Annotated in this window: 129 protein-coding genes, 1 tRNA gene and 1 pseudogene (2 of these 131 only partly in view); 65 read left to right on the forward strand and 66 right to left on the reverse strand. The window is 37.6% G+C overall.

Annotated features, from left to right (window positions below; all coding sequences use genetic code 11):
* On the forward strand, positions 1-1,604 hold the 3' portion of the coding sequence (locus ACB088_RS07825; RefSeq protein WP_375038545.1) for an LPS-assembly protein LptD. It extends 838 nt beyond the left edge of the window; only the last 1,604 of its 2,442 coding nucleotides appear in the window; the start codon falls outside the window, past its left edge; the stop codon is at positions 1,602-1,604.
* A complete protein-coding gene (locus ACB088_RS07830) occupies positions 1,604-2,914 on the forward strand; it encodes a peptidylprolyl isomerase (protein ID WP_375038546.1) in 1,311 nt (436 codons plus the stop codon). The genes ACB088_RS07825 and ACB088_RS07830 overlap by 1 nt, the downstream gene beginning before the upstream one ends.
* Before the next feature lie 118 nt (positions 2,915-3,032).
* Here the strand turns inward: ACB088_RS07830 and fba are convergent, their stop codons facing one another.
* From fba to ACB088_RS07845, 3 genes are all read right to left on the reverse strand, one after another.
* Positions 3,033-4,070, reverse strand: coding sequence for a class II fructose-bisphosphate aldolase (gene fba, locus ACB088_RS07835; protein ID WP_375038547.1), 1,038 nt, complete (start codon positions 4,068-4,070; stop codon positions 3,033-3,035).
* Positions 4,071-4,191: 121 nt separating this feature from the next.
* Positions 4,192-4,437, reverse strand: coding sequence for a hypothetical protein (locus ACB088_RS07840; RefSeq protein WP_005041128.1), 246 nt, complete (start codon positions 4,435-4,437; stop codon positions 4,192-4,194).
* A gap of 125 nt (positions 4,438-4,562) precedes the next feature.
* On the reverse strand, positions 4,563-5,750 hold the full coding sequence (locus ACB088_RS07845) for a phosphoglycerate kinase (RefSeq protein WP_209733437.1): 1,188 nt from the start codon (positions 5,748-5,750) through the stop codon (positions 4,563-4,565).
* 138 nt (positions 5,751-5,888) lie between these two features.
* Here ACB088_RS07845 and ACB088_RS07850 point away from each other — a divergent pair, with 138 nt between their 5' ends.
* The 14 genes from ACB088_RS07850 (at position 5,889) to putP (ending at position 19,521) form a co-directional block, all read left to right on the forward strand.
* Positions 5,889-6,272 carry a DUF2237 family protein gene (locus ACB088_RS07850; protein WP_003651438.1) on the forward strand — a complete coding sequence of 128 codons (384 nt, stop codon included), beginning with the start codon at positions 5,889-5,891 and terminating at the stop codon, positions 6,270-6,272.
* On the forward strand, positions 6,272-6,865 hold the full coding sequence (locus tag ACB088_RS07855) for a Maf family protein (RefSeq protein WP_375038548.1): 594 nt from the start codon (positions 6,272-6,274) through the stop codon (positions 6,863-6,865). Before ACB088_RS07850 ends, ACB088_RS07855 begins: the two co-directional genes overlap by 1 nt.
* 31 nt (positions 6,866-6,896) lie before the next feature.
* Positions 6,897-8,060, forward strand: a complete 1,164-nt coding sequence (locus ACB088_RS07860; protein ID WP_375038549.1) for a JmjC domain-containing protein — start codon at positions 6,897-6,899, stop codon at positions 8,058-8,060.
* 373 nt (positions 8,061-8,433) lie between these two features.
* Positions 8,434-8,997, forward strand: coding sequence for a TetR/AcrR family transcriptional regulator (locus ACB088_RS07865; RefSeq protein ID WP_004642610.1), 564 nt, complete (start codon positions 8,434-8,436; stop codon positions 8,995-8,997).
* Between the two features lie 466 nt (positions 8,998-9,463).
* Entirely contained in the window at positions 9,464-9,775 is a 312-nt protein-coding gene (locus ACB088_RS07870; protein ID WP_002121379.1) for a metalloregulator ArsR/SmtB family transcription factor, read from the forward strand.
* Between the two features lie 410 nt (positions 9,776-10,185).
* Positions 10,186-11,388 carry a serine/threonine transporter SstT gene (sstT, locus tag ACB088_RS07875; protein WP_092705585.1) on the forward strand — a complete coding sequence of 401 codons (1,203 nt, stop codon included), beginning with the start codon at positions 10,186-10,188 and terminating at the stop codon, positions 11,386-11,388.
* A 5-nt stretch (positions 11,389-11,393) separates the two neighbouring features.
* Positions 11,394-12,074, forward strand: coding sequence for a YoaK family protein (locus tag ACB088_RS07880; RefSeq protein ID WP_092705584.1), 681 nt, complete (start codon positions 11,394-11,396; stop codon positions 12,072-12,074).
* Between the two features lie 3 nt (positions 12,075-12,077).
* A complete protein-coding gene (locus ACB088_RS07885; protein ID WP_375038550.1) occupies positions 12,078-12,614 on the forward strand; it encodes a DUF2058 domain-containing protein in 537 nt (178 codons plus the stop codon).
* 367 nt (positions 12,615-12,981) lie between these two features.
* Positions 12,982-14,829, forward strand: coding sequence for an ABC transporter ATP-binding protein (locus ACB088_RS07890; RefSeq protein ID WP_005041140.1), 1,848 nt, complete (start codon positions 12,982-12,984; stop codon positions 14,827-14,829).
* Positions 14,829-15,269, forward strand: coding sequence for a MaoC family dehydratase (locus ACB088_RS07895; RefSeq protein WP_003651428.1), 441 nt, complete (start codon positions 14,829-14,831; stop codon positions 15,267-15,269). The genes ACB088_RS07890 and ACB088_RS07895 overlap by 1 nt, the downstream gene beginning before the upstream one ends.
* A 107-nt stretch (positions 15,270-15,376) precedes the next feature.
* A complete protein-coding gene (locus tag ACB088_RS07900) occupies positions 15,377-16,402 on the forward strand; it encodes an AraC family transcriptional regulator (protein ID WP_017390547.1) in 1,026 nt (341 codons plus the stop codon).
* 37 nt (positions 16,403-16,439) lie between these two features.
* The gene (gcvH, locus tag ACB088_RS07905) at positions 16,440-16,814 is read left to right on the forward strand and encodes a glycine cleavage system protein GcvH (RefSeq protein WP_092705581.1); all 375 of its coding nucleotides are present in this window, start codon (positions 16,440-16,442) and stop codon (positions 16,812-16,814) included.
* Between the two features lie 99 nt (positions 16,815-16,913).
* Positions 16,914-17,621: an NAD-dependent deacetylase gene (locus ACB088_RS07910; protein WP_375038551.1), complete on the forward strand. Its 708-nt coding sequence runs from the start codon at positions 16,914-16,916 to the stop codon at positions 17,619-17,621.
* 409 nt (positions 17,622-18,030) lie between these two features.
* The gene (gene putP, locus ACB088_RS07915) at positions 18,031-19,521 is read left to right on the forward strand and encodes a sodium/proline symporter PutP (protein ID WP_045432757.1); all 1,491 of its coding nucleotides are present in this window, start codon (positions 18,031-18,033) and stop codon (positions 19,519-19,521) included.
* A gap of 33 nt (positions 19,522-19,554) precedes the next feature.
* On the opposite strand, the gene ACB088_RS07920 is transcribed toward putP, so the two are convergent.
* Positions 19,555-20,043, reverse strand: a complete 489-nt coding sequence (locus ACB088_RS07920) for an Lrp/AsnC ligand binding domain-containing protein (RefSeq protein ID WP_003651419.1) — start codon at positions 20,041-20,043, stop codon at positions 19,555-19,557.
* A 125-nt stretch (positions 20,044-20,168) separates the two neighbouring features.
* On the opposite strand from ACB088_RS07920, the gene putA reads away from it, so the two are divergent.
* The 4 genes from putA to ACB088_RS07940 all read left to right on the forward strand — a co-directional run bounded on the left by putA (position 20,169) and on the right by ACB088_RS07940 (position 26,169).
* Positions 20,169-23,921: a trifunctional transcriptional regulator/proline dehydrogenase/L-glutamate gamma-semialdehyde dehydrogenase gene (putA, locus tag ACB088_RS07925; RefSeq protein ID WP_375038552.1), complete on the forward strand. Its 3,753-nt coding sequence runs from the start codon at positions 20,169-20,171 to the stop codon at positions 23,919-23,921.
* Positions 23,922-24,025: 104 nt separating this feature from the next.
* Positions 24,026-24,505, forward strand: a complete 480-nt coding sequence (locus ACB088_RS07930; protein WP_375038553.1) for a GrpB family protein — start codon at positions 24,026-24,028, stop codon at positions 24,503-24,505.
* 98 nt (positions 24,506-24,603) lie between these two features.
* Complete coding sequence (gene trmA, locus ACB088_RS07935) at positions 24,604-25,689, forward strand: tRNA (uridine(54)-C5)-methyltransferase TrmA (protein ID WP_375038554.1); 1,086 nt, start codon at positions 24,604-24,606, stop codon at positions 25,687-25,689.
* Positions 25,690-25,938: 249 nt separating this feature from the next.
* A complete protein-coding gene (locus tag ACB088_RS07940; RefSeq protein WP_003651412.1) occupies positions 25,939-26,169 on the forward strand; it encodes a hypothetical protein in 231 nt (76 codons plus the stop codon).
* Between the two features lie 35 nt (positions 26,170-26,204).
* Here the strand turns inward: ACB088_RS07940 and ACB088_RS07945 are convergent, their stop codons facing one another.
* On the reverse strand, positions 26,205-26,951 hold the full coding sequence (locus ACB088_RS07945; protein WP_375038555.1) for a phosphodiester glycosidase family protein: 747 nt from the start codon (positions 26,949-26,951) through the stop codon (positions 26,205-26,207).
* Between the two features lie 193 nt (positions 26,952-27,144).
* On the opposite strand from ACB088_RS07945, the gene ACB088_RS07950 reads away from it, so the two are divergent.
* Positions 27,145-27,726 carry a lecithin retinol acyltransferase family protein gene (locus ACB088_RS07950; RefSeq protein WP_375038556.1) on the forward strand — a complete coding sequence of 194 codons (582 nt, stop codon included), beginning with the start codon at positions 27,145-27,147 and terminating at the stop codon, positions 27,724-27,726.
* 45 nt (positions 27,727-27,771) lie between these two features.
* On the opposite strand, the gene ACB088_RS07955 is transcribed toward ACB088_RS07950, so the two are convergent.
* On the reverse strand, positions 27,772-28,353 hold the full coding sequence (locus ACB088_RS07955) for a YceI family protein (protein WP_375038557.1): 582 nt from the start codon (positions 28,351-28,353) through the stop codon (positions 27,772-27,774).
* 218 nt (positions 28,354-28,571) lie between these two features.
* On the opposite strand from ACB088_RS07955, the gene ACB088_RS07960 reads away from it, so the two are divergent.
* On the forward strand, positions 28,572-28,979 hold the full coding sequence (locus ACB088_RS07960) for an OsmC family protein (RefSeq protein WP_375038558.1): 408 nt from the start codon (positions 28,572-28,574) through the stop codon (positions 28,977-28,979).
* A gap of 59 nt (positions 28,980-29,038) precedes the next feature.
* On the opposite strand, the gene tkt is transcribed toward ACB088_RS07960, so the two are convergent.
* Entirely contained in the window at positions 29,039-31,027 is a 1,989-nt protein-coding gene (tkt, locus tag ACB088_RS07965; RefSeq protein ID WP_375038559.1) for a transketolase, read from the reverse strand.
* A 538-nt stretch (positions 31,028-31,565) separates the two neighbouring features.
* Between tkt and metK the strand changes: the two genes are divergently transcribed.
* A complete protein-coding gene (gene metK / locus ACB088_RS07970) occupies positions 31,566-32,732 on the forward strand; it encodes a methionine adenosyltransferase (RefSeq protein ID WP_092705570.1) in 1,167 nt (388 codons plus the stop codon).
* 127 nt (positions 32,733-32,859) lie between these two features.
* Here the strand turns inward: metK and ACB088_RS07975 are convergent, their stop codons facing one another.
* Positions 32,860-33,108 (reverse strand): hypothetical protein, encoded by a 249-nt coding sequence (locus tag ACB088_RS07975; protein ID WP_199990636.1) that lies wholly within the window; start codon positions 33,106-33,108, stop codon positions 32,860-32,862.
* A 258-nt stretch (positions 33,109-33,366) separates the two neighbouring features.
* On the opposite strand from ACB088_RS07975, the gene ACB088_RS07980 reads away from it, so the two are divergent.
* A complete protein-coding gene (locus tag ACB088_RS07980) occupies positions 33,367-33,561 on the forward strand; it encodes a hypothetical protein (RefSeq protein ID WP_092705569.1) in 195 nt (64 codons plus the stop codon).
* 66 nt (positions 33,562-33,627) lie between these two features.
* On the opposite strand, the gene ACB088_RS07985 is transcribed toward ACB088_RS07980, so the two are convergent.
* Positions 33,628-34,191 carry an FxsA family protein gene (locus ACB088_RS07985; RefSeq protein WP_375038561.1) on the reverse strand — a complete coding sequence of 188 codons (564 nt, stop codon included), beginning with the start codon at positions 34,189-34,191 and terminating at the stop codon, positions 33,628-33,630.
* 496 nt (positions 34,192-34,687) lie between these two features.
* Here ACB088_RS07985 and blaOXA point away from each other — a divergent pair, with 496 nt between their 5' ends.
* A complete protein-coding gene (gene blaOXA / locus ACB088_RS07990) occupies positions 34,688-35,509 on the forward strand; it encodes an OXA-213 family carbapenem-hydrolyzing class D beta-lactamase (protein ID WP_375038562.1) in 822 nt (273 codons plus the stop codon).
* Positions 35,510-35,575: 66 nt separating this feature from the next.
* Here the strand turns inward: blaOXA and ACB088_RS07995 are convergent, their stop codons facing one another.
* A complete protein-coding gene (locus ACB088_RS07995) occupies positions 35,576-36,121 on the reverse strand; it encodes a GNAT family N-acetyltransferase (RefSeq protein WP_375038563.1) in 546 nt (181 codons plus the stop codon).
* Positions 36,118-36,711: a helix-turn-helix domain-containing protein gene (locus ACB088_RS08000; RefSeq protein ID WP_375038564.1), complete on the reverse strand. Its 594-nt coding sequence runs from the start codon at positions 36,709-36,711 to the stop codon at positions 36,118-36,120. The genes ACB088_RS07995 and ACB088_RS08000 overlap by 4 nt, the downstream gene beginning before the upstream one ends.
* A 240-nt stretch (positions 36,712-36,951) precedes the next feature.
* On the opposite strand from ACB088_RS08000, the gene ruvC reads away from it, so the two are divergent.
* The gene (gene ruvC / locus ACB088_RS08005; protein WP_003651385.1) at positions 36,952-37,497 is read left to right on the forward strand and encodes a crossover junction endodeoxyribonuclease RuvC; all 546 of its coding nucleotides are present in this window, start codon (positions 36,952-36,954) and stop codon (positions 37,495-37,497) included.
* Between the two features lie 7 nt (positions 37,498-37,504).
* On the opposite strand, the gene ACB088_RS08010 is transcribed toward ruvC, so the two are convergent.
* Complete coding sequence (locus tag ACB088_RS08010) at positions 37,505-38,962, reverse strand: NAD(P)H-hydrate dehydratase (protein WP_375038565.1); 1,458 nt, start codon at positions 38,960-38,962, stop codon at positions 37,505-37,507.
* 26 nt (positions 38,963-38,988) lie between these two features.
* Between ACB088_RS08010 and queG the strand changes: the two genes are divergently transcribed.
* Both queG and bioB read left to right on the forward strand, forming a co-directional pair.
* Positions 38,989-40,083, forward strand: a complete 1,095-nt coding sequence (queG, locus tag ACB088_RS08015; RefSeq protein WP_375038566.1) for a tRNA epoxyqueuosine(34) reductase QueG — start codon at positions 38,989-38,991, stop codon at positions 40,081-40,083.
* Positions 40,084-40,176: 93 nt separating this feature from the next.
* Positions 40,177-41,166, forward strand: coding sequence for a biotin synthase BioB (gene bioB / locus ACB088_RS08020; RefSeq protein WP_004642579.1), 990 nt, complete (start codon positions 40,177-40,179; stop codon positions 41,164-41,166).
* A 48-nt stretch (positions 41,167-41,214) separates the two neighbouring features.
* Here the strand turns inward: bioB and ACB088_RS08025 are convergent, their stop codons facing one another.
* Positions 41,215-41,427, reverse strand: coding sequence for a hypothetical protein (locus ACB088_RS08025; RefSeq protein WP_209830644.1), 213 nt, complete (start codon positions 41,425-41,427; stop codon positions 41,215-41,217).
* Between the two features lie 63 nt (positions 41,428-41,490).
* Entirely contained in the window at positions 41,491-41,841 is a 351-nt protein-coding gene (locus ACB088_RS08030; protein WP_133746198.1) for a hypothetical protein, read from the reverse strand.
* A gap of 408 nt (positions 41,842-42,249) precedes the next feature.
* Here ACB088_RS08030 and ACB088_RS08035 point away from each other — a divergent pair, with 408 nt between their 5' ends.
* The 7 genes from ACB088_RS08035 to ACB088_RS08065 all read left to right on the forward strand — a co-directional run bounded on the left by ACB088_RS08035 (position 42,250) and on the right by ACB088_RS08065 (position 49,806).
* Positions 42,250-42,822 carry a fimbrial protein gene (locus ACB088_RS08035; protein ID WP_375038567.1) on the forward strand — a complete coding sequence of 191 codons (573 nt, stop codon included), beginning with the start codon at positions 42,250-42,252 and terminating at the stop codon, positions 42,820-42,822.
* A gap of 73 nt (positions 42,823-42,895) precedes the next feature.
* Positions 42,896-43,639, forward strand: coding sequence for a molecular chaperone (locus ACB088_RS08040; RefSeq protein WP_375038568.1), 744 nt, complete (start codon positions 42,896-42,898; stop codon positions 43,637-43,639).
* A 140-nt stretch (positions 43,640-43,779) separates the two neighbouring features.
* Positions 43,780-46,236 carry a fimbria/pilus outer membrane usher protein gene (locus ACB088_RS08045; RefSeq protein ID WP_375038791.1) on the forward strand — a complete coding sequence of 819 codons (2,457 nt, stop codon included), beginning with the start codon at positions 43,780-43,782 and terminating at the stop codon, positions 46,234-46,236.
* On the forward strand, positions 46,233-47,252 hold the full coding sequence (locus tag ACB088_RS08050; protein WP_133746201.1) for a fimbrial protein: 1,020 nt from the start codon (positions 46,233-46,235) through the stop codon (positions 47,250-47,252). The genes ACB088_RS08045 and ACB088_RS08050 overlap by 4 nt, the downstream gene beginning before the upstream one ends.
* A 561-nt stretch (positions 47,253-47,813) precedes the next feature.
* Positions 47,814-47,993: a hypothetical protein gene (locus ACB088_RS08055; protein ID WP_092705559.1), complete on the forward strand. Its 180-nt coding sequence runs from the start codon at positions 47,814-47,816 to the stop codon at positions 47,991-47,993.
* Between the two features lie 84 nt (positions 47,994-48,077).
* Positions 48,078-49,082: an AraC family transcriptional regulator gene (locus tag ACB088_RS08060; protein WP_375038569.1), complete on the forward strand. Its 1,005-nt coding sequence runs from the start codon at positions 48,078-48,080 to the stop codon at positions 49,080-49,082.
* 97 nt (positions 49,083-49,179) lie between these two features.
* Positions 49,180-49,806, forward strand: coding sequence for a sterol desaturase family protein (locus ACB088_RS08065; protein WP_132070172.1), 627 nt, complete (start codon positions 49,180-49,182; stop codon positions 49,804-49,806).
* 92 nt (positions 49,807-49,898) lie between these two features.
* On the opposite strand, the gene ACB088_RS08070 is transcribed toward ACB088_RS08065, so the two are convergent.
* On the reverse strand, positions 49,899-50,750 hold the full coding sequence (locus tag ACB088_RS08070; RefSeq protein ID WP_005041209.1) for a LysR family transcriptional regulator: 852 nt from the start codon (positions 50,748-50,750) through the stop codon (positions 49,899-49,901).
* Between the two features lie 94 nt (positions 50,751-50,844).
* On the opposite strand from ACB088_RS08070, the gene ACB088_RS08075 reads away from it, so the two are divergent.
* The 3 genes from ACB088_RS08075 (at position 50,845) to ACB088_RS08085 (ending at position 54,157) form a co-directional block, all read left to right on the forward strand.
* Positions 50,845-51,774, forward strand: coding sequence for a DMT family transporter (locus tag ACB088_RS08075; RefSeq protein ID WP_199990645.1), 930 nt, complete (start codon positions 50,845-50,847; stop codon positions 51,772-51,774).
* Positions 51,775-52,029: 255 nt separating this feature from the next.
* Positions 52,030-52,494, forward strand: a complete 465-nt coding sequence (locus tag ACB088_RS08080) for a hypothetical protein (protein WP_017389460.1) — start codon at positions 52,030-52,032, stop codon at positions 52,492-52,494.
* Between the two features lie 247 nt (positions 52,495-52,741).
* The gene (locus ACB088_RS08085; RefSeq protein ID WP_199990646.1) at positions 52,742-54,157 is read left to right on the forward strand and encodes a cytosine permease; all 1,416 of its coding nucleotides are present in this window, start codon (positions 52,742-52,744) and stop codon (positions 54,155-54,157) included.
* 60 nt (positions 54,158-54,217) lie between these two features.
* Here the strand turns inward: ACB088_RS08085 and ACB088_RS08090 are convergent, their stop codons facing one another.
* Complete coding sequence (locus ACB088_RS08090; protein ID WP_375038570.1) at positions 54,218-54,655, reverse strand: PACE efflux transporter; 438 nt, start codon at positions 54,653-54,655, stop codon at positions 54,218-54,220.
* A gap of 89 nt (positions 54,656-54,744) precedes the next feature.
* Between ACB088_RS08090 and ACB088_RS08095 the strand changes: the two genes are divergently transcribed.
* The 6 genes from ACB088_RS08095 (at position 54,745) to ACB088_RS08120 (ending at position 60,370) form a co-directional block, all read left to right on the forward strand.
* Complete coding sequence (locus ACB088_RS08095) at positions 54,745-55,629, forward strand: LysR family transcriptional regulator (RefSeq protein ID WP_375038571.1); 885 nt, start codon at positions 54,745-54,747, stop codon at positions 55,627-55,629.
* Between the two features lie 1,016 nt (positions 55,630-56,645).
* A tRNA-Ile gene (locus ACB088_RS08100) sits at positions 56,646-56,722 on the forward strand.
* A gap of 255 nt (positions 56,723-56,977) precedes the next feature.
* Positions 56,978-57,613 carry an SOS response-associated peptidase family protein gene (locus ACB088_RS08105; RefSeq protein ID WP_375038572.1) on the forward strand — a complete coding sequence of 212 codons (636 nt, stop codon included), beginning with the start codon at positions 56,978-56,980 and terminating at the stop codon, positions 57,611-57,613.
* 141 nt (positions 57,614-57,754) lie between these two features.
* Positions 57,755-58,255 carry a LexA family protein gene (locus ACB088_RS08110; RefSeq protein ID WP_375038573.1) on the forward strand — a complete coding sequence of 167 codons (501 nt, stop codon included), beginning with the start codon at positions 57,755-57,757 and terminating at the stop codon, positions 58,253-58,255.
* Positions 58,252-59,550 carry a DUF4113 domain-containing protein gene (locus ACB088_RS08115; protein ID WP_375038575.1) on the forward strand — a complete coding sequence of 433 codons (1,299 nt, stop codon included), beginning with the start codon at positions 58,252-58,254 and terminating at the stop codon, positions 59,548-59,550. Before ACB088_RS08110 ends, ACB088_RS08115 begins: the two co-directional genes overlap by 4 nt.
* A gap of 31 nt (positions 59,551-59,581) precedes the next feature.
* The gene (locus ACB088_RS08120; protein ID WP_375038576.1) at positions 59,582-60,370 is read left to right on the forward strand and encodes a hypothetical protein; all 789 of its coding nucleotides are present in this window, start codon (positions 59,582-59,584) and stop codon (positions 60,368-60,370) included.
* Positions 60,371-60,533: 163 nt separating this feature from the next.
* On the opposite strand, the gene ACB088_RS08125 is transcribed toward ACB088_RS08120, so the two are convergent.
* From ACB088_RS08125 to ACB088_RS08190, 14 genes are all read right to left on the reverse strand, one after another.
* On the reverse strand, positions 60,534-61,076 hold the full coding sequence (locus ACB088_RS08125) for a glycoside hydrolase family 108 protein (protein ID WP_375038577.1): 543 nt from the start codon (positions 61,074-61,076) through the stop codon (positions 60,534-60,536).
* A gap of 42 nt (positions 61,077-61,118) precedes the next feature.
* Positions 61,119-61,508, reverse strand: coding sequence for a hypothetical protein (locus ACB088_RS08130; RefSeq protein WP_375038578.1), 390 nt, complete (start codon positions 61,506-61,508; stop codon positions 61,119-61,121).
* A gap of 78 nt (positions 61,509-61,586) precedes the next feature.
* On the reverse strand, positions 61,587-63,797 hold the full coding sequence (locus tag ACB088_RS08135; RefSeq protein WP_375038579.1) for a GDSL-type esterase/lipase family protein: 2,211 nt from the start codon (positions 63,795-63,797) through the stop codon (positions 61,587-61,589).
* 55 nt (positions 63,798-63,852) lie between these two features.
* Positions 63,853-64,506, reverse strand: coding sequence for a phage tail protein (locus ACB088_RS08140; RefSeq protein ID WP_375038580.1), 654 nt, complete (start codon positions 64,504-64,506; stop codon positions 63,853-63,855).
* Positions 64,499-65,089 (reverse strand): DUF2612 domain-containing protein, encoded by a 591-nt coding sequence (locus ACB088_RS08145; protein WP_375038581.1) that lies wholly within the window; start codon positions 65,087-65,089, stop codon positions 64,499-64,501. The genes ACB088_RS08140 and ACB088_RS08145 overlap by 8 nt, the downstream gene beginning before the upstream one ends.
* Positions 65,089-66,273 (reverse strand): baseplate J/gp47 family protein, encoded by a 1,185-nt coding sequence (locus tag ACB088_RS08150; RefSeq protein WP_375038582.1) that lies wholly within the window; start codon positions 66,271-66,273, stop codon positions 65,089-65,091. The genes ACB088_RS08145 and ACB088_RS08150 overlap by 1 nt, the downstream gene beginning before the upstream one ends.
* A 2-nt stretch (positions 66,274-66,275) precedes the next feature.
* Positions 66,276-66,629 (reverse strand): hypothetical protein, encoded by a 354-nt coding sequence (locus ACB088_RS08155; protein WP_375038583.1) that lies wholly within the window; start codon positions 66,627-66,629, stop codon positions 66,276-66,278.
* Positions 66,630-66,663: 34 nt separating this feature from the next.
* Positions 66,664-67,326: a Gp138 family membrane-puncturing spike protein gene (locus ACB088_RS08160; RefSeq protein WP_375038584.1), complete on the reverse strand. Its 663-nt coding sequence runs from the start codon at positions 67,324-67,326 to the stop codon at positions 66,664-66,666.
* Positions 67,327-67,328: 2 nt separating this feature from the next.
* On the reverse strand, positions 67,329-68,288 hold the full coding sequence (locus ACB088_RS08165; protein ID WP_375038585.1) for a hypothetical protein: 960 nt from the start codon (positions 68,286-68,288) through the stop codon (positions 67,329-67,331).
* A complete protein-coding gene (locus ACB088_RS08170; protein WP_375038586.1) occupies positions 68,288-68,581 on the reverse strand; it encodes a hypothetical protein in 294 nt (97 codons plus the stop codon). The genes ACB088_RS08165 and ACB088_RS08170 overlap by 1 nt, the downstream gene beginning before the upstream one ends.
* Position 68,582: 1 nt before the next feature.
* On the reverse strand, positions 68,583-69,176 hold the full coding sequence (locus tag ACB088_RS08175) for a phage baseplate protein (RefSeq protein ID WP_375038587.1): 594 nt from the start codon (positions 69,174-69,176) through the stop codon (positions 68,583-68,585).
* A gap of 58 nt (positions 69,177-69,234) precedes the next feature.
* Positions 69,235-69,612 carry a HEPN domain-containing protein gene (locus tag ACB088_RS08180; protein ID WP_375038588.1) on the reverse strand — a complete coding sequence of 126 codons (378 nt, stop codon included), beginning with the start codon at positions 69,610-69,612 and terminating at the stop codon, positions 69,235-69,237.
* Entirely contained in the window at positions 69,605-70,213 is a 609-nt protein-coding gene (locus ACB088_RS08185) for a hypothetical protein (protein WP_375038589.1), read from the reverse strand. The genes ACB088_RS08180 and ACB088_RS08185 overlap by 8 nt, the downstream gene beginning before the upstream one ends.
* Positions 70,214-70,323: 110 nt before the next feature.
* On the reverse strand, positions 70,324-70,713 hold the full coding sequence (locus ACB088_RS08190) for a hypothetical protein (protein WP_375038590.1): 390 nt from the start codon (positions 70,711-70,713) through the stop codon (positions 70,324-70,326).
* A gap of 58 nt (positions 70,714-70,771) precedes the next feature.
* Between ACB088_RS08190 and ACB088_RS08195 the strand changes: the two genes are divergently transcribed.
* Entirely contained in the window at positions 70,772-71,122 is a 351-nt protein-coding gene (locus ACB088_RS08195) for a lysozyme inhibitor LprI family protein (protein ID WP_375038591.1), read from the forward strand.
* Between the two features lie 43 nt (positions 71,123-71,165).
* A complete protein-coding gene (locus tag ACB088_RS08200) occupies positions 71,166-71,522 on the forward strand; it encodes a lysozyme inhibitor LprI family protein (protein ID WP_375038592.1) in 357 nt (118 codons plus the stop codon).
* On the opposite strand, the gene ACB088_RS08205 is transcribed toward ACB088_RS08200, so the two are convergent.
* The 28 genes from ACB088_RS08205 to ACB088_RS08340 all read right to left on the reverse strand — a co-directional run bounded on the left by ACB088_RS08205 (position 71,519) and on the right by ACB088_RS08340 (position 91,492).
* On the reverse strand, positions 71,519-73,543 hold the full coding sequence (locus tag ACB088_RS08205) for a hypothetical protein (protein WP_375038593.1): 2,025 nt from the start codon (positions 73,541-73,543) through the stop codon (positions 71,519-71,521). The two genes, ACB088_RS08200 and ACB088_RS08205, sit on opposite strands and share 4 nt — an antisense overlap.
* Before the next feature lie 7 nt (positions 73,544-73,550).
* On the reverse strand, positions 73,551-73,694 hold the full coding sequence (locus tag ACB088_RS08210) for a hypothetical protein (RefSeq protein ID WP_375038594.1): 144 nt from the start codon (positions 73,692-73,694) through the stop codon (positions 73,551-73,553).
* Positions 73,695-73,738: 44 nt separating this feature from the next.
* Positions 73,739-74,203 (reverse strand): phage tail assembly chaperone, encoded by a 465-nt coding sequence (locus ACB088_RS08215; protein ID WP_375038595.1) that lies wholly within the window; start codon positions 74,201-74,203, stop codon positions 73,739-73,741.
* Entirely contained in the window at positions 74,203-74,646 is a 444-nt protein-coding gene (locus tag ACB088_RS08220) for a phage protein (RefSeq protein WP_375038596.1), read from the reverse strand. Before ACB088_RS08220 ends, ACB088_RS08215 begins: the two co-directional genes overlap by 1 nt.
* Positions 74,647-74,659: 13 nt before the next feature.
* A complete protein-coding gene (locus ACB088_RS08225) occupies positions 74,660-76,135 on the reverse strand; it encodes a DUF3383 domain-containing protein (RefSeq protein ID WP_375038597.1) in 1,476 nt (491 codons plus the stop codon).
* On the reverse strand, positions 76,132-76,677 hold the full coding sequence (locus ACB088_RS08230; protein ID WP_375038598.1) for an LIC_12616 family protein: 546 nt from the start codon (positions 76,675-76,677) through the stop codon (positions 76,132-76,134). The genes ACB088_RS08225 and ACB088_RS08230 overlap by 4 nt, the downstream gene beginning before the upstream one ends.
* Positions 76,678-76,680: 3 nt before the next feature.
* Positions 76,681-77,049, reverse strand: coding sequence for a hypothetical protein (locus tag ACB088_RS08235; RefSeq protein WP_375038599.1), 369 nt, complete (start codon positions 77,047-77,049; stop codon positions 76,681-76,683).
* A complete protein-coding gene (locus tag ACB088_RS08240; RefSeq protein WP_375038601.1) occupies positions 77,036-77,596 on the reverse strand; it encodes a hypothetical protein in 561 nt (186 codons plus the stop codon). The genes ACB088_RS08235 and ACB088_RS08240 overlap by 14 nt, the downstream gene beginning before the upstream one ends.
* A complete protein-coding gene (locus tag ACB088_RS08245; protein ID WP_375038602.1) occupies positions 77,593-77,979 on the reverse strand; it encodes a DUF4054 domain-containing protein in 387 nt (128 codons plus the stop codon). The genes ACB088_RS08240 and ACB088_RS08245 overlap by 4 nt, the downstream gene beginning before the upstream one ends.
* A gap of 3 nt (positions 77,980-77,982) precedes the next feature.
* The gene (locus ACB088_RS08250) at positions 77,983-78,462 is read right to left on the reverse strand and encodes a hypothetical protein (RefSeq protein ID WP_375038603.1); all 480 of its coding nucleotides are present in this window, start codon (positions 78,460-78,462) and stop codon (positions 77,983-77,985) included.
* Positions 78,463-78,475: 13 nt separating this feature from the next.
* Positions 78,476-79,501, reverse strand: coding sequence for a DUF2184 domain-containing protein (locus tag ACB088_RS08255; protein ID WP_375038604.1), 1,026 nt, complete (start codon positions 79,499-79,501; stop codon positions 78,476-78,478).
* A gap of 61 nt (positions 79,502-79,562) precedes the next feature.
* Positions 79,563-80,051, reverse strand: coding sequence for a hypothetical protein (locus tag ACB088_RS08260; protein WP_375038605.1), 489 nt, complete (start codon positions 80,049-80,051; stop codon positions 79,563-79,565).
* Positions 80,052-80,056: 5 nt separating this feature from the next.
* Entirely contained in the window at positions 80,057-81,391 is a 1,335-nt protein-coding gene (locus tag ACB088_RS08265; RefSeq protein ID WP_375038606.1) for a DUF2213 domain-containing protein, read from the reverse strand.
* 20 nt (positions 81,392-81,411) lie between these two features.
* Complete coding sequence (locus ACB088_RS08270; RefSeq protein ID WP_375038607.1) at positions 81,412-81,729, reverse strand: hypothetical protein; 318 nt, start codon at positions 81,727-81,729, stop codon at positions 81,412-81,414.
* A complete protein-coding gene (locus ACB088_RS08275; RefSeq protein ID WP_375038608.1) occupies positions 81,730-82,320 on the reverse strand; it encodes a phage minor head protein in 591 nt (196 codons plus the stop codon).
* A gap of 70 nt (positions 82,321-82,390) precedes the next feature.
* On the reverse strand, positions 82,391-83,806 hold the full coding sequence (locus ACB088_RS08280) for a DUF1073 domain-containing protein (RefSeq protein ID WP_375038609.1): 1,416 nt from the start codon (positions 83,804-83,806) through the stop codon (positions 82,391-82,393).
* Positions 83,807-83,816: 10 nt separating this feature from the next.
* The gene (locus ACB088_RS08285; protein WP_375038610.1) at positions 83,817-85,475 is read right to left on the reverse strand and encodes a terminase; all 1,659 of its coding nucleotides are present in this window, start codon (positions 85,473-85,475) and stop codon (positions 83,817-83,819) included.
* Entirely contained in the window at positions 85,472-85,981 is a 510-nt protein-coding gene (locus tag ACB088_RS08290) for a DUF2280 domain-containing protein (RefSeq protein WP_375038611.1), read from the reverse strand. Before ACB088_RS08290 ends, ACB088_RS08285 begins: the two co-directional genes overlap by 4 nt.
* Positions 85,982-86,027: 46 nt before the next feature.
* Positions 86,028-86,675, reverse strand: coding sequence for a putative metallopeptidase (locus tag ACB088_RS08295; RefSeq protein ID WP_375038612.1), 648 nt, complete (start codon positions 86,673-86,675; stop codon positions 86,028-86,030).
* A 52-nt stretch (positions 86,676-86,727) separates the two neighbouring features.
* The gene (locus ACB088_RS08300; RefSeq protein ID WP_375038613.1) at positions 86,728-87,561 is read right to left on the reverse strand and encodes a DUF2971 domain-containing protein; all 834 of its coding nucleotides are present in this window, start codon (positions 87,559-87,561) and stop codon (positions 86,728-86,730) included.
* A gap of 125 nt (positions 87,562-87,686) precedes the next feature.
* Positions 87,687-87,905, reverse strand: a complete 219-nt coding sequence (locus ACB088_RS08305) for a hypothetical protein (protein WP_375038614.1) — start codon at positions 87,903-87,905, stop codon at positions 87,687-87,689.
* Positions 87,906-87,965: 60 nt separating this feature from the next.
* Complete coding sequence (locus tag ACB088_RS08310) at positions 87,966-88,601, reverse strand: hypothetical protein (RefSeq protein ID WP_375038615.1); 636 nt, start codon at positions 88,599-88,601, stop codon at positions 87,966-87,968.
* A 114-nt stretch (positions 88,602-88,715) separates the two neighbouring features.
* Positions 88,716-89,213, reverse strand: a complete 498-nt coding sequence (locus tag ACB088_RS08315) for a hypothetical protein (RefSeq protein ID WP_375038616.1) — start codon at positions 89,211-89,213, stop codon at positions 88,716-88,718.
* A complete protein-coding gene (locus ACB088_RS08320; RefSeq protein ID WP_375038617.1) occupies positions 89,210-89,602 on the reverse strand; it encodes a DUF559 domain-containing protein in 393 nt (130 codons plus the stop codon). Before ACB088_RS08320 ends, ACB088_RS08315 begins: the two co-directional genes overlap by 4 nt.
* Positions 89,599-90,552 carry a helix-turn-helix domain-containing protein gene (locus ACB088_RS08325; protein WP_375038618.1) on the reverse strand — a complete coding sequence of 318 codons (954 nt, stop codon included), beginning with the start codon at positions 90,550-90,552 and terminating at the stop codon, positions 89,599-89,601. Before ACB088_RS08325 ends, ACB088_RS08320 begins: the two co-directional genes overlap by 4 nt.
* The gene (locus ACB088_RS08330) at positions 90,552-90,878 is read right to left on the reverse strand and encodes a hypothetical protein (RefSeq protein WP_375038792.1); all 327 of its coding nucleotides are present in this window, start codon (positions 90,876-90,878) and stop codon (positions 90,552-90,554) included. The genes ACB088_RS08325 and ACB088_RS08330 overlap by 1 nt, the downstream gene beginning before the upstream one ends.
* Positions 90,879-90,938: 60 nt before the next feature.
* A complete protein-coding gene (locus ACB088_RS08335) occupies positions 90,939-91,295 on the reverse strand; it encodes a transcriptional regulator (RefSeq protein WP_375038619.1) in 357 nt (118 codons plus the stop codon).
* Positions 91,292-91,492 carry a hypothetical protein gene (locus ACB088_RS08340; protein ID WP_375038620.1) on the reverse strand — a complete coding sequence of 67 codons (201 nt, stop codon included), beginning with the start codon at positions 91,490-91,492 and terminating at the stop codon, positions 91,292-91,294. Before ACB088_RS08340 ends, ACB088_RS08335 begins: the two co-directional genes overlap by 4 nt.
* Before the next feature lie 101 nt (positions 91,493-91,593).
* On the opposite strand from ACB088_RS08340, the gene ACB088_RS08345 reads away from it, so the two are divergent.
* The 10 genes and pseudogenes from ACB088_RS08345 to ACB088_RS08390 all read left to right on the forward strand — a co-directional run bounded on the left by ACB088_RS08345 (position 91,594) and on the right by ACB088_RS08390 (position 96,814).
* On the forward strand, positions 91,594-92,277 hold the full coding sequence (locus ACB088_RS08345; protein WP_375038621.1) for a LexA family protein: 684 nt from the start codon (positions 91,594-91,596) through the stop codon (positions 92,275-92,277).
* Positions 92,278-92,293: 16 nt separating this feature from the next.
* Positions 92,294-92,596 (forward strand): hypothetical protein, encoded by a 303-nt coding sequence (locus tag ACB088_RS08350; RefSeq protein ID WP_375038622.1) that lies wholly within the window; start codon positions 92,294-92,296, stop codon positions 92,594-92,596.
* Positions 92,597-92,870: 274 nt separating this feature from the next.
* Positions 92,871-93,059, forward strand: coding sequence for a hypothetical protein (locus ACB088_RS08355; protein WP_375038623.1), 189 nt, complete (start codon positions 92,871-92,873; stop codon positions 93,057-93,059).
* Between the two features lie 2 nt (positions 93,060-93,061).
* Positions 93,062-93,385, forward strand: a complete 324-nt coding sequence (locus ACB088_RS08360) for a hypothetical protein (RefSeq protein ID WP_375038624.1) — start codon at positions 93,062-93,064, stop codon at positions 93,383-93,385.
* A 12-nt stretch (positions 93,386-93,397) separates the two neighbouring features.
* Positions 93,398-94,519 (forward strand): ATP-binding protein, encoded by a 1,122-nt coding sequence (locus ACB088_RS08365; protein ID WP_375038625.1) that lies wholly within the window; start codon positions 93,398-93,400, stop codon positions 94,517-94,519.
* Positions 94,516-95,490: a hypothetical protein gene (locus ACB088_RS08370; protein ID WP_375038626.1), complete on the forward strand. Its 975-nt coding sequence runs from the start codon at positions 94,516-94,518 to the stop codon at positions 95,488-95,490. Before ACB088_RS08365 ends, ACB088_RS08370 begins: the two co-directional genes overlap by 4 nt.
* Positions 95,490-95,786, forward strand: coding sequence for a hypothetical protein (locus tag ACB088_RS08375; protein ID WP_375038627.1), 297 nt, complete (start codon positions 95,490-95,492; stop codon positions 95,784-95,786). Before ACB088_RS08370 ends, ACB088_RS08375 begins: the two co-directional genes overlap by 1 nt.
* A gap of 96 nt (positions 95,787-95,882) precedes the next feature.
* Complete coding sequence (locus ACB088_RS08380) at positions 95,883-96,191, forward strand: DUF551 domain-containing protein (RefSeq protein ID WP_375038793.1); 309 nt, start codon at positions 95,883-95,885, stop codon at positions 96,189-96,191.
* A gap of 77 nt (positions 96,192-96,268) precedes the next feature.
* A pseudogene (locus tag ACB088_RS08385) lies at positions 96,269-96,595 on the forward strand (hypothetical protein); the annotation flags it as partial.
* A complete protein-coding gene (locus ACB088_RS08390; protein WP_375038628.1) occupies positions 96,596-96,814 on the forward strand; it encodes a hypothetical protein in 219 nt (72 codons plus the stop codon).
* Here the strand turns inward: ACB088_RS08390 and ACB088_RS08395 are convergent.
* The gene (locus ACB088_RS08395; protein ID WP_375038629.1) at positions 96,792-98,090 is read right to left on the reverse strand and encodes a tyrosine-type recombinase/integrase; all 1,299 of its coding nucleotides are present in this window, start codon (positions 98,088-98,090) and stop codon (positions 96,792-96,794) included. The two genes, ACB088_RS08390 and ACB088_RS08395, sit on opposite strands and share 23 nt — an antisense overlap.
* Before the next feature lie 393 nt (positions 98,091-98,483).
* Positions 98,484-99,347 (reverse strand): iron-containing redox enzyme family protein, encoded by an 864-nt coding sequence (locus ACB088_RS08400; protein WP_375038630.1) that lies wholly within the window; start codon positions 99,345-99,347, stop codon positions 98,484-98,486.
* 278 nt (positions 99,348-99,625) lie between these two features.
* Between ACB088_RS08400 and ACB088_RS08405 the strand changes: the two genes are divergently transcribed.
* The 3 genes from ACB088_RS08405 to ACB088_RS08415 all read left to right on the forward strand — a co-directional run bounded on the left by ACB088_RS08405 (position 99,626) and on the right by ACB088_RS08415 (position 101,829).
* The gene (locus ACB088_RS08405) at positions 99,626-100,198 is read left to right on the forward strand and encodes a TetR/AcrR family transcriptional regulator (RefSeq protein WP_045125357.1); all 573 of its coding nucleotides are present in this window, start codon (positions 99,626-99,628) and stop codon (positions 100,196-100,198) included.
* 175 nt (positions 100,199-100,373) lie between these two features.
* Positions 100,374-100,919: a 1-acyl-sn-glycerol-3-phosphate acyltransferase gene (locus ACB088_RS08410; RefSeq protein WP_005047522.1), complete on the forward strand. Its 546-nt coding sequence runs from the start codon at positions 100,374-100,376 to the stop codon at positions 100,917-100,919.
* A 160-nt stretch (positions 100,920-101,079) separates the two neighbouring features.
* Positions 101,080-101,829 (forward strand): YebC/PmpR family DNA-binding transcriptional regulator, encoded by a 750-nt coding sequence (locus ACB088_RS08415; protein ID WP_003651352.1) that lies wholly within the window; start codon positions 101,080-101,082, stop codon positions 101,827-101,829.
* Between the two features lie 44 nt (positions 101,830-101,873).
* Here the strand turns inward: ACB088_RS08415 and ACB088_RS08420 are convergent, their stop codons facing one another.
* Complete coding sequence (locus ACB088_RS08420; protein ID WP_004642558.1) at positions 101,874-102,344, reverse strand: Lrp/AsnC family transcriptional regulator; 471 nt, start codon at positions 102,342-102,344, stop codon at positions 101,874-101,876.
* Between the two features lie 344 nt (positions 102,345-102,688).
* On the opposite strand from ACB088_RS08420, the gene ACB088_RS08425 reads away from it, so the two are divergent.
* On the forward strand, positions 102,689-104,002 hold the full coding sequence (locus ACB088_RS08425; RefSeq protein ID WP_375038631.1) for a DcaP family trimeric outer membrane transporter: 1,314 nt from the start codon (positions 102,689-102,691) through the stop codon (positions 104,000-104,002).
* Positions 104,003-104,054: 52 nt separating this feature from the next.
* Here the strand turns inward: ACB088_RS08425 and ACB088_RS08430 are convergent, their stop codons facing one another.
* The 5 genes from ACB088_RS08430 to ACB088_RS08450 all read right to left on the reverse strand — a co-directional run bounded on the left by ACB088_RS08430 (position 104,055) and on the right by ACB088_RS08450 (position 108,622).
* Entirely contained in the window at positions 104,055-104,798 is a 744-nt protein-coding gene (locus tag ACB088_RS08430) for an amino acid ABC transporter ATP-binding protein (RefSeq protein WP_042896581.1), read from the reverse strand.
* Positions 104,799-104,811: 13 nt separating this feature from the next.
* The gene (locus tag ACB088_RS08435) at positions 104,812-105,489 is read right to left on the reverse strand and encodes an amino acid ABC transporter permease (RefSeq protein ID WP_005047524.1); all 678 of its coding nucleotides are present in this window, start codon (positions 105,487-105,489) and stop codon (positions 104,812-104,814) included.
* A 2-nt stretch (positions 105,490-105,491) separates the two neighbouring features.
* A complete protein-coding gene (locus ACB088_RS08440) occupies positions 105,492-106,334 on the reverse strand; it encodes an amino acid ABC transporter permease (RefSeq protein ID WP_004642555.1) in 843 nt (280 codons plus the stop codon).
* Positions 106,335-106,427: 93 nt separating this feature from the next.
* Positions 106,428-107,321: an amino acid ABC transporter substrate-binding protein gene (locus tag ACB088_RS08445; RefSeq protein WP_092705553.1), complete on the reverse strand. Its 894-nt coding sequence runs from the start codon at positions 107,319-107,321 to the stop codon at positions 106,428-106,430.
* A gap of 536 nt (positions 107,322-107,857) precedes the next feature.
* On the reverse strand, positions 107,858-108,622 hold the full coding sequence (locus tag ACB088_RS08450; protein ID WP_375038632.1) for a glutathione S-transferase family protein: 765 nt from the start codon (positions 108,620-108,622) through the stop codon (positions 107,858-107,860).
* 342 nt (positions 108,623-108,964) lie between these two features.
* On the opposite strand from ACB088_RS08450, the gene ACB088_RS08455 reads away from it, so the two are divergent.
* The 5 genes in view from ACB088_RS08455 to ACB088_RS08475 are tightly spaced (at most 14 nt apart) and all read left to right on the forward strand, a layout consistent with a single transcriptional unit that may run on beyond the window.
* Positions 108,965-110,200 carry an SfnB family sulfur acquisition oxidoreductase gene (locus ACB088_RS08455; RefSeq protein WP_375038633.1) on the forward strand — a complete coding sequence of 412 codons (1,236 nt, stop codon included), beginning with the start codon at positions 108,965-108,967 and terminating at the stop codon, positions 110,198-110,200.
* Positions 110,201-110,212: 12 nt separating this feature from the next.
* A complete protein-coding gene (locus ACB088_RS08460; RefSeq protein ID WP_375038634.1) occupies positions 110,213-111,436 on the forward strand; it encodes an SfnB family sulfur acquisition oxidoreductase in 1,224 nt (407 codons plus the stop codon).
* Positions 111,436-112,848, forward strand: coding sequence for an LLM class flavin-dependent oxidoreductase (locus tag ACB088_RS08465; protein WP_375038635.1), 1,413 nt, complete (start codon positions 111,436-111,438; stop codon positions 112,846-112,848). The genes ACB088_RS08460 and ACB088_RS08465 overlap by 1 nt, the downstream gene beginning before the upstream one ends.
* 14 nt (positions 112,849-112,862) lie before the next feature.
* Entirely contained in the window at positions 112,863-113,693 is an 831-nt protein-coding gene (locus ACB088_RS08470) for a MetQ/NlpA family ABC transporter substrate-binding protein (RefSeq protein ID WP_005041242.1), read from the forward strand.
* A gap of 13 nt (positions 113,694-113,706) precedes the next feature.
* Positions 113,707-113,728, forward strand: the 5' end (the start) of a protein-coding gene (locus tag ACB088_RS08475; RefSeq protein ID WP_375038636.1) for a MetQ/NlpA family ABC transporter substrate-binding protein. The gene runs 812 nt beyond the window's last position; 22 of the gene's 834 nt are visible here — the first part of the coding sequence; the start codon lies at positions 113,707-113,709; its stop codon lies beyond the right edge, outside the window.

The following is a 113,728-nucleotide window of genomic DNA, read 5'->3' on the forward strand; positions in this document are numbered from 1 at the left end:
ATGGTGGTATTGAGCTTTCTGTTCCAGTTTATTTAAACCTTGCACCTAACTATGATCTGACACTGACTCCGCGTTATTTAGCAGACCGTGGTGCAATGCTAAAAGGTGACTTTCGATACTTAACCGATGGTTTTGGTGCGGGTGAAATGTGGGGTGGCATTTTGCCATCTGACAAAGAATACGATGACAAAGATCGTAAAGATTTCCATTTCTTACATAACTGGGATATCAACGATCAATGGTCAACTAATCTCGAATATAACTACGCTTCAGATAAAGACTATTTTTCAGATTTAGATAGCAGCCCTAACTCTAAAACAGACCTAAACTTACGTAGAGCATGGGAACTTAACTACCAACATGGTATTCCGGGTTTAAAAGCTCAGCTTAAAGTTGAAGACTTCCAAACGCTTGACCCAGAAATTGCAGACGCAGATAAACCTTATGCCCGTTTACCACAGTTCTTATTAAATTATGTCACTGGGAATCCACTAGGTTTACAATACGAATTTAATAACGATACAGCCTATTTCAAGAAATCGATTAATGATGATTCTGCTCAAGAAAGTAGTGGTACACGTATCTACAACCAGTTTGCTACGCGTTATAACTACCGCACACCAGCAGCATTTATAATCCCTGAAGTTTCAGTACGCTCTATTCAAACATTCTATGATAAGGACAGTATCGATTCTCGAGGTCTAGATGGCGGTTCTGAAAATAAATCAGTAGTTGTACCTCAATTTACTTTAGACACTGGACTAAATTTTGAACGTGAGGGCAAGTATTTACAAACGCTCACCCCTCGTGCATTTTATGCATATGCTCCATACAAAAACCAAGACAGTTCTCCAAACTTTGACTCAACTTCAGCATCAGTAAGTTACGATCAATTATTTAACCCTTACCGCTTCTACGGACATGACCGTCTTGAAGACAACAACTTTCTATCACTTGGCGTAAGCTATAGCCTTTTTGACACAGTAGGCTTAGAGCGTTTACGTGCAAGTGTTGGTCAAAGTTATTATTTTGAAGACCGTCGTGTCACTTTGACGCAACAACAAGATGAAAGTGATACTGAAAGTAACACTGGTCCAGTCGTTAGCATATCAAGCCAGTTAAACCAAAACTTCACGATTGCTGCTAACTCAGCATGGATGTCGAATGGTGATAATGCTCAGCGCGATTTTCAGGTTTATTATACTGGAGATAAAGGAAACCTATATAACTTAGGCTATTTCTATCGCAAAAACATTGAAGGACGTCAAGCTACTTACGATCAAGTTGTTGCATCGTTTATACAACCAGTTAAAGACAATTGGCGTATTATGGGGCACGTACAATACGACATGGATAATGATGTTGCCCGTGAGATTTTATTAGGGGTTAATTATGAGTCATGTTGCTGGGGTATTTCAGTCTATGGCCGCTCATACTACAACGACCTAGATGATCCAAAAACTTCAGATGTTAGTGAAAAACGCGCCATTATGGCCGAAATTACACTAAAAGGTTTAGGCGGTTTAAACAATAAACTCGCGTCTTTACTTGAAAATCGCGTTTTAGGTTTTAACAAAATTAATCAATCTTGGACACAACGTTAATGAAGACAAAGCATCTTAAACAGTTTTTTAAAGCAACAACACTTGCTGCCCTAATCTCTTCATCAATGCATAGTTTTGCCCAACCAGCTGATGAAGTTGTGGCAATTGTGGACAATAGCGTTATTTTAAAAAGCGATCTTCAACAAGGGATGGCCGAAGCTGCCCACGAACTACAAGCACAAAAAAAAGAGGTACCACCTCCGCAATATTTACAATTTCAGGTGTTAGATCAATTAATCTTGCGTCAGGCACAACTTGAGCAAGTTAAAAAATATGGTATTAAGCCTGATGAAAAAAGCTTAAATGAAGCTGTACTAAAAGTAGCAAGTCAATCTGGAACTAAAAGTTTACAAGCCTTCCAGCAAAAGTTAGATGCTATGGCGCCAGGGACTTATGAAAGTTTACGTGGTCGAATCGCTGAGGATTTAGCGATTAGCCGTTTGCGCCAACAACAAGTCATGTCTCGTATTAAAATTAGTGATCAAGATGTAGAAAACTTCTTAAAATCACCTCAAGGTCAAGCAGCGCTAGGTAATCAAGTACGTGTAATTCATATGCGTATTGCTGGCGACAATCCACAAGAAGTGCAAACTGTAGCTCAAGAAGTACGCTCAAAGCTTACGCAAAGCAATGACATCAACGTATTGAAAAAGCTTTCAACAACAAATGTAAAAGTTGAAGGGGCTGACATGGGATTCCGTCCACTTTCAGATATCCCTGCTGAACTTGCAGCACGTATTACTCCATTGCAAGACGGCCAAACAACTGACTTAATTTCAGTACGTGATGGTGTACATGTTTTAAAGCTTATTGAACGTAAACAAAATGAGCAAAAAGCATTAGTACCTCAATTTCAAACTCGCCATATTCTCATTCAACCTTCTGAAGTGGTTAGCCTTGAAAATGCCAAGCAAATTATTGACAACATCTATAAACGCTTAAAAGCTGGCGATGATTTTTCAACACTTGCAGCTACCTATTCAAATGATACAGGTTCAGCGCGTGATGGCGGTAGCTTAGGTTGGGTAACTCCTGGCATGATGGTGCCTGAATTTGATAAAAAAATGCAGGAAATTCCTGTAGGTGAAATCAGTGAACCGTTCCAGACTCAATTCGGCTGGCATATCTTACAAGTAACTGAAAAACGTGAAAAAGATATGACTCATGAATATCAAGAGCGTATGGCACGTCAAATTTTAGGTGAACGTCAATTTAACACCGAAATCGATAGCTGGTTACGTGAAGTGCGTGCAAATGCATATGTAGAAATCAAAGATCCAAGTCTAGACAAAAAGAACTTACAGAAATAAGTTCTTTTATCGTCATCAAAACCTGTGTTCATCGCAGGTTTTTTTATGAATAAAATTTAACTAATAAAAAACCGGTTATATAAATAACCGGTTTCTATAAATTAAACCCTAACGGGAATTATTTATAACGATCAACCATTTTCTCTAAAGAAATTGGGTGGATCTTGTCAGCATTTCCAGCTGTACCAAACGCTTCATAACGATCGATACAAATTTGCTTCATTGTATCAACTGTTTTAGCAAAGTATTTGCGTGGATCAAACTCAGATGGATTCTCAGCCAAAAATTGACGAATCGCACCAGTTGAAGCTAAACGTAAATCAGTATCAATGTTGATTTTACGTACACCGTGTTTGATTGCTTCTACAAGCTGCTCAACAGGCACACCATAAGTTTCGCCAATATTACCGCCGAACTCATTGATTACCTTTAACCATTCTTGCGGAACAGAACTCGAACCATGCATTACAAGGTGAGTATTTGGTAATGCCGCATGAATTTCTTTAATGCGGTCAATTGCCAAGATATCGCCTGTAGGTGGACGCGTAAATTTATACGCACCGTGTGAAGTACCTACTGCAATTGCTAGCGCATCAACATTTGTATCAGCAACGAACTGAGTCGCTTCTTCAACAGAAGTTAGAAGTTGAGAATGGTCAAGTACACCTTCAGCACCCACACCATCTTCTTCACCAGCCATACCAGTTTCAAGGCTACCTAAACAGCCAATCTCACCTTCGACAGAAACACCACATGCATGTGCTAAAGCAACAACATTACGAGTTACATCAACATTGTATTCGTAAGATGTAGGTGTTTTACCATCTACACCTAATGAACCGTCCATCATCACTGAGCTAAAGCCAAGCTGAATTGAACGCTGACAGATATCAGGGCTTGTACCATGGTCTTGGTGCATTACCACTGGAATATGTGGCCATTCTTCAATTGCAGCCAAAATAAGATGGCGTAAGAATGGAGCGCCTGCATATTTGCGAGCTCCAGCTGATGCTTGAACAATTACAGGTGAATTGGTTGCATCCGCGGCAAGCATGATTGCGCGCATTTGTTCTAAGTTATTTACGTTAAATGCTGGTACGCCGTAGTTATGTTCAGCAGCGTGATCCAAGAGCTGGCGCATTGAAATGAGTGCCATAATATCCTCCCAGGTAGTGCGGGTTATTCTACCCTTTCATTTATTTCAATTCAGCAACAAATCACAGTATTTCAAAAAAAATCCCCGCATATGCAGGGATTTTTTAACAAAAAACAACAAATTAATGTGTTTCTGAAGCAGCAGCCTCACTTGGTGCACTACCTTCAACCACATCGGTATTCTTTTCATCTAAAACTGGCTTATCAATCGCATCAATTGCTGCTTGTTGCTCAGGTGTTACTTTTTCAGAAACAGCAGTAGAAGCTGCCGATTCTTGTCCAGCCTGAGATGCTTCATCTTTCTTAGCACAAGCAGTCAACATCATCGGTACAATTAACAAAGCAGCAAATGTAAGCTTTAAATTCATCACTATTGTCCACAGTTGGTGATTTAATGCTCGCTATTATATTGCAGATATATGACAGTTTAATGACCTATCCATGAAAGAAGGGATTGGTAACCCAATCCCTTCTTATTTTTTAGATAACAGTATTAAGCACGCTCAAGTAAAACAGCGACTGCTGGCAAAGTCTTCCCTTCAACAAACTCAAGGAATGCACCACCACCTGTAGAAATATAACCAATTTGATCAGCAACGTTATATTTATCAATCGCGGCTAGAGTATCTCCGCCACCAGCAATCGAGAAACCAGCAGATTGTGCAACAGCAAGAGAAAGTGCTTTAGTACCTTCACCAAACTGATCAACTTCAAATACGCCTACAGGACCATTCCAAAGAATCGTTTTTGATGTTGTTAAAATATTTGCAAATGCTTTAGCTGTTTCCGGACCAACATCTAAAATCATATCGTTTGATGTTACATCTTCTACTTTCTTCACAACGGCTTGCGCTGCTGCTAACGAACCTAAGAAATCTTCAAAATTAATTTGCGAAGCATCAGCAACTACAACATCCGTAGGCAGCGGAACACTTACTTTCGCAGCAATCTGTTTTGCAGTTTCAACCAAGTCAGCTTCGTATAATGATTTACCAACATTAAAACCAGCAGCTGCCAAGAATGTATTTGCAATACCGCCACCAACGATAAGTTGATCACAAATACTAGAAAGTGAGTTTAAAACATCAAGTTTAGTTGAAACTTTTGAACCAGCAACAATTGCAACCATCGGTTTTTCAGGAGTTTGCATTGCACGGCCAAGTGCATCTAATTCAGCTGCCAATAAAGGACCAGCTGCTGCAACAGGAGCAAAACGAGCTACACCTTCAGTAGATGCTTCCGCACGGTGAGCAGTACCAAATGCATCCATAACAAATACATCGCATAATGCAGCATATTTTTGTGCAAGATCTTGATTATTTTTCTTTTCACCATGGTTAAAGCGCACATTCTCAAGCAGTACGACTTGACCAGCTTCAACTTCTACGCCATCTAGGTAATCTGTTAACAATTTAACGTCTTGGCCCAATACTTCTGTTAAATAAGCAGCAACTGGAGCAAGTGATTGTTCTGGCTTTGGTTCACCTTCAACAGGACGACCTAGATGCGAAAACACCATCACAGCTGCACCTTTTTCTAAAGCAGCTTTAATAGTTGGTAATGCTGCGCGCAAGCGAGCATCGCTAGTAATCACACCATTCTTGACAGGAACGTTTAAATCTTCACGAATAAGGACACGTTTACCTGTTAAGTTAAGGTCAGTCATACGCTGAAAATTCATGTAAAGCTCTCTTTATGATTTTAAAAACGCGCCAATTTTAAATGATTACATCAAAAAAGGTTAGTTTTTTTGCATAAAAGCTGTAGAAAGCCCCAGTTTTGATTATGATAGAGATAGTCATTTGATATTTCATCCATTATGTCTATTCATCCAGATCCACAAATCAATCGTTTAAATGTTTTAGGGGAACCTTTAGCAAGTTGTTGTTTCGACCCTATTACTGGCTATTTTAGAAATGGCTTTTGCCACACAGCAGTCACAGACCTTGGTCAGCATACTGTATGTGCGCAAATGACCTCTGATTTCTTAAATTTTTCACAAAAAATTGGGAATGATCTTATTACCCCTTTACCAGAAGTAGATTTCCCAGGCCTAAAGCCCGGTGATTTCTGGTGTATCTGTGTAACTCGTTGGGTAGAAGCTTATCAAGCAGGTCAAGCCCCTCCCATTAAAATACATGCATGTCATCAAGCTGTATTAAGCTATGTGCCTTTAGATGTTTTAATGGAATTTGCAGTGTAATGGTACAGCCACAAATTATTTTGGCATCAAGCAGTCAAACACGCAAAGCCTTAATGGATCGCTTAGGGATTAACTATATCTGTGTTAGTCCAGATATTGATGAGAGCCCTCGGGATGAGATCCATGCAGATGAACTTGCAAAAAGGTTGGCTTTCACAAAAGCCCAAGTAATTGCTGCACAAAACCCACATGCAATTATTATTGGTTCTGATCAAGTCGCATGGCGAGAACATGCTCCCAATGACTTTATTGGTAAACCGATGACCATTGAAAATGCCACATTACAGTTAGCAGAAAACTCAGGTCGAACTGTCTACTTTAGTACCGCACTCAGTGTGCAATGGCTTGACAGGAATTTTGAACAAACGCTTGTTGAACATTATCAAGTTAAATTCCGAAGCTTGAATCAAGCTGAAATTGAACGATATATTGCATTAGATCAACCACTCCATTGTGCTGGTAGCTTTAAGTGTGAAAGTTTAGGAATTAGTTTGTTCGAAAAAATGACAGGCCAAGACCAGACGACTCTTATGGGTTTACCCATGATTCAACTTTGCCATATTTTAAGGCAGCTTGGCCTACAAATTCCTTAATTTTAGATGTTTTTATAAATAGGTTATTTCCATGACAGAACCTTTAGCAGTTTTAGGCGGTATTACTGCCGAACAATTCTTAGCAGAATATTGGCAGAAAAAACCTTTGCTGGTACGTAACGGATTGCCAGAGATTGTAGGTCTTTTAGAACCGCAAGATGTGCAAGAACTTGCTTTGGAAGAACATGCGAGTGCCCGACTCATTCGCCAAAAAGATAGAAATCCAAATGAATGGCATGTCAAGTCTTCACCTCTAACTAAAGGAGACTTTCAAAAGCTACCAAAATTATGGACGCTTTTAGTACAGGCGGTAGACCACTACTCTTTTGATCTTTCTGAGCTTTGGAAAAAATTTCCTTTTATTCCTCAATGGCGCCGTGATGATATTATGGTGTCTTATGCACCTAAAGGCGGTTCAGTTGGAAAACATTTTGATTTTTATGATGTGTTTTTAGTTCAAGGTCACGGACACAGACGCTGGCAATTAGGACAAATGTGCGATGTAAATACTGCATTTGTACCTAATCAACCATTAAAACTTTTACCAGAAATAGACGTACAATTTGATGAAGTTCTAGCACCAGGTGATTTACTGTATGTTCCGCCTAGAATGGCACATTATGGCGTTGCCGAAGATGATTGCTTAACTTTCTCATTTGGCTTTCGTATGCCAAACGTTGCAGGAATGATGGAACGTATTAGTGATCAATTTTCAGCTAATACTTTATTGCAAAATCCTGTTGTAGACATTGCACGCAAACAGATAGGGCAAATTGGTGAAATTAATGTAACTGAACTGAGCCACTTAAAAGACTTAGTTTTAGCTCAATTAAAAGATTCATCAGTACTTGACGCCGCTATCATGTCTTATATGAGTGAACCTAAATATCCAGATAATATTCCAGAAGCTGATGAAATCGAAGCCGATGACTTGAAAGAAATTTTACACGAAGGATACGAAGTTCTTTTAGAGCCAGCCTCTCGACTACTTTATACAGAACAAAACGGAACCCTAAACTTTTGGGGAAATGGTGAAGTTCTATTTATAGCTGAACACTTTGAGCAAAAATTAAAAGCGATTGCCAATGGAGAGAGCCTGCCATTTGATAGCCAATTTAATGATGACGAAACACTAGAAAACGTTGCTCACTTATTAAATGAATCTATTCTGATGCTTTTACCCCCTGCAGAGTAAATGTTTTAATAAAAGTAGGTTTTTTCATGAAAGTGGAAAAACCTACTTTTTAAATTAGCAAGCAAACTCAAAAATACATTCAATTATTATTCGTTAAATTTATCTAAAAAAATCTTAAATAATGCGTGGTTAAGATTATTAAACTTTGAAAAAATCTTGAAATGAGAATTAAAAATAGAAAAGCTTCATGATTAAAAAACGACATATTTCTTACTTACTTTTTCCTTAAAATTTAAACGTTACAGTTTAAAAAAATAATATCTTTTTTCTATCAATAACAAACAATACCTTGTAAAATTAAATATCCAGATTTTCATTAATACAGATCACAGTTCACAAGCTAATAGCAATTCATTTGTGAGAGGCTAAAAATATGTCGAAGAAAGATGACATTATTAACACCGCATTAAGACTTTTTAACTCGTATAGCTATAATTCTATAGGTGTGGATCGCATCATTAATGAATCTGGCGTTGCAAAAATGACTTTCTACAAGCATTTTCCATCAAAAGAAAAATTAATTGAAGAATGTCTACTTCTACGAAACACGCTTTTACAGAACTCTCTTACCTCGGCCTTATCAAAACATGATGAGTTAGACCCTCTTGCGAGAATTAAAGCAGTATTTTTATGGTATTCCGACTGGTTTAATAGTGAAGACTTTAATGGCTGTATGTTTCAAAAAGCTTTGGAAGAGGTTTTAAAACAATATCCGTCAACACATCAACCTGCCACTTTGTATAAAGCTTGGTTAACTAAACTCATGCAAGACCTTCTCAATCAATATGATGTAAAAGAACCAGGTCCTTTATCTTTACTACTCGTTAATATATTGGAAGGTATGACCATTCAAGCTCAGGTCGAACATGGTTCAATAAAAATTTATGATTATTGGAATCGAGTTGAAAAGTTAATTGACTTTGAAAGAGCTGCTTAAAAATAAAGCGTGACATTCTTCTTCTTATATTAATATTCTTCTTATCTATCACGCTGCGTCTGAAAGTCATTTTGGTTCAAAATTAGACGTTTTTTTCGACCCTACTAAACCAAAATATACAGACCTGTCTGTACAAAACAGATTATATATTTAAAAAATAAAAACTCAATCATTTTTTATGTTTCATTTAAAGATAAATTAGATTTAACTATTTATCGGCATGAAATAAGGCTTATTTCATGTTGACCTCAATTCACTTATACTTAACAATTAAACTTATAACACAATGCAACATTTTAAACACAAAAGAAATACAAACAACTGTTTTTAATTAAAAATACTACTTATTTATCAGTTCCCCTTATATTGCTTTTCAACAAAAACAATTGGATTGATTAGTTTTGCTACATTCATTTCAGCAAGATCAATCTATACTATGCCCGCTATATTGATATAGGTATAAAGTATGAAAGATGGACTCCAAATTGAAGAAATGAAAAATGCGGCTGATTCAGTCGTGGGAATTCTAAAATCTTTGGCTAATACAGATCGTTTATTAATTTTATGTCACTTAGCTTACGAGGAGCTAAATGTCTCACAGATTGAAGAGAAGACCCAAATTACACAGCCCACTCTTTCACAACAGCTTATGATGTTACGTAAAAGTGATGTTGTATCAACTCGTCGTGATGGCAAGCAGATTTTTTATTCTATTAAGGATGACAATATGCATTCAATTTTAAATACGCTTCATCAGCTGTACTGTGCAAGTAAATAATATTTTTAAATTATAATTTTATAATAATAGTAGTAATTTCCTGAAATATGCGATTTTTCAGCTTGAAAGCTTAGAGCCTAGTCGAAGCACAAAGTTTTGAAAATTCGCGTAGCTTTTCCAAAGCCTCACCGATGCCATTTAATCTGTTATCAATTTATTTCTTCGGAGTTCATTCGGCACTTTCACCCCTTTTGATATAATTCGTTTTCTTGACGAACAATTAACAAGCAAAGCCTCCAATAAAAAAAGTTAAAATTAAAAATTAACCAAAACTAAAACAATGACTTAATATTACCATCTACTATAAAAACGTCTAGTTGATATAAAAAAGCTTAAGATTCCCATAACTTAAGTATAAAATACTCCGCTTGTTCAACCTTTAGCCATGAATAGGTTAATAAGGTCTTTATATGCTTGAATTCTTTTCTCGATTAAGCTTGGTAGCCAAGATTATTATCGCCATTATTTTAGGTATTGGCGTTGCATTACTATTTCCAGACATTACGCCATATTTAAGTTTATTTGGTGAGCTTTTTATCAAAGCGTTAAAATCTGTTGCCCCTATTTTAGTCTTTGTATTAGTACTTTCTTCTATTGCCAACTTTCAGGTGGGCCATAGTGCGAATTTACGTCCAATCATGATTTTATATGTGGTAGGTATGTTGCTTGCTGCTTTCACAGCTGTGATTGTTAGTCTTTCTTTTCCAAGCACTTTGTTCCTCAACACAGTTTCTCATAATGATTTGCAATCGCCAGGAAGTTTAGCTGACATTCTGAAAAATTTGCTTTTAAGCTTTATTGCTAACCCTGTTCAAGCCATTAGCGAAGCAAACTTTATTGGTATTTTAGCTTGGGCAATTGGCCTTGGTTTAGCGATGCGCCATAGCTCAGACACCACAAAAGAAGTCATGCAGGATGTTGCACATGCTGTTAGTGCTATTATTCATAAAGTAATTGCTTTTGCACCTGTCGGTATTTTTGGTTTGGTTGCAGTGACTTTTGCAGATGCTGGTCTCGCAACGCTTGAAAGTTATGCGCAATTATTAGTAGTACTGTTAGGTACGATGTTCTTTGTTGCTTTAGTTATCAATCCAATTCTTGTTGCGCTTACTATACGTGGGAACCCATACCCTCTCGTGTTTAAATGCCTTAAAGAAAGTGGGATTACTGCTTTCTTTACACGAAGCTCAGCAGCCAACATTCCAGTTAACTTAGATTTAGCAGAGCGTTTAGGTGTTAATCCATCTACAGCAAGTGTCTCTATTCCATTAGGTGCGACAGTAAATATGGCTGGTGCGGCAGTGACAATTACTGTACTCACACTAGCCACTGTTCATACGCTTGGAATTCATGTTGATTTTGCAACAATGCTCATTTTATCAGTTGTTGCTACAGTTTCAGCATGTGGTGCTTCTGGTGTAGCTGGTGGTTCTTTGCTTCTGATTCCAGTAGCTTGTAGTTTATTTGGCATTTCAACTGAAATTGCGATGCAAGTTGTAGCTATTGGTATGATTATTAGTGTATTGCAAGACTCTACAGAAACAGCGCTTAACTCTTCTACAGACGTTTTATTTACCGCAGCTGTAGATATTCGTTCGAAACAAGCTTCCTAAACGAAATGCCATTTCAACGTCTACCAAACTGGTTCCAACTTGGAGCCTTTTTACTGGCATTCAATGCCGGAATGATTAATGTATTAGGGTTAATTACCCTTTTGCATCAATCAATTTCACACATGACTGGCAACGTTAGTATGCTAGCTATGAGTTTGGTAGAGTGGCAACCAGAACATATCATTTTCTTGCTTCTGGTGATCATTTGTTATGTTTGCGGTTCATTTTATAGTGGTTTTATTTTAGGCAGCAGCCATTTTCGACTAGGTCGTCGCTATGGCTTACCTTTGAGTCTTGTTGCTTTATTCATTTTTCTTTGTTGGCTATTACTTCCTTATTTTCCACGCTATGGATTATTATGGGCTTGTACAGCAATGGGCCTTCAAAATGCAATGGTTAGCCATTATAAAGGAACCATTATTCGAACTACCCATCTATCTGGCGTTTTAACAGATATCGGTTTAGCACTTGGATATAAAGCTAGAGGCTTACAGGTAGAAAACCGACGTATTGTTTTACACTTACTAATTTTTGCGGGTTTTCTGCTGGGTGGAATTCTCGCCGCGCTGGTACATCCACATTTAAAGTTACAAGCATTTTTATTGCCAGCAACTTTAAGCTTAGTCTTAAGCATTTCTTACTGGGTAGTTTACTTCTATAGCCCTTCAACTTCACATAAGGATTAAGTCATGGTTAAAAATGCCTTACAAGCACAGCTACTAAAAGCTGGGTTAGTGGATAATAAAAAAGCAAAAAAGTTAACAAAACAAGCTCATCATGAACAACGTATCGGTCAAAGTAATGAGGCCGAAATCAAAGCGAATATTGAAAAAGCTCAACAAGAAAAGTTAGCTAAAGATCAGGCTTTAAACTTAGAAAAACAACAACAACTTGAGGAAAAAGCCCTCAAGGCGTCAATTATTCAAATGATTAAACATCATAAAATTTCAAATACTGATGGCGATAGTGTTTATCAATTTATTGATGAGGGTAAGATCAAGAAGGTATATATTTCTCAGCAAGTTTATAATGCCCTTGTTTCAGGCAGTCTAGTCATTGCTAAAGATCAAAATCAATATGCTTACTTACCTAAAGCATTAGCTGAAAAAATTGATCAGAAGATGAAAGGTTTTATTTTATTGAACAATGCTGAGTCCAATGAACAGACTACAGATGAAGAAGATCCATATGCAGCTTATGTTATTCCTGATGATTTAATGTGGTAAGACATACAAGGGCCTTTATGATGCAAATATAAAGGCCTTTTTCAAATGGATTTAAAAAGTGCTAATTTAACAATTGTTCAAAATAGTAAGAAAAAATACTTAAAGAATAAATTCCTTCACCACTTTATCTATTAATCCCGATATAATAAATCATAATTTTTTAAGTCTTCGCGACATTCTTAAAGATTTCTTCAGGCATCCAAATTTACGTCATGTACGAATGAATGACGTACAACATAATCAGTTCATGTGTATTTGCACATATTCAAAAGATCGAAAACCGAAGTGATATTGATCTAACTGACTTTTTTGTAAATTTAATTGCAAAGACTTAATTAAGTGGCTTTTGTCTTAAAGGTAGTAATTCATGCTGAAGTGGTTTGAAAAACTTGTAGATCCCTACCCAACAAAAGGTCTGGATGAACCTTTACCAACTCGTTTTTTTCCATTTGTCTGGCAAGCAACGGAAGGCTTACGCCCTTACTTATTCTTACTTATTCTTTTTACAGCAGGTGCGGCAAGCTTTGAAGCCTTACTTTTTTCAAAGATTGGACAACTCGTAGATTGGTTAAGTAGTAGTCGCCCTGAAAGTTTTTTAAGTCAGCACACGACTGATTTACTACTCTTAATTGGTGTTTTATTTACCAATATCTTTTTTGTAAATATTCAATCTATTGTAAAACATCAGATTTTATATAGTACTTTTCCAATGCGTTTGCGTTGGCGTTTCCATAATCTTTTATTAAAACAAAGCTTAGATTTTTTCCATAATGACTTTGCTGGCAGACTTTCTGCAAAAGTTATGCAAACGGCTCTAGCCATCCGTGAATTCTGGATTATTTTGGGCGATATGTTGGCTTACGTCGCTATTTACTTTATTACCGTTAGTATTGTTCTTGGCTCAATTTCAACAATTTTGCTGATACCACTTTTAGTTTGGTTAACCTTATTCTTATTAAGTGCATGGTTCTTTATTCCACGTTTAAGTAAAGTTTCTCAGCAGCAAGCCGACGCTAGATCAATTATGACTGGTCGCGTTACCGACGCTTACACTAACATTCAAACAGTTAAATTATTTGCTCATGCGGGACGTGAGAGCCAATATGCAAAAGCATCAATGAAAGAGTTTATGACAACAGTCTATGCTCAGATGCGTTTAGGCACTCTTTTTGAAATAAGTATCAACATGCTATCAGCCGTCTTATTTATTGGCGTTATTGGTACTTCAGTTTGGCTATGGACTCAAGGTTTAGCAGCATTAGGTGTAATTGCAGCGACTACTGCCATGATTTTAAAACTTAATAGTATGGCTGAGTTTATGATGTGGCATATGTCCGCGTTATTTGAAAATGTCGGAACCATTCAAGATGGTATGCAAACATTAGGTAAAAAAATCAATATTCAAGACAAACCTGATGCAAAAACACTTGAAGTAAGCCAAGGCGAGATTGTATTTAAAGATGTAAGCTTTGCTTATAACAATAAAAATGTGATTAATCACTTCAACTTAAAAATCAAAGCAGGTGAAAAGATAGGAATTGTTGGACGCTCTGGAGCAGGAAAGTCTACGCTTATTCAGTTGCTTTTACATTTTTATCATCTTAAGCAAGGTGCAATTTTAATTGATGGGCAAAATATTGAAGATGTGACTCAAGATAGTCTAAGAGCGAATATTGCCTTGGTAACACAAGATACGTCTTTATTACATCGCTCAGTCGCTGAAAATATTAAATATGGGCGTCCAGATGCATCTGATGCCGATATGAAAAATGCTGTAAAGAAAGCAAAAGCCGCCGAATTTATACCTCAATTGGTAGATTTAAAGGGTCGTAATGGATATGACGCTCAAGTTGGTGAACGTGGTGTAAAACTTTCTGGTGGTCAAAGACAACGTATTGCTATTGCACGTGTATTTTTAAAAGATGCTCCTATTCTCATTTTAGATGAAGCCACTAGTGCATTAGATTCAGAAGTTGAAGCAGCTATCCAGTCAAGTTTAAATGACCTCATGGTTGATAAAACTGTTATTGCAATTGCACACCGATTATCTACTATTGCACAAATGGATCGTTTAATTGTTCTTGATGAAGGCCAAATTGCTGAGCAAGGAACACATGAAGAGTTAATTGCGCAAAATGGAATATATGCACAATTATGGAAACGTCAAACAGGCGGCTTCCTAATTGAACAAAAAGTTTTACAGGGTCAAGATTAATGCTTTATTTAGAAGATTTGAAAATTGGTGATCGTTTTATTAGTCGTGAATATGAAATCACCTTAGATGAAATCAAAAAATTTGCAAATTCCTATGACCCTCAACCATTTCACATAGATGAAGAGCAAGCTAAGCATGATCCTATTTTTCAAGGGATTGCTGCCAGTGGTTGGCACACTTCTGCCATCACTATGCGTTTATGGACCGAATGCATGCCTATTCATGGAGGTTTGATCGGTTCAGAATCTAGTTTGCGCTGGCCCCGTCCCACTCGACCGGGTGATAGAATTCATGTTGAAACTGAAATTTCAGCTATCACCCCATCCAAAACAAAATTAGATCGTGGTATTGTAAGTTACGTTACACAAGCCTTAAATCAGCATGGGGATGTCTTACTTATTTCAACAACAAAAATTGTTGTCTTTAAAAAGAATGTTTAAAAATGGTTGATATGATTGTCTAACAGTTTTTATAAATTCAGACTATATTTCATGACAAGATGTGTAAGAAATGCATGTGAAAAATTGATGAGAGCAATGGAACGCATATGAAAATTACCTCAGCTCGTCAAGATCAGGGTATTCCGGGTGTCTATGGCTTATTGCTATTAGATGTCGTTTCACGTTGGGGATACAACGATGAAACATTATTTGCTCCATTTCATCTTACAAGCGAGCAACTGGCTGACCCTGACTATCGTATTTCTACACCAGTAGCAAATGAACTGGTTAAACACGCTCTTAAACTAACTGGTGAAACGACTTTGGGTTACCATCTTGGTACTCAAATGCGTATTTCAATTCATGGTTTCATTGGCTATGCAATTATGACAGCCAAAGATATTACAGAAGCAATTGCACTCGCAGCACGCTTTATTCAGCTACGCCTGCCCTTTTTACAATTATATTTCTCAACATTTGGACCCAAGGCGACCTTACAATTACAGTGTGATATTGAACTTGAGCCTTTACGTACAGAAATCGTTTTAGGTTTAACCATTGGTATTATGAGCATGGCGAAAGCTATGACTGGTATTGAAGATTTAGCTGGAGATGTAGACTTAGATTTCCCAGAGCCAGAAGGTTTTGAAAAATATAGAAATAAATTGAGCAGTACAATTCGCTTTAATCAGCCTCATTTGATTTCCAGTTTTGATAAAAAGTATTTAGGACTTAAATTAGTCAACGCCGACCCTATTGCAAGTCAAGTTGCCATTAACCAATGTGAAGCTGAACTTTCTGCTTTGGGTGAACGCCGCCGTTTAGCAATGCGAGTTCGTGATATTTTAAGTAATTCTGAACAGCATTACTTAAGCATAGAAAATGTAGCAGAATGCCTACATATGTCGGACCGCACGCTTAAACGTCAATTGGCAGCAGAAGGAACTTCCTTTTCTACATTAGTTGATGAAGTCCGTTATCGACATGCAACATCTCTGCTTTCGCGTACAGATTATAGTCTTGAACAGATTGCAGATGAACTTGGCTATTCGGACGTTGCAAATTTTAGCCGTGCTTTTAAACGCTGGAGTGGCCGCAGCCCAAGCAACTGGCGTAAAGACCCATACTTATAATGTTTAAAACTATTGGACACAAGCTTAAGGAGTTACCATGAATCACCCTTCGGAACTGAAGTATGCACGTACACATGAGTGGGTAAAAATTGAAGGTGATCTTGTTATTACAGGGATTACTGATCACGCACAAGATGAGCTTGGCGATTTGGTGTATGTCGAAACTCCTAAAGTTGGTAGTCAAGTTACAGCTGGCGAACAAGCTGGAGTTGTTGAATCAGTGAAAACTGCTTCAGATATCCATGCTCCTGTTTCAGGCACTGTAGTAGAAGTAAATACTGACCTTGAAGATGATCCTGATTTTGTAAATGACGACCCATACGGCAAAGGCTGGATTTATAAAATCAAACCAGACAATATTGCAGATGTTGAAAAACTTTTAACAAATGCAGAATATGAAGCTGGCCTATAAGATAGGTATAGTTTTCAAGATTTAATAAAAACCAGTTTAGATTTAGACTGGTTTTTTTCTTTGTTTATGCAGTTAATTTAAAATCAGTTATCTGATTCGGTGACCTATATGACAAAACTCGTTGTATTCTCTGGCGCGGGTATGAGTGCCGAAAGTGGAATTAGCACTTTCCGTGACAGTAATGGTCTATGGGAAAATTATGATATTCAGCAAGTTGCCACACCTGAAGCATGGCAAAAGAACCCTGCTTTAGTTCAACGCTTTTATAATGAAAGACGCAAAAATATTTTAGAATCTCAACCTAATCCAGCTCATCAATATATTTCCAAACTACAAGATTATTTTGAAGTACAAGTTATTACTCAAAACATTGATGATTTGCATGAACGCGCAGGAAGTTCCAACGTTTTGCATTTGCATGGAAACATTCGGTTAGCAAAAAGTTCGGGCCCAAATGCACAATTCACAACTCAGTTTTATGAGATTAAGGGTTGGAAATTAGATTTAGAACACGACCTTTGCCCAGATGGATATTCCCTTCGCCCACATGTAGTCTGGTTTGGTGAAGCTGTACCAGCTTATGAAGAAGCAATTAGATTAGTGCAAAGTGCAGATATTTTTATTGTAATCGGGTCGACATTAAGCGTATATCCTGTTGCAGATTTAGTGCATGAAATTACAGCTCAATGTAAAGCTTACTATATAGACCCCAAAGCAGATCATGTGCGTGTTCCCCAACAATACGAATTGTTAAAGATGTCAGCTACTCAAGGAATGCATGAACTTTTTAAGAATTTAACCAATTGACTCCTATTTTTAAGTACAAAATCAATTTAATTTGAATAAAAATTATTATTTTTTGGACAAAATTTTGTCAAATTTTCTAACTTTGTTCTAATTTCGCGCAATAAAATTTTTCCCTCCACTCACTTTGTAACTAAATATAGAGTTATTTTTTAAAAAAATTTATTTTTCTCAAGAAAATTCAAAAAAATAAAATATTAAAAAATTATAAGTAAATGATTAATAATATATTTTTCAGATTGTAATTTAAATTACATCGCTTTACACAAGGATACAAAAATACAATATAAAAATAACAGAGCAAAAAAATTCTTTTGTGGTTGAATCTCAACCTCTTGAATGCCGTACAAGAAAACAGCGACCTGGATTAGGTTACAATCACGGATTATGGATATAAGGACACACATCCATCATGAGTTATTTTGATCCCACCCTCATCATGTTTATGGTGTACATCGTAGCAATGGTACTTATTGGCTTATTTGCCTACCGTGCTACAAGCGACTTCTCAGATTATATTCTTGGTGGTCGTAGTTTAGGCAGTTTCGTTACTGCGTTATCCGCAGGCGCATCAGACATGAGTGGCTGGCTACTCATGGGCTTACCAGGAGCAATTTATCTTTCTGGTCTATCTGAAGCGTGGATTGCAATTGGTCTTATTATCGGTGCTTGGCTTAACTGGCTACTGGTTGCTGGTCGATTACGCGTTCATACTGAAATTCAAAACAATGCATTAACTTTGCCAGATTATTTTACAAGCCGTTTTGATGACCAGAAAAAAGTACTTCGTATTTTCTCTGCCGTTATCATCTTGGTTTTCTTCGCTATTTACTGTGCTTCAGGCATGGTGGCGGGCGCCCGTTTATTTGAAAATTTATTCGGTATGTCATACAACACTGCAATTTGGCTTAGTGCTATTGCGACCATCAGTTATGTTTGTATCGGTGGATTCTTAGCAATTAGCTGGACTGATACATTCCAAGCTGGATTGATGATTTTTGCCCTGATATTAACGCCAATCGTGACTTACCTTGCGATCGGGGACACAACTCATTTTGTTACTCTCATTGAAACTGCACGTCCGCATGCATTTAATCTCATCTCAGATTTTGGTGTGGTAGCAGTTTTATCCTCCATGGCATGGGGTCTTGGTTACTTTGGTCAACCACACATCCTTGTACGTTTCATGGCAGCCGACTCAGTAAAATCTATTCCTGCTGCACGCCGTATCGGTATGACATGGATGATTTTATGCTTAATGGGTGCTGTAGGTGCTGGTTTCTTCGGTATTGCTTATTTTGAGCAACACCCTGAATTAGCGGCAGTTGTGAGCAAAAACCCTGAAACTGTATTTATGGAATTGACTAAAATTTTATTCAATCCATGGATTGTAGGTATCATTTTGGCTGCAATTTTAGCTGCTGTTATGAGCACGTTAAGCTGTCAACTTTTGGTATGTTCAAGTGCTTTAACTGAAGATTTATACAAAGGTTTCTTTCGTAAAAATGCATCTCAAAAAGAACTTGTATGGGTTGGCCGTGTAATGGTTCTTGTCATTGCTGTTCTTGCCATTGCTCTTGCAGGTAACCCAGACAGTAAGGTTCTTGGTCTTGTTGCTTATGCATGGGCTGGCTTCGGTGCAGCGTTTGGTCCGCTTATCATCTTGTCATTGTTCTGGAAACGTATGAATTTACAAGGTGCTTTAGCGGGTATGATCGTTGGTGCAGTTGTGGTTATTGGCTGGAAAAATCTTTTCGCAGACACTGGTGTTTACGAAATTATTCCTGGCTTTATCCTTGCATTTATCAGCATCGTTGTTGTGAGTCTTTTAACTAAAGCGCCAAATACGACAGTAACTGGACGCTTTGAACAAGCAGATAAACTCTACAAAGAAAGCGTATAATCCATCTAAATAAACTAAGGGGCTTCGGCCCCTTTATTTATTTTTAGTTTTGATTTTAATTTTTGAAGTATCTTTTACGACTTGCATCACTGGGTAACTACGAGTCTCTTTTACACCCGGTAATTGCCATAACACTTGCCCTGCAATACGTCTAAACTCTTCCATACTGGCACTTCGTAATTTAATTAAAAAATCGAAGCCCCCACTGACCATATGGCACTCAACAATTTCTGGATAATGCACCACAGCATCAATAAACTCATCTAAAACATTAGGTGTCGTTTTATCCAGTAATACTTCAACAAACACCAAAAAATTAGCATTTAACTTAACAGGGTTTAACTTAGCCTCATATCCCAAGATGAATTCATCCTTCGTTAGCTTTTGGACTCGTGCCATGACAGCAGTTGGAGATAAATTCACAAGTTCGGCTAATTTACTGTTCGAAATACGCCCATCTGTTTGAAGAATATCCAAAATTTTTAAATCAGTGCGATCAAGGCTTAATAATGGGCCATTCATCTGAATTTTCCTCTAAAAAATGGGATAAATATAGTGAGTTATTCGGTGTTTCTTCTGTAATGATAAATTATCTAAACCTCTCTACTCAAGATAAATAGTATGAGAGCTAGTTGGCGGAAACAGATATGAATACAATGGATACTTTTCATCAAATGGATAAATCTCACCAAGGCTATATCACCGAATTCAACGATAAAAGTGAGTTTGAACAACGCATTAACACAGCTTGGCGTCGTGCTGAACCAGAAGCTGTAGAAGAGCTATTACAAGCTGCCGCGGTATCTGATGATTTAGATCATAAAATTTATGACCTTGCCTTTAATCTTGCCCATAACTTACGTGAACGTAAAACCTCTTCGGGTAAAGCAGGTATTGTTCAAGGGTTACTACAAGAATTCTCCCTTTCTTCACAAGAAGGCGTGGCTTTAATGTGTCTTGCTGAAGCTTTGCTTCGTATTCCAGACTCAGCAACACGTGATTTACTTATTCGAGATAAAATCAATCAAGGCAACTGGAAAGAACACGTTGGCCAAAGCAGCTTAATGTTTGTAAATGCTGCCGCATGGGGCCTCATGTTAACTGGTAAGCTCATGGAAACTCCAAAGCAAACCAGTCTTTCAAGTGTACTTACTGGCCTTTTAGCACGTAGTGGCCGTGGCATTATTCGTAAAGCAGTCGATGTTGCAATGCGTATGATGGGTGAACAGTTTGTTACTGGTGAAACCATTGAAGAAGCTGTAGACCATGCAAAAGTACTTGAAGACAAAGGTTTCCGCTATTCTTACGACATGTTGGGTGAAGCTGCTCTAACTGAACATGATGCTGAACGTTACTTCAATGATTATACGCAAGCCATCCATGCAATTGGTAAAGCGTCTAACGGTAAGGGCGTTTATGATGGCCCAGGTATCTCAATTAAGCTTTCTGCTTTACACCCTCGCTATCAACGCGCGCAAATTGAACGTGTTCATCAAGAACTTTATGGCAAAGTATTTGAACTCGCTCTTTTAGCTAAAAAGTACAATATTGGTTTAAATATCGATGCAGAAGAATCAGAACGTTTAGAAATTTCTCTTGAGTTACTTGAACGTCTTTGCTTCGAACCAGAACTTGCAAACTGGAAAGGCATTGGCTTCGTTATTCAAGCGTACCAAAAACGCTGTTTCTTCGTAGTTGATTATATTATCGATCTTGCTAAACGCAGCCAAAAGCGCCTCATGATCCGTCTTGTGAAAGGTGCGTATTGGGATAGCGAAATCAAGAAAGCACAAATCGAAGGTATGGATGACTATCCTGTCTTCACTCGTAAGGTGCATACGGATTTATCTTATATCGCTTGTGCTAAAAAATTACTTGCAGCACCAGAGTTTATCTATCCGCAATTTGCAACTCATAATGCTCAAACGTTAGCAACGATCTATCACTTAGCTGATCCAAGTAAATATTATGCTGGTCAATATGAGTTCCAATGCCTACATGGTATGGGTGAGCCACTTTATGAACAAGTTGTTGGCCCACGTGAGCAAAATAAATTAGGCGTACCATGCCGTATTTATGCTCCTGTTGGTAACCATGAAACTTTGTTGGCTTACTTAGTTCGCCGTTTACTTGAAAATGGTGCAAATACTTCATTTGTTAACCGTATTGCCGATAAAACACTTAAAGTTGAAGATCTGATTCAGTCTCCAATTTACGATATTCGCAATGCAGCTAAACTTGAAGGTTCAGTTGGCTTAAAACACCCATCTATTCCGTTACCTTTAGACATGTATGGCTCGCTCCGTAAAAACTCTAAAGGATATGATTTAGCTAATGATGCTCCACTTGAAGCATTAGATCAGACAGCTCAACAACTGCGTAGTCGTATTTGGCAAAGCTATCCATTATTGGCAGATAACGGTTCTTTAGAACAAGGTCATTCTGTTGCAATTACAAACCCAGCACAAAATGATGAAATTGTTGGGCATGTACAAGAAGCTGATCTAAAGCATGTAGAAGTTGCACTTAATGCAGCTGAACAAGCTCAGTGTGAATGGGCTAATACTCCTAAAGATCAACGTGCTCAATACTTAAAACGTGCAGCTGACCTGATGGAAAGCCGTATTGAAGAGTTAATGGTATTGCTTTGCCGTGAAAGTGGTAAAACCTATGCCAATGCGATTGCTGAAGTTCGCGAAGCTGTAGATTTCCTACGTTACTACGCAACTCAAGTTGAGAACCTTCCAGCTAATACAACTATTCAGCCTTTAGGTACTGTACTTTGCATTAGCCCATGGAACTTCCCTCTTGCGATTTTCTCAGGCCAAATCGCGGCTGCATTAGTCAGCGGTAACTGTGTTATTGCTAAACCTGCCGAACAGACTCCATTAATTGCAGCTCAAGCAGTGCAAATTTTATGGGAAGCTGGTATTCCTCATGGCGCTGTGCAGTTATTGCCAGGTCGTGGTGAAACAGTTGGAGCTCAACTCAGCCAAGATAGCCGTATCGATGGCATCATGTTTACTGGTTCAACTGAAGTTGCAAAAATTTTACAGAAGACTGTTGCGAAACGCTTATCTGAAAATGGCCAGTCAATTCCCCTCATTGCAGAAACTGGTGGTCAAAATGCAATGATTGTGGACTCATCTGCATTAACTGAACAAGTCGTACTTGATGTTGTAAGTTCAGCTTTTGATAGCGCTGGTCAACGTTGCTCTGCTTTACGTATTTTATGTGTGCAAGAAGACAGTGCTGCAACCGTTATTAAAATGCTTAAAGGTGCAATGCAACAGTTGAGCGTAGGTAACCCTGCCATTTTAAAAACTGACATTGGTCCTGTTATTGATGTTGAAGCAAAACAGACGATTGACCAGCACATCCAAAAAATGAAGTCTAAAGGCTATCCAGTACATCAGCTAATGTTTGGCGCAACGAGCCAGAATGAATTAGATAAAGGAACTTTTGTTGTACCAACAGCAATTGAGTTACCTAACCTTGATGATTTACAACGTGAAGTCTTTGGTCCAGTTTTGCACATCATTACCTATAAGTATGGCGAGCTTGAGCAACTCATCTCGCGAATTAATGCCAAAGGTTATGGTTTAACAATGGGTCTTCATACGCGTATTGATCAAACCATCCAAACAGTGATTCAACATGCTGAAGTTGGTAACCTTTATATCAACCGAAATATTGTTGGTGCTGTTGTTGGTGTTCAACCATTTGGTGGTGAAGGTTTATCTGGTACAGGTCCAAAAGCTGGTGGTCCGCTTTACATGTATCGCTTAATGCAACATTGTTCAAATAAAGTATTGGCAACACCATTTGCCATGAAAAATGAACAAACTGCTTTTGACGGCTTTAACCGAGAGGTTTATCAGAGCTTACAAAATTGGGCGAAACAGCATTTACCGCAAGCAAACCGCGAAATTGAACCTTTTGGCGTTGGTAAGTTTTACGAGTTACAAGGTCCTACCGGAGAAAGTAACCAATATATTATTCTGCCGCGTCACCGTGTGCTTTCAATCGCTGATACAGAACAAAATCAGTTGCATCAATTGCTCGCAATTTTTGCAGTTGGTAGCCAAGCGGCCGTAATGCCAAATAGTCCATTATTGGCAAAACATAAACAAACATTGCCAAAAGATGTATTAGATGCAATTCGTGTTATTAAAAACATCAGTTCAGATGATTTTGATGCAGTTTTACATCATGGTAACCGCGAAGAAATCTTCTCATTACAGCAAGAAGTTGCTACTCGTTCCGGTGCAATTGTAGGTATTACACATGTTGAGCCAAATGAGACTATTCCACTTGAACGTTTAGTGATTGAACGTGCAATTAGTGTGAATACAGCTGCGGCTGGCGGTAATGCAAGCTTAATGACAATGTCTGATTAATACGTAAGTTTGTAAAAAAGCCCAAATCTAGCATTTGGGCTTTTTTATTTAATAAAGTAATCTTTTCTTAAATATATAAATTTTATCAATTCGAGATTCTAATAATGATCTTTTTAGAACCAGAACAATATCAACAAAAATGCGCCCAGCTTTTTAATTCATATCAAAAGGATATTTCCATATTACTACCATTTGCAAGAATTGAGCATATTGGTTCATCTTCAATACCAAATGCAATTTCAAAGGGTGATTTAGATATTTATATTGAGGTTACGCCTGATCAGTTCGAGTTAGCGATCGAACAATTAAAAAAGCTAAACTTTATAGAAAAACAAAATACGTTAAGAACACATGAACTTTGTATGCTTGAGTCACTCAATAACGATGATATTGCCTTTCAAATTGTAGTCACAGGTTCAAAGTTCACATTTTTCTTAACATTTAGAAATAAGCTTACCGATTCTCCAGCACTGGTCGATGAATATAATCAATTAAAATTACAGTGTAGTCATTTACACCCTGATCAATATAGAGCAATAAAATCAGATTTTATTAGCCGTGTATTAAATCACCCTAAGGTTTAGCTACGTGTCGGTATTGATATCTAGCTAAAATTGGCTCCTGTAACCCCGTTTTTTTTGATACCATTCACTATTTGATTCTGTCTAAATTTTCTTTGTCTATGACCTCTTCTTATCATCAACAACTTCAAACTAAAATTGACCGCATTACTGCCCAATTTTCTGAATTTACTCCACCTACATTAGAAGTGTTTGAATCACCTGAACAACATTTCCGTATGCGTGCTGAGTTTCGTATCTGGCATACAGAAAATGACATGTTCTATGCCATGTTTGAACGTAACGATGATGACAAACAAAAAACCGTTTTACGCATTGATGAATTCCCCATTGCAGACCAAAGCATTAATGATTTAATGCCAAAACTTTTGGAAGAGCTCAAAGCAGAACCTAAGCTTTCTAGCCGTTTATTTGAAGCTGATTTTCTTGCAACACTTAGTGGGGAAATGTTAGTTACATTAATCTATCACCGTAAACTTGATCAGGAATGGGAACAAGCAGCTAAAGCGCTTGCTGAGAAGTTAGACATTAAGATTATGGGTCGTAGTCGTGGTCAAAAAATTATTATTGGCGATGACTTTGTCGTAGAAGAATTTGAACTTTTGAACCGTTCATTTAAATACAAACAAATCGAAAGTAGCTTTACTCAGCCTAACGCACAAGTTTGCAAAAAAATGCTGCAATGGGCGTGTGATGCAGCTGAAGGGTCGAAAAAACACTTATTAGAACTTTATTGTGGTAATGGTAACTTTACTCTTCCTCTTTCTTTAAAGTTTGAACGTGTTCTAGCAACAGAACTTGCAAAATCTTCCGTTTATGCTGCTCAATGGAACATCGAGCAAAACCAGATTGATAATATTCAAGTAGCCCGTCTTTCAGCTGAAGAATTTACTCAAGCCTATCAGGGTGAGCGCGAATTCCGCCGCTTACAAGAAGCGAATATTGATATCCAAAGTTATAACTTTGATACCGTATTTGTTGATCCCCCACGCGCAGGGATTGATGATGAAACTTTAAAACTTTTACAAGGTTTTGAACGGATTATCTACATTTCATGTAATCCAGATACACTGTATGAGAACCTAAAAATATTAGGTTTAACTCATCGTATTACCAAGTTTGCATTATTCGATCAGTTCCCATATACCCATCATGTGGAATCGGGTGTATTACTTGAGAAGATTTAAACAAAATCTTTCATTGTAAATTTAAAATCAAAGGGGGTTACATACCTCCTTATTTTTTAATGATTTTTTGTTTAAGTATTTAAATTTTCAAAAAATATCAAGTCATCTATCCGTCATAATTTCGTTTAACTCACGCATTCCTATCGAAAATTCTCGAGTTCAATTGGTGGATTTATCACTTATAGAGACTTGTATTTTATTTTAAATTGGCTATATTTCGAGCTATGTTAGATTGTATATGAAGGCTCTATGAGTTTTTGGCAAAAGCTGTTCTTAGCAGATCAACAGCATAACGAGCATAAAAACCAAACTGCTTGTGTTGAAAATGACTGCTCATGTAAAACAAATGAACAACTTCTAAGTGCTCTTGCACTAGCAACAGATGAAGATGTCATTAAGGGAATAAAGAAAGTTCTTATTTCCCGTGGTTATAGCCGAAAAGAGTTGAATGAACTCACTCAAAAACCATCTATCCATTAATTAAAAAGCCAGTCTTGTACTGGCTTTTTTATATTTCACTTTAATCTACACTCTGTCTGATCTACCCAACCAACAATTGGTCCCATTTCAAATTGTTGATCATTACGCTTGTCTTTCTGAACATATAAACTAGAAATAGAACCATCAAGATATAAAGCCTGGTCTACCTTAAGATTTCTTTGAAAAAACTGAGCAAACTTGTAAAAACTCACGCTATTCTTCGATATTACAAAGTAGAGTTTATTATTTCGAATACCGACTCCATTACGAATTTTATTTGATTGAGAATCTGGTAAAAAAAGGGAATTTATCTTTCCATCAATCACTAACATCGGGCCAGATTGTGTCGCATAATCAATGTTGAAATCTCGGCGACTGTATTGCTGCGTTGTTAAAATAAAGGCCTGTTTTTTATTCCAACTTAACACACCATTAGGCTGTAAAAAGAAATTCCCTAATCCTTTACTTTTATTTAATGGCTGAATCACCTTAGCTTGTTCAACATACAGCCCTACTGGAGAAAATCCCGGATGAAACATCCCTGCATTCATTGCGAAAGAAAGTTGCTCACAGTGCTTTAAATGTTCCTGCACACTATTAAAGCTTTTGTAATACTGTTGATTATTAGAATTCTTAAGGAACAAGCGTAACTGTTTTAAATTGCTAATTGCAACCACATCATATTGGTCGCCTTCTGCTGTTTTAACTTGCTGGTGTTCTATAGCATAGACAGACTGAATCAAAAGCCCATATATAGTTAAGCACCACATCAAACGTTTCATTTAATACCACCAGACATGACATTTTTTCTTCATATTAAATCTTTAAATTATATACAATAAACACAAATAGATTGGCTATGTACCAAACTCATTCATTCGACGTAATCAATACACTCGAAAATGTCTATATTGGTTATAATGGTTAGCAGCTTTTCAATAAAAGCCATTTACACTTTATTGGATCAGCGTAAGCATGCAACAACCGAATAAGCGCTACCCTTTAGGGGCTCATCTCATCGTAAGGCATCTCGGCTATAGCCATCATGGTATATACGCAGGGAGAGGTCGAGTGATCCATTATTCAGGCTTAGCGCATTTCATCAAAAAACGCCCCATTGAAATTACCTCAATAGATGCATTCTCGCATGGCAAAAAAATACATGTTCGCTCTTATGACACGCCACGCTATAAAGGAAGAGCTGTCGTGCGCCGAATGCGTTCACGTATGCATGAAAACCACTACCATCTAATTATTAATAACTGTGAACATTTATGTAGTTGGGCAATTACTGGAGTCGAAAGTAGCACTCAAGTTGAACGTATGATGCATCGATTAACGACGATTGGCTATGTAAGCTCAATCATGAGCTATATGAATGGGATGATGCTCACTGTTGCAACGACATGTTTTGCTCTTGTTCTTTATATTAAAAAGAAATTGCGTGATCAGGCAAAAATGAAGGTCCCTACTTATCAATTTCTTAGAGAAAAATCTGAAAAAAGAAATATTGATCCTTTAGTCTTTATAGATCCAGATAAAAAAGAACCAATTTAATAAAAAAGCCCTCATATTCGAGGGCTTTTTTAGAAAACTTAAAACTTATTTTTTAGCGGCAGTTGCTTCAGTCGTAATGTTTACAGTGATCTTATCACCAACATTCGGCACATAGCTTCCTAGACCAAAGTCAGAGCGTTTGAATGAAGTCGTAGCATTAAAGCCAATCGCTGGAACTTTTGCCATTGGGTGTTCGCCTTGCTTGTTTAAAACAGCATCAAGTACCACAGGCTTAGTTACACCTTTAACCGTTAAGTCACCAGTAATTTTAAAGTGCTTTTTGTCTTTGGTTTCAACTTTAGTACTTTTAAATGTAATGTTTGGATATTTAGCTGCATTAAACCAAGCTTCTTCTTGGAATTCTTTATCTAAAGCAGGAACGTTTGTATTTACGCTGCTTAAAGGGATAGCGACATTTACAGATGAATTTGCTGGTTTAGCATTATCAACTTTAATTACACCTTGGATATCCGAGAAGTTAGCGCTTGGAGTAGAGAAACCAAAGTGATTCCACGAGAAAACAGTAGCTGTATGTGTAGGATCAATTTTGTAGTCCACTGGCGCAGCTAAAGTAACTGAACTAGCCAATGCTACTGCCAAACCAAAGCTTAGTGTTTTAAGATGCATTTTTCGTATCCTTTATTGATATAGTCATTAGTGTATACATCAAGTAATTTAATTCACTATTCTTTATAAAACGATATGTTTCATCCATGCAACAATAAAAGCGTTACAGTTATTATTTAAAAACAATATTATAAGATATCGGTGTTGTCATACCGTTTCCGAACTCTCAAATTAATTCGTTTTTACTTCGACTTTATTGATCAATAACAAGGTGAAACATGGCTAATACTGCTCAAGCACTAAGTACTTCCACTCCATATCGAGTAACTCTGACCGATCCTTCGGGTCACCAATGGTTTGCTGATGAACCTACAGACAAAGGTGGTCTAGATACTGCTCCAAACCCAGTTCAAATCTTACTGTCTGCTTTGGGCGCATGTACCACCATTACACTAGAAATGTATGCGAATCTTAAAGGTATTAAACTCGATCATGTTCAAGTTGATTTAGTATTAAACCCAAATGGTGAACCAGAGAAAGGCCAAAATAATATTGAACGCAAAATCACGCTCAAAGGTGAATTCAGTGAAGACCAACACAAGCGTTTATTAAAAGTTGCCGAGAACTGCCCCATTCATAAGTTACTCACTTCTCAAATTAATATTCAAACCGAACTTAGCATTTAACCTTTCAGATATAAAAAAAAGCGCTCCCTATGGAGCGCTTTTTTACACTACTTTAATATTTAAGCAGTTAATTCTTTTACTGCTGCAACAACAGCTTCAGTTGTAATACCAAAGAATTGGAACAAATCTTTTGCTGGTGCAGATTCACCATAAGTTGTCATACCAATTACTTTGCCATCAAGACCAACAAACTTCCACCAGTAGTCAACATGAGCAGCTTCAACTGCAACACGCGCACGGATATGAGCTGGTAATACAGCTTCACGATATGCAGCGTCTTGTTTCATAAATTCTTCTGCACATGGCATAGAAACTACACGTACACCGTCAAGTTGAGTATAAGCTTCCATTGCTAAAGAAATTTCAGAACCAGTTGCAATAATAATTGCTTTTAATTCGCCTTTTTCTTGAGCAAGAACGTAACCACCTTTTGCAACATTTTGAATTTGCTCTTCAGAACGTGTTTGGAATGGTAAGTTTTGACGAGAGAAAATGAGTGCTGTAGGACCATCTTTACGCTCTAAAGCAGATTTCCATGCAGTAGCAGTTTCTACAGTATCAGCAGGACGCCATGTATTTAGGTTAGGTGTACCACGTAGAGAAGCAATTTGTTCGATTGGTTGGTGAGTTGGACCATCTTCACCCAAACCAATTGAGTCATGTGTATAAACATGAATTACACGTTGTTTCATCAATGCAGACATACGTACTGCATTACGCGCATATTCCATAAACATTAAGAATGTTGCAACGTAAGGAACAAAACCACCATGTAATGCAACGCCATTGGCAATTGCAGTCATACCGAACTCACGTACGCCATAATATACGTAGTTACCAGCTGGGTTCTCTTGAATACCTTGGCAACCTTTCCAAAGCGTTAAGTTAGAACCAGCCAAGTCAGCAGAACCACCTAGCAATTCAGGCAATAAAGGACCAAATGCTTGTAATGTGTTTTGGCTTGCTTTACGTGTTGCGATGGTTTCGCCTTTCGCATTTGTTTCACGAATGAATGCATCTGCTTGCGCTGCAAATTCAGCTGGTAAGTCACCGCTAATACGACGAAGTAACTCAGCTGCTTCAGTTGGATATTTTGCTTGATACTGTGCAAATACCGCATCCCAAGCTGCTTCAGATTCAGTACCTTTTGCTTTCGCGTCCCATGCAGCATATACATCAGCAGGAATAACGAATGCTTCTTCTTTCCAGCCTAATGCTTCACGAGTTAAAGTAATCTCATCTTTACCTAATGGCGCACCATGACAGTCTTCTTTACCTTGTTTATTTGGTGAACCTAAACCAATAATGGTTTTACACATAATAATGGTTGGTTTTTGAGTTTCAGCTTTTGCTTCGATTGTTGCTTGACGAATCGCATCAGCATCATGTCCATCTACACGAAGAACTTGCCAACCATAGGCTTTAAAACGCTCTTCCGTATCATCGCTGAACCAGCCTTCTACTTCACCATCAATTGAAATGCCATTGTCATCATAATAAGCAATCAATTTACCAAGTTGTAAAGTACCAGCTAAAGAACATACTTCGTGAGAAATACCTTCCATTAAACAGCCATCACCCAAGAAACAGTAAGTGAAATGGTCTACAACGTTTAAATCATCTTTATTGAACTGGGCAGCTAAAGTCTTTTCTGCTAAGGCAAAACCAACAGCATTAGCAATACCTTGACCTAAGGGACCAGTCGTTGTTTCGATACCTGGTGCATAACCATATTCAGGGTGACCAGGAGTTTTTGAATGTAATTGACGGAACTGTTTTAAATCTTCAATTGAAAGATCATAACCTGTTAAATGAAGCAAAGCGTATTGCAACATTGAGCCATGGCCGTTTGATAAAACGAAACGGTCGCGGTTTGCCCATTGTGGATTAGTTGGGTTGTGATTTAAAAACTCGCGCCAGACGACGTCAGCAATATCTGCCATCCCCATTGGAGCACCAGGATGCCCTGAGTTTGCCTGTTGCACAGCATCCATTGCCAATACACGAATTGCATTTGCAATACGACGTTCGTTTAAAGGGGTCGCCATAAGATCAGAATCCAATTTTAATAGATTGATGAAAAGAAGAAGATGAATAACAATTCAATGCCGCTATATTGTCTTAAAAAAAAGGCTGAGGGTAAACCCCAACATAGTATATTTCTTTATTTTTAACCGTTTCTTGGTTACACAAAAAACATTTGAACCTTTAAGTTATACAAAACAGTGCTCATTTTTTTAAATACGGATCCCATATGCGAGCAGGCAGTTCTATTAGACTTTGATATATAGATAAAATATTGTGAAATCTCTATCTAGATCGATCATATTTCTTTTCTTTAAAATCCGACTTATAAGACATCATCTTTCTGTTAAACCATATGTCTAAAAAACGTACTAACAAAAAATTATTAAAATACCAATACTTTAAATAAATACTCTTTATATCAATTTTACTAATACACTTATCAATTAAAACACAGTATAAATGAAACAAATTCATGCTTTTTGGTCAGTATGAACTGGTCCTCAAGCTCAAGTCGATGTAACATATTATGTCTTTTGAAATAACCAAGATAGGACTTTCATGCGCGAGTACGCTGTTTTTACCTCGGAATCTGTAAGCGAAGGTCATCCCGATAAAATGGCCGACCAAATTAGCGACGCTATTTTGGATGCAATCTTAAAAGAAGACCCATACGCACGTGTTGCTTGTGAAACACTGGTAAAAACAGGCGCTGTTGTACTTGCTGGTGAAGTAACAACGACTGCTAATATTGATGTTGAAGCTGTTGTTCGTAATACCGTTAACGGTATTGGATACCACCACTCTGATCTTGGCTTTGATGGATCAACATGTGCTGTAATCAATATGATTGGTAAACAATCACCAGAGATTGCACAAGGTGTAGACCGTCAAAAACCTGAAGATCAAGGTGCCGGTGACCAAGGTTTGATGTTCGGTTATGCAAGCCGTGAAACAGATGTGTTAATGCCTGCTCCGATTTCTTATGCTCACCGTTTAATGGAACGTCAAGCTGAACTTCGTCGCTCAGGCGCACTTCCATGGTTACGCCCAGATGCAAAAAGCCAAGTTACTTTTGCATATGAAAATGGCAAGCCTGTACGTCTAGATGCTGTCGTTTTGTCTACTCAACATGATCCTGAAATTACTCAAAGCCAGCTTAAAGAAGCGATCATTGAGGAAATTATCAAGCCGATCATTCCTGCTGAAATGTTCCATGCTGCTACTAAGTTCCATATTAACCCAACGGGTATGTTCGTTATTGGCGGACCTGTGGGTGACTGTGGTTTAACAGGCCGTAAAATTATTGTTGATACATACGGTGGTATGGCTCGTCACGGCGGTGGTGCTTTCTCTGGTAAAGACCCATCTAAAGTTGACCGTTCTGCTGCATATGCAGGTCGTTATGTTGCAAAAAATATTGTAGCAGCTGGTCTTGCTGACAAATGTGAAATTCAAGTGAGTTACGCAATTGGTGTAGCTGAGCCTACTTCAATTTCAATTAATACCTTTGGTACAGCAAAAGTTTCTGATGAGTTGATTATTCAACTTGTACGTGATCATTTCGATTTAAGACCGTTTGGTATTACTCGTATGTTGGATCTTCTTCAACCAATGTATAAACAAACTGCGGCTTATGGCCACTTTGGTCGCGAAGGATCAGACTCTGCATTTACATGGGAAAAAACTGATAAAGTTGAAGCCCTTAAAGATGCTGCTGGTCTCTAAGAAAATGACATAAAAAAGCCCGCCAATGAGCGGGCTTTTTTATTTATAGTTTAAATTTTATAGTATGTAGGGTTTACTCTTCTAGCAACCATCCTTGATGCCATATCATTTATAACTTTGAACAAAATTATTGTCTTGTCGTTTTATCATCCTGATTTAGCACATCAAGTATTGTTGACTGTGTAGGAGTATCTTGATGGTCCTGTACATATATATGGACAACTTTAAATACGACGACAACCGCTAGACAAGCCATCACACAAAATATCCACAAACCATACGGGCTTCGAATATGTTGCGAACCACAATGTGGACATGATTTATCAGTTGATGCCACAACTTTGTCGCAACACGCACAATGGTATTGATATAGCATAGGTAACCCTCCTTCCCTCATTTCAACCGTTGTTTTTTTAATAGGTTTGCTGCATTTTTAATTTATACATCCTTTATATTTATCCTATGTGAAATGAAAAGATAATTCAATCTGAATGAACAATTGAGTCAATTAAAAAATATTATTAAAATACAAAAAGATAAGTTAAATATTATTTTTTTGGCACTATTTTTCTTATTTTGATATTTTGTCAAATTTGCTAAAATAAGCGAATAATCTCACATTTTAGGTCAATGCATGTCAGATACACAGCTCATTAATAAGGGTGGCTTTCGCGAAAGAGCCAACCGAAGTCGAGGTTATCAACAATCTGAAAACAAGCAAACCGCTCTACCTTCAAATAAATATCAACCACAGTCGAAACCACAAGAAAAAACTAGATTAGAAATGGATGATATTGATTCATCGACTTCGGATTGCCAAAATAAATAATTATTTAAAAATAAAAAAAGCTTAAACCTCATGGGTTTAAGCTTTTTTATATTCATAGCACACTTATTAATCTTTATTTTTATGCTCTATTTTTTTGTGGTTTGGCGTAACATCGCGCGCTTCACCATCGATAATGTTTGAATCATGGTATTGGCCTTGACTACCACCCTGCTGGTTCTGCATATCTTGCATTTGACGCATTAAATCAGCAAATGGGTTTTGTCCCGAAGCATTACCACCCATACCACCCATCATTTTATTCATCATAGCTTGCTGGCGTTTTGCAAGAGTTCTCATCGCTATATTACGAAATGCGGTTTGAACACCAGGAATCAAAATTAAAACAGCCAAAACATCAGATACAAGACCCGGCAACATTAATAAGAAACCTGCAAAAGCATAAGCAAGTTTTTTAGTTACTGTTGGGTCACTACCTAATTGACCTGTCATCTGCATTTGCTGTAATTGAGGCATAATACCGGCAGTACTTCTGCGAATAAGCCCCAAACCAATAAAGAAAGCAATAATGAACCAAAAGAACACATACCATCCACTGATGAACTGTGCTACGCCAATCCATACGGCAATTTCAACAATCGCGCCCAGAACTACAATAAGAAGTAAATTCATGTAAAACTTTATCTATCTCAAAAAGAAAATTCATTGCAGTTTTATTTGACCTAACCTTATCTAAGTTGCAAATAAGGATTAAGCATTCCTCTTAGCTCTGATTGTTCTTTCTAATTTCTAAAAATTAACAAAAACTATCGCATCGGCAAGAGTCTGCAATACTGGAGTATATTTGATTTTAACTCGATAAAAACAAACATGCTTTATTATTAATGAGTGCTGTATCAACTTTATCAAGTGCCACTTCAATCAGATTTGAATTTTTTTACTCTATTTGAGCGAGAATTCGTTCAAAAAAGAACTTCTTTAGTCAAATAAAGTCTTATTTGCTTAGCAAAGTTAGGAGCATTCCTTTGTTTATGCTTTACTTTTGGAGGACTTTAAAAGTAATACGTACATATAAACCTTCATAGATAGCTTACATTTTACCTATCTAAAGACAGTTCTATTCAAGTTAAATTAATTAGTAATACTTCAAATTAAACTTAGTCAGATTATGTATAAAAAAGCCCTTATCGTTGCAATAAACCTCCTATTTTTATCCGCTTGTTCTTCCAATTCGGTAAAACAACATCAAATACATTCTATTTCTGCCAATAAAAATTCAGAAGAAATTAAATCACTGTTTGATCAAGCACAGACCACAGGTGTTTTGGTGATTAAGCGAGGGCAAACAGAAGAAATTTATGGCAATGATCTTAAAAGAGCATCAACCGAATATGTTCCCGCCTCTACCTTTAAAATGTTAAATGCTTTAATTGGACTTGAACATCATAAGGTAACTACAACTGAAGTATTTAAATGGGATGGGCAAAAACGTTTATTTCCTGATTGGGAAAAGGACATGACACTGGGTGATGCCATGAAAGCTTCTGCAATTCCAGTTTACCAAGAATTAGCCCGACGAATTGGTCTGGATCTTATGTCCAAAGAGGTGAAACGAATTGGTTTCGGTAATGCTAACATTGGTTCAAAAGTAGATAATTTTTGGCTCGTCGGCCCTCTAAAAATTACACCTCAACAAGAAACCCAATTTGCTTATCAATTAGCCCATACAACGCTTCCATTTAGCAAAGATGTACAAGAACAAGTTCAATCAATGGTGTTCATAGAGGAAAAAAATGGAAGTAAGATTTATGCCAAAAGCGGTTGGGGATGGGATGTTGAACCACAAGTTGGTTGGTTAACAGGTTGGGTCATTCAACCACAAGGAGAAATTGTGGCATTCTCACTTAATTTAGAAATGAAAAAAGGAACTCCTAGTTCTATTCGCAAAGAGATTGCCTATAAAGGCTTAGAACAACTGGGTATCTTATAAGTTCAACTCTATAGCCCAAGCATAGATTGGGCTATTTCTTTAATTTTAAAAGTTGAACCTAATTTATTAGCCATCAACTGGATGTAATGGCGTATTTAAATTTAATTGATAAAAAGCTGCATCAAGCCATTCCCCAAACTTAAAACCGACTTGTTTAAAAGTGCCTGCATGAGTAAAGCCCATTTTTTCATGTAAACCGATGCTTGCCTGATTAGTCGCATCAATACAACCAATCAATACATGTAAATCAGCCTCTTGAGCTCGCTGAATCAGCTGTTGCATTAAAATTTTGCTTAGTCCGCTACCACGATGCTCATGATGAATATAAATACTATGTTCAACGGTATATTTATAGGCAGGAAAAGCCCTAAAGGTTCCCCAGCTCGCAAAACCCAATAACTTGTCAGTCTCATCAACAATACCAATGACGGGAAAACCATTTTGTCTTTTAACCGAGAACCAATTTTTCATCGACTCTTCAGAGCGCGGTAAATAGTCATATAGAGCGGTAGAATTGATAATTGCTTCATTCAGAATCTCTAATATAGCCACTGAATGTTCTGCTTCATTACAATCAATTAAACGAAAATTGGAATTGAGGGAATAAGTCATAAAGATTCCTTAATGGCAGAGACGAGTTGATTAGAGACGACTAAAATATAGCGAGCGACTTGAGATGAATTATTACTGTATATAACGGGCTGGTTTAGTTGCATTGCCAAACAATCCCCTGTGCTTAAAGCATAAGAAGATTCACCTAGTTGAATATCAATTTTCCCTTCAACTACCCAAAGTTGCTGCTGTACCACCTTAGAGGTTTCACTAATTTCATAAGTAATTCGTGAATGAGCTGGAAACTCAATTTCAACAATCTGAAATGAAGACTTCCAATTTGGAGGTGAAATTTGACGGCGAATATAGCCAGTTTCCGGGTCTTTCCATTCCGATTGTTGACTACGCCGAACAATGGGCTGAGGTGATTGATTACCTTGCTGGTTAGTGAAGAGTTGAGTCAAAGGTACATCTAAACCATTTGCTAGCTTTTCAAGGACAACCGCTGTTGGGCTGGCCTCACCTCTTTCAATTAACGAAATAGCAGAACGGCTCACTTGGCATCGTGTAGCAAGAACATCAAGGGTATATCCACGAGCTAAACGCAGTTCACGTACTTGCTGTGCGATGCGAATATTAATATCTTCCATGCACCCACAAATTCCATTTCCAAAATTATAGACAAATATTCCACTAAACTAGAATGTTGTCAATTATTAAAGAATTTTATCTTTTTTAGAAATCTTGAAAAACTATTCTTTGTAGTAACCAAAATAGAATCTATTTAAAAAACGAAAAATAACCATTCATAAGTGACTTGTTTAAATAACTCATGCAGATCATATTTTGGTATGTAACAATACCTTTAAATTATTTATGTAAGCCTTCGCATGTCTTTGATTATTGGGATTGACCCTGGTTCACGCTTAACAGGTTATGGAATCATAGAAAAAGATGGGAGCAAACTACGTTTTATCGATGCAGGTACTATCCGAACAGAAACTAAGGAAATGCCCGAACGCTTAAAACGTATCTTTGCTGGTATTGAACGTATTGTTAAATTTCATGGTCCAACTGAAGCTGCCGTTGAGCAAGTGTTTATGGCTCAAAACCCCGATTCTGCCCTAAAACTTGGTCAAGCACGTGGTGCAGCAATAGCCGCTTTAGTTAATTTAGATTTGCAAGTTGCAGAATATACTGCGCGCCAAATTAAACAATCTGTTGTAGGTTATGGAGCCGCAGACAAAGAACAAGTACAAATGATGGTCATGCGATTACTTAACCTGACCATTAAACCTCAGGCAGATGCAGCAGATGCACTAGCAGCAGCAATTTGCCATGCTCATGCATCTGGAAGTATGAGCAAACTGTCGGTCCTTAATGCCTTAGGTGGTATGGCACGTGGTCGAAGCCGCTCTAGCAGTCGTAGACGTTAACGCTTTATTAGTTCACGACTTGTATAATTGCCTGATTCATCTCAAAAGCCTGTAAACCCCGCATACCTTGTTTTGCAAGTTGGTCACCGGCCTGAGCATGAAGGGTAACAATTTCATGTAATGCAATTGTTTTATGGAACTGTGCTTTTAAACTCGCGATCATGCCTGCTAGTACATCGCCCATTCCTCCAGTTCCCATACCCGCATTTCCTTGGGGACAAATATAAAGAGTATCTTCTAAAATCAGACTACCTGCTCCTTTAAGCACCCACTGCCCTGCATATTTTTGTTGTAAGGCATAAATCGCAGAGATTCGGTCATTCTCAATCTGAGTAGTGGAACACTCAAGCAATGTTGCAGCTTCTCCAGGATGAGGTGTTAGATAAATATGTGCATTCAATTTTTGAGGCTGTTTTGCTAGAAACCATAAAGCATCTGCATCTAAAACAATCTCCAGATGTTCACTCTGATTTAATAAATTAAACCATTGTCGGTAGATCTGCTTTGCCCAATCATCACGCCCCAACCCCATTCCAAAACACACTGCATCAACCTGAGATAAAATATCTTTAATAGACTTTTCATTTAGGGCATTAATATCACGGAGCATAATATTTGGTGAACGAGACAAAATAGACTGATGATGGTTTTGATGACAAACCACCGTGACTTTACCTGCTCCTGCATGAAAAGCAGCCTCGGCAGCCATAATTACAGCACCGCCCATTTGTTCATGTCCACCAACGACTAAAACATGCCCATAACTCCCTTTATGACCAAATGCCATACGCTTAGGAAGTTTAATATTTGTTGATGTTAAATAAGCTAGCGGTTTCAGCTCTTGGTCTATAGGAATTAAATCAATTAAATGAAGCTCGCCTACGTATTCTTTGCCTTGACCTGTAAATAATCCGGCTTTAAGTCCTAAAACTGTAAATGTATGATCAGCCCTTATTGCACAAGGTAAAGTACATCCTGTATTTGCCTGCAAACCGCTGGGTATATCAACAGAAATTTTTAGGCCAGTTTGTTCATTAAATTGTTGAATAGCCTGTTGCCAATGAATGTTTAATTCTCGATTTAAACCAATACCAAATAAAGCATCAATATGACAATCAAAATGCTTTGCAAGTTCAAAACCTTGATGAATTTGCACCAGTTGATCTTTTGCAAATTGCACAGCTTGGTGTAAATCTGCTGAAGCTCCTACTTCTGATGCAAAGATTTCAACATTCCAACCCGTTTGCTTTAAATAAGCTGCTATAAAATAACCATCACCAGCATTATTACCCTGCCCACACCAAATAGCGATATTTTTAACAGACTGCTCGTTAAAAAGTTCAATTAACTGTTGAGCAATTGACCAAGCCGCTTGTTGCATTAAACCTAATGATGAGTTTTGCGCAGCAAACCAGCGTTGCTCCCATGCTTGAATATCATCGCTATGGTAAACTATCGCCTGCATATTATTATCCTTTTGCATTTTGGTTTATGACATTTTCCGATACATCACGCATTGCGTTGCAACAACTTGATCTTCATGAATTAAAAGCATGGATCAAGGCTCAAGCATTAGACTTGGGTTTTGCTGATTGTGTCATTGCAAAACCAGATGCTCAAGAGCAAATGCCACGTTTTTTAGAGTATCTTGAACGTGGCTATCATGCAGATATGACCTATTTAGAAGAAAATCTAGAAAAGCGGGCTGATCCAACATTATTAGTTCCTGGCACAAAAAGTATTATCTGCGTTCGCATGAACTATCTTGTCGAATCTCCAAAACCTCGATATGTACCTTTCGAACCAAATTCTGCGATTATTGCTCGTTATGCACGTGGTCGTGATTACCACAAAGTAATGCGGGGACGATTGAAAACTTTAGCCACACGAATTCGTGAAAAAGTTGGTGATTTTGAATCACGTCCTTTTGCTGATTCAGCCCCTATTTTTGAAAAATCATTGGCTGAAAGTGCTGGAATGGGTTGGACGGGTAAACATACTTTGCTCATTCACAAAAAGTCAGGTTCTTTTTTTGTATTGGGTGAACTATTTACATCACTCGATTTACCTTTTGATGGCCCAACGACCTCTCATTGTGGTTCATGTAGTGCTTGTATTGATATTTGTCCTACACAAGCAATTGTGGAACCTTATATGCTCGATGCACGGCGTTGTATTGCATATTTAACTATCGAATATAAAGGAATTATTGCTGAAGAATTACGTGCTGGTATTGGTAATCGAGTTTTTGGTTGTGATGACTGTCAATTAATTTGCCCATGGAACAGTTTCGCAAAAACTGCTTCTATTAACGATTTCAATCCTAGAAATGGATTAGACAGCATCAGCCTACTCGATATCTGGCAATGGGATGAAGCTACGTTTTTGGCAAATACGGAAGGCAGCCCAATCCGCCGGACAGGTTATCAATCATTTAAACGTAATATTGCAATCGGTTTAGGAAATGCTCCTTATTCAACGGAAATTGTAGCTCAACTACAAAATGGCAAGATTTTGCATGATGATATTGTCAACGTGCATATTGATTGGGCAATTGAACAGCAACTTAATCAACTTCAGTCATGAAATTAAAAAAATGATGTTTTTTGCCCTATAGCTTTAATACGAATTCTGTATGATTATGTGTAGTGAATTAATGCCATCATCATGGATATGACAATGACTCTACGTAATGATTGGAATCGTGAAGAAATCCAAGCTTTATATGAACAACCCTTTTTGGATTTAGTTTTCAAGGCTCAGCAAGTACATCGCGAGCACTTCACTGCCAATGCGATTCAGGTCAGCACCCTTTTATCGATTAAAACGGGTAAATGCCCTGAAGATTGCAAGTACTGCTCACAATCAGCACATTACGAATCAAAACTAGAAGCAGAAAAACGTATTGCTGTAGAAAAAGTGATTAGCGAAGCAAAAGCTGCAAAAGATTCAGGTTCTTCACGTTTTTGTATGGGTGCAGCTTGGCGTAACCCACATGAACGCGATATGCCTTATGTTTTAGAAATGGTACGTGAAGTAAAAGCTTTGGGTTTGGAAACTTGTATGACTTTAGGCATGCTTAACCAATCTCAAGCAGAGCGTCTACAAGTTGCTGGTTTAGATTATTACAATCACAACCTAGATACATCTCGTGAGTACTACTCACACATCATTAGCACGCGTACTTTTGATGATCGTTTAAATACCCTAGATTATGTTCGCCAAGCTGGCATGAAAGTTTGTAGTGGCGGTATTGTAGGTTTAGGCGAAAGCCGTGATGACCGTGTTGGTTTATTACATGAATTAGCTACCCTACCAATTCATCCTGAATCTGTGCCAATTAACATGCTTGTTCCAATTGAAGGAACGCCGTTAGCTGATGTTGAAAAACTTGATGTAATTGAATGGATCCGCACTATTGCTGTTGCGCGCATTATTATGCCGCATAGCTATATTCGTTTATCTGCTGGTCGTGAGTCATTAAGTGATTCAGATCAAGCATTAGCATTTATGGCAGGCGCAAACTCATTATTCTCTGGTGATAAATTACTCACCACACCAAATGCAGGTGAAGGTAAAGACCAAGCTTTGTTTAACAAACTCGGCTTAACCGCAGAAAAACCAAAGCCAACAGTTGCTGATCTATCAGTAAATGCCATGAGTGCATAACTCAAGGCAGTAAAATAAAAAAGCCCTGATTCTTCAGGGCTTTTTTATTTAAACAGAAGTAACTAAAATTCCATAAGTGGCATTAAGAAATGTCCCGACTCGAATAATGTCTTTTCCTGCAGCATGCGTTACAGACAACTCTTGGCTCAATACATCAAAATTAAAAGCATCAAAAACATCCTGATGATGTAAAAGCCAAGTCACTGTATCTGCTATATTATCATCCACAATATAAGTTAAAGCCTTAAAGTCTTTACTCATAAATCACTCTTAAAAATAAATTTTATGAATTTTATATGAGTTAACTCTACCTTAAAAGAGAATCTAAGCTGCTTTAGGGTTCACTAAAGAGCGACCCGACAATAAGCTTGTCAAAGCTTGTGGTGAAAATTCCAAAGAAAGCACATGATTCTTGAGGTTAACAGAGTGCTTACTGATCAATGGAAGTAAACCTTCTTCTGTTTCAAAGACGTATTCATCTGCAATATTTAAGATACCCTCAAGATTAGTTGTACTCGAAGCAAGATCATGACTAAAGATGTCATAAATCGTTTGCAAGTTAAACGTTGTCTGCTGCTCCGTTGGGTGCTTAATGAGATAATCCTTTAAAAACAAAACTAGCTTATGAGCAAAGAAAAAGTAATTAGGTTTATAGCTATACTTCATACTATTCATGGAACGGAACTCCAGATTATCTTTTATTAAATTACAACTAAAACAGTAGGAATTGAATCTTAAAAAATTCTTAAAAAATAAATATATTCACAAGATAAATTAAAAAATAATTTTATGGTTAAAAAACAATAATTTACACTATATATGTGGGCAACTTTTATCTTAAATGTCTTAAAGTTAGATTAATTTAATAAAATACAATTACTTAAATATTACGAGTTTTTTCATTTTATTTTAAAAATGAATCACACATTATTTTACCAACTGATAAAAAATATATTTCAAAATATTAAATAATAAAAATAATCAATCAGAATATATATAAATATAATGTTTTTCTTGTTTTTTGGTTGAAAAGTGATATATTTCCTTCGCCTTACTTAAGCAGAATAAACTTGCTGAAAAGTAATGGAATTTATTTTAAAAGGCTATTCTGGGGATTTTATGAAAAGATTTATTTTTATGGCGGCGGTTTCTCTCTTAAATATAACAAATGCACAAGCTGCAGATGGCACAATTACTATTAATGGTCTTGTCACAGATAATACTTGTACGATTGATACTGGAGATAAAAATCTAACAATTAACCTGCCTACAGTTTCATCTCAAACCTTAAAAAATGTAGGTGATGTAGCTGGCCGTACCCCATTTCAAATTAATTTAACGAACTGTGCTTCGGCTGGTAAAGTAGCCACCTATTTTGAGCCGGGTGCTACCGTTGACTTTAATACTGGTCGTTTATTAAACCAAGCAACTTCAGGCGGCGCAACAAACGTGAATATCCAGTTGCTAGGCAGTAATAATGCTGTAATCCCTGTACTCGCTACAGGCACGAATGCGGCTCAGACCAACTCACAATGGGTGAATGTTTCGGCAGGTGGCGATGCTGACCTTAACTATTATGCTGAATACTATGCTATAGGTGCTTCTACTGCGGGTACGGTAACATCGCAAGTAAAATACACCATTATTTATCAATAAAATTAAAATTGAAGCTTCTATTTAAAGATAGAAGCTATCTCCTATCTATTATTCATTATTGAGAATATGACTCATGCTTTTTCGTGGTCGTAAGTTTTTTTGGGGATTAGTTTGTCTACAGGTAGCACTGACTACCACAGGCCATACTGAAATTGTTTTACATGGAACTCGTGTCATTTATCCTTCAAATGCACGTGAGATCACTTTGCAACTGAGTAATAACGGTACAGCTCCCTCTCTTGTTCAAGCTTGGATCGATGATGGAAATGCAAAGTTGACTCCCGATGAAGCAAATGTGCCCTTCATTATTACTCCCCCGATTTCACGAGTAGAAGCGAATAAAGGCCAGACCTTAAGAATTACAGCTCTGCCTAATACTTCTCAATTAAATCAGCAACAAGAATCTATTTTTTGGCTTAATGTTTTAGATATACCTCCTAAACCGGAAGGAAAAACTCAACAAGACCATAACACCTCTATTTCTAATAATTTTTTACAGCTTGCTGTTCGTTCGCGCATTAAATTTTTTTATCGCCCTATAAATCTAAAAGAAAATATTGAACAACTAAGTGAGAAAGTTCAATGGAAAATGAATGATCAATATCTAGTAGTGACGAACCCGACACCCTTTTTCCTGACTATTAGCTCCATTTTTCAGGGAAGTGAAGGCCATAAAACAGACTTATTACAACAAGGTTTAATGGTTGCTCCTTTTTCCGAAGATAAAATAAAAATAAAAAATAAAAATTTAGCAGATATGAGCTTTGTATATATCAATGATTATGGTGGAAGAGTTGAGCACCCAATAAAGTTCTAACCTTACTGTATTACTTAAGAAAACCTAAATACCTATCATGAATAGGCTCTAAAACTATGTCTAAATGGTTTATACCTTATATATGTTTAAAAAGCCCTTTTACTTGTCATGTGGCCTCAAGTATTGCGGTATTTATGCCTTTGGCTGCATATGCCGAAAATAGTACCGATGTTTCAGGTTTCTCAAAAGCAGAGTTTGATAGTAATTTTTTAGTAGGTAATGCGCAAAAAATTGATATTGGTCGTTTCAAATATGGAAACCCCATCTTAGCTGGTGAATATAGCTTAGATGTCTATATTAATGGTCAATGGCTGGGTAAACGACATATGCGCTTTAACGCGCACAATCCGAATGCAAATGCCGAAACCTGTTTCACAGAAACCATGTTACTAGAATATGGCGTAAAATCCGATGTGCTTAGCCAACACTCTCATACATCGTCTCTTTCTTGTGACGCACTAGGGACTTGGATAGATAATGCTTTTTATTTATTTGACAGCTCCCGTTTAAGAATTGATATTTCTATCCCCCAAGCCACATTAGAAAAAAATGCACAAGGCTATATCGACCCACATTTTTGGGATCGAGGTATTAATGCAGCTTTTTTGACATATAACGCAACTGCTTATCGGATAGTTAACGAACAACATGAAAGTACATATGCTTTTATGGGGACTAATCTTGGAGCAAATTTAGCGAGTTGGCAATTTCGCCATAATGGACAATGGAAATGGCAAGACCATACTGATTTTCAAACTGATAATTCTTCTTATACTTCAACGAATACATATATACAAAAAGCATTTCCGAAAATTCATGGCGTTGTGACCTTAGGCGATTATTTTACTAATAGTGATTTTATCGATTCGTTACCGTATCGCGGGGTAAATATTTCAAGTGATGACCGAATGCTTCCAAACAGTATGCTCGGTTACGCCCCTAGAGTAAGAGGTTATGCAAAAACCAATGCGAAAGTCGAGGTTAGGCAACAAGGCAACTTAATTTATCAGACAACGGTACCACCCGGAAACTTTGAAATTAATGATCTTTACCCAACGGGATTTGGAGGCGAACTACAAGTTTCGGTAATTGAATCTAATGGAATAATTCAAAAATTCTCTATTCCCTATGCTTCTGTCGTCGAAATGCTACGCCCTCAAATGAGTCGATACTCTTTTACTTTAGGGCAGTTTCGAGATTCAAACCTTAGCCTAACTCCATGGCTGATACAGGGTAAGTATCAACGAGGAATTAATAATTACCTCACAACTTACAGTGCGGTTCAAGCAACCCAGCAGTATCTCTCCTTATTACTAGGCACAGCTTTTTCAACACCCATTGGAGCTGTCTCTTTTGATGCCACTCAATCAAAAGCTGAGTTTGATCATCAATCTAAAATGACAGGACAAAGTTATCGTTTAAGTTACAGTCGACTATTTTCTCCAACAAATACTAATTTAACATTAGCTACTTATCGCTATTCAACAGAGAACTACCTCAAATTGCGTGATGCAATTTTAATTCAAGATTTACAACAACAAAATATTGATAGCTTTTCCGTAGGAAAACAAAAAAGTGAATTCCAGATTACTTTAAATCAAGTTCTTCCAAAGCAATGGGGAAATTTTTATTTAGTGGGTTCATGGACAAACTATTGGAATCAACCCACGACCAATAAACAGTTCCAATTAGGTTATAGCAATCAATTTAAAGATTTAACTTATAGTTTATCCGCAATGAGCAGCGAGATTAATGAAGGCGGAACTCGCACAGGTCAAGATACGCAGTACCTTGCTTCTTTATCTTTTCCATTAGATTTTAAGAAAAATTCTCTGACTTTTAATAGTGTTATTGGTGAGGATAGCCAGACTTTAAGTTTCAGTGGCTTTACAGGAAGTCGCTTAAACTACGGCGCATCAATTTCTAATCAGGATCATGGTCAAACCAACCTGAATATTAATGGTACCTATAAAACAAACTATACAACACTAGGTGCTTCATTAAGTCACGCAGATTCATACCAACAAGAAATGCTTAACTTCAGTGGCAATGTTGTTGCACATTCCCAAGGAATTCTGTTTGGGCCAGATCAGGCTCAAACCATGGTGCTGGTCTATGCACCAGATGCTACGGGAGCACAAGTCGGCAATACACCAGGGCTCAGTATTAACAAAAAGGGATATGCCGTTATTCCTTATGTTACGCCTTATCGTATGAATGACATCAGTCTTGATCCACAAGATATGTCCACACAAGTTGAACTTGGTGAGAGCAGTTTACGGATTGCTCCCTATGCAGGCTCGATCACTAAAGTTCAATTCTCAACAAAAAAAGGTTATGCACTTTTTATTAGTACAACAACATTAGATGGCTCACATCTACCTTTTGCTGCACAAGTGTACAACCAGAATAACGAAGTAATAGGTATTGTCGCGCAAGGCAGTCGCATTTATTTACGAACACCCTTAACCCATGACCGTTTATATGTGAAATGGGGAAATACGAGTACTGAAAAATGTGAAATTGAATACGATATAGCGGATCAAATAAAGCATAACAACCAACCAATTATTATGACAAAGGCAGTCTGTAAATGAATAATATTTTAAAAAAAATTGGATTTTTGGCAGTGAGTCTATTTGCTTATAGCCATACAAATGCAAATTGTAATTTAAGTAAAGGATTTACTACCGTAGATATTCCGATGAATATAGGTAAAATCGTAGTAAAACCAAATGATCCAATAGGAACGATCTTACAAAAGAATACTTTTACAGTATCTCCTAATAATTCGACTGCAACTTGTAATCGAGCGAGTGATCAAATTATTGCAGCTCTCCCCTTAAATTATCCAATTAGTCCTATAGGGAATAATGTTTATGCTACCAATATTCCGGGTATTGGTATTCGACTTTATCGCGAAGCTGCCGATGCTTCAGATTTTTCAGGATATTATCCCTATAGACGTACATTAACACCCAATCAAACATATACACTTTCCCCTGGGTATTTTGTTATGGAAGTTATTAAAACTGCCATGACAACAGGCTCCGGAGCACTAGTCGCAGGCCGTTACAGTACCTATTACGTATCAGGACAACAGAACCGCCCATTTTTAACCACTACCGTATTAAGTAATGCCCCTATTCTTATTGCATCTTCATCTTGTGAAATTCAAAATGGTGTAGATTCACCAGTTCAACTTCCAACCGTGATGAAATCAGGCTTTAGAGCGATTGGGTCAACCCAAGGGGAACAGAATTTTAATTTATCGATCTTATGTAATGGTGGCGAAAACAATTCTGGTATCGCTACGAGCAATACGATCAGCTTAAGTTTTGATTATAATTCTGATACCTCCAATAATCAGGTGATTAACAACAGTGCCGCGAATTCAATCAAAGCCAACGGTGTCGGTGTCGAACTGTTATGGAATATGAATGGAGCAAATCAGCCGATTCAAAAAGCAAGCAAACTAAATATAGGTATGGTGAGTTCCAACCAAACTGTTGAATATGATATTCCTTTAACTGCTCGTTACTATCAGACCGCCACCAATGTGACCGCAGGTGAGGTTAAAGCCACAGCGACGGTGACGATTCAATATGATTAACTATTCTCAATAAAACTACTAAAAACAAATAAGCTTAATGCTACCAAGAGAACTCAAAAAACTAATTTTTTCAAACTTTGTAGTTCTATTAAAAAATCACATAAAAAAATGCTCATAAGCAAAAATAGCAAATGAGCATTAGTGATAACCACTTAACCTGAAATACAAATTGTGGGAAATAGATCACAATTTGCATGAGTATAATTTCAAAATTCGGCTTAAAGATCAAGTCTTTTTTTTAACAAAAATTTAAAAACCAACCATAACATATTGTTTTAAATAAATTAAAAAAATAAATTTAATTTATAACCGCTATTTTATAGTGCTTCTAAAGAATTATCATTCTATATAATTAATAAAAACTTAATTTTAAGAAAAATTAAAAGACACTCGTCAAGTCGAATAAACTTAAATTTACTTTAACTTCAAATAGTTGAGCCAAAATCATAAAAAACTAAATTTTACAGAATTACATAATTTATAATAAAAAAAACATAAATAAATTTAGAAATCCCCTTCAATTGCAAATAATATGTTTTAGACTTTTTATCAGAACGTAACATGCTCATTTTTTGGAAAATATTATGTATCTTATTACTAAGTCTAGGCGCTACAAGCATAGGTTTTGCGATTAGTAACATCGATCTTTTTCTTTTTTTTATAGGTTTACTTTTTTTAACCTCCTTTATTTTAGCTTTAAAGCAAGCACGTGAAGATGCAGGTTTCTTTCCTGATCATTAAACTAATATAAATTTCTGAGATATAGAATCAGCAATAAAATCATGATTGAATATGCGCTATAGTTTATAGAGTTGTCATCAAATTATGTCTAAAAATTCTTCAGACGCTGGAATTTTTTTATGGATGACTTACCAGACTATGCAAAAGATGGGCTTAGATGTAGCATCTATTTTTGCAAGTGTAAATTTGCCTAATCACCCACCTGATAAAAATATTCGTAGAGATAATTCTACCCAACACCGTTTTTGGACAGCTGCTGAAGAAATCAGCCAAAATCCTGATATTGGCTTACATGTAGGTAAGCAAATGCCCCCTTTCCGGGGTTTGGTCATTGAATATCTATTTTTGAGCAGCTCTACATTTGGTGAAGGATTGCAGCGCGCTATAAGATATCAAGCACTACTTACAGATGTCTTTAGCCTTTCCTTAACCATTAATGAAGATCAAGCAATATTATCGGGTTTTGAGCATCCCGTAAGACATTATCTAGAATGTGGAATTGGTATTTTTCTTAATTTTTTTAAATATATTACTAATAATGAGTTCAGACCTAGTCACATTACTCTACCTTATCAACAAGGTGCCTCGGCTGAAACTTATCAAGAGATGTGGGAATGCCCCGTCATATTAGGCCAAACAAAAGGTGCTATTGTTTTTCCGAGTGTACTATTAAATAAGACCTCGCCAGCTGCTGAGCCAGAATTATTAAAAATCCATGAAACTCTTGCGGAACAACAGCTATTAACATTAGGAAAGCATCAACTCATTCATACAATTGAACGTTTGCTTAGTAATGGATTACTTGAATCTGGGCAATTTGATCAAAAATTGATTGCAGAACAATTAAACCGCAACCCTCGTACTCTTCGCGCTGATTTGCAAGCTATTAATACAAATTATGAAAAGATTCTAAATCAACATCGAGAAAAACTTGCCAGACGTTTGCTTGCTAATACACAAGAAACTATTGATCAAATTGTTTATCTAACCGGTTTTTCAGAGCCCTCTGCGTTCACACGTGCATTCAAACGATGGACCAATGAAAGTCCAAGTGCTTATCGACAACGTAAACAAAAACAATCAAATTGATTCTAAAGGCAATTGGTCTACTGCCTATTAGGTCAAAGGGATAAAACGTTCTTCTTTTACAATGGCTTTAAATTGTAATTTAGAAGAAGTGACCAATATGCTTGGATTCCCTGTAGGTATTTTTGTAGCAAATGGCTTGGAATGGTACTTTCATAAAGTTTGGCTGCATGAGTTTCCAAGCCAGTATCGTAATAGCCCATTTTTCACCCATATCGCACATCATAAACGTGCCCGTTTAAATGGCTTCCATGATGAAGGCTATGCCGAATCTATGCTTAAAAATGCTGAAATTTATAATGAAAAAACAGCCTTAATTGGATTAGCAGGTGCTGCTACCATTTTTTTACCTGTAGCTCCTTTTTTTACAGCTGGACTCTATTATGGTTTATGGAATTATTGGCGTGTACATGCTAAATCTCATTTAGATCCAGAATATGCAAAAAAACGTATTCCTTGGCATTATGATCACCATATGACAAGTAATCAGAATGCGAATTGGTGCGTTACCAGACCTTGGTTTGACTATATTATGGGAACAAGAGTAACCACCGAAGTATCTAAAACCGAAACTAATCCTTTAGGGATAAAATTACCTAAATGGGTAGAAAAACCTATTAATTCAGCGGCTAGACGTTTACTTGCTAAGTCTTTTGCCAAAATTGATTTAAACTCTCGTCAAGATCAATCTAATTTACGTGAAGGTATAGAAGTTAGTCTGACCTAGCGTATTGATCTAACTAAATTCAAAAGAAGCTGCGGGAAAAATGGCAGCTTCTTTAAACAGACGTCTAAGAGTTAGCATTTAACTAACCAGGTTTAAGTTCTAAAAGACTCGAAACAACTCACCAGAAAATCCATTACTACACGTATTGCAGGACTATGTCGTAGATCTTCGTGGGTTACCAACCAGATTTCAGCACTCATGGGGTGATCATCTTGCAATCTTACCAAGTTACTCAGTGTGCCTAAAAAATCAGGTAACACAGCTAATCCAGCTTCGCCACATGCGGCTCTCCACTGAAGCTCAGGATGATTTGTAACCATTATAGGTTCTTTATTGCCTAATCTTTCTTTTAACTTCTGCTGTTTTTGACCATGTACACCCCCGACTTCAACGCTGATCCATTCATAACTTTCAGAATCAGTTGAAGCTAAATAATTTGGAGCAGCATATATTCCAAAAGGAATTTCACCTACTTTACGGGCAACTAAGTTTTCATCTTTAGGACGACCAAATCGTACAGCAATATCAGCCTCACTATGCTGCAAAGAAACATAATGAACATCACCGAGTACACGCAACTTTAATTGGGGATAATGACGATAAAATCTTCCCAGATGAGGCATGATGAGATGCGCAGCCGTTAAAGGAGGCATACTAATAGAAACACTACCCATCACTTCTTGCTGGCCAGCCTGAGTTAAACGTTCAATAGAAAACGTTTCTTCCATCATACGAGCGACTACTTGCGCAAGACGCTCTCCATCCGGAGTAAGAATGTAGGTCCGTGGTCTACGATCCACTAATTTGAGTTTTAAGTTTTGTTCTAGTTGAGCAATTCTTCTGGATACAGTTGCATGGTCTACCCCCAACTTTCTTGCGGCAGCTGACAGTGATTTCTCTTCGGTAAAAACTGAAAAGTAATGTAAATTTTCCCAATCAATCATTGTGCAAATTTTCACATTAGAAGTGTATTAATACGGAATTGTACACCTTTATATAATTGCCCAGAATAAAACCTTTCTTAGTGGGAGCCTGTCGATGAACAGAACGGTGGCTTATGCCTATGCTGGTGTTGTATTAACGATGTTTTTTTGGGGATCAGCATTTAATGCAATGTCTTATATTATTCAACATATGCCTCCGCTATCTGCCGCATCTGAACGGTTTTCAATTGCAAGCCTAGGCTTACTTCTGATCTTTTCAATAACAGGCAAGCTAAGATGGGCAGCCTTAAGTCAAAATTTATTTATCTATCTTATTATTGGGGTTGTCGGCATTGCAGGATTCAATATAGGTTGTTTTTATGGCTTACAGACTACATCTGCTGTGAATGGTGCTTTAATTATGGCAACCACACCGTTGATGACTCTATTAATGACAATTATTTTGGACGGTGAAAAACTTACCGCCAGTAAATTTTTAGGTGTTTTATTCGGCTTAAGTGGCGTGTTACTCGTCATTAGTCAGGGGCATATAACAACTTTGCTTCACCTAAAAATAGACATTGGAGATCTATTCATATTATTAGGGGCTTTTGGATTTTGCTTAGCAAATGTTCTATCTCGCCGCTATGTAAAAAATGCCACGCCTTTAGAAACAACGACTTTTTCTATGATGTTCGGGGCAATAACCCTTGGCGTGTTAAGTATGATATTTGAAGATCCTCTTACAGCCATCACTTCTGCGCCTGTAAATGCACATCTGGCCATGGGTTATGTGATTATCTGCTCTACAATGATTGCTTATCTATTCTGGTTTAATGGCATACAAAAGTTAGGAGCCGGACGTGCTTCCGTCTTTTTTAACTTTGTACCAGTATTTAGTATGCTGATAGCCCTACTTACAGGGCAGTCTCTCAATATCTGGCAATTGATAGGAACAGCTTTTGTGATGTTTGGTGTAATGAGTAGCGGAGGTTTTTTTAAAATTAAAGGCACCCTACTTATAGTGAAACATTGTACAAAATAGGAAATTTGCTGCTACATTAAAAATCATATGTTTATCATGTAGCAGCATTTTCAAATAAAAAAATAGAAAAAAATTCACTTAATAAACTCTTTAATTTTATAATTTTTATTTTTAATAAATATATTTTTACATTTCCAATTATTTATCACAAAAGCTCATCTTAATTATTGCGTTGTAACAAATAATATATGTTTCTCTAAAACTTAATAAAATATTGCCATATATAGTTTTAAAACAACCTAAGGAGATATTAAAATGAAGCTGGATTTCACCACCATTGAAAAGCAAGCCCAATTGCTGCAAGATGAGCAAGAAAAAATTGGACAACAAGATCATGATTTTCAAATCGCTTTAGATAAGCATAGAGAATCTTTAAAGAATTTATTTAAAGAGCTTTTTCATGATCAAGAAATTAAAACAGAAAATGGAGGCCATTGTTGCGTAACATTCGGAAATTTTAAAATTTCTTTATTAATTGAAACTGCTAAATTTGAGAATGGTGTACCGGTAAAATTAAATTCAGTAAATCCTATTATTGTGAAATTTAAAAAAGACAAACCAGTTGCAAAAGCACAATTTACCGATGCAACTCAATATCTCGATAATCATTCAGAAGCTCCAAACTATCAGTATTATTATAAACAAGAAGATAAAACTCAACTCGTCCAATTTTCTGAACTTCCAACTTTTTTTCAAGCTATCTTAGACACTAATGTATAAAGTCAGGCCCTCAATAGAGGGCTTTTTTATATATTATTTTTCTATCATTTAACTCTATTAAAAAATAAAATCAGTCTAATTATTTTTTTTATTTATCTATGAAATATTTAAGCCACTTTTAGGTTCTACAGCCTCAAAAAGTATTTGATTCTTTTTAAAATTACTTGTATATACATGTTTGTATTTGTTTGTACAAATGCGGACTTAATAAAAATAGAGTGGACTCTTAAAGGACAAGGAGAGTGTAATGGACTCATCGGCTGAGAAACCAAATAACAGTTTTATTGAAAACCGAAGCATTGATTTTATTCCAGAGAATGAAAGACATGGCGGAGTGTTTGCCCAATTCACCCTCTGGTTTGGTGCCAATTTACAAATCACGGCTATTGTGACGGGTGCACTAGCAGTTGTATTAGGTGGTGATGTTTTTTGGTCGATTATTGGTTTATTTTTGGGACAGTGTTTTGGTGCTGCTGTCATGGCTCTACACGCTGCTCAAGGTCCAAAACTTGGCCTTCCACAAATGATTTCAAGTCGTGTCCAATTTGGGGTATATGGTGCGTGTATCCCAATCATACTCGTCTGTCTGATGTATCTGGGGTTTACTGCAACTGGTGAGGTACTCGCAGGTAAAGCAATTGCACATCTAGCACATGTCAGCAATACAACTGGCATCTTAATTTATGCTTGCTTTATTATCTTATTTGCAACGATTGGATATCGTTTAATTCATGTTGTAGGCAAAGTAGCCAGTATTATTGGCTTGATTGCTTTTGTTATTATTCTGACTCAAATTTTAGCTCTTTCTGATTTCTCAGAACTCTTAGCAGTACGTCATTTCAGTTGGTCTTCATTTTTGTTAGCAGTTTCACTTTCTGCTTCTTGGCAAATCTCTTTTGGACCTTATGTTGCAGACTACTCTCGTTATCTTCCAACTAAAACGTCTTCATCTCGCGTTTTCTGGGCCGTTGGCTTAGGTTCTTTATTAGGTTCACAGATTTCCATGACCTTAGGAGTTTTGATTGCTCAGGTTGCAAACGGGAATTTTGTTGGAAATGAGGTTCAATATGTGGTTGGAATGAACCCCATCGCCTTAGTTGTTACCTTCTTATATTTTAGTATTGCTTTTGGCAAAGTTACTCTGACGACCTTAAATGCTTATGGTAGTTTTATGTGTGTTGCTACGGTTTGGAACAGTTTCAAATCGACAAATCAAATCTCAAAAATAACAAGATTGCTCATTGTCCTTGCTATGGTTGTGATCTCGACCTTTATAGCAATTATTGGCGAGCACACTTTCTTAAGTGCTTTTAAAGCATTTATTTTGTTTTTACTTACTTTTTTTATTCCATGGAGCGCAATTAATCTGGTTGATTACTACTTTATCTCTAAAGAAGAATGTGATGTAGATGCACTCTATGATCCAAATGGCAAGTATGGTCGTTGGAATCGAATCGGTATTGCTTGCTACTTTTTAGGTATTTTGATTCAACTGCCATTTATTGATAGCAAATTCTATACGGGGCAAATTGCTGCAATGTTAGGAGGGATTGATTTATCTTGGCTTGTAGGTCTTATATCTACAGCACTGATTTATTATATTTTCGCAAAAAAAGCTCAACTAAAATTTTCAAAGCAATTCGTCATTGATCAAACCAAATAGTACAACTCAATAAGCTATCAAAGTCGGATACCTTGATAGCTTACTAATATCATTTGCGGGCTATTCTGGTAATGCTTTACCCTGTGCTGAAATAGGTAGCCCAAATAATTTATCAAAGCTCCAATTAAAGATAAAAGTGTAGATGGGAATAATGATAATAAAGGCTACATCTAACCAAAAAGCAGCAATCAGAGAAATATCCATCCACCATGCAATAAGAGGAATCAAAAATAAAACCAAGGTAAGCTGAAAACCAATTGCATGCCCAACCCTACGTTTGACTGTACGGATATTACTGCTTTGCCTAGCCTCCCACTTCTCATATAAAACATTGTAAATAAAATTCCAAGTTACAGCGATGGTCGTAATCATGACAGATAGAGGCCCTGTATGCTCCACACTATCACCGGCCAAAATAGCTAACCCTACTGATGAAATAATCATTCCGATCACTTCATAAGAAGAAACATATACGATTCGACGCTTTACACCTTGCATAATCAATGAACTCTGCTTAATTCTTTATATTTTAATTTCAGTTAAAATCATATATAAAGTTAATAGCTTTCAGTTTGACTGATATCAAAATGAATTTTAACAGTGAAAATATTGAACTCTTCATCACCGTACTAGATACGGGATCTTTCTCTGCGGCTGCTCGTAAACTAAATCGGGTCCCCTCAGCAGTCAGTATGGCCATTGCTAATTTGGAAGCCGAATTAGGTTATATCTTATTTGAACGAACCCATCGTAAGGTCATTCCAACCCCTACAGCATTAGCTTTAGAACCACAGGCTCGTATTATTTCTGAACAGCTTAGGCTATTTAGTACTCATGCTCATGAACTTTCTTTAGGTCTTGAAAGTAAATTACGTATTGGTGTTGTCTCTGATGTAAATACCAAATTATTATTCTATTCAATAAAAAAATTAGCCGATAAATTCCCATTACTTAATATAGAAGTTATTACTGCCCCTCAAGATGACATCGTCAATTTACTTTATACGGAAGAAATTAGTCTTTGCTTAGCGGGGTCAGACCTAAATATAAAAATGCGTGAAAATCTGCAATTGGTAATGACTGAAACAGTAGTTGCTACTATTTCGTCGAGTCATAGTCTTCTACAAGAAAAAACAAAGCAGTTTTCTATTGAAGAGTTAATCAATATTAGGCAAATTGTAGTAGCGAGTAGTGACCATGAAATGACAGATTCTCGTTCAATTATTGGTGCAATGTACTGGAAAACGAATAGTCTACAAACAGCAATTAATATGGTTGAAGCAGGACTCGGTTGGGGTAATTTCCCTTTATCATTAGTACAAGAAAAAATCGATCAAGGTTATTTAGTTCTTTTAGATTTTAAAAATACCAAAAATCATTTACCTCTATCTATTTATTTAATTTGGCTTCAAGACCGCCCATTATCTAAAGCGGCTCGAGAACTCATCCAAATTATTCAAGAAAATTTATAATTTCTTATACTTTAGTTCCGAGTACATCTGATCTCTTTTTATAGTTTTACTTCAAATTAAATATGGTTGCTTTAAAAATTTACCTTATTGTTCAGCTCCTATTTCCGTCAATATTATAGAAAGCAAGAAGCCTACTTAAAAAGCAGGCTTCTTACTGTATTTCAGGACTAAGCAATAGTTTTTTATTTTGGAAAAATACATTTATACTTTATTAAAACCTAGCATTTTAGTCAAGAATAAAATCAATAAAATACAATCATTTGTATTCCATGTGAAAGCAGTCACACTTTAAGTTTCATATAGAAAACACATTAGAAAAAGAAAGAAATTTCAATGATAAAAATTTCTTTCTTTTCCACTTAAAAGTTCTATGTTTTGAATAAAATGAGATAAAGCGCTTAATTTTAAAATAAGCACATTTTTATTCATATTTTTTCGTTTTTCATCTTTAAAGCTTTATTCATGCTATATATTAGATTATTTATTTTAAATACTCTGACTCTCAATATTTATGAGTAATTTTTCGATTATATCCAAACTTCCAAAAATTGAAGGAAAAGTCCTTTATAGTTTCTAAAAATAATTAATCCTAAATTTATAAATTGCATGCGATACATACATGCACAAATCAGCTTGTGCTCTACTATTTTTCGGTAAACTTATCTAACTTAATCTTGTTAGTATTATTCAAATAACCTCCCACAGATTGGTTGTTTTTCAAACAATATATATTTTAAAAGAATTAATAATTCGAATCGAAATGACAATTAAACCTCTACCACTATAAGTTGCTGGCTGAAATAAGTTCTAATTGATCGATAAATAACTTAGTTCACTTTACTCACGAAGTAGTCATACGCTAGAATCACTATCGCTTGTAATATTTAACCAAAACAACACAATATTTTTGGGTCTACTATGTGCCTACTTTAGAAAATTACTTGTGTTTAATTAAAAAATTGATTAGTATTGCACGCACTGAAAAGCCTTGAGATTAAAAGCTTTTCTTACTTATAGGGCCTATAGCTCAGTTGGTTAGAGCAGCGGACTCATAATCCGTTGGTCCCGTGTTCAAGTCACGGTGGGCCCACCATATAAAACAACCACTTAGGTGCATTAATCCTAAGTGGTTTTTTAATGCCTATTCTCATGTAAGCAATATGTAAGCATCTTTTCGATTTCTTAATTTTATTTGAAAAGTGTAATTTTTAGCCAAATACAATCTATCTTATTTTTCCCCAATTTATTCATATCTAATAGACAACAAAACCTCAAAGATTTTAAACTTTGTCAAACGAACATAATTAGTAAAATAGATTTAATAGAAATAATAATAAAGGTTAAAAATATGTGCGCAAACTATGAACCAATATCAAAATATCGGGTGCACCTGCTAGATTTACTCGAACCAACTTTTGATTATAAGTTGGACGTTTACCCTGGCTATGACTGCCCTCTTATTTTTTCTAATGATAATCACATTGAATGGCGATCAGTTAAGTTTGGAATGATCCCACCTTGGCAACATGATTTAAAGTTTTCTAAATATACTTATAACGCTAGAACTGAGACTGTAGATAAAAAACCTAGCTTTCGACATGCATGGGCTAAAAGCCAATTTGCGTTAATACCTGTAGAAAAGATTTATGAACCAAAATATGTGGACGGGAAAGCAGAACGTTGGGGAATTTATCGTGATGATGGCATGCCCTTCACTGTGGCTGCCATTTATGAATCTACAATAATTGACGGACAGCAAATTAGGTCAATGTCGATGTTGACTATAAATGCAGATAACCACCCTTTCATGAGCCAATTCCATAAGCCTGAAGATGAGAAAAGGTCAATTATTGTTATTCCAGAAGAGTATCGAGAAGATTGGTTGAACTGTAAAAAAGAAGATGCTGATCAATTTTTCTTTGAAATGCCCCTAGGTGAATTTACTGCTGACTACTTCCCAAAACCAAAAAAAAGTGCAAATTAGCGCTGTTGATTTTCCGACCAAATGCATCGATCAATGCGACAAGTAATGACTAGTCATTATTTATCCACAGTTTTTTAAATTTGAATTTTAACTGTACTCTAGCATATCATCTTGATTATGTAACAAAATCAAGGAGTAACTATGAGCACTATCGAACCTTTTATTATTGAAATTAAGCCACACCTCAAGCTAGGTAATGCTTTGACTGATGTTGTCTCAATAAAATTAGTTACTCCTTCGACGCATATATCAATACCATTAGCTATTGAAAAGGTATCTGCTGGCTTTCCTTCGCCAGCTCAAGATTACATTGATCGATCACTCGACATGAATGAGCACTTAATTAAAAATGAAGAAGCAACATTTATTGTCAGAGTGGCATCACTTTCGATGCTTAACGCAGGCATTGATATTGATGACGAGTTGATTGTTGATCGTAGTCTTGATGCTAAACACAACGATATTGTTGTTGCTCTTATAGATAATGATTTCACTGTTAAACGTTTAATGATTGATGGAGATGAGCACTGGCTTAAGGCCGAAAATCCAGAATATGAAGATATACATCTCAAGGACGGGCAAGAATTATTAATCTGGGGTGTTGTTACTTACATTCTAAAAAATACAAGAAAAAAATCATGAAACATGAGAACAAAGTCTTTTTTCTCATCGATGTGAATAACATGTACGTCTCATGTGAGAGAGTCTTTGATCCAAGTTTGAACAACAAACCTGTGATTGTTCTCAGCAATAATGACGGGTGCGCCGTGGCGCGTAGCAATGAGTCGAAATCCTTAAATATAAAAATGGGTGTGCCACTTTTTCAAATTAAAGACATTGTTCAGCAACATAATGTCTTAGTGCTATCAAGCAACTATGCAATGTATGCAGAAATGTCGAGACGTTTTCATAAGATTCTGAGCTCGTACGTAACCGCAGAAGAAGTTGAACCTTATTCGATTGATGAGTGCTTTGTTGATTTCACAGCTTATGAGAAGAACTTTGATTTAGAGAAGGTTGGCCAAGAGATGCGCCAACAAATTTGGAAGTGGCTAGGATTACCGGTTTGCGTTGGTATTGGTAGAAGTAAGACAGAATCGAAGATAGCTAACCATATAGCTAAAAAGAATGCGGGTTTTAACAGTGTATGCGATCTGGTCGGAATGGATCCTTGCAATAAAGAATATTACTTCGGAAACATTGAAGTGTCTGAAGTTTGGGGTGTTGGCCGTAAGCACTCTAAAAAATTGCAATCTATGGGTATTTACACAGTTTTAGATCTTGCTTGTGCTGAGCCGCGTGAGATGCAAAAGAAGTTTTCAATTGTGATGGCAAGAACCATTTACGAATTACAAGGCATCTCATGCATTGATATCGAGCACACCCCTCCCTCAAAAAAGCAAATAGTTGCAAGCCGGTCTTTTGGTGGTCGCGTAACTGAGTTAACGGATTTAAAAGAAGCTATCTCAATGTATGCTCAAGATGCCTGTAAGCGATTGAGGGATGAAGAACTTTTATGCGGATGTATGATTGCTTTTATACAGTCAAATCCATTTGATCCGAATGTGCCGTTTTACAATAAATCTATTACAGGCTCATTTTCAGAACCTACAGATTGCGCTATTGATTTTGCAAGAGCAGCAACAAGACTAGTGGCTGAGATTTACAAGGAAGGGATTAAGTATAAAAAGTGTGGTGTCATATTAACAGGCTTAGAACCTAAGGCTGGTCATACATATGATCTATTAACTGACTTTGAACAGATTGAGAAAAAAGAATTATTAATGAAAACACTTGATAATGTGCACAACAAATTTGGAAAGAAAAAGCTCGGTGTTGGTCCATGTTATGTGCCCGGGCGAACTTGGTCGATGTCGAGAGATAAACTTAGTAGAAATCCGTTTAGGTGGGATGAGTTGTTAATAGTTAAGAATTAATTTATTTTAATAAAAAACTTGGAGCAAAAAAGTGAAATGTATTTATTGTGGAATAGAGATTAGCAGCTATAACAAAACGAATGAACATGTAATTCCACAATGGATCATCAATAAATTAGGAATTAAGAAACAACAGTTACAGTTTAATTTTATTTCAAAAGATCTAGATAATGTAAAAATAACACAACCTGTACCAAATACTTTAACCTATAAAGTTTGCTCAAGTTGTAATAATGGTTGGTTACATGACATAGATAATTTGTGTAAAGATTTTTTGACACATTTCATAGAAGATAATTTGTCTTATAAAGATATAAATGAAAAAAATATAACTTCCTTAAAAATATTGATTTATAAAGTATATCTTAATTTTATTGCAACTAGTCTTAAAAATTTTTCAGAAGATAAAACTTTTTTACATCGTGATTTTTTCAGAAAAAAATATTTTCCTGAAAATATAGATTTATATGCAACTGATTTACTTACAGAAGAAAATTTTTGTATGTCTCACTTAGACCACTGGAAAGCTAATATTTTTAGCTTGTATCAACCCTACAATTCATTAAGCTATTTTCAATCTGAAAAATCCTTAAGATTCAAATTTTATCTACAATTAGGAAAGGTAGCATTTATTTTATGTAGTACAGGTGAGAGAAACCATAAAATACTTTATGATTATAAATACTTAATACCTATATCTGTTTCAAGAAATTCTCAACCAAGTCTATTTAATTATGAAGACCCTTGCGAACCTTTAGTAACTGACAATATGGCAAATAAAATTTTATACAACTTAATCCAAGTAGAGATTTGTATGTAATTCTTTTTAAAATATAACATTAATTAATGAGTTAATAGATTGTAATAAACATCTATTTAATTTTTACTCAGATTTTCAATAGAAAAATCTAATACTCAAATTATTATTAATCTTCTGTGGTTTGCATTCTGATAAAAAGATGCAAACCACAACAAAACTTTCATCATGAAATTCGATTAGCAATCCAACCATAAAAGAACTGCTCTTGCGTGGGATTGTGCTCACAGATTTCAATATAACGCTGGCCTTGCATGATGTTGAGTACACGCACCAGAACTTTTTCGCCGTCTTTACCACGTTTAGCTAAATAGGTTTTAAGCGCATTTAAAGTAGCTGGCCCATAAATTCCATCTACAGTGAGATCTGGCCAACCTGCTTTACCTTGGTTGTTAAGCAAGTTCAAAGCCCGTTGTAAAAGAGGTTTTGTAAATCCGGTACCACAGTTCACACCTGTATCTAAAAGTTCTTCGGCCACTGGTGAGCTGATTGTATTCACTTGGTCAAAACGTGGAGCCGTCCAATAGTTTTTGCGATAAATCGCTTTGGCCACATCAAGCTGTAAATCTCGCATGTTGCCTTTAAAACCGTTTGTACGTGCTACTGCTTCTGTAATTCCGTACTTCGTTGCGCCTCCTCGATCCGCTAGATTATTTACATAACCGCCTTCTCGTTTAATCAACTCTTCAAGATATTGTTCGATGTTCATTTCACTGTTCCTCAAGTAATAAAAAACCGCCCGAAGGCGGCATTAACTGTTTTCAATGTCTTTTCTGGCTTTTTTAAATTCTTTGATCACTTCAACGATCGTTTTACCTTCCTGTTTATCGATGAAATTAAAGATCCACCGGACCAAAGCCCAACCAGGTAATCCACATACAAAGAAGAACCCACCAAGTGCAGTCATCCCCCATACATCCGTAACCCATTCATGAAGGCCCCATTTCACAATAATAAAAGAGCCGCCAGCTAAGCTTGATACAACTGTACAAATCAAGCCTACGGCCCATTCTTGCGGCGACCTCGGCATACGTGTCATTAATACAACTGCTGCAACTAAAGCGACCGCTAAAGTCACCATAATTGCTGCCCCATAAAATTTTAATAGTGCTGATAAACCGCTTGTTGAAACTGGTTCCATTTATTTCTCCAGAAAATTTAGACAATAAAAAAGCCCTAACTTATAAGAAGGTAAGGCTTGTGGTATTTAGTTTTTTGCTTAACTATCGAATAATTGCTTTCTTAAGTTCTCATATAACAGCTTGTTACCGGCATCGTTATAATGAAGGTCATCACTCCAAATGCTCACACCATCAATCTTTGCTTGAGTCGTGTATTTTAGCTGGCTGATATGCGGTAATAGGCGGGCCTTGGCTACGGATGATATGATTGCATCGCCTTCTTGCATATTGAAACGACGAGTGTCTATAGCTTCATCTTTATCAGTTACATGACCATCACTTATTAAGAGAACTTTTGCATTATTGCTTGAAAGAGTATTTATCTTATCAATACATAAATTTAGCCGTGTCTTGAAACCTGATTCACCACCGACAGTACCTCGGTCATTAGTTCCCAACATCATCAAAACAAAGTCATCATATTGATTAATAGTGCCTTCAAATAAGTTACGATCAAGCCAAGTTTTAGTGCTTGAGCCGATAATACCCTCATTAATTAACCATATTTTCTGATCAGTACGGCAACATTGAATATGAGCATATGAACTAGAATTTGTAGCTTTGTTTTTTACTCGAATAGTATGTTTCCCGTATGGAAAGGTGACACTAAACACATTCTCATATGATTCAGTTTCAGAGAAGTAATTGAATGTGCCTTTTGATACGCCATCGACAAAAACTTCGATGTTATCGTTCACATCTCCAACAGACCACTTTTTATAGACAACTGAAACATTGTCAGAAATGATATCGAATGTGAATTCATTCTGACGGCTAGATACAAAGTTCAGACCTAGTAAATTCATCACTTCGCCATTTCTAGCAGTATCATTTGATGCAATGACCTGCACCGCAGTTGCTTCACTTACTGTAGCCCCCGCCGCATTTTTAAATGAAAACTTCTTGATCTCTTGTTTAAAGCTAATATTACGCTTACGTTTTGCATATGCAGAACCCGGTGCATCCTCGGTAATAGTTCTGTCACCAAAAGCGTATGCTAAAAACTTTCTAAAGAGATTTGCCCAAGTTGGAGACAAGGGATCCGTAGTATTACGTAGATCTGTTAAATGACCAGTTCTTGGATTTTCAGTAGTTTCTGCTGGCGACTGATTACTAGCTCCTAATCCCCAAGTTCTTGAATCGCCAACTGGCTTTATTCTTACAGAGTTAAAGCCATTTAACTTATCAATCAGGCTTAGTTTAAATAGAGTAACTAGATTAGTCTTGCTGTCAATTAGTGCAATTAACTCAGCTTTGATGGCATTTAACTCAGATGTTAAAGCTACCTTATCCCACGCGCTCCACCCGAACGAACCCCAGTGCCAACGTACGTACACACTATTTGAACCGCGTGCATATGCTATCTGCCGCTTAACATTAGCTGGCGCTTCAAAATGGGAAATGATGTATTGTTCATCAGCGGTCGGCAAATTCGTTGAAGTTGTTGGCGTACTAGGCAGTGAATAAACAATATATGGTCCACTCTTATTAATAGTGTTTACGTCACTATCGTTTGGCAGCATCACTGGATCTTTGTTAGCATCAGCCTTTGTAGCAAATTGCCACCACGTCTGATAAACAGCACCATTGGAATCTGTACCACGAATCCATAACTCGCCATCAAAAGTTGTATATGTTTGAGGAATTAATGTCCCAGTTGAGCCAGTCACAATATGCTTTGCATTAAAATAACCGGGTTTCGTCGTGGGGTAGTTTTTAGCTAAAGTTGGCGTGCCGGTTCTTGCAATACCTAAAATATCGATTTTGATATCGTTTAAGTCTTCAGTTGTAAGAATAACTGGCTTAAAAAGTGGGTTGTCATTTACATAATTAATTGCCCTGTTATATTCGCTTAAACCTGTGCTTGTCCAATAATCACCATCTAAAGAGCCTTCTGGCTTATTCCAAAACCAAATAACATCAGTATCCTCAGCCTTTGCATATTTTTTTGGCTCAGTTGGCCTGGTTGCAAGCAATTCAGCTTCTGTTGCGAACCCTTCCATTAAGCCAGCTGCAATAACCTGCTTTATTGCCTCTTGTGCTTCAGTATCAAACTCAGATAAGGCAGAGTTAACATCTGATAATGCAGTATCAACACTAATCTGCATACTTTCGATATCAGCGATAATTTCATCAATACGAGTTAAATCAACTTTACTATCTAAAAGGCCTAAAACCTTCCGAAGAATGGCTAGGATATCGGAGGCATTATTAATATTTGCTAAAACCGCATTCCAGTTTGTCGCCATGATTTTTCTCCAGGCAATAAAAAACCCGCTTTCGCGAGTATTGTTTACTTAATATCTATTTCGCTCTGATCACATAAATTACTGAAACGTTTCTTGGTCTATTTTCATCTGCAGTATTGACTACTTTTGATGCATCAAAACTAACTCCCCAAGCTTGTCCTGTACCGCCAGCATCGTCACCCGTAAATGCCTTATTACCTTCAATAACCTCAAATGCACCAGTAGCTTCCAAAAGATCAATAAATTGCGTATTACCATCAGGGGTACTCCCAGCTCTCATACTCCCTTCAATATTGCGAATAGCATCTTCTTGTTGACTACCAAGTGTTCTCGATAAATCAATACCTTTTCCGTGGTCCCAACCTCTAAGAAACTCTGCTCTATAATCTGGAACACCAAAAGTTAACACCCCATCCCCACCATACTTATTACCCAGCTTTACTGCTAATTTAGGGTATTCAGATATGTTATATATTTTTCCGTCGCACTCTAAATGGCTTGTAGGAATATCTTCAAATGGACATATGCTTACCAAGCCTATTGCTGCATGGGATTCCTCAATAATCTCATTGATTTTTTTGGTTAGTGAATTGAACAACCAGTTAAACCACTGACGAGCTGGTTTTAGATTTGATGGGAAGCCGCTCAATAAAGTTAACCCTTCGGTGTTTTTTTGCCCATTCAGGCTAAATTCTTCTAACTTATCCATCTACTTCATCCGAAAAAATTAGCTCAACTCCACCTGGTAAAGGAAATAACAGACGGACGAGCTCTTTATCTATTGGTTGAAAATCAGCAAGAAACTCAAAGGTAACTGTCATATCTCTGTTGTCCTTTAACTTAAAAGGCACATCAGTTAATAACTTGCAGATTTCAAATGCTTCATCGAGAGTACAGTCACAGTTATTGAGCAGAATTTTTGCCTTCACAACTGCGGGTAATTTTTGAGGTGGGATACTTTGGCCACGATAACTACTAACGCCTGATTCGCGCCAAAAGCCGCCAACATCAGGATTATCAGTTTCACCAAATGTTAAAGACTCTGGTTGCCCATCAAAGCCAAAAAAAGGTAGAGGCACAATGTTAGGTACGACCAGTGGAGCGCCCACCCACTCAGCAATAATTCTTAATTGATCACCTGTGGCGGTATCTAAATCAAACTTTCCATTCATGCTTTTCAGCACGTTTATACAATCGATAATCGGCTCAATCGATACTCTGACCGTGTTATAAAAATTTGGCTTTGATCGATGCTGATTAATGATCAGATTTAGATAATCTTCAGTTTGCATTAGCCACCCCCTGCAATACTGATCTCAATATTGTCAGAGTCACAATATGCAACGGCGTTAAAACCTAAGGTGTAATCACCTTCAACCGGCACACCATCTACAGTCAACTGAAGACTTTCAATTTCATACGAGCGGGCATCAAGTGCGCCATATAAGCCTGCTGGCACATAAAGTTTATTGATACTAATGCGGTCACCAATATCGAGCTGGTTAATGTAATCAGCTGAAGCGCTTTTAATTTGCTCGCCAATATCAACCGTGTAATCTGAGTTCGTGGTTAATTCAAAGCGCATACCAATTGATTTCTGAATAGGTCGCCAGTATTCAATAGAAACTGGATCACCATAGACCGTAGGACGAATAACCGTTGTATTTCCGTAAAGATCACAACCAGGTGCTTTCTTCACTCGAATGGTTTCAGCAATCAATTGATCATCACCACCAGCCACAACAACTGTTAAAGAATTTGGTGGCAGACCTAGCGGATCCTCGAAAGACTTTTTATTTTCGTACACCTTACAACGGCTAACGCCATCTAAACTGAACAATGCCCCTAAAATTCCCTCAGTATAGGAACGTGAAGGAATAGCAGTTGATAGTGATTGGCGTTGCCGTAATTTAGTGTTGCTTTCAACTGGTGCTCCCAAAGTAGAAGCCTGAGGATTATTCACCGATTGCCAGCCACGTGTAGGTGTAGAAATTGTGGTAATTGAATTCGGTAAAGCCAGAATTGAACCAGCCTTTTCGGCAGTAGCGACCGTTACTATCTCCCCTTCAGAAGGAATAATGATTTGTGCCGGCAATAACCAACGATTGTTATTTTGATCACTCACAATACCGTTATTAATAATAGTACCGGCAACACCCACCAACACAACCGAGACACTTGATTTTGTTGCCACCGCACGGCGAATACCGTTGATTTTTACGTTTCTTGATAGCGCATCAGTATCAGCAGTATTTGGCGACATTGAGTTGTAAGAATCAAAAACTACGGCATTACAGTCAGCAACTACACGCGCAATTACTCCTATCCATTGCCCATCCTGACTATCATTTTCTAAGTAAACATCTTGACCATAAATCTCACGGTATTTTTCTTTAAGATGTTCAACAATTTCACTATATGTTGAAGCCGTAACGCCATATTGGTTGATTACCGGGGCTATGCTAGTTAATGCCATATTTAAATATCCCCTTGTAAAATGGCTGAGCCGTAAATTGTGGTAATGGATGATTGAATGGATAACTTCCGTGTTTCACCATCAAATTGACTATCAAATGAATCAACGCTTAAAACGCCTTGAGTTTCTAAAATTCGCTGGCGAATCATGAGCTCAAAGAGATGATCGGTATATTTACCCAGAACGTCTGTGTTCCAGCCTGTGCCATCTGATGTATCAGCAAACCACTCAGCTACCCAAAACTTAAGGCGTGTCATTACCGCCTGCGCTACACCCTCAGGTGTATTTATATGGAAATTATTTTGACCTTGGCCAAAACTGTAATCCCCATCATCATCTAGCTTTCTATAGCGCATAAAAAAAGCCGCCTTTCAGCGACCCCTCATTTATTTATGGTTTTGGTGGACCAGAATCACCATTGCCCGATTGTACTTTCGTATGGGCATGACCAGATCCAACATCAACATCATTATTTTTTAATGCCCCTAAGACACCTAACCCCTCTTTCATTTCAACCGGACAATTAAAAGAGGCCTTGGTACCAAAAAACTCCAACTCACCAGCATCATTAATCCGGATCTTGGCAGTGCCTGCATCATTTCTTAATTCTGCTGCATCTGTTGCCACATTCTTTAAACGCTTGAGTTGAGATTGCGGCGCAAAGGTAGCGAAGCCATCAGATAGATCATGTTTACGATTTTCAAAAGGTGGCTGGATACCACCGTTTTGCCACCACAAATCAATGCATCGAGATGAAAAATGCACTAAACACTCATCACCCGGTTTAATTGGAAATGTAAGAGCAAAGCCGCCAGCTTTAGGCCAACATACAGGTACATCGGGAATTTTGGTGATTTCCTCATGCTTCATAGAACCATCTTCCAGCATTACTGGAATTTTGATTGCAGATGTAACTGATACTGTTTGCTTGTCACTGTCATATTCTTCAACAATACAAGGTAGATTGGTCCATAACACTGCCAATGCTGATTTAATCGCGTCATTGATCGTATTGAGCAAATGAGGCGATCTTTCGTTATTACTTAAAGCCATAATTAATCCACCGCCAAAATAGTGATACCAGATTTAGGAACAACTGCACCCTGACCGACTGCAACAAGGCTTGTATACCAGTCATCACCGCGAGTATCCCCGTAATGCTCAACCGCTTTTATGATGTAAATACCATTAATACCACCAGCTGTTTTAAGATCTTTCTGTGCCTGGTCTTGGCCTTGTGTCTGGTAATCGATATCAAATGCCTGAGTTTGGATGCTTGTTGTATCCACATGGATACGCCCACCACGCCGTAATTGAGGATTGAGCAAGCAATTCACCATTAGCCCTTCTGTAGTGAGCTGAGGCATTCCAATCATTCCCGAATTGGCATCCATTTCAAAAACTGAATCAAGTAAGTAGCTACTGATACCCACCATGAATAAATATTCATCGTCAATGAAGTACTCAGTGTTTGTATCTTTGCAAAACTGGCGGATCTGATCATCTAGTGAACCGAACATCACTTTGCCACGAACATATTTTTGATCGCTAAGTTCAGGAAGTTCGCCAGTTTCTATGCCTTTGGCTTGGTATTCTTTTGCAAGTTCATTCTTGACCTGATCAACTGAAGTACCGGCTGCGATAGTTTTATTAACTAATGCATAGTTTTTAGCTTTATCACCTGACTGAGCCAGAATGCATAAAAAGGTATCTGTCGGGCTTTCACGTCCACGACGATATTGAAAAGTTGAACCTTTAAAAATTGTGGCCAACTCATCACCGTAACCAGCCTCAAAAGTCACCATGGCACCGACATTGGAGTTATTCTCACCGGCAAGCCGATTCATTGTATCAACTGATAAGTTATAGATATAAAACTCAGCCGCTTTTGGGGTTTCAGCTGTAGGTTGATTAATACGGAAAACAATCCGCATTTCTGATAAATCTAATGCCTCAGGCTCACCATATTTAAGTTGAACGGTTAGCCGGCAATTACGCTTCCATTGTTCACTCATTATGGATCCTGCCAAAAAAGTTTTAAGTTGGTACCCAAATCATTAAATGATTGGCTCTCATCTTCATTTAAGTTTTGAACGTACATAGAACCGTTAATCACATGACTAAACGGATTTAAAATATCAATGCCTGAAACTAGTGGAATGCCCAAGGCAATTGGTTCAGCATTAGTTTGATAAATATCAAGGTACCATCGTTTGCGATAAACTAGTTTGAGCTGGTAATTCATCTTGTTCAGTTTGATAAAAAACTTCTGATTACGGTCGAGTAAAGGGATTTCATATAAAGCCATATTAAAGCCCTACCGTATAAGCGCCGCCAACCTGCCCTAATCCTGTGATTTGAGAGAGCATAGAAGCTTCAACTTGTTTGGGTTGTTTAGATCCTGAATCAAATACACCTGATGTAATTTCTGGATTCTTTTGATCAGCGATTGAAACGAGCGTTTCTTTAGTGGAAACAATAAAAACTTTCTTAAACACAATATCGATCATTAGTGCATTTTCAGAAGTTTCATCTGTGACATTCTTTAATGACTTAATCAACATGTCTGTATAGAGTCGTTTACCAGTTGAGATAACGAGTCGCTGTCCTTGTAAGGCCTGCAAACCTTGGTAAATCCCTAGTAGAGACAAATCAGACCCAATAAACGTATTACCAATAAGACCATTCATCCTTCCAGCACTTTCGGACCATCCAATTTTCATAGTGACTTCAGGCGGTGCTTTATAGCAGTGGTCAGAAATCGGCGAACCTTTTTCTACTGGATGCTCTGTAATAACGAGTTCATCAGAATGGTTTTCTTCAATCACCACATCAGCAAATAAACCCATTATCGAACGATGGCCACCTAACAAGAGCGACCCTACTGTTTCAGTGATAGCCATGCTTTTCTCCGGGCATTAAAAAAACCGCTACAAAGCGGCTTATTAAGTAGTTAAAATTTTAAAGTGAAGTTATTTTACTTATATCATTCAGAATTCCCTCACAAGTCTTTATTGCTTCATTCGCCATGACTTCACTAACTTGTTTATCTAATTTATAGTCAGCAATCACTCTTCGAGAATGAAAGTCATTAATTTTAAAAGCTAATCCTTTTAATTGTTTATTAGAAGTAGGAAATTCTCTTAAAGTAGTTACTAAAGAAGTATGAGTAGGTCCTCTATAAGCATCAACAGGAACTCCTAATTTTATAACTTTATCTTTAACTTGATGGAATGCACAATAATAACTGCGACCAACTACTTGTCTATAATCTATTTCCCCAATAGGGTTTGTTGACATAATTTTTTTTGAAAAATTTAAAAATTCAATACTATCCACAAGGCATTCCATAAGTTACAAATGTTTCTTTATCACTTAAATCTTCAGCTGTAACAACAAAAGAGAATTTTAATAAATCATCCATTTCAAAGATATCTGTTAATTCGATTAGTTTTTCATTGATTTTATCATTAATAATCATAACTTCCTCAATTGTGAAATCAGGATTAAAATAAAAAAATGAATTTAGACCTTCTGACTCAAAACTATACTTTTTATAGTCTTTCTCAGTATGCTCATGAATTAATTTCGAAATAATTTTGTTAAGTAAAAAAGGTATAACTTTTTCATTTGTTAGTTCATTAACTATAAATTTACTCTTAAATTGATCGTGAAAGATTTGAGCTTTATAACGATCAGCTATTTTATGAACATTACTTTGAGTTTTTGATAGATTGTTTAAAAGATTTTCTTCAATTTCCGAAGTAATCACATAATCTTCTATCCATGGAAATATAAATTCACCTCGAAGTGCATTTTTTTCTTTCTGATGTTTTAGCACTAATTGTTGAGTAACTTTCTTAATAGATTCATTTAGCTTTCTGATATCGAAACCTTCAACAAATCTGAGTGGATCAGCAATAAAATTATTCTCTGCCATACCTCTCTCCTAAAAATTTTCATAAATTGCAAATAATACGAAATAATAATTCATTTTTAATCAACTTTACAAAAAAACACATAAGTATCTGAAATTATTTAATTATATTTTCAACGAGTTCTATAACAAGCATCCATCTTGCCACTCACTTGCTTATAACAAAGCCAAGCATCTTCTTTATATCCCTTGAGCTCTTTCTTAGTCTTCTTATCACGGTAGTACTCTTTAGCTTCCAATAGCTCATCTGAGTCACCACCCATAGATATAGATCTTTCTTCACTATCAGGATTCATTGTTGACTCTTCAATTAAGTATTCTTTCTCACCAATTGTAAGAAGTGTATACATCCCTCCCGCACCACCACCAGATGAAACAATACATCCTTTAGTAATGTTCTTACCATCCACAACAAAGCACTTCCCAACACGATCAGGATTTTCATGTGCATATGCAGCGGCTGAAATTAGAAGAGAGCTTAGTAAACAAGTAATAATTTTCATGGAAAGTAATCCGTTTCTTATTTAAGATTTATTAACTTTTAAAAATCAGATTATATACATGAAAAGATTGCTTTTAATAACATTAACTACATTTTTTAGTATGAGTACTTTTGCTGATTGCTCAAAGTCCAAAACAGCATTTGATGCTCAAAAGTGCTTAAATCAAGAGGTTAAAACGTTAAAAACACAACTTAATGCAACTTATAAAAAAGCTTATGAAACAACTACAGCAAAAGAAGAGTTAGATAATGCACAAAAACAATGGTTAACTTTTAAAGAAAAACAATGCGGTGATTTTGTTGTTGCAGATACCCAAGGAAGCCCTGCAACAGTTGAATATGATTTAACTTGCCAATCTATTCTTTATAAACAACGCATTGCATTCTTAAAAGAACTGTTTAACCAATAAGAAATAAACCGTTTAACAAATTTATTAATCTTGGATTTAATCAATGAAAATACTTCTTTCACTAATTTTCACTTCAACAATTAGTATGGGTGTTCTAGCAAACTGTGAAGTTTATTTTAATGACCCTACTGATGTCGCAAAATGTTATGAAGATGAGTCTTATGCAAAAGTTAGTTCTAATCTTAAGAAATTAAATGAAATTTCTAAAGAACAGTTAAGCTACAACCCAACGGTTTTAAAAGAACTCAGTAAATCTCAAAAGGATTGGATTACTTACCGTAATAGTTACTGTGACACATACAGCAACTATCATGGTGAAAGAAACAATCATTCAAATTGCATTGTTAATTTAAATAATGAACGAGCTAAACAATTGCAAAATGATATTGAAAGTAATTAGCCGAAAAGGCTTTTAGTGTTATGAGCCATAAGAATCATTGTATTTTCTTGCTGTTTTTTAACAGCATTAGCAGATTCCATTGGCTCTCTAACTCCATTAAGAACCATATCAGTTTTATATGTTTGGTGTATCACTACAGATCTAGCAGATGTACTTGATGAATTGTTGATTTGGGTTTTATCTGGATTACCTTTTGGTGGACCGAAATTATTTATTTTAGTATCACCACTATTAATAATCTTTTCCCCCGCATTTGCCACATTGAATTGTTTGTTAAACCTACCCTTTTGGTACTTAACAAACTGGCTTGGTGACATACCTTTCTTCATACCATTTTGACGCATCGCTTTAAGAGTTTTTGCTGAAATCTTATTTGACCCTTTCAGTACTGGTATAACACCAGGCCCAATATTATGGAGCATATATAGGTTCTCACCTGTTATTGGTAACCCATTTTTAGTCAATATGTCTGCATTTTGCTTAGCAAGAAGACCCGTAGCCAAAGTATTAACATGCTTGTCAAATCTAGGATCATTTTTTGTACGAAACCTTTTGCCAATTTTGGTCATTCCAATTTCTTTACCTTCGGTGGTTTTTGCCAAACTATCCCAAGTTGATTGAATAAATTGTCCTGTGCCAATTGCTCCCGTAGGTGACATTTTACCTGTCCAACCATCCTCCATTTTAACAAAGCCGCGCAAAACCTTTTCATCTAGTCCATACTTTGTTGCAGCCTCATGGATATGGCGATCTACATCTTTACCGAAGCTAAAGCCATAACTTTTAGCGACACTGTTTTTAATGGTACTTACTGTTGACTTAGTCGCACTAACCACGGCAGCTGCACCAGTTTTAGCAGCTTCAGTAACTGCTGCAACTGTTTCTTTTGCTGTACCTGCTGGATCATCAATTGCCTTGGTAACAAACTCTACAGTTTTGTCTTTTAGGTTTTTGATTAACTCCGCCAATTCTTTAATGCGGGCAATCGCTGTTTCTATACCACCTTTCCATTTAGACCAATCAATAAGACTTTCACCGCCATTTTTCCAAGTTTGGTAGTCATCCCACAATGCAGCAATAGCAGCGGCAAGCGCTAATACAATACCGATCGGGGAAGCTAAGAAGGCTAAGCGTAACGACTTGATCAGGAAAAGCAGCCCTTTCAACATTGGCAGTACTGAGGCCAATTTAGCGATTGTGCCAATGAAGCCGCCAAAGATCACGGCGAGCAAAGCAAACTTTAACCCAGTGGCCAGAATTGATTTAATCCGTGGATCTAGTTCAGCGAACCAAGAAATAGCACTCCGCAAGAAGTTATTGATCATCTTAAGCACTGGTATAAGCACTTGACCCGCTGTCATTACCACAACTTCTGTAATGGCTTTGGTCGTCATGGTGATGTCACGGAACTGGACCATGAAATCTGTACCAGACTTTGTAAGCTCATCGGTTAAACCAACGTCTTGCCGTAACTTTTGGTATTTCTCCATGTTGCCGATAAACTTATCATCACGCATGGCCATAAGGGTGTTTTCATCAATACCTAATGAACTGGCGTAAGCATTAGCTTGGTAGTAATCCATACCTTTCATAGTTTTAGAAAGGTCTTTCATAACTTCCACACGGTCACGCAATTGACCGTTACCGTCACGAGTAGCAACACCCATACCCGTTAACATTCCCTCATAACCGGGTGAGTTACGCATCTTTTGGGCTACGTTCTCAAGCGACTGTAATGCATTTTGCGAATTACCGCCCATTTGAGAAATTGCATCACCATACGCACGGATATTTGAAGCAGAGGCACCAATACGTTGAGATGAGTAATACAGCTTATCTAGCTCACTTGCTGTCTTAGCTACGGCCACAACTGCACCAGTTGCCAAAAGCAATAAAGTTTTATGCAGTAATGCTGCTTTGAGGTCTACCCCTTTGAGGGCATCACCCATTTTTCTAGCGCCTTCGTTGTCCGTAGAAAAACCCAAGGACACAAAGAAGTCACGAATAACTGTATCACTCATGTTCGTCTCAACTTTTTTTCTGGTCGTTAAATTGCTCAAGTAAAAGCTGGTTATCGGCCTGCACATCTAATGCATCATTCATTAATGCAATATCAGTAAGGTCTAGAGTTCCATCTTTTAGTGACTCATAACGACAAAGACCACGAATCACAGGCCGTAAAAGCCAATCCTCGTGGTCTGGTAAATGCTTAAATGTTAAGTGGGCTGTTTCTTGCTCAATGCCTTCGTAAGCAGCCCTTGAATAAAATTTCCCAAGTTAATGCGCACCACTGCAATTGTGAGTGGAAGGATGTGTTCGATGCCTAAGTCATCAAACATCAATGAATCTTTCATTACTACTCTGGCACCGTCACGCGTAACAACAGAAAGACACTTTTTCATAACGTAGTTGGCATCATCCTCAGGCATCTTCGCAAATGCATCAATGAATGGCTGAATTGATTCACCAAAACTATTAAGGTCAAAATCTTCTAAAGCACTTAAGTCAGGGTTATCGGGATCATCACCAAACTTATCCAATAGATCCATTACATTACTTTTCAGAATCTCAGTCATGAAAGGAACAATGGTGGGGATAATCGGAGCAATTTTTCGAGATACGTGAAATTGATCAAAAGCATCTAAGCGGCCAATTTCGTAATTATGATTACCAATTTGCATTAGTCATAAGCTCCTAATTTTTGATCGATCTTGATTGCATCAAAAGCCCACTCGTTAAAATCACCGACTGTCTTGTAGGCCAAGTCAGTGTGTTTTTTGAATGCACATTTTGTGGCGGTGGCATTATCACCAGAACCGGTATGGTTCAGCGTGATAGTATTCTTCCCCCACTTCTTCGTACTTGAACGCTGGATGTGGTAAAGATTAGAAAGCTTTGCATTGACTGGTGATGTTTTTAATAATCGTACAGTCACGGTGCCAGACTTATTGGCACTTAATGAATGCATCCCTTCACCATCCGCGCCAATAGTCATGGTATTGGCGTCACCAGCCATTGCAATGGTGATACCTTCATCTGCAATGGCCGCACCATAACCAATATCAATGACACCATCATCACTGGCGAGTGTGCATTGGGTGTCCATAAATGAATATGTAGACATATTTTCTTATCCTTTAGCGATTTACAGAAACAAGCACATTAGAGAAATGTGTTGCACCTGCTAACTTGATAGCGATCTGGAAAACGGGAGATTCACGCGCTTCACGTTCTGATTGCGCTTGGTCATCTAAACTATTGGCAAAGACGTAATATCCCTTTGGAAGATAGTCACCAGTTTCTAAAGCCCCAAATGAATCACCATTCCATTGACCAGGGCCTATAAGTCCGTTCGTTACTGCCTGTTCTAATGCCCGTTCCAGCACTGCGCATTGGCGATTCACGCCACTTTCAAGCTGTGGAACTTTGGTTGTTGTGGTGTAGAAAAGATTCCACAATGCTGTCTCTAAGTGGTTTTGCAACCAATCAAGACCATGACGCTCATCAATGAATGAGCCATCACACATGACACCTTCTTGCAAAATGGCCGTGTCGTTGTTGTAGCCTGCAAATACATTACAGTTTTTAGCACTCAGAGCTTTCGCCTGAGATACTTGTAAGTCCTCAGCCTCGACACCCGGTAGTTGTTTAAACTTCAATGTAATGGTTGTGTTGGTACCATTGAAATTAACGCTGAATGCACGACCAAACACGGAAGCGGCTGCATGTGGGGTATCGCCCGAAAAAATCGTAAATACACGACCATTATTTGCTTTACTGAGCTTGTAAGCTAGATCGGCTGTGCTGGTACCATCTAACGCCAAAGAATTTGTAATAGTCTGGCCATAAATGCGTGAAGGTGAAGCCGCAAGGATAAAATCGGCTACAGACTCAGAATCAGCATCAGAGATTGGCTCTGCAATGTCTAATCCATACCATTTAAGCGATTTGTCAGCTAAGTGTGTAATCGCATCCATTAAAGGTTCAGCTGCATAGCCGCTGACTGGTACCGAAGCATGACCAACCGTTAAACCCATTAATGATGAAACGTCTGTGCCAGTTGCATTGGCAATAGCATATGAAATGGTTGAAGTGGTACCAGTGGTTAATGATGTAATTTCAAAACGGTTATATACATCATTCCAAGTTACTGAAGCAGTACCAAGCTTTGCAGTTAATGCCGAAGCTACACCGTTTAGATTGGTCACAGCCGATAGATTCAATGCGGTAACAATCTTTTCTACCCCATCAATGGTGATTTTCATCGAACCATCTGAAATGGCAGTGAAGTTCGCAATATCACGTTGGGCTGAAGATAAAACCGCACCTTTTAAAACGGCCGAACTTGCAGATTTAACCCAGCGGCCAATATACAAAACTCGTGGCTTAGGTACTTGGCCAAAGTACTTTTGAGCAGCTTTATATTCTGGTGCATCGGTACCGAAGTCTAATGATACTGGCGTAGGGTCTGAATATTCACGCAAACGTTCAAGTGGATCTACTACGCCATCAGTAGCCCCCAGAACAAGCAAAGAGCCGAAACTACGCGGCCCTGCTGCCAATGCCGCCAAACTAATGGAGACATTAGTAACATCAGAAACTGACAATGTCATGGATTGCTCCTAGGAAAATTTATTGTTCCAGCATCTACAAATGACTTAACAGCAAACGTGCGTAATGTTTTACGCTTAAAGACAGCGGTTAGGTCATATCGATGTACATACTGATTATTGAGAAAGTCAGGCGCGGTGATGATCTCACCCACCTTGATAAATTTGATTTTTTGCGCTTTGAGCTGCGCGATGTTTTGCGGAATGCCTAGACCAGCTTGAAGGACGTTTGCAATTGATTGGCCGTGGTCGCCATAAAACGAAAGGAATAGCGTCAATTCTTCATGTCGAATTGAATCCATTGTTTCGTCTTTCTGGTCGAAGTAAGGCCCATCATCTGGAATTATTGACTTTACGGCGAAGGCGCACCAATCCTCACCAATTTCAGGAAATGGCGGTGGATCTCTTTGGAAACGTGGACGAACCATTGCACCCGGTAAAGAAGTAATCCCGACAATGAAGGCTTGAAAGATGTCCTCAAGTTCTTGGTCATAAGCAGATCCGCCACTAGGGGTGATATATCCCCCTGAAGCAGAGTCACCCATGATTTACCCCAGTGGTTTAAGCTCACAAATTGCTTTTATAAAGCCTTGGCCATAATGCAGGTTATCTAAAACCTGAGACACAATGTAGGTTTTACCCTTCCATACAATCTCATCAGCTTTGGTGTTTTTATCACCCGCAATTAAAGCAAATTGCGTATGAATATTGATTGCACCCTTAATCAAGGTGCCATCTGCACGGCGGTCCATTTTGATGCCACTATTGGTTGTAACGACACCTGAAAATGGAGTGTTTGTAATTGTCTCTTGTGGTCGTCCGTTGTTTCCAACAATGACCTCTGTACGCTTGCAAATAATGCCTATGTAATTAAAGTCAGGATCTAAAAGCACATCTGAGACATCAAGTTGTGGCACGCTTTATCTCCTTATCCTTTTTCATGATTACGTAAGTAACCGACTTTCTAAGCTCTCCCGTATCAATCAACGGCCGAACTAGGCCCGATTCAGCAGGACCTGATTCAAGCTGCTTAAGATATGTCTTAGCGCCTTTACGTCCACGCCGTGCACGCGCTCTGATTGTTGTCAATGACAAAGGGGCAAATTCACCATTTACGAAATATGCCCTGACCGAGTTCATTGCAATCATTCCAGCGGATTCAAGCAACATCATCATTCTTTGGCTATTACCATCTAAAGCAGCATCAACCGCTTTAACAAGCTTATCGCCTACCGGTTCTTGAACTTCTTCAACACCCGGAACAAGAAATGGACGCTCAGGAATGTTTTGAGAAGGTGAACCACCTTCCATAAGGTAGCCAATCTGCGCATTAGTTAGGCCGTCAGCATCTGTACGGGCTTCACCATGAGGAATACCGACCAGCACATCCATTTGGGATAAATCAGAAAAAGCTTGAAGGATATTTGCAAGGCCAGCACCAGAAGATTTAACACCACTGCTCATAGTTGGATACCTCCAGCACCAGCCATCATCAATAACTGATAAAACTGAACGCCGAATGTAGTCTGATTCCAATGCCCAGCATCTGTAATTAGAACACCTGACACATCCATTGATTTAGAAACGCCATCAACTGATTTAGACGTCTCGTTGCCTACGATCTTGCCTACGTCTCCACCAATAGCGCTCATCGTCATAGTTCGTTTAAATAATACCAAATAATGAGCTATGAACAAGGTCAAACCATAATCGAGCAAATCCTCCCAACGTTCCTCACGAAGTAACTTTTTCCCAAGGTTTAAATAAAAATTAAACTGAAATGACGGATATTGCGCAGTATCAGCAAAAGCCGGCATTTCTTCACGAAACGAGGATTCACTGATCATGGGTTAGGTTTCCTTTGGTGTGTCTTTTGCTGGAGTAGCCTTTGCCAAATCAGCCTTTAATTTTGTGATTTCAGCATCACGGTCTTTAAGCACCTTTTTAGCTTGTTCAAGTGCAGACTTTGACTCTTCCGCTTGAGCCTGAAGATCTTTAGCAGATTGGATTTTAAGGTTAGCGATTTCAGTGTCGCGGTCTTTAATAGTCCCTTCAAGTTGTCCGATTTTCTTTGTGGCCGCATCAGATTGCGTTTGAAGAATACTTAATTCTTCATTCGCTATTTCTAGTTGCTTTTGAAGCTCACCTGTTTGGATATCGTTATTTGAAATCTCTTGGCAATGCGCTTTCACAAACCAGTTGTCAGCGATTTCGGCATCTACATGCTGCAAACCAACTGCTAATTTATGTGTTCTGGCCTGTCCATTTTCATCGGTTCCGAGATTTACCGTTAATGGACGAGAAAGAAGAATTTGTACTTGTTTGCTCATGTCCTAATTCTCCTTATAGACCATCTGCATAGAATGCAGTTTCTGGATAAATCCATTCAATTGCACCTAAACGACCGTAGTAGGTAGTTAATTGACGTAGATCACGATATTCAACCGGAGTGCGTTGTAACGGGACCATTGGGAAGCGGACACGGTTTTCATTTTGCGTATAGCACATCATGCGGTCAGTTCCCGCTGTGCCACGTTCCATACACCATTTAGAAGGCTGGATGTCTAATGGCTTACCATTCTTAGCCATTGAGATACAGTTAACTTTGATGTATTCCAAAACTGAAATATTGCCAGCTTCAGAAACTTTGCGTGTTACTGCTAAGCCAAACTGTTCAGGTGGCAACAACAATTTAGAAGGACAAACTGCAAATCCTGAAGCAATCCAAGCGTTATATAGAATCAAGTTCACATCGGCCAGCATTTCGTCTGCTGTTGCCAATTTCCAGCTCTTATTAACGTTGGTAGCACCAACCTTGTCAGAATTAAGAAGGCCTTGCACACCGATAACTTCATCACCGATATAGACTTGCTCATCGGTATCCATATTATGTTTAAGGATTAAACCACTGTGCTTTAAGGCATCAACTGGACGACCAGCTTGGCGAGCAGATTCTAACTCAGGAATGGTCCAGCCAATTTGGTTGGCCCAAAGAGTTAAAGGCAGTGCGGTTTTACCGATATCTAACGCAATACCTTGGATAGCATCTGCATTTTTACCTACCCAAGATTTACCTTGAGGTGAAGCACCTCCAGCTGCTGCAAATGTTGCATTTGAGAAACTTGAAATCTCATCAGCAATAGATACATCAGAACGCAAGTCAACATCGCGCCCCCATGTTACATCCACCAAAGGCTCATGCATTGTTTGGTCAAGACGTTCTAGCTCACCCACCATGAAAACACCGGTGCTATCAATAGTTCGTGAGTCAAAGGTCATCATGTGATCACGAGTACGAGCACGTACAGGTGTTGCTGTTCCCATGGCCAATGCTTGCGCCATAGTATTCGCAATTAATAGCTTACTCATATTGTCTTTTCTCCAGGCACAAAAAAACCACCTAATAGGTGGCCGTGCTGTTCAATAATTTTTAAATGTTAAATGAGATTTCAACGTTGCCTTGAGCATCGGCATCATGCATAAAGAACGCGTTAGGTAAAATAATACTGTTTGCTCCATCAGCAGCAGCCTCAATTCCTCCCACTGGTTTTGCTTCAGTACCTGCAGCAACACGTACATAAATAGTGCCCGCTTTCTTAGCTGTACCAGCATTACATTTCACGGTCATATAACCACGGCGTAAAACGTCTTGAATGCCATTAGGCTGAGGTGTTGCTTTGCCAAGCTCGTTCTGTGCGGATTGTGTTGGATATGCACGGACTAATAATCCGTAAATACCTGCTGCGGTATCTGCTCCAGCCAAAAGGACAAATTTACCTGTGACAGAATCAATCTTCCCGAACAAACCAAATGCAGGAAATTGCGCTCCTACTGGATGGGATTCAATAGTTGATTGGCTTTTGCGAGAGACATCACCAGGAATACCACTCGGCATACGATATAAAAATGCATTAGACATAATTCTTATCCTTGATTGGTCCAGAATTCACGGTTGCGTTTATTGATTTCGGCAGGTGTTGGAGCTGAACGGCCAAAATCACTTGTTTTAATTCCAGAACGAATACCTTTTGCATTGTTCTGTTGTTTGATGAGCTCTGATGCTCCAGCAAATGCAGCATCAATGGTGTGAGTTGGCAAATTATCAAAATCAGGATTTTGACCAACAAAAGGAGTGATAGCTTTCTGCCCGTCTTCAGTAGCATATGCAGTTTTAAGTACTGCACGCTTAGTATTTAAAACAGCTTTGCCATTATTCGCACTATCGAAGGTCGGCATGCGATAACCTGGTGAAAGAATTTCAGCACGTGAAATGACTTCTTTTAATGAGTCACCGGTATAAGTTTGTGTACCAGATTCATCAATTTTTTTAGCTGGTTCTGGCTCAGTTAAATCACCGTCATCCTTTGTCTTATTTTCCGGATCGTCGTCATCATCTTCGGTTTTCTTCTCAGGATCATCACTATCTTTATTATCTTTGGTTTTCTTTTCTAACTTAACCAAACGAGAATCCATTGTTTTGAGCATTTTGAGAATTTCACGATTAATAGCAGCATCACCAGTCTTGGATTTTTTATCCTGAGGTTCATCATCGTCATCTTCAGTTTTGTCATCATTATCCGAATCCGCAGTTTTATCTGCTTCTTCGAGAGCTTGGTCAACTGTGCGTTTTAATCCAAGCAAATTTTGATACCAAGGTTCTTTCTTTTGTGTCTTTTTGGCAGACATAAAACTATCTCCTATTGAGCAGCGTGAACCGCAACGCCCATCTTTAACTAAGGCAAAATGATTGCCCATGATATTGCTCTGAACCCCTTTGCCCTTGCTAACTTCTGTATAGTCAGCATCGTAGCCAAGAGAAATTTCGCGTTTTCCATTTAATACTGCTTCAATGGTGTCTTTATCGGTAACCAATAAATCAGCCATTAAAAAATCTGCATCAACTCCTTCACCTCGACGTACGTCTCTGCCGAATCCTTTAGAAAGATCTTTCCAGTTATCAGGTGTAACCCAATCATCAGGGTGATCATCTGTAACAGGCTTACCTTCAAAAGAAGCGATTGTTTTTGGATCAAATAAAACATCTTCACCACGCTGGATAAGGATCAATCCAGTATTGTCTGCCGTGACAGGAACTTCATCTTTGCCATACATTAATGTTCCAATACGAGCTACTCGCACATCACGGCATAGTAAATAACCCTCGGGTGTTATTTCCCGTGTACGGCCCAACTGACCAGTTGTATAAATCTCGGATCTATCAACCGTTTTTTTACCCTTAGCATTTTTGCTTTTAAACATGGCTCACCTTTTTTCAGGCATTAAAAAACCACCCGAAGGTGGCTATTTTGTTTGTAAACTGGATTGAATGAATGCCGAAACTCTTTTAATGCTTCTCTGAAATCATATTCATCAAAAGCATAAACATCTTTAAAAAATACCTTTCCATATTTTTTAACGAACATTCTTCGTTTTTCGTACTGAACGGTTTTTACTCGTTCTCGATAAAATGACTTTTTAGGTCGTGATACAGCGCCTACTGGAGAATGTTCAATAAGATGAATGCAATCCATTGGTATACCTAGTGAAAAATTATAACCATCATGTGGTCCACCAAAAATGGTAAAGAAAATTTGCATTTAAATATCCTCTGGAATAACTGGTTCCGCATAACATCGGCAATTAGGCAAACAACCAGCATGTCCTTTTAAATTGTCCAAAGTTGGCGGGTTGTCCCAAGCAACAAATTTCCCATTCATAGCCTTATGACTTGGCCGTACATCGCCATCTTCACTTGTGCGCCAGATATAACCCTCTGATCCTAGATTTTCGGCTCTAGCTTGAGTGAATACACATGATGCTCGGCTAACTTCTGTACGGGCAATTGTATTTGCTCTGGATCTAGTTACACGACCAGTAGCCATAATTAATCCAGCAATCTCGTTAGATCTACCACCTTCTATCAAGGACCTCGTAGAAAGATCATGCACTCGCTGAGCTGCTTCCAATGGCAATGACTTAATAAGCCTTACCTGATCATTTAAGAGTTCTTGGTAAACACCACCTACATTAGTATTTCTGATCTGATCACGTACGCCGCGCGAAAGTTCATTCGCATATATGAGCCAAGTTTTCTCATCCCTTAATGCAACATCTGTAATAATTCGACCAGCGGCATTCTGTGCCCAATGGTGGAGAGTATTTGCATACTCATTTAATGAAGCTGTCATTAAAGGGTATGTGCGAGGATCGTTTACATCGAAACCTTTAACGATGGTATCGACGTAGCCAGCGATCTTTCTAAGCTGCTGGCTGTACCGTATCTCGGTCTTTCTCGCTAGGTTCGGTGTTATCCGATTTATTTGTCTCTTCATCGTCTTCACCCTCACCCGGTGGCGGTGGATCCTCATCATCAGCTTCTTTAATTTCTTCATCAGTGATGTGAGAAAAAACACCCGTAACTTCACTTGATTGGCGTAATTCTTTTAATGCGGTAGAGCGCTTAATAAGACCACCCTCTTCAGCGGAAATTACTGCTTCTGTTACGCCTTTAGCTACGTTTGCTTTCTTCTCGTCATCTAATTGCCACAATGAGGCGAATTTAAAACTAAATGAATCAGGTAAAGGCTTACCAAGTACAGACATGTGCAACACGGCGTAGAGGATCTGCAACGGCGTTCTTAAACGCCCTTCTTGTTGCTGGTTAATATTGTCGTAATAGTTGGCTAGATCCGACTCACCTGTAGCATTTAAACCCGCTGGTGACTGACCAAATAAACGTACAAGTGGGATACCGGTTGCGCCTGAAATTTGTTGCCCAAATTGCAGCAAGATATTATCTAAACCAGAAAAGTTATATTGATGGGATTCGTAGGTATCTTCAGCATCCATCAAGGTCAAACCTTCATTTGACTGCCATTGTCGGATCAGATTAATTTGCTTAACGAGAGCTTCATAAAGTTGCCCACCACCAGCAATAAGACTACGCAGCCCTTTTACTTTATATGTCCGTAGATGTGCCTTATAGACCAACTGACCAGCGCCTAAAGTAGCGCTATCAAAAATCGTTAAACGATCTTCCATCCGTTCAATGACTGATTGCCCCCAAAGGTTTTCAGCAATTGACTGGTTGTATGGTAGCTCAACGCCATCCATACGGATGACGCGCGAATAGTGGACACTTTGATTACATAAGCCAACTGAATCGGTAATGACATCGTAATAGCGCGGAGTGCCATAATCAGGCCCTAAATCTGTTACCAAATCTTGTAATGTTGGCTGAACCATCCATCGATCAAGAACCAATAAACCTTTAAACTGATCTTTGCCTATAGTGCTGGGGTTTAACGGCGTTGACACGTCATGACCATCGATCATCATGACAGCAATGGCACCACCATAAAGACGGGACCACTTAATTGTTTTATTAAGTCGCCCCCATACTTGTAAGCGATCCATCTCCTGATCTATCTTTTCCGATTCTTTTGGATCTGACAGGCCATTCAATTTGACACCTTTACGTGTCATGTCGTCAGCTACAACATCAACCACTTGGCCAACAACCCAAGAGGATCGATACATTGCTTCAAGCTTTAAACGGTTACGGCTTAAAAAGTTAAAACCATATCCAGACTGATCATGCTGGTTCCCAGTACCCAAGCCAACACGAGCGGCAAAGTTCTGGAACGAATCTTTTGTAAATTTAACTAAGCCCATAACTTTCTCTTTATAACTTGCTCCAGACACTGAGCTCGCCAATCTGTGGGTTAAAACAAATCATGACGCTATCTGCCCGGTTAGGTGAGGCAGTGCCATCAGGCTGTTTATTAACTAGGATTTTTCCAACGCCATTTTTGGTATAGGTTGGTTGTGATAGCTCAGTAGTGAGTAATGCCAGTTCCTTGGCATCTATATCTTCAGTAGACAGTGAAATGATCATGTCTGGATCATAATCGCGCCCTTCGAGTGCTCTGAAAGTCTCTTGAAAGCGCAAACGTAATGACCACCAAGACTGTGCTTTAAGATTTGCAAAAAAGTCTTTGTTAAGACGTTTCTCGACCATTTCACCGTCTGGATCGTAAACCGAACCAGATCCACGGAATGACTCGACATTAACCTCAGACAAACCTAACTCACGGCGTTTTTCATTAATTACCCTGGCATCACCTTTCACACCAGCGCCAAGCCCATCAGCATCATAGAACAACGTTTCTATAGAGCTTTCCGCGCAATAATCCATTGCCTTCTGAGTTGTGCCAAAGATGTCATCACCTTTACCAGACCATGTAGACGAATAAATCATGACTACGCCGTGGCGTGCTGTAAGTGAGTTTTTATCTTTACCTTCATCGGCTACATCCAAGCCACCGATACGATCGCCTGTAGGCTCAATATTGAGCTTAACGTGCGCATCTAAAGAAGCTTGAATCCAAGCACTAGGAATTAGTACGCCCTCTACTGAAGCCGCATAGTTAATATCGACCTCTTGGGCTAATACAACATCATCCAATGTGGCCAACTGCTTTTCATACCAAGGATGTATCTCTTTGCCGTTATACGTAACTGTCCAGTTTTTATCTGGGTTGGCTCGCCAAGGCATTGTAAAAACTGAATAGCGACCGCTAAAACGATCTTGGTGGAATCGATCACCAATACCGTTGGGCGTGGATCCTTTGATATGAACGTTCGTGTTTTGGGAAATTGCTGCATCTACGGCTTCTTGCCGTTCTACGAATGCCCATTCATCAAGGAAGTACATTGTTGTACGACCACCACGACCGATGTTGTCACCGGCTTCACCTGTAATGGTTGCGCCGTTGTCCGGGTTAATGATGCGCATGTAGTTATCATGCACTTTCTCGACAAATCCCTTAGGCTTCATCCAGTCAGGCATCTTGCTGAACATATCGCGGAATTTGTGAAGCAGTGTTTTAGGGTCACCCTTCTTATCGACTAACTCCTCCTTACGACTACCAACTCCACCTGCAAAGCCTTCAACGAATAACCAACGATGTAGATAAAAACCAAGCACAACGTAGCTCATCCCTTCGTCACGGGATTTCTCAATTAATCCATGTGTCTGAGTGTTTTCACGCTCCAGCAACCAACCTACAAGCTCAACCTGTTTAGGACGTAATACAAAAGGAATATTGGCAGGTAATCCGAATGACATACCACGCGGATCGTATGTCCAGATCCAATGGTTAAACCAGTGAATAGGATCATTCTTGCACTTTTCTAATTCAGCTTGTTTGCTCTTTTCGTTCTGCTCAATCACAGCCTTGTAGTAATAGCGCCGCGTCATTTCAGCGATAACATCAGGCAAGCGTACGTTAATAGTCCACTCTTTAATTAAAGGGGCTATTTCATCTAGTGCGTATGTCATAGCTTTCCATTAATTGCTAAACGGGATAACTCTTGAGGGCTGAGTTTGTCTAATTCTTCAGGTGTATATACTGGCGTAGGTGGCTTTTCTGTATTTTCAGTTTTAACTGGTCCACCGCCTGCCCCTGTAATTTCCTTGCGATTGGTATAAAGTCCACCAACTTCTTTAGCTGCCTGCTCTAATAAGCTCGGCACAATTACTGGGTTTTCTTTGAATTGGTCTAGATCAATGAATCGCTGTAAGCGCTTGAGTCGGTATGCAATGTTAGCGATTGGAATAGCACTCAGGTTATCGTTCATCTCTTTACGAACCCTAAAGAACTCAGTTTTAAATTCTTCGCTTAAATCCTGTCCTGTTTTCTTTGTCGGGTCGTATGCTTCACACTGCTGTTTAGTGACGGTAATACCAAATTCTTCTTGGACGCCCTTCACTGTTTCTGAGGGTGTCTCATAGGTAGCAAGTGACCGTACTATATAGAGTTTTACCCTTTTATTAAGCCTTGCCATTTATCTCTATCCGTCCAAGTACGTCCAAGTAGAGTGGCAAAAAAATTTAAACCACCTTCAAGTAACAAGTGCCACATGTGTAATGAACATCAGCACGTGACAGCTCAGGTCTTTTGTTTGCTGCTTCAACCATTCTTTTGACATCCTCACTTGCACCATAGCGGCGTACAACACCTGTGAATTCTTCTACATCGTGCCCTTGAATCGCTAACTTAGGCATACCGGTTTCTCTGTTATATGCTGGTGTACCGTATTGGTCTTTCTTATGGGCAATGTGATATAGCTCGTGCTCAACCAAAGCGCAAAAGTCCACATCACTAGCAATAAGGGAATATGAAGCATCAAAAGTAATGAGATATTCAGGTAAATATTCAAACCACTGGATGTATTGTTCTTCTTGTCGTTCTTTCTTCCAGCCGCCAGCATTGATCATTACTTTTTCAGTAGTACCAATGACCTGACGCCCTTGCTTTTTAAAACCAGATCTAGCCCACATCACTGCAATGTCGGGATATCGAAATGACCGTAAATGCATGTGGTCAACGTTAAATAATTTTGATTTTGGATCTAGAAATACTTTGCCTATCCATTCCCACATTTCTGGTGCTGGTACAAAGTTAGGTGTATCCATTTCAAAGAGCCATTCTGGAGGCATTGGCCTAATTGGCACATGAAAGCTGACTTCATATTTCATTTAGCTCTCCAAAAGAAAAAAGAGCCGTTGGCTCTTTTGATTTTGAATAAAATTATTTAAGCGAATACAGCTTTGACTGTATACATGGTATATCTTCCAACCCCATAGATTTCATGAACTTTTTTGTCATTTCATAAAACCATAGTGGTGCAGTAGGTGAAACATATATTTCAGATATAAGTTCTTTCAAATTTATTGGTAACAATCTAGATTTATATAATTCGTCATTATTTTTTTCTCTTTCTATTACCCTTTGAACATTTATAGTTCCAGCCCCTGTCTGATCATTCCAATCATATAATTCATAAGACGAATATAAAATTCGAAATTCTTTTTCATGTTCAAAACTTTTTCTTTTATTAAATAGATGCTCTACAAATCCTAAATTATTATTTCTAGAAATTGGCGCTTCTTTTTCATAATCAATATAAAAAACTTTATCAATATAAATAGTTGCATTCGGGTCAGGTCTTGTTGCCTCTTCTAAACAAAACTTAAGTTTCTTGATATTCGTTTTAACAGCAATTGCTTCCTCAGTCTTAGCATACAAACTCCACATCCCAGCAGATTCATATTCATTGATATGCCAACAATTTACATATGTTTCAAGTTTACCAATCCTCCATAAAACAACCTGTTGTTCAACCATCTCTTCAATATTTACAGTCGAATTATTTTGATAAAGTTGTGTTAGAAAATCTCTTAATCTACTTTTAGTAATTTCACTGTGTTGACCTTCAAATGGATCAAAAAATGAGTCAATTCGTCTTAAATAAAGTTCTTTAGATAAAACAAGATCTGCAAATTTAGTGAAATCCATATATCTCCATAAAGAAGCATCTTCAGGTAGATCATCTTTTGCATAGTTATGTACAAGGTTTGTCATTTGTATTTTTAGTTAAATTAATAATTTACAAATAATAAAGTTAAATTAATAAAATAAAAAGCCCCGCCAATAATCGATATTTAGCGGGGCTTCAAGTGCCGTAATACGTCCGGCAAACGATAAAACTAACTTTTAGGTGTTCTTAAAATTTCTAAAACTTTATTAGACAATTTATGAAGATCAAAGCCGTGAGGATGCCAAAATTCATAAAACACATTGTCGCGATTATAAATTTGAAGGTAATAAGTTGATGTGTAGCTAGTGTCAATTTCTGAAGCTTTAAATATCTTCACATCTTTTTCAATTTCTTGACCATCTAATTCACCGCCAACACAAAGTGTCATTTTATTTACCAGTTTTTAATTAAACTGGAATTTAACATAAAAACTTAAATAAAAATGACTTTATTGAGTGTGAACGAAATCGAGTTCTTTAATTTCAACAACCTTTACTTTTCGAGATTTTTCGTAAGAATCAACTAAAACAGCTTTGTCACCAAAAGTATTAACCAAAAACCATTTTTGTTCGCTTTTCCCTAGTTTTACCATTTTAAACTGCTTTTCAGTAATGCTAGTTTGTATATCTGCTACGCCTTTAAAAAAAGGTATAACTAAAAATAAGACAATAACCCCTACAATTTTTAAATAATAACCTTGCTTAAGAACTATAAGAAAAGAATTAAAGGCTAAGAAAATTGAAATACAGTCAGCAATATTATTTATTCGCTTATCTTCAACAATCACCACTATTATGATTGCAATTAAAACAATATTTGCAAGCACTGCTAATTCAATTAATCTCTGTTTCGTTTGTTCTTCCACATACGAAGATAAATACAGAGCTGCAATTGCATAAAGAATACATAGACCTAGATTACTGATAAATAGTTCTTTAGTACCTAAAAGATTGATAATCCAAGGACTTTGAAGTCCAATATTCCCATAATAACCAAATTGATAACAAAGACCAGTAATTAACAGTCCACTAGAAATTATAAGAACCCAATCTGCAAGAGATGCTTTTTTAATTTTTTCTAACATTATTACTTTCTAATGGTTTAGAAATAATAAAGCCCGCAAAAGCGAGCCATTTCTTTGGCAATTAAATGCAAAATCGCCAAGTTATCACAAATATGCCATACCCCGTGCGCACACTCAAGCGGTTTTTTCAAAAGTTTCAAATGCAAAGTGTGGATTACGACTTTTGATATATGCGAGTCCACACTTTAAATCTTGTCTAATTTGATTAACTGACGTGTCATTACTTTGGGCGATATCTCTTAATGAATTTCCCATAACATGGTGTGACCAAATTGCTGAGATCCATTCTTTTAAAATATGATCTTCAATTAACTTAATATCGACAATCAATCTATGTACGGCACGTGCTTCATTATCGTTTAACTGACAACAAGTACCTTTACGGCGTGTACACAAGCGATCTTTAAAATTCTCATCACCCATGTACATTGCCATTAGAACTTCACGTTGTTTTTGAGTGATGCGCTTAGTTGGCATGGTTTTAACAATTTTGACCATAGTTTCACTATCGCCATTAAGCCATGCTCCCAACTGGCGACACCATTCTTCAAAACTATACTTAGACCAATCGACCGCTTGTAAAATGTGTTGTACTGGCATATTCATATTCACCCTACCAATTGCTCAATTTGTTTAATCGCCACGCCTGCTTTAACTTGCTCTGTACTGAACCGTAAAACTGTAAACCCCATAATTGCCGCTTCGTTGTATTTCTCCATATCTCCTAGATAACCTTTGCCCCTTGTATGACGGCCTCCACTCCAGATCCCGCCTTCCACCTCTACCAATATCTTTTTTCCCGTAATTAAAAAATCTGCCCGCCACTTACGTTTTGGATGGAATTTATATTCCTGCTCAAAATTAATCTTGCAGGCTTTAAGATGTGTTGCTAACAAAATCTCCCCTACACTTGGTTCACGTGTTTGCTTTGCTGAACTGCGCTTTTTATTTTTCTGAATAGGAAATAATACACGGTATTCAGCAAGGCTCATTGATGTCATGCGGCCCCCTTTCCAGTGAAACCAACTTGAATGAGATAAGGCATTAATTTCTGTTGTTGCTGAGGATCTGCGAGTTTTACAGCAATACGTGCAGCAAGTTGTTCATAGCTCTCGTTACCTTCGGCGAATTTGCTTGCGAAATCTGGATGAACAGAAAGTTTTTGAGCGAATGAGTAGATCTGTTTAGAACTAAGGGTGTTTGATTCCCCCTGCGGGACTCGAACCTGTGTTCCAATATTTTGGTTTTTAGATTGCTCACGTGCTTGGTATTTGCCACATGCGTTGATTAACCAATCTGCAAAGTGATAATTCATGAGTTCATCACAAAGATTCTTCTCTGCGTTGTAGAGTTCAAATGCTCGTAACTCACGATCAAACCAACTTGCGTTTTTGATCTGCGCGTAAGTTTCCTGATCAGTTGCCAAAAGAATTTCTTCACCAAGTTTTTTCAAACTCAACCATGTTTTTTTATTTTTAGATTCTATTGATAGATTCTTTGAAAGATTCCGTGTCCCAACGTTGGGACTGTTTAACGGAATTGTTGGGACTCTTTCATGGAATTGTTGGAACTGTTCCGTTGTTGGAACTGTTCCATTGTTGGGACTGTTTAAATCATCATTTCCAGTATCAAAGTGTACCGTTGTTGGTACTGTTTCTCGGCCCTTAACTCCGATCAAAAGATATACTTTTACCTGCTTAGTTCGACCTTCGCGCTTACCCGTATCGATAATAAATCCGTCCTCAATTAACTCATCAATAATTTTCAAAACCGTTTTACGGTCCATCTCTGTGTCTTCTACCAAACGAGCAACACTTGGATAGCATTCATGTGCTTCGCCAGCTCTATCAGCCAACGAAAGAAGGACTAATTTTTTAAGTGGCTTTAATGCGCCACCCGCCTTTTGTTTTTGACGGGTTTTCCAAGCCCAAACTGTTGCATCTAAGCTCATTAATCCTCCTCTTCATTCAACTGAATGAAAGTGCTACCTAAGTAACGGATCCGTTTAGCCCGATATAAACTTGAGATGATTTGACCAGCATGGCCGAGATAAAGACCATGTTTTCCATGTTGATCTATCAGTGCTTGCATAAACTCTTCACGTGTTACCGCAGCATTTTTTTCGTCACGATTTTGGCGTGCCAGATTTTTCTTACGAATTTCCAGCAAACCGGATAAAGTTCTTAAAGCTGGCTCATGCCACGACTGATAACTTTGCTTTCGCTTTTCTTCAAGAAGATTGTCTTTAGTCGTTTGATTTGATAAATTAGTTTGCATATTCATTGGTTTCCGTATTGATGAATTGAAACCACTCCTGTTCGCGCAGGATGTGGTTTTTTAATATCCAAGCTTTTCTTTTTGACCACTGATTTCGTCATGAAATAAGTCATCTACTGTTTCAATACGATTCATCCAGCTTTTAGACATAACTAAAAGTGCTGCAACTCTTTCTTTATCAATACTTTGATAATCTTTAGGTACAACCTTCAGTCCAAGCAGACTCAATAGCTCGCAAAACATTTCAATTTCATTCAAACCATTGTTTTTCTTGTCTGTTTTTAGTCTAGTAATAGTGCTTGGATCAACCTTTAGTTGTTCAGCAATCTCTTTCTGATTGCCAGAATCAAGACCATGCATTATTCGTGAAGCGTCATTTCTGGCGCTTGCAGAGAGATTGATTGATACTTTGTTCATGGTTGCATTTGTCCCGTTAAAGCTTGACGGTCAGCTTTTAACTCTCCATTTGTCATAACCTCAAAAGCAGCTTGAGTGCGTGGAGGGATTCCATCATTTTCCCACTTGGTTAATAACGATCTAACTTTTTGGATTTTTTTAGAAAGTTGCGAGTTATTTCTAACACCATAGAACTCTCGCAATTGCTTAACATTCATATTCAAAACCTTGAACACATTGATTCTATTTATTGAACATTATGTTCAGGTGATTGTCAATTTTTTTGTTCATAATTTTGAACATTCATAAGGGGAAAGTCATGAGCCTATCTGTATCGGATCGCATACAAGCACGAATGAATGAGCTTGATTTATCACAAGCAGATATAATGAGAGCAACTAAAGCTGCTCGTGGTACGGTTTCAGGCTGGGTTAATGGGAGTAATAGTCCAAGCGCGAAACATATAGAGTCATTAGCAAAATGCTTAAAAACTACAAGCTCATGGCTACTAACAGGTGACGATGCTAAAAGTTACCCAGCAATCCAAGGGTATAAGGGTAATGTCACCTACATAAATACTCCTCTTAAACAAATTCCTTTGCTTGATTATGTGCAGGCAGGTCTTTTTCATGATGTTGGTTATGACGGACTTAACCCTTTAGGTACTAGCTGGACGACATATGAAGGCGTGCGGCCTGAATGTGTATTTTCACTTAAAGTTGAAGGATTAAGTATGGCTCCCGAGTTTATGCCGGGTGATGAATTGGTGGTTGATGGCTCACTGGAGGCTAAGCCTGGATCATTGGTTATCGCTCAAGAGTTTCAACACGGTGTTGCTAGAACTACTTTTAAAAAATACCGTGTGATCGGTGTAAATGAATTTGGTGTAGATGTAATTGAACTCGTCCCATTGAACCCCGACTTCCCTACACTCAACTCCAATCAAATTGAAATATCGATAATTGGTGTTGTAGTGGCTCATAATCGATTATTTAAGTATTAAATTCAAAGGAAAACCAATGATCGCAACACTTAATAAATCAAAAACTGCACTATCGATCAATCGTCAAGAATTTAAATTGGCATTAGGAAAAATTGGTGCAGGAATTGATAAACAAATAACTTCCCTTAAAAAGGCCAAGCAGAGCTATGACGCTGCGGAACTGGCACGTGAGGTCATTAGTGAAGCAAATATCTTTGAGGCAATTATTGAAGGCTTTAATGAGGCAGAAGAGACCAATCTAAAACTATCTGATATAACCAACCTTGATGTAGCACAAGAATGGATAGATGAATTTTTAGAAAAATATTCGGATGTATAAACAGCCTAAATCAATTTTTTATATGCTGGATAATAAAAACGTGACCCGACACAGTTAGGAAATTCCATAAAAAAATCCTTTAAGCCCACCACCACGGTGGGTTTTCTTTTGTCTATTAAGACACATTCAATTTTTTGAACAAAATTTATTTTATTTATTGAACAAAGTATTGACATGATAGTTCAATTAGTTGAACATAATGATATCGAGACAACAAAAAAGCACACCGACTCTCTGACCTTTCGATGTGCTTTGCAAACTTTGCGAGATAAGTATGAAACAAAACACTATCCCTAGTCAAACGACTGCACGCTTATATCAACACCCAACTGTTGAAGAACAGCGCCCTTCTCGTTTTGCAACTATCAAAGCGAATGTAATCGACTTCCTTATATTCATTGTCGTTTCAATCATCCTTTGGTTGATTTCCGTAGCCGCTGCATCTTGGATGTTTGGAGGCTAATCATGACTAACTTCAAAAAGCACCCTGACGGCTACAAGTCATATTTAGGCCGTGATGAAACAGGTCTCTACTCAGTTCGAATAGGCTGGCAAGTATTTGCTTCAAATGCTAACGGTACAGTGCTGTACAAAATCAAAGATGAAGTTAAAACACCTCTAAACGTTGAAAACTTCAAAAAAGATAGCCCAGCAGTTTGGGAGGTACTCACCCAAGAGATCAGCTTTCAACGCAAAAAGAAGTTAGCTATCGATTTAGGTAACTCACACATCTCATCAATTGAACGCAAAGCTTATAAAACGAAGCGCGGCTTTACTGGCTCAAGATAAGGATAATAAAAAATGGCTCTACCTATTATTACAGCTGATCAAACTCTATTGGTTCAAGCAATTATTGTGTACCTATATGCCGATCCGGGCTTAGGTAAAACATCCATGGGCTTTACTGCGGACAAAGCTATTTCATTCGACTTTGACCGTGGTGCCCACCGTACTGGTGAACTGCGTCGCGGTGCGGTTGTACAGGTTCAACAATGGGAAGATATTGCTGACCTCACGCCACAAGACCTTGCACCTTATAAAACTATTGTTATTGACACTGTAGGCGCAATGCTTGAATGCATTAAAACGCATCTATTGCTTACAGCAAACAACCGTCAAAAAGATGGTGCCTTAAAGCTAAAAGCTCAGGGCTTGGCTAACCAGACATTCAAGCAATACATCAATACATTGATAAGCCTTGGTAAAGATGTGGTGTTCATTGCTCATGCCTCAGAGGATCAAAACGGTGAACAAATCATTTACCGACCAGATCTAGGCGGTAAAAACCGTAATGAGCTTTACCGTATCGCCGACATTATGGGCTATCTAACAACCGTCACTACAGGTGAAGGTAAAAACGCCCGTGTCATTAGTTTCAAACCTTCTCCTACCCACCATGCGAAAAACTCAGGTGCTTTAGGCGGTGAAACTGGTGAGGTGTGGGTTCCTGATCTTAAAACCAATCCAACCTTCTTAGCTGACCTTATCACCCAAGCTAAAGAACACATCAATACCCTGACACCAGCACAACTAGCTACTGCCAAAGCTCAAGAAGAGTTTGAGAACTGGAAGCAAAGTTGTGAAGAAGCCGAGCATGCTGGTGATCTAAATCAATTAACTGAATCGCTTGATAAAGAACACATGTATTACCAAAACATGCGCCAAGCAATGCTGATGCGTTCAAAAGCCTTGAATTGCACATTTGATAAAGAGCGCGGTGTTTGGATTAGTCCACCTGAATTTAACGGTATTTCAGACCAGCAAAGAGATGATCTTCAAAACTTTATTGGTGAATGTGGCCTCGATGTGAAAACGGTATGTGAGCATTTTGGTATCGATGCCCTTATTCAAATTGAGGCGGAAAAACTGACTGCGGTTAAGCAAGAAATTGAAACTTTGGCTAAAAGTGGGATGACAGCATGAAAAATATAGTTACTGCTTATGAAGCTTTTGATGCTCTTTTAAATGGCTTCGATGTTTTATGTAGACCAGTCGGAGAGGTTCTAGACTTCTCTGAATTAGGCCAATTCCCTGCAACTATATTTGCTATGCCGGGTTATGAATTTTGTATCAAAGCAAAGCCAATGGAGCTTGCTGGTTTTAAATTTACCAAACCATTAACACCACATGATGTAGAAGACCAACAAGAAATCTATATCGTTATGCCAATGCGGATTTTAAGAACCAAGTTTGATGCAGAAAATAGCGAAATTCTTTGTAGCGTAATGAATGGTTTTGCTCAAGCTGATGTTGAAAACGCCACTCTTCAACTTAAAGCTATCGGCGCTACATTTGGTCAAGTGATTGATGAAGTTGAGGTAAAAGATGGTTTTAATGACAAGCCTAAAAAACAGCGAGGCAAAAAAGAGCCACAAGTTAAAACTGAACAGACAGTAGTTACGGAAAAGACTTCTGAAGTAGTCGCTGAAGCAAAACAACCAGCAATTGTTATTACTGGGCAAACTAATGTCACTACATCCGAAGAGCCATTAGTTCCAGTTGCTGCCGAGCCAGAAACAGACATTGAGTATCAAAAAACCTTGGATACTCTTCTACAGCGTGTAAGTGAGTCGAAGACACCTGCCGAGGTAAATGCTGTTTATCGATATACCCGCACTTGGTCTGACAAACAAATGGAACCTTTGCTACAAGCTACTCACAAACGTTTAACTCAACTTGCAGATGAAAAGCCTGTAGAGAGTGAGCCACCATCATTAATGGTTCAGATCCAAAATGCACCAGATCTTACTACATTGGATGCGCTGGAAATTGATGTGGCAAGCCGTGCTCTAGAAATTCAACCAAAGCTCATGGGTTTCGTTAAAAAACGCCGCTTTGAATTAGAAAATCCACCAGTTAATGAACCTGATTATTTACTGGAGGAACCTTTCTAATGTCGAAACAGATTACTCCAGAGTTTCTTTTCGAGCCAAAGCTGCTACCCATGCAGCTTTTCGAGAAGTTCATAGTGTTCAACGTTAATGCTGGCTATCGCGGACGGGGTACACCGCAAGGTGTAAACCTGATTAAAGGCAATAAAGCTACCCTCTCCTTGACAGATAAAGGTGAGATTAACAAAGCAGCTCAAGAGCGATACAAGTTAATGCTTTTGAAGTATTTCAAGGAAGGTCGCTCAGCAATGGATGAGCTGAATCATGAAGTTAAACGTATTTATAAAATGGTGGCGTGAATGGTTGATTTAAATAAAGAAAGAGAGGCTTTTGAGGCTTTGCCACAGATAAATAGTATTCTGGTCAATGTAGAATTTTACTTCTCTACTTTAAGCATGAACTATAAGTCTAACAAGCCTGATCACTTGCATTGTGTTTATTTCATAAATGGTGCTTGGTACGCATGGCAAGAAAAAGCCAAAGCTCCGGCAGTGCCAACTTGGATCAGCGTCGAAGATGAAGAGCCACCTACAGACACAATGGTACTTATTTGTTGGTCTGAATACCCTGAAATTGACCCTGAAATTGATTATATGACTTGTGATGAAGACCTAAATCACATCTGGGCAAATTATGACAATGATCCGCCTACACATTGGATGCACTTTCATAAGGTACCAAGCAAATTGGGAGCTGAACCATGAAAGAAGCGCTCTACGTAACAAATATTTTATGGTTTTTAGCTTTTTTAATTATGGTTTTCTGGAGAGGTGACAGCATGAAATATCAAATACAGCAAATCGAGTTACCTACAAACATTTTCAATTGGTTTCATCCCGATATTGAATTGCATGACACTATTGAAGAAGGTACTGAAGCCTATACAAGAGAACAGTGGGAACAACTTAAGGTAAATCTTGGTGTAGAAATTGAAACTCAGCTATTGGATTACGAGGATATTCCGAATGTTCCTGAAGATGCAATAGATTGGACCAATTGGAAGCCGCAACCACCCGAACAAGGACTATTTTTAATTGCAGCATTTGATTCAGAAAATGGCCCTGTTCTTTGGTGGGCAAATCCAAACGTAGAATGTAAGGAGGGGTAAATGGGTGCTTTAAAATTACGACCTGAAGAAAAGTTACAGCAGCTCATTGACTCTGGTACAAGTCTCGTTAGCACAAATGACGCTGCAAAAGTACTTGGATATAAACCAAATACTTTAAGGGTTTGGGCAAGTCGTGGCTGTGGTGATTTAACACCAGTCATGACAAAAAACGGTGCACGTTGGCGGCTTACCGACATTAGAAATCTTGTAGGGGCTTAGGCCCCTTTTCTTCATCTATTATTCCCGCTTCAGTTAAAATCCAATCTTCAATACGTTGATGATGTATTCTAAGTAAATCAACTGGACGATCTTTATAATGTTTCTCTTGGGTTGCGCTTGGTTTATGACCCATTATCTGAGCAACGACTCCTGCCGGAACATCTAGCCACTCTGTAAGGTTACTAAACGAACGTCTTAAATCATGAATTGTAAAACGTGGTAAACCCTTCTCTTTTAAATGTTGGTAGTATTTTTTACGAACATCAGTCACATAACCGCACTTAGAATTAGTAGACCAAAATACATAATTTGATTGAGGGTTTTTAGGAAGACTCAACAATAGTTTCTCTACATATTTTGTCATAGGAATAATGCGGTAATCTTGATCGACTTTATCCCATACTTTTATAGTCTTCCATTTAAAATCTAATAAGTGATATTCAAGACCACGCATTGATTCAGAACGAGGACCGGTTAAAATGGTTATTTGTAAAAAAGCCTTGTGCATTATATTAGGTAAGTCATTTACTGTTTTAAACCATGTGGCAAGTTGATTTCTTTGTATTGCCTGTTTTTTTGGTTTTATTGTTGGAACAACTTTACGTACGCGTTTAGATTTATGAGCCTCGTCACTAATAATCTGAGAGTATACTTCATGCTCCATGCACCAGTTAATAAAAGCTCTTAATGTTCTAAAACCAAGCGCTGCACGCGTTGGTCTTGTTTTTGCTTCTTCAATCTGCCAATAAATAATAAATTCAGCATTTATTTCGTATAATGGTTTATCTAATAATGAAGCTAACACACCTGGTATAGTTAAACCGCGCCCTATTTTTTTCTTTTCACCACCTCTATGGATTAATGTGTAGTGATCTTTAATATAGCGGTCACTCCAAGCAGTTTTATTTTCCTCTACATACTCTAAAAATGCAGTTTCGAATTTGATTTTCTTTTGTTCTTGTAATCCAGAATATTCATTATTTTTTTCATTCTCTTCTGCTTTACTACGTCTTGGATCTATTCCCTGGTCACAAAGTTGTTGTAATCGTCTAGCCTCTTTTCTTGCATCATCTAAAGACCATACAGTAACGCCGCCAATGGTTATACGAATAGATTTACCAGTAACCCGACTTTGAAATATGTAAGATCTATTCTCATTCTGTGTTACCCTGACAGATAAACTTGGTGTGTCACTATCCCAGTAAAATATTTGGTTCTTACCTTCAGCTGGAGGATCAAATTTTAAAACTTTAAGGGTTGTGAACTTGGTTTTCATAAAAAGCGGTTACATGGGCTGCGTGTAAGCAGTATGTAAGCAAATTAATTCAATCATAGTCAACACTAATCAACAACAATTCGAACTATGCCTTTGTTTTTGCTAAATTTAAATAAATTTAATTAGTACTCATCAACAGTAATAAATACTTTTACTGTAGGACTCATAATCCGTTGGTCCACAGTTCAAGTCTGTGTGGGCCCACCAAATACCAAACCCCATAAACTAAAAAGTTTATGGGGTTTTTTAATATGTATTCAAATAGAATTTAGTTCACCGCTATAAACAATACTTAAAATTTAATTATCAAATTTTAAAATTTATTTTTATTCCTAAACTTCAACTTTTTTAAAATAAATTTTCTTTGTGCACAGAATATTTCTACTTCATCTATTAGGCTAAGATTTGTTTCCGCATAGGTTCAGAATGTTCTAATTGAATATCCCAGAACTTTTCCCATAAATCACAATACTCTAAGCATATCTTTTCAATATAGTTATAATCTTCTTCTGTACAAGCTTGCATCAAGACATACCATAAATCTTCTTCATGATCATCATCCGCGGCTTCGGCGCTCTCATCCTCAGAAATACCATGTACATGATAATAACCACCACCCTCCACCTCCAAACCGACGGCTTTAGTTGCTTTACGTAGAGGTGGACTATAAAGGATAACCTCTTCTTCCGCGACTGCTAATAAGGCTGAAACAGCTTTATAGTCATGATAAGCATTTTCTAAAAATACTCTAACTTGATCTGCAATGTCACTTGGTTGAAAAGTCAGACGATCTTCTTCCGTAATACCGAAATCATTTAATACATCTTCAAATAAAGGATAGTGAGCATATTCTGGGTTTCCCTGATAATAACCATCTTTGTCTAAACCGGGTCGAAATCCAAACTCATCAAAAATATTTAGGCTTAAAAGAAAACGTGGAAACATTTTTGCACCAGCATGCAATCTTGGCTCTAATTGTTTAGTTTGAAATTGAGCCATGAGCAGTGCATCAGTAAAAGTTTGTACAATTGCGTGACGATATTCTAAGTGAATTTTTTTTAAATTTTCTTTATTAATTTTTCCGTTATTTAAAATATCAATTGCTGGATGATTTGACACGGCATGGTTAGCAATTTTTGCTCTTAAACGGGACAAAAAGTCTGAATTTTTTTCCCATAGTTCGGCTGAAATGCTTTGCTTCATCCCTGCGAGTGCTTTCTTTCTAGGATTATTAAAATTCTCAAATGTCTTAGGCATATCCACTCTCATTAAATTTATTGAAGCCTGATCGATTTTTACATATTTTATTATAAAAACAATGACTTAAATTAATATTTAAATATGTTCCTTTATCAATCAATATTAGAATTAAAATCGTACGAAATCAAATAGAAATTTTCAAAAAAACTCAGATAATGATAATCATTATCACAATATAAACTTGTATCCAATCCCTTTTTTTATTATGATAATTCATATTAAAATTTTAATTTTTTAGATTAAGTTATAATTAGTTCTAACTATATGGAATAGTAATGTCAAAAAAAGAAGATATTATAAATACTGCTTTAAATTTATTTAATCAGATTGGATACAATGCTACTGGTGTTGACCGTATTATTGCTGAATCTAACGTTGCAAAGATGACATTTTATAAATATTTTCCTTCGAAAGAAAATTTAATTATGGAATGCTTGCAACATCGAAATTTAAATATTCAAAATTCAATTAATGAACAACTAAGTTTACGTCAAGATGCTAACCCGCTTGAGAAAATTCATATTATTTTTAATTGGTATATTGAATGGATCAATAGTGAAACATTTAATGGATGTTTATTTAAAAAAGCATTTATTGAAGTATCTAAACAATATACTTCAATTCGTGAACCATTTTACGAATATACGAAGTGGTTGACTCATTTATTACAAGAACAGCTCACTCAATTAGGGATAGAAAACCCTACTCCACTTACTCACATCATTATTTCTATTATTGATGGGATGATTATTGATGGAACAACAGATAAAGCGCTTATTAACTCTGAAAAAATTTGGCAATATATTGAATATTTAATTAATGAAGAAATACCTCAGCAGGTCTCTTAATTTTAAAATTATCTAAGTTTATTAAGTTTAAAAGAAAAATAAAAAGAACTTTTTAAATCTTCTACAGCTTAGATAATCTTCATTATTGATGCCTTACTTTAGCTTTCATAATTTTTCTATGCTTTTTTACAAACTCATATTAGAATCCTGAAAATTTATCACCTTGCACTGATCTATGAAAAAATTTCTAGGTAACTCTATCTTTAAAGCTGCTGGTTGGACCTATAATGTAGATCCCGAAATTCTTGAGAAAAAACAAGTTATTATTGGCTTTGAACATACCTCTAATCTAGATGCAGTGCTATCTATTGCTCTCTTCCAAATTTTAGACATTAAAATTCATACTTTAATAAAGAAAGAACTTTTTAAGGGTCCCCTTAAGCCAATTCTAGAAAAACTTGGTGGCATTCCCGTTGACCGTAAAGCGAGTAAAGATATTGTTTCTCAAATGGTTGAACAATTTCAAAATCATGAAACTTTTAACTTGGTGATTGCTCCTGAAGCTACTCGTGCCAAAGATGGCTCTGAACGTAAACCTATCCGTACAGGTTTTTGGCATATTGCCAAAGCAGCTAATGTTCCCATTGTACTCATGTATGCCAACGCCCGAAGTAAACAAGGCGGAATTCTAGGCAAAATTTACCCAACAGACTTACAAAAAGATTTGGAAACAATTAAAGAGCTATATGCGAAATTTGACATAGACGTCAAAATTAACTAAATCAAATTGGACTTGATTCGGCCTAATCTTACTCATTGGGTCTTAAGTTTATTATTCTTATTCAATTGGCTAACAAAACGCAGGGCAACAGTTTTCAACAAAACCAAGCCTATGCTAATATTCCAGCACTTTTGCATTTTCTTTTTTGGAGTTCACGTCCATGGCGGGTCATTCTAAATGGGCCAATATTAAGCATCGTAAAGCGAAACAAGATGCAAGTCGCGGTAAAGTTTTTACTAAATATATTCGTGAAATTGTGACTGCTGCCAGACTTGGCGGTGGAGATGCTGCTAGCAACCCTCGTCTGCGTGCAGTAGTTGAAAAAGCTCTTTCAGTTAATATGACACGTGACACCATCAACCGTGCAATCCAACGTGGTGCCGGTGGTGAAGATAATGATGATTTAAAAGAAGTAACTTACGAAGGTTATGGTGTTGGCGGTGTTGCTGTTCTTGTTGAAACAATGACAGATAACTTGAACCGTACAGTACCAGATGTACGTCACTGTTTTAGTAAAACAAATGGTAACTTAGGTACAGCAGGTTCTGTAGCTTATCTATTTACTAAACGTGGTGAAATTACTTTTGAAGATGTGTCTTTAGAAGACAAAATCATGGAAGTTGCTTTAGAAGCTGGCGCTGAAGATATTGAAATTTCTGAAGATGAAATTTTGGTAATCACGTCACCAGAAACTTTTGGTGAAGTTCAAGATGCTCTGACTGCTGCTGGTTTAAAATCTGACAATGCAGAAGTGGTTATGAGTCCATCAACCAAAGCTGAAATTACTGATGTCGACCAAGCAAAACAAATTCTTAAAATGATTGATATGTTTGAAGATCTCGATGATGTACAAAACGTTTATACTAACGTTGAATTCACAGATGAGGTTTTGGCTCAACTTGATGCCTAAATCAAACATTTGAATTAAAAAAACGCACCATTGGGTGCGTTTTTTTATAGTTTATTTAATAAGTTATAGCAGTTAAAAACATTATATTTTTTAATAACAAAACTGGAATGCAAAGCAACTACATTGTCAATTTTTCCAATACGTCTTAATAAAATTTCGCTGTAGTCATCCATGTTTCGTGCTACAAGTTCCAAAATAAAATCGGCACTTTGCCCTGTCACTAGAAATGCATTTGTTACTTCTGGAATTGCTTCTATTTCGGAAAGAAACTTATCAAATGTTTCAGTGTCATGCTTACTCAATGAAACTTGCAATAATATGTGCAAGGTAAAGCCGAGTTTACTAAAATTAATTTCCCTTTTGAGTTGCCCCATAACGTTGGCTTCAATCAGGTGTTTAATCCGGCGATGCACAGAACTGACTGACAGATTGATCCGTTCTGAAAGTTCATTCAAATTTAAGTCTTCATGAGACAAAATTTCTAGAATTTGTTTATCAAAACGATCTAACTCCATTCCTATCTCCAGCCAGAATTTACAATGAGGACAGTATACCCTATACAACTCCGACGCATTGAAAAATACAAAGGTTTAAAAATAGCTAAAACATTTATTTCTTTTACATATTTTATTGCAGTTATGCATTTTAACCGTGCAAATAGTCGAGCATATGATTCATTTTAGAGAGTCAATTTCATGCTCTCATTTATTTTTTTCAATGAAAGTGCTTATTCACACTTCTATTTTGACATAAACCAATGATAAAAATAGAAATTTGACTATTTTTCTAAATTGTTAAAGTTGGCATTATTATTGTTATGTATTTGCAGGAAAATTTTTATCCATGTCGGGGAATGCCTGTGAATAAGATCAAAACACTAGTGCTAGCAATGAGTTCTTTAGGTGTAATTAGCGTAACGATGCCTGTGCATGCAGCTACAGATGCTGAAGTTAATGCGTTACGTGATGAGGTAAAGGAATTAAAACAACTTGTCCAGAAACTATCTGATCAACAAAAAACAGCTTTATTGGTCAGTGCTCCACCAGCACCTCCCGCAACACCTGCTGCTTCTACCTCTCCTGTATCAAAACCAGGTTGGATGGCAATGGCGGATGGTCAAACCCAAGTTAAGCTTTATGGTAATGTCCGAGTAGATGCAACCTACGACCTTAAAGGTTCAAATGGTAGCATTTCAAATGGCGCCAACTACCCCTTAAACAAAGATGATCCAAGACAAGATTCCTTAAATGTATCTGCTGCGACCTCACGAATTGGCCTAGATATTACTCGTCCAACTCAATATGGAGATTTAACAGGGAAAATTGAAGCCGATTTCATGGGCGGAAATGGAGACAATGGCAATGGAACCTTCCGTGTTCGCCATGCCTATATGTCTTTAGGAAAATGGTTAGCTGGTCAAACCACTTCACCTTTTGTAAATACCGATACATCACCCGAAACTCTAGATTTCACTGGAGCTGTTGGTACAGGCACTACGCGTACCGTACAAGTTCGTTATACTCAGCCGATTAATGCACAACAGAAAATATTAGTTGCTTTAGAAGGTGGTGATGTTGAAAAAGTGAGTAATGCTGCTGGTGGAAGTCGCTTCCCTGCTCTAACAACCCGATATGATTTTAAAACTGCTGATAACAAAGGCCTATTACAACTACATGGTCTTGCACATGAAAACCGTGTGGCACCCAAAGATAGCGCTTCTGAAGAAAAATTTGGTTGGGGTGTAGGCGTTGGAGGTAAATATGATTTAACTCCTCAAGATAGCTTGGTTGCTAACTACTATCATGTAAAAGGAGACGGCCGTTATTTATCTTATAGCAATTCTGCTTATGCCTATGACACAACAACACAGGATATTAATTTAGGTGAATTTGATAGTGCCGTTATTGGCTATCAACGAAAATGGAGCCCTATCCTCCGCTCTACTTTTGCAATAGGCGGTATTCAATATAAAGATGATAGCATTTACGCAAATAGCAATTTAACCAGTGCCAGCTATAACAAAGAAATTTATAATGCCTTGGTCAATTTAATCTGGAATCCAGTTAAAAATATTGATTTAGGTGCAGAATATACTTACGGCCAGCGCGAAACTTTCGCAGGCGATAAGGGTGACTACTCACGTGTCAACTTATTAGCAAAATATAATTTCTAAAAATCAGGTTTAAAAAAAGAGCCTTTAAAAAGGCTCTTTTTTATTACCAGTATTAGTGCATGGCTTGAATTTTTTCTAAGAAAAGTTTAGCACGCTCGTGGCGAGCATCTAAATTATCAAAAAATTCATGTGTTGGGCAGTCTTCTAAAATCTTACCTTCATCCATAAAAATTAAACGGTTAGATACTCTTTTAGCGAAGCCCATTTCATGTGTAACACACATCATGGTCATACCTTCATGTGCAAGTTGCACCATTACTTCAAGTACTTCACCGACCATTTCAGGGTCAAGTGCAGAAGTTGGTTCATCAAACAACATACAGATTGGGTCCATGGATAAGCCACGCGCAATCGCTACACGTTGTTGCTGTCCACCAGACAATTGACCTGGAAACTTATCTTTATGCGCAAGCAAACCTACACGTTCTAAATATTTCAGACCTTTTGCACGAGCATCGGCAACTGAACGCTTTAACACTTTAACTTGAGCAATTGTTAAATTTTCCAAGACAGTCATGTGCGGGAAAAGTTCAAAGTGTTGAAAGACCATTCCCACTCGTGAACGGAATTTAGCAAGATCTGTTTTTGGATCTTTCAGAGAAACGCCATCAACAATAATATCGCCTTGCTGAAATGGTTCTAACGCATTTACTGTTTTAATGAGTGTTGATTTTCCTGAACCAGACGGCCCGCAAACAACAACGACATCACCTTTTTCAATACTCGTCGTGCAATCTGTTAAAACCTGAAAATCACCATACCATTTAGAGATATGTTGGATGTCTATCATTGGCATTTAAAATCTCCAATTAGCGAATGATGGCAATTTTTTGCTGTAAGCGTTTGACTAATTGCGATAGCACAAACGAACTACAGAAGTACACTACAGCGACGATTAAATAGAATGTTGCTTTCGTTTCAGGACCATAAGTATTAGCCAATGTATCTGCACGACCTAAAAAGTCTGGGGCACTAATCACATAAACTAATGAGATATCCTGAAATAAAATAATTGTTTGAGTTAACAATACTGGGAGCATGTTACGAAAAGCTTGAGGTAAAACCACATAGCGCATTGATTGACCATAGGTAAAACCTAACGCGTAACCTGCATTTACCTGACCTCTTGAAATAGACTGAATGCCTGAACGTACAATTTCCGAGAAAAATGCAGCCTCAAAAATAGCAAAAGTCACAACACTCGAAAACAACGGTCCCCAATATGTATCAGATTGAAACTCAAATATTTTCGGCAACAAAAAGTAGAAAATAAAGATTACCTGAATCAATGGAATACCACGAAACAGATCGACATAAAATTTTGCGAAATTACTTGCGATGGCATTGCTAGACAAACGCATCATTGCCAAGGGGGTTCCAATCAGGATACCGCCCAGCATCGCCAATACAGTTACGGTAAGGGTAAAAACGAAACCTTCTTTGAGTGCCGCAATCACGTCAGGATTCTGTAATAAAGAAAAATCCATAATTACTTCCCTCCCGAACCTAAGCCAGGTACAGCCATTCGTTTCTCAATCCATGCCATTACAAATTTAATGCTATAAGTAATAATCAAATAAACAGGTGTAGAGAGAATAAGAATAATGATGTCCTGAGAAGTTTCTTCCCGCATGGTTTTTGTATAAGCGAAGAAGTTCAAAACACTCAAAGCATATAAAACAGCTGAGTTTTTGAAAACGTTCATTGCTTCAGAAGTAATCGTTGGCCACACAGTACGATATGCAACAGGTAAAATGACATAACGATAGCTTTGTGCAGTGGTAAAACCTACTGCGGAAGCAGCAAATTTTTGTCCTGTTGAAACAGTATTAATACCGGCACGTATATGCTCAGATACACGCGCAGCTGTGTAGAGACCTAATGCAAAAACACCAATAACCGCAGGTTGCTGATTTAAAAGATTTTTCCACCATCCACCAGCAACAACATCCCCACTACCTGCACTTATGCTATCCGGTAAAAATTCCGGAAAAACAAATGCCCAGAAGAATAGCTGCACAATAAGTGGAATATTACGGAAAATTTCAACGTAACAATTGCCAATAAATGCGAGAGGTTTGTTGGGTAATGTACGAATTACCCCTAGGAGAGAACCTAATAAAAATGCGATAAGAAAGGCTATAACAGCTGTCCAAACCATAGTAAAGACGCCTGAACCTAACATTTGTAACCATGTGGGCGCTTCAGCATGAGCATTGTAGCTTGAGCTACCAATTACTCTACAGACTGATTCTGCCCATGCGGCTTTATCGACACCATATTCATTAGACTCCGCACAGAATATAGTCCAGTTTAGCGAGCCGACTGACATGTTTGCCCCTTAAATGAATATCTTTAGGAAAATAGACCGCTTAAGCAAGTGAGGTTTCACTTGCTTAAGTAAATTTAGGACAAAAAGATCTTGTTAGATCCCTGCATCTGTTGGGTGAGCTTTTAATTTTTTATAAGATGAACTTTGTGGCATGTTCAAATTTGTATTTTTTGGTGGAATTGGCGATAAGAACCACTTCTTATATAAAGCGTCCATTTGACCAGTTTTCCATAGATTATTTACAGTACGGTCAGCAATCGCTTTAAATTTTGTATCACCTTTAGCAAGCATAATGCCATAAGGCTCTGATGAAAGTACTGGACCAACAATTGCGAAAGCTTTAGGTGTAGAAGACTTGGCAACTAAACCAGCTAAAATATTATCATCCATGACAAATGCAGCAGCACGGCCTGATGCCATCATTGCAAAAGAGTCTGAGTGATCTTTACCATAGATGTTTTGGATAGTAAGTGCTTGGCCTTTTTCATTCATCTTGATGTATTTATCAGATGTTGTACCTTGAGTTGTTACAACAGCCTTGCCATTTAAATCCGCCAGACTCTTAATGCCAGAGTTCGCTTTAACTGCCATACGTACTTCAGTCGCATAGTAGTTTGTTGAGAAACCAACTTGTTCTTGGCGTTGCTTAGAGTTTGTGGTCGTACCACATTCCATATCGATATTGCCTGCTAAAAGTTCAGGAATACGAGTTGATGAAGTTACTGCCTTGTATTCAACTTTTAGCCCAGGCATTTTCAATTCTTTTTTAATGTCATTTGCAAACTGGTTACAGATATCGACTGCATAACCTACTGGTTTACCTGCAACAACATATGAAATTGGGTCAGAAGATTCTCGGTGGCCAATGACGATTTTTCCGCTGCTTTTAATTTTAGCTAATGTATCTGCTGCCTGAATTTGAGAAGTAGCACCAACCGTACAAAGCATAACTGTTGAAACAATGAGAGAGGTTGCAGAACGTTTCATAAGAACTCCTTGATGATCATTCTCTCTATTTATCTATAGAATCATTCATATAGAGAAATAGAGTGATTTATTATTAAATTGCAATTATCGAGCCAACTTTTCCAAGTAGGACACATCCATTTGCTTCACTTATTTTATTCAATCTGTTTTGCAGAATTAATACCTTTAAAACTGCTCACATGTTTCTACTTTAATCTATATTTTAATCTTCTGTCTATTATTAAGCTCACCTAATTACACTTAAATGTGGCAATTATTGATTACATTGTAAACACATGCACAATAAAGAGGCTTAACTTCTTCTAAAAACTGTTTTTAGAAAAATTATATTTTCTAGAAAATTATAAAAATTAAAATTATTAAAGATTTAGCTAAACATTAAATTCACATTGTAAAAAGCAACTTAAGCATCAAAATAATATATACAAATGGTTTAATAAAAATCATTTAGAAAATTGATAGTAATATTTAGATAAATGAGTGACCTTAGAAATATTACAAAAATGCCCTGAGAAAATCAGGGCATTTTATAAAGTTTAAATTCCTCGCCAATCTACTCGCGCGTTTCTTTCGGTTTGATATATTCTTAAAACATATTGGCCTAGAGGCAAATCAAGTAAATATTTTTGATAGTTGCCCCATTCGGCTGAAACTTCTTCTGCCTCTTCACGCTCCCAAGGCGTACCTTTTACCTCTAATAGTGGTGCAAGCATCGAACAGACAGAAATATCGGCAAGACTTAATCTGTCTCCGACCATATAGCGCGCTTGATTTTCTATTAGATACAGGTTTAGTTCATTTATGAGTTCGTCCATATGCTCTTTGGACTGGCTCACTAACTCCTCTTCAAGTTTATAGTTCTTCTTTACTAATGTTTTGAGAAAGGGTTTTGATATTTTTTCAAACTGACGTAAATAACCTTGTTCACCCATCATAATTTCTAGAGCATGGTCCCCTTGGGCTAAATTATGTGCTAAAGCCCAACGGCGCACATGTATCCCAAGATCATCAGCCAAACTATCAATTTTCAGTGTTTGTTGTCTAAGTTGCTCATCACGACGTAAAAGCACATGTTCTGGGTAGGTATCATCCAGATAAAGTGCAATTTTGGTTGATTCAGCAATCCATTGATGATCATCTTTCAAAATTGGCAGCAAATTTTGCCCTGTTTTGAGTTGTGCGAAAGCACGATGAAACCCTGGAATCAAGTTATGAGCCACATAATCAAGTTCTTTATGGTCTAACAACCAGCGAGCTTTTTCACAATAATGGGACAAAGGGAACTGATACAAAACCCGCATAAAATCTCCACGTTTATTTTTATTTGACTATTTGTACAAAAATGGTCGATGGTAAGTAGATACTTTAGAAGCTATTTTTAGTGAAAACAATGGATATTGTGCTCATTTTTGCTGACAGTTAAGTCTATTTTTTATATCTTTTTTTACCGTACTTATTGCTCTTTTTCATATTAAAACTAATTTTATTATTAATTTTTTTCATAAAAACTATAACTAATTGATTTATAATAGCTTTTAATATCTTTATTTTTCCATTAAAAATCAAAAAAAATGCTTTGCACTTTATTTCATAAGCTGAGCATAAGTCCTCGTTTAGTGGAAAAATATTTCTTTTGTAAGGTAATGACAGTAATACAAGGTGTCATTATGTCTAATTCTCTATCTAAAACGACGGCATACGTCCAAGTCATTCAAAATGATCAACAAGCCATTAATGCCGCTTATCAAGTGGCGGATTATGCTTTAGAGGGTCGTAATACACGTGATCAACAACGCTTATTACCTCATGAGCAAATCGAAAGCTTTAGCCAAAAAGGCTTAGGCGGAATCCGAATTGCAAAAAAATATGGCGGAGCTTTTGTGTCCAATAAAACCTTGGCACAAGTTTTCCGTATTTTAAGTAAAGGCGATGCGAATGTTGGTCAGATTCCACAAAATCAGATTAGCCTTTTAAACCTGATCGAAATCTTGGGTACAGAACAACAAAAACAATTTATCTTTTCAGAAATATTAGCAGGAAAACGTCTTGCCAACGGTGGCCCAGAACGTAATACACATGACTCAAAAACACTAAAAACCACGCTCACCATTGAAAATGGCAAATATATTTTAAACGGTGAGAAATTTTATTCGACTGGAACAAGTTTTGCGCATTGGCTTGCAATTAAGGCCGTTCATCCTGAAGGCCATGTAGTTTTAGTGATTGTTAACCGAGAAGCCCAAGGTATTGAAGTCATTAATGATTGGAATGGCTTTGGCCAACGTACAACTGCGAGCGGCACAGTTAAATTAAATGATGTTGAAGTTAATCCTGAACTTATTTTTGATGAACGCTTATTAACACAAGTCCCAACTTATCGCGGTGCTTATTCGCAGTTATTACAAGTTGCAATTGATGTTGGAATTGCAGAAGCCGCTTTTGAAGATACCTTATCGACCATTCATAAAGCACGCCCGATTATTGATGCAAATGTTGAAAAAGCCAGTTTTGAGCATTACACCCTGCAAGAGGTTGGTAAGTTAAATATTGTGCTCGACGCTGCAATTTTATTGCTTGATGAAGCTGCTGAATATTTAGATGAACTTGACCAACTTCAAAATGTGACTGATGAACAAGTAGCAAAAGCTTCAATTTTGGTTGCTGAAGCGAAAGTCTATGCCAATGATGCCGCTCTACAAATCTCTGAAAAACTGCTGGAACTTGGCGGTAGCCGTTCAAGTTTAAGCCAACACAATTTAGATCAACATTGGCGAAATGCCCGTGTACATACGTTACACGACCCTGTTCGCTGGAAATTACATGCCATTGGCAATTATTACCTTAATGGTCATTTCCCTGCCCGCCATGCCTGGATTTAAGGAGAAATTGTCATGACTTCATATCAATCGATTCAAACTAAACAAACATCAGCATCGGGCAAAGCACATATTATTCAAAATGATGCTGAAGCTTTAGAAATTGCAAAACAATTTGCTGAGCAATTTAAAAAAACCGCAGTAGAACGCGATACAAAGCGAATTTTACCGTATACCGAAATTGATGCCTTAAGCCAGTCTGGGCTTTGGGCAATTACAGTACCCAAGCAATATGGTGGTGCCGAAGTTTCAAGCCATACGGTAGCTAAAGTAATTGCGCTTTTAAGCGGTGCAGATGGTTCAATTGGTCAAATTCCACAAAATCATTTCTATGCTTTAGAAGTCTTACGCAACACGGGAACAGAAGCTCAAAAACAACGCTTATATGGCGAAGTGTTAAATGGTACTCGCTTTGGTAATGCACTTGCTGAGTTTAAAACTAAAACTTCGACTCACAAACAAACCAATATTCGTCCTCACGAAAATGGATATCTGATTCAAGGTGAAAAGTTTTATTGCACAGGAAGCTTATTTGCTCACCGTATTCCAACTTTAGTTCTAGACGATGCTGGCCGAGAATATCTGGCATTTGTGAAAAGTGGTTCGCAAGGATTAAAACTTGTGGATGACTGGTCTGGCTTTGGACAGAAAACCACAGGTAGCGGCACAGTCAAGTTTGATCAGGTTTTTGTCGATGCAGATGATGTCATTCCTTTTGATACTGCATTCTTACAGCCAACTTTAGTTGGTCCGTTTGCTCAAATTATGCATGCATCTATTGAGGTAGGTATTGCACGAGCAGCCTTTGAAGAAAGCTTGCAAAGAGTACATCAAGCTCGCCCATGGATTGATTCGCAAGTTGCAACGGCAAACCAAGATCCTTTAACAATTTATGAATTAGGACGCATTGCAGTAGATGTACGAGCAAGTGAGGTTCTATTAAAACAAGCTGCTCAATCAATTGATGCCGCAAAAATTGAAACTACACCTGAAAGGATTGCTAAGGCTTCAATTGATGTTGCAAAAGTACGTGCTCATAGTAGCGATATCGCACTAAAAGCATCGTCGAAGCTGATTGAACTTGCTGGTAGCCGTGGTAGTCAAGCACAAGATGGCTTAGACCGTTTCTGGCGAAATGCACGCGTGCATACGTTGCATGATGCTGCACGCTGGAAATATTACTTTATCGGCAACTATGTTTTAAACGGTGTTCTACCACCTCGTCGGGGGACATTGTGATGACTGATTTTAAAGCTAAAGAGATTTTGCTGAATGCCTTTGATATGAATTGTGTTGGGCATATTAATCATGGTCTATGGACACATCCACGTGATGAGTCACACCGTTTTAATGAACTCAGCTATTGGACAGAACAAGCCAAAACCTTAGAAAGTGGTCTGTTTGATGGTTTGTTTATTGCCGATATTACAGGTGTGTATGACGTCTATCAAAATGGTATTGACCTCACTTTAAAAGAATCAATTCAACTTCCGAGCCATGACCCTTCCACACTCATTTCAGCTATGGCAGCAGTCACGCAGAACTTGAGTTTTGGGGTGACTGTTAACTTAAGCTATGAGCATCCGTACCAATTCGCTCGTCGCTTTGCGAGTCTTGACCATTTAACTCAAGGCCGTATTGGCTGGAATATCGTGACGGGTTATTTAGATAGTGCAGAACGTCTGATTGGTCAAAAAGGTTTAAAAGACCACGATGCCCGCTATGAACAAGCCGAAGAATTTTTAGAGCTTTGCTATAAATATTGGGAAGGTTCATGGGAAAACGACGCAGTCAAAAAAGATAAAGTCCAACGTGTTTTTACAGACCCATCTAAAGTTCACACCATCCACCATCACGGAAAATATTACCAGAGTGAAGGTGTATTTCAGGTGTCTCCTTCTGTGCAACGCACCCCAACATTATTTCAAGCGGGTGCTTCACCGAAAGGTATGCAGTTTGCGACTCGTCATGCTGAATGTGTATTTATTGGTGGTGACAAGCCCGAAAAAATTCGTGAGCAAGTGAAAAAGATCCGCGCTCTTGCTGAACAGCAAGGACGTGCGGCAGATGACATTAAAGTCTTTGTCGGCATAACCGTTGTCGTTGCTGAGACACATGACCTCGCAGTACAAAAACTTAATGAATATCGTCAGTACGCAAGTCCTGAAGCAGGCTTAGCTCATTATGCAAGTTCAACTGGTATCGACTTAAGTAAATTTGCCGACGATGAAGCAATTCCTTATCAGAAAAGTAACAGCATTGTTTCCATTACCGAAAAATTTAAAGAACAGCAAATCACTAAAAATGATTTAAAAGCTCAACATGTTTTGGGTGGTCGTTATCCACTCATTGTCGGTAGTGGCGAAGAAGTTGCTGAATATTTAATTCATCTTTTAGATGAGACTGATATTGATGGCTTTAATTTGACGCGTACTGTTGCGCCTGAGTCTCACAACGATTTTATTCGCTTGGTCATTCCTGAGCTACAACAACGTGGTCGTTATAAAACTGCATATAAAACGGGTTCTTTGCGGAACAAAATTTTTAATCGGGGGGATCAATTACCGAAACAGCACCCTGTTCAAGCGTTCCGATGTAGTCCCTATAACAACAGCAAAAACTTAACAAAAATTGAAGAAATAACTGCTTAAATTTGGAGATAGACATGGCTCAAACAGCCTCTAAAAAATGGCTAGGCGTAGGCTTAGTCGTTGTAGTCCTTTTTGTTGCTTTATTCTTTTGGAATAAACACCGTCAAAGTGGCTCAAATGAACTTGTAATTGGCATTAGTCCACCATTTGCAAAAACTTTACAAGCTGCTGCCGATGAAGCAAAGCTACAGGGTTTAAATGTGAAACTGGTTGAATTTTCTGACTGGAATACACCAAACATTACTTTAAATCATGGGGATATTGATGCGAACTTTTTCCAGCATCAACCTTTCTTAGATAATGCAATTAAAGAAACTGGCTTTAAATTAAAGGCATTTGCAGTGGGTGCAGCATCACATGTGGGACTTTATTCAAAGAAATATAAAAGCCTTGATGAATTGCCACAAAATGCACGTGTAGTCATTCCAAATGATCCAGTTAACCAAGGTCGTGCTCTACTACTTTTACAGCAAGCTAAATTAATTACGCTTAAAGATTCAAACAATCATTTATCTGCACTCAAAGATGTTGTTTCAAACCCTAAAAACTTGCAATTCATAGAGGTTGAAGGACCACAGACTGCTCGTGCAATTGATGATGTTGACTTAGCTTTTGGCTACCCACATTACTTACGCTTAGCAAAAACAGCTGACCCTGAGAGTGCTCTTTTACTTGATGACAATACCAATAAACGTTATGCCATCTTGTTTGTAGTGCGTGATGACTATCAGGACAAGGGCGACAAATTGAAGAAATTTGTTGAGATTTATCAGAACTCGCCAAAAGTTAAAGCTGTCTTAGATGCTGAGATTGGGCCAACACTTTGGTTCCCTGGCTGGAAGTAATAACGGAAAGATTATGGCTATTCAGTTCAAACAAT

Origin of the sequence: Acinetobacter sp. RW6, assembly GCF_041956835.1 — a bacterium.
GTDB lineage: Bacteria > Pseudomonadota > Gammaproteobacteria > Pseudomonadales > Moraxellaceae > Acinetobacter > Acinetobacter calcoaceticus.

What these genes read in the sequence shown, in the direction of transcription:
- ACB088_RS07830 (WP_375038546.1), top strand. Translation starts at nt 1,604, where the DNA reads ATGAAGACAAAGCATCTTAAACAGTTTTTTAAAGCAACAACACTTGCT.
- fba (WP_375038547.1), bottom strand. Translation starts at nt 4,070, where the DNA reads ATGGCACTCATTTCAATGCGCCAGCTCTTGGATCACGCTGCTGAACAT.
- ACB088_RS07840 (WP_005041128.1), bottom strand. Translation starts at nt 4,437, where the DNA reads ATGAATTTAAAGCTTACATTTGCTGCTTTGTTAATTGTACCGATGATG.
- ACB088_RS07845 (WP_209733437.1), bottom strand. Translation starts at nt 5,750, where the DNA reads ATGAATTTTCAGCGTATGACTGACCTTAACTTAACAGGTAAACGTGTC.
- ACB088_RS07850 (WP_003651438.1), top strand. Translation starts at nt 5,889, where the DNA reads ATGTCTATTCATCCAGATCCACAAATCAATCGTTTAAATGTTTTAGGG.
- ACB088_RS07855 (WP_375038548.1), top strand. Translation starts at nt 6,272, where the DNA reads ATGGTACAGCCACAAATTATTTTGGCATCAAGCAGTCAAACACGCAAA.
- ACB088_RS07860 (WP_375038549.1), top strand. Translation starts at nt 6,897, where the DNA reads ATGACAGAACCTTTAGCAGTTTTAGGCGGTATTACTGCCGAACAATTC.
- ACB088_RS07865 (WP_004642610.1), top strand. Translation starts at nt 8,434, where the DNA reads ATGTCGAAGAAAGATGACATTATTAACACCGCATTAAGACTTTTTAAC.
- ACB088_RS07870 (WP_002121379.1), top strand. Translation starts at nt 9,464, where the DNA reads ATGAAAGATGGACTCCAAATTGAAGAAATGAAAAATGCGGCTGATTCA.
- sstT (WP_092705585.1), top strand. Translation starts at nt 10,186, where the DNA reads ATGCTTGAATTCTTTTCTCGATTAAGCTTGGTAGCCAAGATTATTATC.
- ACB088_RS07880 (WP_092705584.1), top strand. Translation starts at nt 11,394, where the DNA reads ATGCCATTTCAACGTCTACCAAACTGGTTCCAACTTGGAGCCTTTTTA.
- ACB088_RS07885 (WP_375038550.1), top strand. Translation starts at nt 12,078, where the DNA reads ATGGTTAAAAATGCCTTACAAGCACAGCTACTAAAAGCTGGGTTAGTG.
- ACB088_RS07890 (WP_005041140.1), top strand. Translation starts at nt 12,982, where the DNA reads ATGCTGAAGTGGTTTGAAAAACTTGTAGATCCCTACCCAACAAAAGGT.
- ACB088_RS07895 (WP_003651428.1), top strand. Translation starts at nt 14,829, where the DNA reads ATGCTTTATTTAGAAGATTTGAAAATTGGTGATCGTTTTATTAGTCGT.
- ACB088_RS07900 (WP_017390547.1), top strand. Translation starts at nt 15,377, where the DNA reads ATGAAAATTACCTCAGCTCGTCAAGATCAGGGTATTCCGGGTGTCTAT.
- gcvH (WP_092705581.1), top strand. Translation starts at nt 16,440, where the DNA reads ATGAATCACCCTTCGGAACTGAAGTATGCACGTACACATGAGTGGGTA.
- putP (WP_045432757.1), top strand. Translation starts at nt 18,031, where the DNA reads ATGAGTTATTTTGATCCCACCCTCATCATGTTTATGGTGTACATCGTA.
- ACB088_RS07920 (WP_003651419.1), bottom strand. Translation starts at nt 20,043, where the DNA reads ATGAATGGCCCATTATTAAGCCTTGATCGCACTGATTTAAAAATTTTG.
- putA (WP_375038552.1), top strand. Translation starts at nt 20,169, where the DNA reads ATGAATACAATGGATACTTTTCATCAAATGGATAAATCTCACCAAGGC.
- ACB088_RS07930 (WP_375038553.1), top strand. Translation starts at nt 24,026, where the DNA reads ATGATCTTTTTAGAACCAGAACAATATCAACAAAAATGCGCCCAGCTT.
- trmA (WP_375038554.1), top strand. Translation starts at nt 24,604, where the DNA reads ATGACCTCTTCTTATCATCAACAACTTCAAACTAAAATTGACCGCATT.
- ACB088_RS07940 (WP_003651412.1), top strand. Translation starts at nt 25,939, where the DNA reads ATGAGTTTTTGGCAAAAGCTGTTCTTAGCAGATCAACAGCATAACGAG.
- ACB088_RS07945 (WP_375038555.1), bottom strand. Translation starts at nt 26,951, where the DNA reads ATGAAACGTTTGATGTGGTGCTTAACTATATATGGGCTTTTGATTCAG.
- ACB088_RS07950 (WP_375038556.1), top strand. Translation starts at nt 27,145, where the DNA reads ATGCAACAACCGAATAAGCGCTACCCTTTAGGGGCTCATCTCATCGTA.
- ACB088_RS07955 (WP_375038557.1), bottom strand. Translation starts at nt 28,353, where the DNA reads ATGCATCTTAAAACACTAAGCTTTGGTTTGGCAGTAGCATTGGCTAGT.
- ACB088_RS07960 (WP_375038558.1), top strand. Translation starts at nt 28,572, where the DNA reads ATGGCTAATACTGCTCAAGCACTAAGTACTTCCACTCCATATCGAGTA.
- tkt (WP_375038559.1), bottom strand. Translation starts at nt 31,027, where the DNA reads ATGGCGACCCCTTTAAACGAACGTCGTATTGCAAATGCAATTCGTGTA.
- metK (WP_092705570.1), top strand. Translation starts at nt 31,566, where the DNA reads ATGCGCGAGTACGCTGTTTTTACCTCGGAATCTGTAAGCGAAGGTCAT.
- ACB088_RS07975 (WP_199990636.1), bottom strand. Translation starts at nt 33,108, where the DNA reads ATGCTATATCAATACCATTGTGCGTGTTGCGACAAAGTTGTGGCATCA.
- ACB088_RS07980 (WP_092705569.1), top strand. Translation starts at nt 33,367, where the DNA reads ATGTCAGATACACAGCTCATTAATAAGGGTGGCTTTCGCGAAAGAGCC.
- ACB088_RS07985 (WP_375038561.1), bottom strand. Translation starts at nt 34,191, where the DNA reads ATGAATTTACTTCTTATTGTAGTTCTGGGCGCGATTGTTGAAATTGCC.
- blaOXA (WP_375038562.1), top strand. Translation starts at nt 34,688, where the DNA reads ATGTATAAAAAAGCCCTTATCGTTGCAATAAACCTCCTATTTTTATCC.
- ACB088_RS07995 (WP_375038563.1), bottom strand. Translation starts at nt 36,121, where the DNA reads ATGACTTATTCCCTCAATTCCAATTTTCGTTTAATTGATTGTAATGAA.
- ACB088_RS08000 (WP_375038564.1), bottom strand. Translation starts at nt 36,711, where the DNA reads ATGGAAGATATTAATATTCGCATCGCACAGCAAGTACGTGAACTGCGT.
- ruvC (WP_003651385.1), top strand. Translation starts at nt 36,952, where the DNA reads ATGTCTTTGATTATTGGGATTGACCCTGGTTCACGCTTAACAGGTTAT.
- ACB088_RS08010 (WP_375038565.1), bottom strand. Translation starts at nt 38,962, where the DNA reads ATGCAGGCGATAGTTTACCATAGCGATGATATTCAAGCATGGGAGCAA.
- queG (WP_375038566.1), top strand. Translation starts at nt 38,989, where the DNA reads ATGACATTTTCCGATACATCACGCATTGCGTTGCAACAACTTGATCTT.
- bioB (WP_004642579.1), top strand. Translation starts at nt 40,177, where the DNA reads ATGACTCTACGTAATGATTGGAATCGTGAAGAAATCCAAGCTTTATAT.
- ACB088_RS08025 (WP_209830644.1), bottom strand. Translation starts at nt 41,427, where the DNA reads ATGAGTAAAGACTTTAAGGCTTTAACTTATATTGTGGATGATAATATA.
- ACB088_RS08030 (WP_133746198.1), bottom strand. Translation starts at nt 41,841, where the DNA reads ATGAATAGTATGAAGTATAGCTATAAACCTAATTACTTTTTCTTTGCT.
- ACB088_RS08035 (WP_375038567.1), top strand. Translation starts at nt 42,250, where the DNA reads ATGGAATTTATTTTAAAAGGCTATTCTGGGGATTTTATGAAAAGATTT.
- ACB088_RS08040 (WP_375038568.1), top strand. Translation starts at nt 42,896, where the DNA reads ATGCTTTTTCGTGGTCGTAAGTTTTTTTGGGGATTAGTTTGTCTACAG.
- ACB088_RS08050 (WP_133746201.1), top strand. Translation starts at nt 46,233, where the DNA reads ATGAATAATATTTTAAAAAAAATTGGATTTTTGGCAGTGAGTCTATTT.
- ACB088_RS08055 (WP_092705559.1), top strand. Translation starts at nt 47,814, where the DNA reads ATGCTCATTTTTTGGAAAATATTATGTATCTTATTACTAAGTCTAGGC.
- ACB088_RS08060 (WP_375038569.1), top strand. Translation starts at nt 48,078, where the DNA reads ATGTCTAAAAATTCTTCAGACGCTGGAATTTTTTTATGGATGACTTAC.
- ACB088_RS08065 (WP_132070172.1), top strand. Translation starts at nt 49,180, where the DNA reads ATGCTTGGATTCCCTGTAGGTATTTTTGTAGCAAATGGCTTGGAATGG.
- ACB088_RS08070 (WP_005041209.1), bottom strand. Translation starts at nt 50,750, where the DNA reads ATGATTGATTGGGAAAATTTACATTACTTTTCAGTTTTTACCGAAGAG.
- ACB088_RS08075 (WP_199990645.1), top strand. Translation starts at nt 50,845, where the DNA reads ATGAACAGAACGGTGGCTTATGCCTATGCTGGTGTTGTATTAACGATG.
- ACB088_RS08080 (WP_017389460.1), top strand. Translation starts at nt 52,030, where the DNA reads ATGAAGCTGGATTTCACCACCATTGAAAAGCAAGCCCAATTGCTGCAA.
- ACB088_RS08085 (WP_199990646.1), top strand. Translation starts at nt 52,742, where the DNA reads ATGGACTCATCGGCTGAGAAACCAAATAACAGTTTTATTGAAAACCGA.
- ACB088_RS08090 (WP_375038570.1), bottom strand. Translation starts at nt 54,655, where the DNA reads ATGCAAGGTGTAAAGCGTCGAATCGTATATGTTTCTTCTTATGAAGTG.
- ACB088_RS08095 (WP_375038571.1), top strand. Translation starts at nt 54,745, where the DNA reads ATGAATTTTAACAGTGAAAATATTGAACTCTTCATCACCGTACTAGAT.
- ACB088_RS08105 (WP_375038572.1), top strand. Translation starts at nt 56,978, where the DNA reads ATGTGCGCAAACTATGAACCAATATCAAAATATCGGGTGCACCTGCTA.
- ACB088_RS08110 (WP_375038573.1), top strand. Translation starts at nt 57,755, where the DNA reads ATGAGCACTATCGAACCTTTTATTATTGAAATTAAGCCACACCTCAAG.
- ACB088_RS08115 (WP_375038575.1), top strand. Translation starts at nt 58,252, where the DNA reads ATGAAACATGAGAACAAAGTCTTTTTTCTCATCGATGTGAATAACATG.
- ACB088_RS08125 (WP_375038577.1), bottom strand. Translation starts at nt 61,076, where the DNA reads ATGAACATCGAACAATATCTTGAAGAGTTGATTAAACGAGAAGGCGGT.
- ACB088_RS08130 (WP_375038578.1), bottom strand. Translation starts at nt 61,508, where the DNA reads ATGGAACCAGTTTCAACAAGCGGTTTATCAGCACTATTAAAATTTTAT.
- ACB088_RS08135 (WP_375038579.1), bottom strand. Translation starts at nt 63,797, where the DNA reads ATGGCGACAAACTGGAATGCGGTTTTAGCAAATATTAATAATGCCTCC.
- ACB088_RS08140 (WP_375038580.1), bottom strand. Translation starts at nt 64,506, where the DNA reads ATGGATAAGTTAGAAGAATTTAGCCTGAATGGGCAAAAAAACACCGAA.
- ACB088_RS08145 (WP_375038581.1), bottom strand. Translation starts at nt 65,089, where the DNA reads ATGCAAACTGAAGATTATCTAAATCTGATCATTAATCAGCATCGATCA.
- ACB088_RS08150 (WP_375038582.1), bottom strand. Translation starts at nt 66,273, where the DNA reads ATGGCATTAACTAGCATAGCCCCGGTAATCAACCAATATGGCGTTACG.
- ACB088_RS08155 (WP_375038583.1), bottom strand. Translation starts at nt 66,629, where the DNA reads ATGCGCTATAGAAAGCTAGATGATGATGGGGATTACAGTTTTGGCCAA.
- ACB088_RS08160 (WP_375038584.1), bottom strand. Translation starts at nt 67,326, where the DNA reads ATGGCTTTAAGTAATAACGAAAGATCGCCTCATTTGCTCAATACGATC.
- ACB088_RS08165 (WP_375038585.1), bottom strand. Translation starts at nt 68,288, where the DNA reads ATGAGTGAACAATGGAAGCGTAATTGCCGGCTAACCGTTCAACTTAAA.
- ACB088_RS08170 (WP_375038586.1), bottom strand. Translation starts at nt 68,581, where the DNA reads ATGGCTTTATATGAAATCCCTTTACTCGACCGTAATCAGAAGTTTTTT.
- ACB088_RS08175 (WP_375038587.1), bottom strand. Translation starts at nt 69,176, where the DNA reads ATGGCTATCACTGAAACAGTAGGGTCGCTCTTGTTAGGTGGCCATCGT.
- ACB088_RS08185 (WP_375038589.1), bottom strand. Translation starts at nt 70,213, where the DNA reads ATGGCAGAGAATAATTTTATTGCTGATCCACTCAGATTTGTTGAAGGT.
- ACB088_RS08190 (WP_375038590.1), bottom strand. Translation starts at nt 70,713, where the DNA reads ATGAAAATTATTACTTGTTTACTAAGCTCTCTTCTAATTTCAGCCGCT.
- ACB088_RS08195 (WP_375038591.1), top strand. Translation starts at nt 70,772, where the DNA reads ATGAAAAGATTGCTTTTAATAACATTAACTACATTTTTTAGTATGAGT.
- ACB088_RS08200 (WP_375038592.1), top strand. Translation starts at nt 71,166, where the DNA reads ATGAAAATACTTCTTTCACTAATTTTCACTTCAACAATTAGTATGGGT.
- ACB088_RS08205 (WP_375038593.1), bottom strand. Translation starts at nt 73,543, where the DNA reads ATGAGTGATACAGTTATTCGTGACTTCTTTGTGTCCTTGGGTTTTTCT.
- ACB088_RS08215 (WP_375038595.1), bottom strand. Translation starts at nt 74,203, where the DNA reads ATGCAAATTGGTAATCATAATTACGAAATTGGCCGCTTAGATGCTTTT.
- ACB088_RS08220 (WP_375038596.1), bottom strand. Translation starts at nt 74,646, where the DNA reads ATGTCTACATATTCATTTATGGACACCCAATGCACACTCGCCAGTGAT.
- ACB088_RS08225 (WP_375038597.1), bottom strand. Translation starts at nt 76,135, where the DNA reads ATGACATTGTCAGTTTCTGATGTTACTAATGTCTCCATTAGTTTGGCG.
- ACB088_RS08230 (WP_375038598.1), bottom strand. Translation starts at nt 76,677, where the DNA reads ATGGGTGACTCTGCTTCAGGGGGATATATCACCCCTAGTGGCGGATCT.
- ACB088_RS08240 (WP_375038601.1), bottom strand. Translation starts at nt 77,596, where the DNA reads ATGAGCAGTGGTGTTAAATCTTCTGGTGCTGGCCTTGCAAATATCCTT.
- ACB088_RS08245 (WP_375038602.1), bottom strand. Translation starts at nt 77,979, where the DNA reads ATGATCAGTGAATCCTCGTTTCGTGAAGAAATGCCGGCTTTTGCTGAT.
- ACB088_RS08250 (WP_375038603.1), bottom strand. Translation starts at nt 78,462, where the DNA reads ATGAGCAAACAAGTACAAATTCTTCTTTCTCGTCCATTAACGGTAAAT.
- ACB088_RS08255 (WP_375038604.1), bottom strand. Translation starts at nt 79,501, where the DNA reads ATGAGTAAGCTATTAATTGCGAATACTATGGCGCAAGCATTGGCCATG.
- ACB088_RS08260 (WP_375038605.1), bottom strand. Translation starts at nt 80,051, where the DNA reads ATGTCTAATGCATTTTTATATCGTATGCCGAGTGGTATTCCTGGTGAT.
- ACB088_RS08265 (WP_375038606.1), bottom strand. Translation starts at nt 81,391, where the DNA reads ATGTTTAAAAGCAAAAATGCTAAGGGTAAAAAAACGGTTGATAGATCC.
- ACB088_RS08270 (WP_375038607.1), bottom strand. Translation starts at nt 81,729, where the DNA reads ATGCAAATTTTCTTTACCATTTTTGGTGGACCACATGATGGTTATAAT.
- ACB088_RS08275 (WP_375038608.1), bottom strand. Translation starts at nt 82,320, where the DNA reads ATGACAGCTTCATTAAATGAGTATGCAAATACTCTCCACCATTGGGCA.
- ACB088_RS08280 (WP_375038609.1), bottom strand. Translation starts at nt 83,806, where the DNA reads ATGGGCTTAGTTAAATTTACAAAAGATTCGTTCCAGAACTTTGCCGCT.
- ACB088_RS08285 (WP_375038610.1), bottom strand. Translation starts at nt 85,475, where the DNA reads ATGACATACGCACTAGATGAAATAGCCCCTTTAATTAAAGAGTGGACT.
- ACB088_RS08290 (WP_375038611.1), bottom strand. Translation starts at nt 85,981, where the DNA reads ATGGCAAGGCTTAATAAAAGGGTAAAACTCTATATAGTACGGTCACTT.
- ACB088_RS08295 (WP_375038612.1), bottom strand. Translation starts at nt 86,675, where the DNA reads ATGAAATATGAAGTCAGCTTTCATGTGCCAATTAGGCCAATGCCTCCA.
- ACB088_RS08300 (WP_375038613.1), bottom strand. Translation starts at nt 87,561, where the DNA reads ATGACAAACCTTGTACATAACTATGCAAAAGATGATCTACCTGAAGAT.
- ACB088_RS08305 (WP_375038614.1), bottom strand. Translation starts at nt 87,905, where the DNA reads ATGACACTTTGTGTTGGCGGTGAATTAGATGGTCAAGAAATTGAAAAA.
- ACB088_RS08310 (WP_375038615.1), bottom strand. Translation starts at nt 88,601, where the DNA reads ATGTTAGAAAAAATTAAAAAAGCATCTCTTGCAGATTGGGTTCTTATA.
- ACB088_RS08320 (WP_375038617.1), bottom strand. Translation starts at nt 89,602, where the DNA reads ATGACATCAATGAGCCTTGCTGAATACCGTGTATTATTTCCTATTCAG.
- ACB088_RS08325 (WP_375038618.1), bottom strand. Translation starts at nt 90,552, where the DNA reads ATGAGCTTAGATGCAACAGTTTGGGCTTGGAAAACCCGTCAAAAACAA.
- ACB088_RS08330 (WP_375038792.1), bottom strand. Translation starts at nt 90,878, where the DNA reads ATGCAAACTAATTTATCAAATCAAACGACTAAAGACAATCTTCTTGAA.
- ACB088_RS08335 (WP_375038619.1), bottom strand. Translation starts at nt 91,295, where the DNA reads ATGAACAAAGTATCAATCAATCTCTCTGCAAGCGCCAGAAATGACGCT.
- ACB088_RS08340 (WP_375038620.1), bottom strand. Translation starts at nt 91,492, where the DNA reads ATGAATGTTAAGCAATTGCGAGAGTTCTATGGTGTTAGAAATAACTCG.
- ACB088_RS08345 (WP_375038621.1), top strand. Translation starts at nt 91,594, where the DNA reads ATGAGCCTATCTGTATCGGATCGCATACAAGCACGAATGAATGAGCTT.
- ACB088_RS08350 (WP_375038622.1), top strand. Translation starts at nt 92,294, where the DNA reads ATGATCGCAACACTTAATAAATCAAAAACTGCACTATCGATCAATCGT.
- ACB088_RS08355 (WP_375038623.1), top strand. Translation starts at nt 92,871, where the DNA reads ATGAAACAAAACACTATCCCTAGTCAAACGACTGCACGCTTATATCAA.
- ACB088_RS08360 (WP_375038624.1), top strand. Translation starts at nt 93,062, where the DNA reads ATGACTAACTTCAAAAAGCACCCTGACGGCTACAAGTCATATTTAGGC.
- ACB088_RS08365 (WP_375038625.1), top strand. Translation starts at nt 93,398, where the DNA reads ATGGCTCTACCTATTATTACAGCTGATCAAACTCTATTGGTTCAAGCA.
- ACB088_RS08370 (WP_375038626.1), top strand. Translation starts at nt 94,516, where the DNA reads ATGAAAAATATAGTTACTGCTTATGAAGCTTTTGATGCTCTTTTAAAT.
- ACB088_RS08375 (WP_375038627.1), top strand. Translation starts at nt 95,490, where the DNA reads ATGTCGAAACAGATTACTCCAGAGTTTCTTTTCGAGCCAAAGCTGCTA.
- ACB088_RS08380 (WP_375038793.1), top strand. Translation starts at nt 95,883, where the DNA reads ATGAACTATAAGTCTAACAAGCCTGATCACTTGCATTGTGTTTATTTC.
- ACB088_RS08390 (WP_375038628.1), top strand. Translation starts at nt 96,596, where the DNA reads ATGGGTGCTTTAAAATTACGACCTGAAGAAAAGTTACAGCAGCTCATT.
- ACB088_RS08395 (WP_375038629.1), bottom strand. Translation starts at nt 98,090, where the DNA reads ATGAAAACCAAGTTCACAACCCTTAAAGTTTTAAAATTTGATCCTCCA.
- ACB088_RS08400 (WP_375038630.1), bottom strand. Translation starts at nt 99,347, where the DNA reads ATGCCTAAGACATTTGAGAATTTTAATAATCCTAGAAAGAAAGCACTC.
- ACB088_RS08405 (WP_045125357.1), top strand. Translation starts at nt 99,626, where the DNA reads ATGTCAAAAAAAGAAGATATTATAAATACTGCTTTAAATTTATTTAAT.
- ACB088_RS08410 (WP_005047522.1), top strand. Translation starts at nt 100,374, where the DNA reads ATGAAAAAATTTCTAGGTAACTCTATCTTTAAAGCTGCTGGTTGGACC.
- ACB088_RS08415 (WP_003651352.1), top strand. Translation starts at nt 101,080, where the DNA reads ATGGCGGGTCATTCTAAATGGGCCAATATTAAGCATCGTAAAGCGAAA.
- ACB088_RS08420 (WP_004642558.1), bottom strand. Translation starts at nt 102,344, where the DNA reads ATGGAGTTAGATCGTTTTGATAAACAAATTCTAGAAATTTTGTCTCAT.
- ACB088_RS08430 (WP_042896581.1), bottom strand. Translation starts at nt 104,798, where the DNA reads ATGCCAATGATAGACATCCAACATATCTCTAAATGGTATGGTGATTTT.
- ACB088_RS08435 (WP_005047524.1), bottom strand. Translation starts at nt 105,489, where the DNA reads ATGGATTTTTCTTTATTACAGAATCCTGACGTGATTGCGGCACTCAAA.
- ACB088_RS08440 (WP_004642555.1), bottom strand. Translation starts at nt 106,334, where the DNA reads ATGTCAGTCGGCTCGCTAAACTGGACTATATTCTGTGCGGAGTCTAAT.
- ACB088_RS08445 (WP_092705553.1), bottom strand. Translation starts at nt 107,321, where the DNA reads ATGAAACGTTCTGCAACCTCTCTCATTGTTTCAACAGTTATGCTTTGT.
- ACB088_RS08450 (WP_375038632.1), bottom strand. Translation starts at nt 108,622, where the DNA reads ATGCGGGTTTTGTATCAGTTCCCTTTGTCCCATTATTGTGAAAAAGCT.
- ACB088_RS08455 (WP_375038633.1), top strand. Translation starts at nt 108,965, where the DNA reads ATGACAGTAATACAAGGTGTCATTATGTCTAATTCTCTATCTAAAACG.
- ACB088_RS08460 (WP_375038634.1), top strand. Translation starts at nt 110,213, where the DNA reads ATGACTTCATATCAATCGATTCAAACTAAACAAACATCAGCATCGGGC.
- ACB088_RS08465 (WP_375038635.1), top strand. Translation starts at nt 111,436, where the DNA reads ATGACTGATTTTAAAGCTAAAGAGATTTTGCTGAATGCCTTTGATATG.
- ACB088_RS08470 (WP_005041242.1), top strand. Translation starts at nt 112,863, where the DNA reads ATGGCTCAAACAGCCTCTAAAAAATGGCTAGGCGTAGGCTTAGTCGTT.